A 114740-nucleotide genomic window follows, 5' to 3' on the forward strand; every position below is an offset into this window, starting at 1 on the left:
TCAGCCTCCGGTCACCGGCGGCGTAGGCGTCCGCCCACAGGCCCTCCCGGGAGAGGTCCGCGAGCCCCGGCGGCTGCTGTCCGGGACCGAGCCCGCCGAGGTCGTCCCCCTTCGGCCGCGCCGGACCGCCCTCCGGGGCCGGGCCGGGCCGCGCGGGCTCGGCGCTCCCGGGCTGCGACAGCGCCGGTTCCGCCGCACCCGGCTCCGGCGGCGCGGCCGGAACGTCCCCCGGTCCCGGCCGCTCCCCGGCCGCCGTCGTCGTCAGGTAGCGGGGTTCCACGGCGGGGAAGGCCACCGTGTGCGCGCCCGTGCCGCCGTCCACCTCGAACAGCCAGGCCGGCACCAGCAACGGCGTCCCGCCGGAGCGGTAGGCCGCCAGGCCGAACGAGGCGCCCGTCACCGTGCCGCCCGGCGCGGCCCGCCGGGAGGTCCCGCACGGCGCCCGGACGCAGTGCACCGTGGCCGCCGCGCCGTCCTCCTCCAGCGCGCGCAGCGCTTCCGGGGCGTCCACCACCGGGTACTCCGGGCCCGGGGCCGGGCGTGCCAGCATCCCCGCCGCCCGGACGAGCACACCGTCGGCGCCGACGGTCACCGTGGTCTCCCAGCCGTGCGTCGGCAATCCGCCCACCTGCGGGGCGGCCTCCACCGTGCGCAGCGCCCCCGTCGTCCGGCCGGCGTCCACCCCCGCGCCCGCCAGGCCCACGGCCTCCAGCACCGGCGCGGCGACCTCCTCGGCCTGGGCCCGCGGCACCGGCGGGGTGATCGGCTGGGCGGGCCGGGAGCCGCCTCCGGCGGGGGCGCCTGGGGCGTCCGCCGGGGGCGGCGCCTGCGTGGAGACGGGTGCGTCCGGCCCGGCCGCGGTGCCGCCGTGGCCGCCGTAGCGGGTGAAGGTCCAGGCACCGCCGCCCTGGGCGGCGACGTGCAGCACCGGGCCCGTGCCGTCCGTGCCGTCGGCCGCGCGCCAGGAACCGTTCACCCGCTCCGGCCGCGCGGCGATGCCCAGGGCGCGGGCCAGCGCCGTCACCGTCTCCTGGTCCGCCCGGGGGGCCGGCCGGAACACCGGGGCGCTCTCCGGGCCCTCGGGCAGCGTGCCCGCCACCCGGTAGCCGTCTCCCGTCCCGCTGCCCGTCCCGCTGTCCGGGGCGGGTTGCTCGGCGGCCGACGCGGCCCGCGCGGGGCCGTCCAGCGCCAGCGGCCGGAGGTCCCGCGGCACGGCGGGACCGCCGTCCGGCCGCCCCGGGCCGTGGCCCGTCGCCGCCCAGTACGCGCCACCGCCGGTCAGCAGCACGGCCGCGGCGACCGCCACAGCGGCCAGCCGCCGGCGGCCCGCCCGCGCGCGGCCGGGCCGCTCGCCGGGTCCGGTGGATTCGTCACGCTCATCCGCGGGGACGGTATCGCTGCTCACCGCATCGCTCCTCACACTCCGTGGGCCCTGCCCTTTGAGGGACGCCGGTGGGACGGGCGAGCGGCGCACACGGTTCCACCGGGGCGCCGCGCGGGTGCCCCGGTGGCGCGGGAGCCGGGTCAGTCGCCGTACTCGGACATGCCGTCCAGCAGGCGTGCGGAGCCGTCCGGGACCCGCACGCCGTGCAGCGGCTCGGGCGGCGCGGCGGCGTGGCGGGGCCGGTCCGCCCAGCGTCCGGACATCCGGGAGCAGTCGCCGCGCAGCTCTGCCAGCGACTCGGGCTCGGGGGCCGGGGACGCCTTCGGGTCGCTGAAGGCCGGGGTGGCGTCGGGGGCGGGGGCGGTACCGGGGTCAGTCGTGCGTTCGGTCATGTCCGTGACGTTACGCATCTTCCGCCCGCCGGGTAAGCCCTACTTTCGGGTAGTAACCGTCGGTAGGTACCGGTGCCGGGCCACCGGGGTGAACCGGTAGCGTGAGGCGTCACCCGCCACCGCCCGTCCGACAGGAGCAGTCCGCCGTGCGCATCGCCGTCTCCGGCTCCATCGCCACCGATCACCTCATGACGTTCCCCGGCCGCTTCGCGGACCAGCTCGTCGCCGATCAGCTGCACACCGTCTCCCTGTCCTTCCTGGTGGACACCCTCGACGTGCGGCGCGGCGGTGTGGCCGCCAACATCTGCTTCGGCATGGGCCAGCTCGGCGCCCGGCCCGTCCTCGTCGGCGCGGCCGGCGGCGACTTCGCCGAGTACCGCTCCTGGCTGGACCGGCACGGCGTGGACACCGGCTCCGTGCGCATCTCCGAGGTGCTGCACACCGCGCGCTTCGTGTGCACCACCGACACCGACCACAACCAGATCGGCTCCTTCTACACCGGCGCCATGAGCGAGGCGCGGCTGATCGAGCTCCAGACCGTCGCCGACCGGGTCGGCCCGCTGGACCTGGTGCACATCGGCGCCGACGACCCCGAGGCGATGCTGCGCCACACCGAGGAGTGCCGCTCCCGCGGCATCCCGTTCGCCGCCGACTACTCCCAGCAGCTCGCCCGCATGGAGGGCAGCGAGATCCGCGCGCTCACCGAGGGAGCGGCCTACCTGTTCGCCAACGAGTACGAGACGGCCCTCATCGAGGGCAAGACGGGCTGGTCCGCCGAGGAGGTGCTGGAGAAGGTCGGCACCCGGGTGACGACGCTCGGGGCGCGCGGCGTGCGCATCGAGCGGGCGGGCGAGCCCGCCGTCGAGGTCGGCTGCCCGCAGGAGGAGAAGAAGGCCGACCCCACCGGCGTCGGCGACGCCTTCCGCGCCGGTTTCCTCTCCGGCCTGACCTGGGACGTCGGTCTGGAGCGCGCCGCGCAGGTCGGCTGCATGCTGGCGACGCTCGTCATCGAGACGGTCGGCACCCAGGAGTACGCGTTGCAGCGCGGCCACTTCATGGAGCGCTTCACCAAGGCGTACGGCGCCGACGCCGCGGCCGAGGTCCACTCCCGGCTCGCCTGACGGCGCCGCCCGCTGGCGCCGGCGGCCCGGCCGGCCCCGGCGCTCACGCCGCGCGGCGGACGCGGTGGGCGGTGCCGTCGGCCCCCAGGTAGGTGTGGCCGCGCATCTCGCACCAGGCGGGGATGTCCAGCCGCGCGGCCTCGTCGTCCGCGAGCACGGTGACGACGCCGCCCACCGGCACGCGGCCGATCGCCTTCGCCAGCTCGATCACCGGCAGCGGGCACAGGGTGCCCAGGGCGTCGAGCGTGATCCCGTCGGCGCCGGGGGACGGCTCCACCGCGGCGGCCGTCTCCCGCGCCGCGCCCGCGAGCGCGTCGCGCACCGCGCGCACCGCGCCGGGCAGCGCGGCCAGGAAGCCGTCCACCTCCTGCGCCGTCGTCCCCCGGGGCAGCGACACCCGCACGTTGCCCTCCGAGAGCACCCCCATCGCCCGCAGCACGTGGCTGGGCGTCAGGGTGCTGGAAGTGCACGAGGAGCCGGACGAGACGGAGTACCCCGCGCGGTCCAGCGCGTGCAGCAGTGCCTCGCCGTCCGCGTACAGGCAGGAGAACGTCACCACGTGCGGCAGCCGGCGCAGCGGATCGCCCACCACCTCGGCGTCGGGCACCGAGGCGGGCACGGCCCGCCGGATGCGGTCCACCAGCGGACGCAGCCGTTCCGCCTCGGCGGCGGCCTCGGCCTGGACGGCCCGCAGCGACGCGGCGGCGGCCACGATCGCGGGCAGGTTCTCGAAGCCGGGCATCCGGCCGGACTCCCGCTCGTCCGCCGGGGCGTGCGGGGCGAACCGCACGCCCTTGCGCACGACCAGCAGGCCGACGCCGCTGGGGCCGCCCCACTTGTGCGCGCTGGCGGCCAGCAGGGACCACGCGCCGCCGACCTGCCCCCAGCCGAGCGACTGGGCGGCGTCCACCAGCAGCGGCACCCCCGCCTCCCGGCAGGCGTCGGCCACCGCCTCCACCGGCTGCACGGTGCCGACCTCGTGGTTGGCCGACTGGAGGCACGCCAGCGCCGTGCCGCCGCCGTCCGGGGCACCCGCATCCCCCGCGCGGAGCAATTCCGCGAACCGTTCCGGGCCGACGCGGCCGCCCCGGTCCACCGGGGCGCGGCTGACCGAGCCGCCCGCCGCCTCGTGGGCCCCGGCGGCGTGCAGGACGGCTGAGTGCTCCACGGCGGAGACCAGCAGGTGACGCCCCGCCCGGCGCCGTCCGGCCAGCGCCCCGGCGATCCCGGTGTGCAGCGCGCGGGTGCCGGACGGCGCGAAGACCAGCTCGTCCGGACGGCAGCCGACGGCCTCGGCGGCCGCCTCCCGCGCGGCGTCCAGGAGCAGCCTGGCCCGCCGCCCCTCGCGGTGCAGCCGCGCGGGATCGGCCCAGCCCTCGTCCAGCGCGGCGAGCAGGGCCTGGCGGGCGACGGGATGGAGGGGGACCGCGGACGCGGCGTCGAAGTAGGGCACCTCAGCACGCTAACCCCTGCCGGTGCCGGTGCCGGTGCCGGTGCCGTGCGTCGCCGCCGGGCCCGTGCCCCCGGCCGGACGGCCCCCGCGGCGGCCCGCCGCCGGCGGCCCGCCGGCCGGCGGCGCGCGAAGCGGCGGAGGGACCGGCGGAGGGAGCGGTTCCGGGGGGTTCCACCCCTTCGGAGGGACACGCGGTGCGTTACGTACCCTCCCCGCACGGCCCCAGAGGGCGTCCAGTAGGGTTTGGTCCGCATAAACATCCAAACCCCTGCCCGCGCCAGGGCCGGCGCCCGGTCACCAGGTCCGCGCCCGGCGGTGCGGGCGAGACTCTCGGGAAGGCGCTACGTGAGTCCCAACGGCTCCGACCGCTCGTCGCGGCGCCCGATGCGGCGGATGCTGCCGCAGGCGTTGGCCGCGGCCCTGGTCCTGGCGACCGCCACCGGTTGCACTTCGGAGGACCTGCCCCGCCTCGGCATGCCCACGCCCATCACAGAGGAGGCGCCGCGCATCCTCTCCCTGTGGCAGGGCTCCTGGTTCGCCGCGCTCGCCGTCGGCGTGCTGGTGTGGGGGCTGATCCTGTGGAGCGTCATCTTCCACCGGCGGTCGCGCACCAAGGTGGAGATCCCCACCCAGACCCGGTACAACGTGCCCATCGAGGCCCTGTACACCGTGGTCCCGCTCGTCATCGTCTCGGTGCTCTTCTACTTCACCGCCCGTGACGAGTCCAAGCTCCTGGAGACCTCCGACAAGCCCGACCACGTCATCAACGTGGTCGGCTACCAGTGGAGCTGGGGCTTCAACTACCTGGCGGACGTGGACGGCGACGCCTCCACGGACAACAGGACGGCCCCCGAGCTGGACGCGATCCCGGACCGCTTCATGTCGGCCGTCCCCGAGGGCGCCGAGGGCGTGCACGTCGCCGGCATCCCCGGTGACCGCGACCCGGAGACGGGCAACCCCGGGCCGACGCTGTGGCTGCCCAAGGGCGAGACCGTCCAGTTCATCCTCACCTCGCGGGACGTCATCCACTCCTTCTGGGTGGTGCCGTTCCTGATGAAGCAGGACGTGATCCCCGGTCACACGAACCGCTTCGAGGTCACCCCCACCCAGGAGGGCACCTTCCTGGGCAAGTGCGCCGAGCTCTGCGGCACCGACCACGCGCGGATGCTGTTCAACGTCAAGGTGGTCTCGCCCGAGCGGTACCAGCAGCACCTTGAGGAACTGGCCGAGCAGGGCAGCACCGGCTACCTCCCCGCGGGCATCGAGCAGTCGGACGCGGCCAACAATGCGGAGACGAACAACCCGTGAGCATCCTCAACGAACCCCAGGGTGCCGCCACGGCAGACGACTCGTACGAGGACGAGCTGCCGGTGCGGCGCAAGGAGCCCGGCAACGTCGTGGTGAAGTGGCTGACGACCACCGACCACAAGACCATCGGCTCGCTCTACCTCATCACCTCCTTCATGTTCTTCGTGATCGGCGGCGTCATGGCGCTGATCATGCGTGCGGAGCTGGCCCGTCCCGGCACCCAGATGGTGTCGAACGAGCAGTTCAACCAGCTCTTCACCATGCACGGCACCGTGATGCTGCTGATGTTCGCCACCCCGCTCTTCGCGGGCTTCGCGAACTGGATCATGCCGCTCCAGATCGGTGCGCCCGACGTGGCGTTCCCGCGGCTGAACATGCTGGCCTACTGGTTCTACCTGTTCGGCTCGACGATCGCGGTGGCCGGGTTCCTCACGCCGAACGGCGCCGCGAGCTTCGGCTGGTTCGCCTACACGCCGCTGTCCAGCGTCGAGCACTCGCCGGGCATCGGCGCCGACCTGTGGATCATGGGCCTGGCCCTGTCCGGCTTCGGCACGATCCTCGGTGCGGTCAACTTCATCACCACGATCATCTGCATGCGCGCCCCCGGCATGACGATGTTCCGCATGCCGATCTTCACCTGGAACGTGCTGCTCACCGGTGTGCTGGTGCTGCTGGCCTTCCCGGTGCTGGCCGCCGCGCTGTTCGCCCTTGAGGTGGACCGCCAGTTCGGTGCCCACATCTTCGACCCCGCCAACGGCGGCGCCCTGCTGTGGCAGCACCTCTTCTGGTTCTTCGGGCACCCCGAGGTGTACATCATCGCGCTGCCGTTCTTCGGCATCGTCTCCGAGGTCATCCCGGTCTTCTCGCGCAAGCCGATGTTCGGCTACACGGGTCTGATCGCCGCGACGATCGCCATCGCGGGCCTGTCGGTGACGGTGTGGGCACACCACATGTACGTCACCGGCGGTGTGCTGCTGCCGTTCTTCTCCTTCATGACGTTCCTCATCGCCGTCCCGACCGGTGTGAAGTTCTTCAACTGGATTGGCACGATGTGGCAGGGCTCCCTCAGCTTCGAGACACCGATGCTGTGGACGGTCGGCTTCCTGATCACCTTCGTCTTCGGTGGTCTGACGGGCGTCATCCTGGCCTCGCCGCCGCTGGACTTCCACGTCTCCGACTCCTACTTCGTGGTGGCCCACTTCCACTACGTCGTCTTCGGCACCGTGGTGTTCGCCATGTTCGCGGGCTTCCACTTCTGGTGGCCCAAGTTCACCGGCAAGATGCTGGACGAGCGGCTCGGCAAGATCACCTTCTGGACGCTGTTCATCGGCTTCCACGGCACCTTCCTGGTGCAGCACTGGCTGGGCGCCGAGGGCATGCCGCGCCGGTACGCGGACTACCTGGACGCGGACGGGTTCACGGCGCTGAACACCATCTCCACGATCAGCTCGTTCCTGCTCGGCCTGTCGCTCCTGCCGTTCTTCTACAACGTCTGGAAGACGGCGAAGTACGGCAAGAAGATCGAGGTGGACGACCCGTGGGGCTACGGCCGTTCACTGGAGTGGGCGACCTCGTGCCCGCCGCCGCGGCACAACTTCCTCACGCTGCCCCGCATCCGTTCCGAGTCCCCGGCCTTCGACCTCCACCACCCGGAGATCGCGGCCATGGACCAGCTTGAGAACCGCGCGTCCGAGGAGAAGGCGGTCGCCGCCGAGGCGCACGGCCTCTCGGGCGAGAAGGAGGCCGGCAAGTGAAGGTCCAGGGCAAGCTCTTCATCTGGCTGGCCGTCTTCATCCTGGTCGTGGCCATCATCTACGGCCTGTGGTCGAAGGAGCCGGTGGGCACCACCGCGCTCTTCCTCGCCTTCGGCCTGTCGATCATGATCGGCTACTACCTCGCGTTCACCGCGCGGCGCGTGGACACCGGGGCGCAGGACCGGGAGGACGCGGACGTCGCGGACGACGCCGGAGAGCTGGGCTTCTTCAGCCCGCACAGCTGGCAGCCGCTGGCCCTCGGGGTGGGCAGCGCGTTCGCCTTCATGGGCGTCGTCTTCGGCTGGTGGCTGCTGTTCCTCTCGCTGCCGCTCATCCTCGTCGGCGTCTTCGGCTGGGTCTTCGAGTACTACCACGGCGAAGCCCAGAACCAGTAACACCCGGCGAAGTCAAGGGTCACCCCCGGAGGACACTCCGGGGGTGACCCGTTTGTACGTACAGATCGCGCCCGTTCGCCGCAGTATTCATATTTTTGCTCCATGAGGCACGGGACGTATGGAACGCAACGAATCGCACGCGGCTGCGCCCTCCTGCTGGCGCCGGCCCTGGCGCTGACGGCCTGCGGAGACTCCTCGGACCCCCTGGCCGCGAAACCGTACGACGCCGCCGGACACGTCGCCGTCAGCGCGGGCGGCAAGGACACCCGCACGGTGGACGCCGACGAGCCGCTGGAGGTCACCGCCACGGGGGACGACGGACGGATCACCGACGTCATCGTGACCGACACGGCGGGGCGGCACGTCCGCGGCGAACTCACCGACGACGGCACGCGCTGGCGCAGCACCGCCCCGCTGGTCGCCGGCATCCGCTACTCGGTGCGGGTCAGCACCGAGAACGACAACGGCCGGCCGGGCCGCAGCACGGTCACCTTCGAGACCCGTACCCCGCCCCGGAACCGGCAGCTCAGCGTGGAACTCGGTCCGGAACCCGGCACGTACGGCGTCGGGCAGCCGATCACCGCGGAGCTGGGCCGCGCCGTCAGGGAACCCGTACAGCGCCGGATAGTGGAGCGGGCGCTGCGGGTACGCTCCACGCCCGAGGTGACCGGTTCCTGGCACTGGGTGGACGACAAGAAGCTGCACTACCGCCCCAAGGAGTACTGGCCCGCCCACACCTCCATCACCGTGGAGAGCCGGCTCACGGGGGTGCGGGTGCGCGAGAACCTCTACGGCGGCGAGGCCGCGCCGCTGAAGCTGCGGACCGGGGACCGCGTGGAGGCGCTCGCCGACGCCGCCGCGCTCCGGATGACGGTGAAGCGCAACGGGGAGGTCGTCAACACGTTCCCCATCACCACCGGAAAGGAGGGTTTCCGCACCCGCAACGGCACGAAGGTCATCCTCGGACGGCAGCCGTTCGTCCGGATGCGCAGCACGAGCATCGGGATCGGTCCGGGCAGCGCGGACTTCTACGACCTGCCCGTGCACTGGGCCGCCCGGCTCACGTGGAGCGGCGAGTACGTGCACGCCGCGCCGTGGTCGGTGGGCTCGCAGGGGTACGCGAACGTCAGCCACGGCTGCACGGGGATGTCCACGGGCGACGCGCGCTGGTTCTACGAGAACGTGCGCCCCGGCGACCTCGTCACCCACGTCAACACCGAGGGGACGGCGATGCCCGCCTTCGGGAACGGCTTCGGCGACTGGAACCTGTCCTGGGACGAGTGGCGCGCGGGCAGCGCCCTGCACGCCGCGGCGGCCGGACCGGCGAAGCCGGAGAAGACGGCGGGGGCGGAACAGCCGGCGAGGTCGCAGAAGCCGGGGGAGCCGGTGGAGCCCCGGCTGCGCCCGGCGGTCTGAGGGGTGGCCCCCCGCGCGCGGCCCGCGCGCGGGCCCGTCCGGACGGCTGCCGCACCGCCCGGACGGACCCCGCGGTCAGGCCGTGGCCGGAGCGGGCGCGCGCAGCAGGGCGGCGAGCGCGTCCGCCAGGGCGACCGGGTCGACCGGGTGAGCCACGACCGCCTCCGCCCGGCTCCAGGTCGCCAGCCAGGCGTCCTGCGGGCGTCCGATGAGCAGCAGCACCGGCGGGCACTCGAAGATCTCGTCCTTGATCTGGCGGCACACGCCCATGCCGCCCGCGGGAACGGCCTCGCCGTCCAGCACGCAGGCGTCGATCCCGCCCGCCTCCAGCGTGCTCAGCACGGCGGGCAGCGTCGCGCACTCCACGTACGTCACGGCGGGGGCGTCAGCCGCGGGCCGCCGGCCGGCGGCCAGCCGCACCTGCTCCCGGGTGCTCGCGTCGTCGCTGTAGACCAGCACCGTGGCCGTCGGCTGCATCGTTCCTCCGCGTGTGTACGGGTGGGGGCGCGTGTGTGGGATGGTGCCTGTGGTCCTCGGATGCTACTCCCTCGTCCTCGCCGGGGCAGCACCCCGGACGGCTTCCGTGCACCCGTTTGAGCAGGACAGGCCGGGTGGACACACCGAACGGGACCCCCCGAAGTGAGGACGGAATAAGCGACCGACATAATGTCGGTCGTGGCGACAGCAACAGCAGTAGAAACCGGGCACGCGCACCCGTCGGTCAACCGGCCGAACCTCACCAGTGTCGGAACCATCATCTGGCTGAGCTCAGAGCTGATGTTCTTCGCGGCCCTGTTCGCGATGTACTTCACCGCTCGCTCGGTCATGGGAGCCGAGTTCTGGACCGAGAAGGCCTCGGCGTTGAACCTGCCCTTCGCGGCAGCCAACACGACGATCCTGGTGCTTTCCTCCCTGACCTGTCAGATGGGCGTCTTCGCCGCCGAGCGCGGCGACGTGAAGAAGCTCCGATCGTGGTTCATCATCACCTTCGTGATGGGCGCGGTCTTCATCGGCGGTCAGATCGTGGAGTACGTCGAGCTGGTCAAGCACGAGGGCCTCTCGCTCGCCTCCGACCCGTACGGTTCGGTCTTCTACCTGACGACCGGCTTCCACGGGCTCCACGTCACCGGCGGTCTGATCGCGTTCCTGTTCGTCCTCGGCAGGACGTACATGGCGCGGCGGTTCACCCACCACCAGGCGACCGCGGCCATCGTCGTGTCGTACTACTGGCACTTCGTCGATGTCGTCTGGATCGGACTCTTCGCCACGATCTACCTGATCAAGTAGTCCCGCCGCACCGGCCGGACACAGCAGAGCCATAAGCATCGACGCAGAAGATCCTGACACCGGGGTAATCCGTGAAAAAGCTCTCCGCACGACGGCGCCATCCGCTGGCGGCGATCGTCGTTCTACTCTTCGCGCTGGCGGCCACCGGGGGGCTGTACGCCGCGTTCGCTCCCGCGGGGGAGGCGCAGGCCGAGACGGCCTCCGCCCAGTCCCTCGCCATCGAGGAGGGCGAGAAGCTCTACGCCGTCGGCTGTGCCACCTGCCACGGCACCGGCGGCCAGGGCACCAGTGACGGTCCGTCCCTGGTCGGCACCGGCGCGGCCGCCGTGGACTTCCAGGTCGGCACCGGGCGCATGCCGCTCCAGAACCCCGGCGTCCAGGCGCCCGACAAGCCGCGGACGTACACGCAGCCGCAGATCGACCAGCTCGCCGCGTACGTGGCCTCGCTGGGCCCCGGCCCGGCGATCCCCACGGAGGACCAGTACAACCCCGAGGGGCTCAGCGGCGAGGAGATCGCCGAGGGCGGTGTGCTCTTCCGCACCAACTGCGCGCAGTGCCACAACTTCACCGGTGAGGGCGGCGCGCTCACCGACGGGAAGTACGCTCCGCAGCTCGACGACGTCGACCCCAAGTACATCTACGAGGCCATGCAGACCGGCCCGCAGAACATGCCCGCCTTCCCCGACTCGGTGATGCCGGAGAAGGAGAAGCGGCAGATCGCCGCCTACCTGGGCCAGGTCAACTCCTCCGAGGCGAAGACCCCGGGCGGGTACAAGCTCGGCGGCTTCGGGCCGGTCGCCGAGGGCCTGTTCGCCTGGGTCATCGGTCTGCCCCTCCTGGTCGGTGTCACCGTCTGGGTCGCGGCCCGTAACGCCAAGGCCAGGAAGTCATGAGTAGCGAGACTGGACCGGACGAGAACGTGTCAGACGAGAACCTGCCCTCCGAGCGGGGCTCGCGCCCCGGCGCGGAAGCCGAGAAGGCGGACGGCAACCCGTTCGCCGACCCCGGGCTCCCCCCGCACGAGGACCGCATCCAGGACATCGACGAGCGGGCGGCCAAGCGCTCCGAGCGCACCGTGGCCCTGCTCTTCACGCTGTCCATGCTGGCCACGATCGGGTTCATCGCGTCGTACGTGATCTTCCCGGTTGACCAGATCGTGTACATCTTCCCGCTCGGCCACATCAGCGCGCTGAACTTCGCGCTGGGCATGACGCTGGGCATCGCCCTGTTCTGCATCGGCGCGGGCGCCGTCCACTGGTCGCGCACGCTGATGAGCGGCCACGAGATGGTGCAGGACCGCTACCCGATCGGGGCGAACGAGGACACCAAGGCCGCCGCCCGGACCGCCTTCGCGGAGGGCGCCGCCGACTCGCAGCTCGGCCGGCGCAAGCTGATCCGCAACACGATGTTCGGCGCGCTGGCCCTCGTCCCGCTCTCCGGCGTGATGCTCCTGCGCGACCTCGGGCCGCTGCCCGAGGACAAGCTGCGCCACACGCTGTGGGCCCGCGGCAAGCGGCTGGTCAACGAGAACACGATGGAGCCGCTGCGGCCCGAGGACATCACCGTGGGGTCGCTGTCCTTCGCCATGCCCGAGGGCCTGGCGCCGGACGACCACGACTTCCACAAGGAGATCGCCAAGGCGGCCCTCATGCTCGTCCGGCTCGAACCGGAGGACATCAAGGACCCGCAGGAGCTGGAGTGGTCCTACGACGGTGTCGTGGCCTACTCCAAGATCTGCACCCACGTCGGCTGCCCGGTGAGCCTCTACGAGCAGCAGACCCACCACGTCCTGTGCCCCTGCCACCAGTCCACCTTCGACATGGCCGACGGTGCCCGCGTCATCTTCGGCCCGGCCGGCCACCCGCTGCCGCAGCTGCGCATCGGCGTGGACGACGAGGGATACCTCATGGCCCTGGGCGACTTCGCCGAACCCGTCGGCCCGAGCTTCTGGGAGCGCGGATGAGCAACACCCCCGACAACCGGCGCCCGCGCCCGAAGGCGCCGGCGGGCGAACGCGTCGCCGACTGGGCCGACGGCCGCCTGGGCATCTACGGCGCGGCCAAGAAGAACCTGCGCAAGGTCTTCCCCGACCACTGGTCGTTCCTGCTGGGCGAGATCGCGCTCTACTCGTTCATCATCATCCTCCTGACCGGTGTCTACCTGACGCTGTTCTTCAAGCCGAGCATGGCGGAGATCCACTACGAGGGCTCCTACGTCCCCATGCAGGGCGTGCTGATGTCGGAGGCGTACGCCTCCACGCTGGACATCAGCTTCGACGTGCGCGGCGGTCTGCTGGTGCGGCAGATCCACCACTGGGCGGCGCTGATCTTCCTGGTGGCGATGTTCGTGCACATGATGCGCGTCTTCTTCACCGGCGCCTTCCGCAAGCCGCGCGAGCTGAACTGGCTGTTCGGCTTCCTGCTGCTCGTCCTCGGCATGTTCACCGGCTTCACCGGCTACTCGCTCCCCGACGACCTGCTCTCCGGCACCGGCGTGCGGTTCATGGAGGGCGCGATCCTGTCGATGCCGCTGGTCGGCACGTACCTGGCGATGTTCCTGTACGGCGGCGAGTTCCCCGGCACGGAGATCATCCCGCGGTTCTTCGCCGCCCACGTGCTGCTGCTGCCGGGCATCATGCTGGGCCTGGTCGTCGCCCACCTGATCCTGGTCTTCTACCACAAGCACACCCAGTTCCCCGGGCCCGGACGCACCAACAAGAACGTCGTCGGCTTCCCGCTGATGCCGGTGTACATGGGCAAGGCCGGCGGCTTCTTCTTCCTGGTCTTCGGCGTCATCGCGATGATCTCGGCGGCGTTCCAGATCAACCCGGTGTGGGTCATCGGCCCCTACCGGCCCGACCAGGTGTCCACGAACGCCCAGCCGGACTGGTACATGGGCTTCTCCGAGGGCCTGATCCGCATCATGCCGGGCTGGGAGTGGGTCATCCCGACCGGGCACACCATCAACTTCGGCGTGTTCGTGCCGCTGATGGTGTTCCCGCTGGTGCTGGCGGTCATCGCCCTGTACCCGTTCTTCGAGTCGTGGGTCACCAAGGACACCCGGGAACACCACCTGCTGGACCGGCCGCGCAACGCGCCCACCCGCACCGCGGTCGGTGCCGCGTGGATCAGCTGGTACTTCGTGATGCTGGTCGGTGGCGGCAACGACCTGTGGGCCATCCACTTCGACATGTCGATCAACGCCATCACCTGGTTCGCCCGCATCGGCTTCTTCGTCGTGCCGCTCGTGACGTTCGTGGTCACCCGGCGCATCTGCCTGGGCCTCCAGCGGCGGGACCGCGACAAGGTGCTGCACGGCCGGGAGACGGGCATCATCAAGCGCCTGCCGCACGGTGAGTTCGTCGAGGTGCACGAGCCGCTGCCGCAGGAGCAGATGCACCTGCTCACGCAGCACGACCAGCCCGCGCCCGCCGAGCTGCCCGCCGCGGAGGACTCCGGCGGTGTCCGGCGCAAGGTCGGCCCCGTCGAGCGGCTGCGGGTGCGCATCAACCGCGGCTACTACGGCCCCAAGGGCCAGATCCCCAAGCCGACGCCGCACGAGTACGCGGAGATCAGCAGCGGCCACGGCCACCACTGACCGTCCGCCGCGTCAGCGCTCCGGGCCCCGCCCGCCGTCCGAGTCCGGACGGTGGACGGGGCCCTTCGGCGTGCGGCGGGTGCCGATAGGGTGCGGTACGTCGCGGCGCGTCGGCGCGCGCGGCACCGGTTCCGTACCCAGGCCCACCCAGGAGCGTGCCCATGAGCGCTGTGACCCCCGCCGGAGGCGACACCATGGCGGACCGCTCCTGGCCGGACGTGCTGAGCGCCCTCCTGGCCGGGCGGGACCTCACCCGCGAGGACACCGCCTGGGCCATGGACCGCATCATGCGCGGCGAGGCCAGCGACGCCCAGATCGCGGGCTTCGCGGTGGCGCTGCGGGCCAAGGGCGAGACCGTGGGCGAGATGTCCGGTCTGGTGCGGGCGATGTACGAGCACGCCAACACCATCGAGGTGCCGGGCCCCACCGTGGACATCGTGGGCACCGGCGGCGACCGGGCCCGCACGGTGAACATCTCCACGATGTCGGCGATCGTCGTGGCGGGAACCGGGGCGCGGGTCGTCAAGCACGGCAACCGGGCGGCGTCCTCGGCGAGCGGCGCCTCCGACGTGCTGGAGAAGCTCGGTGTGAACCTGGAGCTGACCCCCCGCCGCGTCGCGGAGGTGGCGGAGGAGGCCGGGATCACCTTCTGCTTCGCGGTCAGGTTCCACCCCGCGCTGCGCCACGTCGCCGCCGCGCGGCGGGAGCTGGGCGTGCCGACGACGTTCAACTTCCTCGGTCCGCTCACCAACCCGGCGCGGGTGCGGGCGCAGGCCACCGGTGTCGCCGACGCCCGCATGGCCCCGATCGTCGCCGGTGTGCTCGCCGAGCGCGGCACCTCCGCCCTGGTGTTCCGGGGGGACGACGGTCTCGACGAGCTGACCGTCACCGCCACCTCCACGGTCTGGGTGGTCCGGGACGGCACCGTGCGCACGGAGACGTTCGACCCGCGCGACGTCGGCGTCGAGCTGGTGCCCGTCGAGGCCCTGCGCGGTGCGGACGCCGCGTACAACGCGGAGGTGGCCCGGCGGCTGCTGGACGGCGAGCGGGGGCCCGTGCGGGACGCGGTGCTGCTCAACTCGGCCGCCGCCCTCGTCGCGCTGGAGCCCTCCGGGGAGCCGCTGGCCCGGCAGCTCGCGGCCGGCATGGAGCGGGCCGCCCACGCGGTCGACTCCGGCGCGGCGAAGGCGGCGCTGGAGCGCTGGGCGCGGGCCACGCACGCCTGACGCGGCGGGCCGTCCGCCTGGTCCGGCCCCGTCCGGGGCCGGGCGGACGGCTGTGCCATACTCACGTCTCAGGTCACGAGTGACGGCGACCCAAGGCCCCGGCCCGCCGTCCGGCAACCCTCCAGCCGTGGCGGGGTGCCCCGGGTGATGACCGGGCCGCACGACAGCAAGGTCGGCGGCAAGCGCGGTCGAGGGAGTTCCCACATGAGCGGGCGAATGCGGTAGGGCCGTACGGCCCCGGGCGCCCCAGCGCCCCGCTGTCCTGCGCCCCGCCACCGCCGCGCCCCCCGTGGGCGCCCGCGGGCCGGGCACCCCCTCGGCACCCCGATCCGGAGATCCTCATGTCCGCTTTCCCCGCTGCCCTGACCGTCCGTGCCGGAACCGTCACCGGCGCGCCCACCGCGTCCGCCGTGCCCGGCTCCGCAGTACCCGCGCCCGCCCCCGCCGTACCCGCCCCCGCCGCCGACGGGGCGGTGCCGGACGCGCCGCTGCCCGTGCTGGGCGACGACGTGCTGGTGCCGGTCTCCGGCGGCGGCCGGGTCCCCTACGCGGCGCTCGACTACGCCGCCAGCGCCCCCGTCCTGCGCCGGGTGTGGGACGACGTCGCCGCCTACGCCCCGTACTACGGCAGCGTGCACCGCGGCGCCGGGCACCTCTCGCGGCTGTCCACCGACCTGTTCGAGGACAGCCGCCGGACCGTCGCCCGCTTCCTGGGCTGCCGCCCGGACGACCAGGTCGTCTTCACCCGCTCCACCACCGACTCCCTCAACCTGCTGGCCGCGGCGCTGCCGCCGGGCACGCGGGTCTTCGTCTTCGCCAGTGAGCACCACGCCGCCCTGCTGCCGTGGCGCGGGCACGGCACGACGTGGCTGGACGTGCCGCGCGGCCCGCGGCAGGCCGTCGCGGCGCTCGAAGAGGCGCTGCGCCGCGCGCCGGGAGGCCCGAAGCTCGTGTGCGTGACCGGGGCGTCCAACGTGACCGGGGAGCTGTGGCCCGTCGCCGAACTGGCCGCCGTCGCGCACCGGCACGGGGCCCGGATCGTGCTGGACGCCGCCCAGCTCGCCCCGCACCGCCCCGTGGACGCGGCGGCTTGGGACGTGGACTGGGTGGCCTTCTCCGGGCACAAGCTCTACGCCCCCTTCGGCGCGGGCGTCCTGGCCGGCCGCGCGGACTGGCTGCGCGATGCCCCGCCGTACCTGGCGGGAGGCGGGGCCAGCCGCAGCGTGGTGCGCGGCGCGGACGGCGGCGTCACCGCGCGGTGGCACACCACCGCCGCCCGGCACGAGGCGGGATCGCCCAACGTCATCGGCGCCTACGCCGTCGCCTCCGCCTGCCGCGCGCTGACGGAGGCCGGGTTCGGTTCCCTCGTGGCCAGGGAGCAGCGGCTGCTGGACCGGCTGCTCGCCGGGCTCGGCGCGCTGCCGGGCGTGGCGGTGCTGTCCCTGTTCGGCCCGGGCGCGCCCCGGGTGGGCGTGGTGTCGTTCACCGTCGCGGGCCTGCCCGCGGCCGAGGTGGCCGCCGCGCTCTCGGCCGACCACGGGATCGGGGTGCGCGACGGCCTGTTCTGCGCGCATCCGCTGCTGCGCGCCCTGGTGGGCGCCGGGGACGCGGAGCCGGGGGAGTGCGGCGCCGGGGACGCGCCGGGCGGGCGTCCGCTGGGCGCGGTGCGGGTCAGTTTCGGCGCGGGCACCCCGGCCGGGCACGTCGAGCGCTTCCTGGCGGCGCTGGGCGGCCTGGTGCGGCGGGCCGCGGGCTGAGGCCCGGCGGCCCGCCCCGGACGGTCAGGAGTCCAGGCCGATGGCGAAGGCCGCCTCCAGGTCGTGCTGGGAGTAGGTGCGGAAGGCGATGTGCGTCTCGGTGGCCTCGACGCCGGGCACCTTGCTGATCCGCCCGGGGATGACCTCCGCCAGGTCGTCGTGGCGCGCCACCCGCACCATGGCGATCAGGTCGTGGGCGCCGGTCACCGAGTACACCTCGCTGACGCCCTCCAGCGCGGCGATCTGCTCGGCGATCTCCGGAATCCGGTCGGTGCTGGTCTTGATGAGCACGATCGAGGTGATCACGGCTTGGTCTCTCTTTCGGTCGCCTGAGCGGGGCCGCGCCGGGCCCGGAGACGGCCGGGCGCGCGGCGGCGCGGCCCACTCTAATGCGCGGCCCTCCGCGCGGCCGGATGATGACGGCTCGGCCACGGCCGGGTCACCGCGCCCCACGTGACGGGCGGCAGGCCGTAGGGTTGCGGTAGGTCTCCGCCCCCCTTTCCGGAAAGCAGAGGACGACACATGCCGGTCCCCCAGCCCACGGCCGAGCAGCGCTGGCGCTGCACCCTGTGCGGGAACCTGACGCGTTTCGACGTGACGCGCAGCAGCCGGGTCGTGGAGTACGTCCACCTGGACCTGGCGGGGGAGCCGAAGGTGGAGGAGCGCGAGGTCCTGAGCGAGTCCGTGGAGTCCGTGCGCTGCCGCTGGTGCAACGCCGTGGACCAGGTCGAGCTGGTGGACCGGCCCGGCGCGCAGGTCTGAGACGGCTGGGACGGGTGTGGAGCCGTGCAGGAGACGACGGGCGGTGAACCGCGCGAGGAGCGGCCGCGCCCTGCCGAGGGGCTCGACCGCCCGCTGCCCGAGAAGGTGCGGCGCAAGGTGGTGGCCCTCACCGGCGAGGCGCTCGGCGGGCTGACCGTCGCGGAACTCCCCGCGCCCCTGCGGCAGTACGCCCGTTTCACCCCCGCGCGGCGGGCCAAGTTCGGCGGCAACGCCATGGCCGCCGCCCTGGAGGGTGACGCGGTCTTCCGGCAGCGCATCGCGGCCCGGCTGCGCGAGCTGGAGCCGGAGCTGTCCGGCGCGCTGGACGGCGGCTCGCCCCCGGCCGCGGCCGACCCGGTCGCCGTAGCCGCCGTCGCCTACGTGCTGCGTCCCGAGGGCTGGGCGAAGCTGGTGGCCGCCGCGGGGGAGGAGGCCCAGCGCGCCCAGGCCGAGCGGGCGGGCGAGGAGGCCGAGCGGGAACTCGCCCGGCTCCGCGCCGAGCTGGCCGAGGTGCGGGGCGCCCGGCGGGACGGGCACGACCGGATGCGCGCCGAACTGGACGCCGCCCGGCGGGAGATGGACGGGCTTCACCGCAGGCTGCGCAGCGCCCAGAGCGACGTCCGGCGCGGTGAGGCGGCCGTGCGCAAGCTCCAGGCCGAACTGGAGGAGGCCCGGGCGCAGGCGGCGACGCAGAAGACCGCGGCGGACAGTGAGGCGCGGCGGCTGCGGGCCCGGGTGGCGGAGGCCGAGACGGCGCTGGAGGCCAGCCGCCGGGCGTCCCGGGAGAGCCGGGGCGTGGCGGACATGCGGGTGCGGCTGCTGCTGGACACCGTCCTGGACGCGGCCCAGGGGCTGCGGCGGGAGCTGGCCCTGCCGCCGGCCGGCCAGCACCCGGCGGACACCGTGGAGGCGGTCGAGCCGGGACGCATGAGCCCGAAGGACGTGGCGCAGCGGGCCCTGTCCGACAGCGATCCGGCGCTCCTCGACCAGCTCCTGGCCCTGCCGCAGGTGCACCTGCTGGTGGACGGCTACAACGTCACCAAGACGGGTTACCCGACGCTGCCGCTGGAGAAGCAGCGGCTGCGGCTGCTGGGCGGTCTGGCCGGACTCGCCGCCCAGTCCGGCGCCGAGGTGACCTGCGTGTTCGACGGGGCCGAGCTGGCCACGCCGGTGCTGCTCGCGCCGCCGCGCGGGGTGCGGGTGCTGTTCAGCAAACCCGGGCAGACGGCCGACGAGCTGATCCGCCGCCTGGTGCGCGCCGAGCCGGCGGGGCGTCCGGTCGTCGTCGTCTCCACCGACCGCGAGGTCGCCGACGGGGTGGCCCGGGCCGGGGCGCGTCCGGTCGCGTCCGCCGTGCTCATCCGGCGGCTTGCCCGGTCCTGAGCCCTCCCGTCCCTTTTCCGGTCCGCCGTCGCACTCGTCCCCGATGACCGTCCGCGTGGTGAACGCAGCGTCAAGTGCCGGTCGCTGCCCGTGTGATGTTGGTAAAGGATGACGGTGTACCGTGAGATTTATGCCGCAAGGATTTGAAGCGCGCGTCGGCACGTGGCTAGTGTCTGGGCTCGAACCTTCGCGCGGTTGATCATCCATCCGGGATGTCAGCGGAGGTACCGCCGAGTCCGCTGCGCCCAAAGCGGAGCCGGGGCCAGGGTTTCTGTCGCCCCGGCAGGCGGCTGAGGAAGAAGGAGATCGCCCCAGTGGCGTCCCACCGTCGTCCCAAGCAGCCGGGCCGCACCCGCGCGACCGTCATCACCGCGACCGCCGCCGCGGCCGTCGCCATGACCGCCAACACCGCCCAGGCCGACCCAGGTGACGACCGGCGCGGAGTGAAGGCGGAGGTCGACCGGCTGCACGAGGACGCGGCGGTCGCGACGGAGAAGTACAACGGCGCCCAGGAGAAGGCCGACAAGCTCCAGGAGCAGGTCGACAAGCTCCAGGACTCCGTCGCCCGCGGCCAGGGCGAGCTGAACGAACTGCGCAACGGCCTCGGTTCGATGGCCACCGCCCAGTACCGCAGCGGCGGCCTCGACCCGTCCGTGCAGCTCTTCCTCTCCTCCGACCCGGACGAGTACCTGGAGCGGGCCTCCGCGCTCGACCAGCTCAGCGGCAAGCAGATAGCCGCGCTGAAGAAGATCCAGGACAAGCAGCGGCTGCTGGAGCAGCAGCGCGAGGACGCCGGCGAGAAGCTGGCCGACCTGTCCGAGACGCGCAAGGAACTGGCCGCCCAGAAGAAGAAGGTCCAGGGCAAGCTCGCCGACGCGCAGAAGCTCCTCAACAAGCTCACCGAGGAGGAGCGGCAGGCGATGCGGGAGCAGGAGCAGCGCGCCAGCCGCGCCGCCGGCGAACGCGCCGTGGCCGGGAACGCGGCGAGCGCGAGCGAGGCGCCGCCGGTCACCGGACGCGCCTCCTCCGCCTACCAGGCGGCCACGACGCGGGTGGGCATGCCGTACGCCTGGGGGGCGGAGGGCCCCAACGCCTTCGACTGCTCCGGGCTGATCAAGTGGTCCTACCGCCAGGCGGGCATCTCGGTGCCCCGCACGTCGCAGGCGCAGGCCAGCGCGGGCACGCGCATCAACAGCATGAGCGACCTGCGCGTCGGCGACCTGGTCATCCTGCGCAACGACCTGGGGCACGTGGCGTTCTACGCGGGCAACGGCCAGATGCTGCACGCGCCCTACCCGGGCGCGCCGGTGCGGTTCGAGGCGATCTCGACGAGCGGCATGCCCTTCATGTGGGGCGTCCGCATCTGACGCCCGGCTGCCGCGGGGCGCCCGGCCCCCGCCGGGGCCCGTCCGGCACGGCTGCCCCGTGAGCCCGTCCGCATGAGCCCGCTGACCTGAGCCGTCCGCAGAAGCCCGTCCGCCGCGTGCGGCGACAGCCCCGGCCGTCGTCCCGCACACCGGACGGGCTTCTGCCGTGCCCGGATCGCCCGTGCGGGTGATTCACCGGGGGCCCGGGTGCCGCCGGTGTCCCGGCGGTGACCTGCGCGAGTGCGCCGCGGCGCCGCTCCTTTCCCGGTTCCGCGGTCCTTGGACCCCGGGTGACCGTCCCGCTACTGTGCGGGCCGCACGTCCCCGGTCAGGGGAACGCGTCAGCGAAAAGGAGCGCGGGCACCTGTGGGTTCGCACCGGTCTCATCGACACAGCCTCCCGGGCGGCTTCGTCCGGGGGGCGCGGGTCACCGTCCTGACGGCCGCCGCTTCGGCGGCCGCGCTCACCGCCGTCCCGGCGGGCGCGGACCCGGGCGGGGCGTCGGCCGCGTCGGTCAGCGCCCGGGTGGACGAGCTGTACCTCCAGGCCGAGCGGGCCACCGGGGCGTACAACGACGCCGCCGAGAAGGTCACCGCGCTGCGCCGGCAGGTGCAGCGGGCCCAGGACGAGGTGGCCCGCGGCCAGGAGCGGGTCAACCGGCTGCGGGCCGGGCTCGGATCGGTGGCCGGGGCGCAGTACCGGGCGGCCGGTCTGGACCCGGCCGTCGCGCTGCTGCTGTCCACCGAGCCGGACGCCTACCTGGACAAGGCCGCCACCCTGGAGCGCATCAGCACCCGCAACGCGGGCGAACTGCGCGCCCTGCGCGGCGCCCAGCGGCTGCTGGACGCGCGGCGCGGGGAGGCCACGCGCAAGCTCGGCGCGCTGGAGGAGCAGCGGGGCGAGCTGCGGCGGCACAAGAAGTCGGTGCAGAGCAAGCTGGCCGCCGCGCGCAGGCTGCTGAACCGGCTCACGGCCGAGGAGCGCGAGGAGCGCGAGCGGCGGGAACGCGCCTCGCGGTACGGCAGCCGCGCCGCCGCCGCGCCGCCGCCCGCCGGGCCCGCCGCCTCCGGACGCTCCGGGGCCGCCCTGAGCGCCGCCCAGCGCGTCCTGGGCCGCCCCTACGCCTGGGGCCAGGCGGGCCCGCACGCCTTCGACTGCGCGGGTCTGACCCAGTGGGCCTACCGGCAGGCGGGCGTCTCCCTGCCGCGCACCTCGCAGGCGCAGGCGCGCGCGGGCAGCCGGGTGCCGCTGGCCCAGGCCCGCCCCGGCGATCTGGTGATCTACCGGGGCGACGCCAGCCACGTGGCGATGTACGCGGGGAACGGACAGGTGATCCACTCCCCGTACCCGGGCGCGCAGGTGCGGTACGACCCGGTGGGCATGATGCCCGTCACCGCGGTGACCCGGCCCTGAGCCCGGCGCCGGGCCCGGGGCCGGGCTCAGGGTGGCCGTCCGGCGCGCCCTCCGGGCGGGCGGCGCCGTGCGGTGCGGCGGCCGTCGTGCGCCACAGTCCCGCGCAGGACAGCAGCGCCGCCGCCACCAGCAGCCCGTTGCGGGCGAACAGCAGGAGGAGACCGAGCGGTTCGCTGCTCACCACGGCGTCGAAGAAGACGGGGAACTCCAGCAGCGTCACCCCGGTCGCCGCCAGGACGAGCCAGGCGGGCACCAGCTGGCCCCGCGAGCGCAGCGCCAGGCAGACGGCCGCCAGCCCCACCAGCCACACCAGGTACTGCGGGCTGATGACCCGGCTGGTGACGGTGAACAGCAGCACGGCGGCGAACGCCGCGTCGGCGAGGGCCGACGGGGTGCGGTGCTCCGCCCGCAGCCGCCACCACAGCAGCCAGCCGAACGCCGCCACCGTGCACAGCAGCGACGCGGTCGCCACCGTCTGCACGTGCGGGCCGAGGAACTCCATCGAGCCGTAGTTGAACCGCACCTCGCCCGGCCAGCCGAAGTGCCGCGAGACGTGGAAGACGAGGGCGCCCACCGACTCGACCTCGATGCCCCGCTCCCGCTGCGCCCCCAGGAACGCCCAGCCGCCGGGCAGGACGACGGCGGCCAGCCCCGCCAGGACGGCCGCCGTCCCGGCCGCCGCGCCCCACACCGCGCGGGTCTGCCGTCCCGGGGCGGTGCCCACGAGCAGCAGCGCGGGCCACACCTTGAGCAACGCGCCGAACGCCACCAGCGCCCCCGCCAGCCGGGGGTGCCGGGCGGCCGCCAGCAGGGCGGCCACGGCCACGGCCGTCACCATCACGTCGTAGCGGGCGTACACCGTCGGGCCCAGCAGCGGCATGCCGGCGATCCACAGCCACGCCCCGGCCCGGCCGCCCGCGGGGCGGCGGGCGGCGGCCAGCAGCAGGGCCAGCACGACGGCGTCCGCCAGGCAGGCGAACGCGAAGAACGCCACCGGGTAGGTGAGGAACGGCAGCAGCAGCGGGGACAGCACCGGCAGCGCCGCACCCGGCGGGTACTGCCAGGTGACGTCGTCCACCGGGAAGGTGCCGCCGCGCAGCACGTCCGCCCAGCCCTGGTAGATGACCGAGACGTCGGTGGTGACGTCGGGGCCGCGCAGGGTGAGCACGCCGAGGACGCACAGCAGCAGCGCGGAGCGGGACACGGCCCAGACCAGGAGGGGGAGGCGCATGGTGCACGACCGTACGCGGTGCCGCACGGGAGCCGGAAGCGGCGACCCGGTACTGTCGTCGCCGATGCACCAGATGCCCAAGACGCTGATCGTCACGAACGACTTCCCGCCCCGGCCCGGGGGCATCCAGGCGTTCCTGCACAGCATGGCGCTGCGGCTCGACCCGGACCGGGTCGTCGTCTACGCCTCGACCTGGAACCGCACCGCCGAGGGCCGCGAGGCCACCGCCCGCTTCGACGCCGAGCAGCCGTTCACCGTCGTACGGGACCGCGCCACGATGCTGCTGCCCACCCCCCGGGCCACCCGGCGGGCGGCGGCGCTGCTGCGCGAGCACGGCTGCACCTCGGTGTGGTTCGGGGCCGCCGCGCCGCTGGGGCTCATGGCCCCGGCGCTGCGCGCGGCCGGTGCGCGGCGGCTGGTGGCGACGACGCACGGGCACGAGGCGGGCTGGGCCCAGCTCCCCGCGGCCCGGCGGCTGCTGCGCCGCATCGGCGAGGGCACGGACACGCTGACCTACCTGGGCGAGTACACCCGCTCCCGGATCGCCGGGGTGCTCACCCCCCAGGCCGCCGCGCGGATGGTCCAGCTCCCGCCGGGGGTGGACGAGAAGACGTTCCACCCCGGCTCCGGCGGCGCCGCCGTGCGGGAACGGCTCGGGCTGGCCGGGCGGCCCGTCGTGGTGTGCGTCTCCCGGCTCGTGCCGCGCAAGGGGCAGGACACCCTCATCCGGGCGCTGCCGCGCGTCCTGGCCGAGGTGCCCGACGCGGTGCTGCTCGTCGTCGGCGGCGGCCCCTACGAGCGGGACCTGCGGGCGCTGGCCGAGGAGAGCGGCGTCGCCGACGCGGTGCGGTTCACCGGACCGGTGCCCTGGGCGGAGCTGCCGGCGCACTACGGGGCCGGTGACGTGTTCGCCATGCCGTGCCGCACCCGGCGCGGCGGGCTGGACGTGGAGGGCCTGGGCATCGTCTACCTGGAGGCGTCCGCCACCGGGCTGCCGGTCGTCGCCGGTGACTCGGGGGGCGCCCCGGACGCCGTGCTGGACGGCGAGACGGGGTGGGTGGTGCGCGGCACCAGCCCCGAGGAGGCGGCCGACCGGATCACCGTCCTGCTGCGCGACCCCGAGCTGCGGCACCGCATGGGCGAGCGGGGCCGGGCCTGGGTGGAGGAGCGCTGGCGCTGGGACCTCCTCGCCGGCCGGCTGCGGGAACTGCTCTGACCCCGGGCCCGGGGCGCCGGCCGCCGCGGCGCCGGTGCCGCGGTTGCGGTGCGGGGGCCGGGCGCCGAGGCTGGGCCGTGTGGAGCCCGTCGCCGCGCTGGAACGGATCGCGTACCTGCTGGAGCGGGCCCAGGCCCCCACGTACCGGGTCCGGGCCTTCCGGCGGGCGGCGGCCGTCCTCGCGGATCTCGGCCCCGCGGAGGTCCGGCAGCGGGCGGCCGACGGCTCCCTGACGGCGCTCAGGGGGCTCGGCGGCACCACGGCGCAGGTCGTCCGCGAGGCGCTGTCCGGCGCGCGGCCCGGCTACCTGGCCCGGCTGGAGGAGGAGGCGGCCGCACGCGAGCCGCTGTCCGGGGCGGCCCGGCGGCTGCGGGACGCCCTGCGCGGGGACTGCCACACGCACTCCGACTGGTCCGACGGCGGCAGCCCCATCGACGTCATGGCGCAGGCGGCGGCGGATCTGGGCCACGAGTGGACCGTGCTCACCGACCACTCGCCCCGGCTCACCGTCGCCCGGGGCCTGTCGCCGGAGCGGCTGCGCGCCCAGCTCGACGTCGTGGCGGAGGCCGGTGAGCGGCTGGCGCCCTTCCGGCTGCTCACCGGGATCGAGTGCGACATCCTCCCCGACGGTTCGCTGGACCAGGAGGACGGGCTGCTGGACCGGCTGGACGTCGTCGTCGCCTCCGTCCACTCCGAACTGCGGATGGCGGCGCCCGCGATGACGCGGCGCATGGTGGCGGCCGCGGGCAACCCGCTGGTGGACGTGCTGGGCCACTGCACCGGACGGCTGCTGGGCGGACGGCGCGCGCGTCCGGAGTCGGAGTTCGACGCGGACGCGGTGTTCGCCGCGTGCGCGCGGGCGGGCACGGCGGTGGAGATCAACTCACGGCCCGAGCGGCTCGACCCGCCGCTGCGGCTGCTGCGGCGCGCCGTGGACGCGGGCTGCCTGTTCGCCGTCGACACCGACGCGCACGCCCCCGGTCAGCTCGGCTGGCAGGACGCGGGCTGCGTGCGGGCCGCCGAGTGCGGCGTCCCGGCCGAGCGCGTCGTCACGACGTGGCCGGTGGCCGAGCTGCTCGCCTGGACGCGCGCCGGGTGACCGGCGCGCCCTACGAGTACAGGGCCTCGATCTCGTGGGCGAAGTCCTTCGCCACCACGTTCCGCTTCAGCTTCAGCGACGGCGTGATGTGGCCGGACTCCTCGGTGAACTGCGCGGGCAGCACCCGGAACCTGCGGACCGACTCGGCCCGGGACACCGCCGCGTTCCCGTCGTCCACCGCGTGCTGCACGGCCGCCTGGAGTTCCGGGTCCGCGAGCAGGTCGGTGCGGTTCAGCTCCGCCTTGCCGTGCTCGGCCGCCCAGCGGGGCAGGAACTCCTCGTCGAGGGTGATCAGCGCGCTCACGTAGGGGCGGCCGTCGCCGACGACCATGCACTCCGCGACCAGGGCGTGCGCCCGGATGCGGTCCTCGATGACGGCCGGGGCGACGTTCTTGCCGCCCGCCGTCACCAGGATCTCCTTCTTGCGGCCGGTGATGGCGAGGTAGCCGTCCTCGTCGAGCGTGCCGAGGTCCCCGGTGTGGAACCAGCCCTGGGTGAGGGCCTCGGCGGTGGCGGACTCGTTGTTCCAGTACCCGGCGAACAGGTGGTCGCCGTGCAGCAGGACCTCCCCGTCGTCGGCGATGCGCACGACGGAGCCGGGCAGCGGCTGGCCGACGGTGCCGATCTTCTGCCGGTCCCAGGGGTTGAACGCCGTCGCGGCGCAGGACTCGGTGAGCCCGTAGCCCTCCAGCACGGTGAAGCCGATGCCCCGGTAGAAGTGGCCGAGCCGGGCGCCGAGGGCGGCGCCGCCGGAGATGGCGTGGGTGGCCCGGCCGCCCAGCACCGCGCGGAGCTTGCCGTAGACGAGCCGGTCGAAGACCTTGTGCTTCAGCCGCAGCCCGAGCGAGGGGCCGCCCGGGGCGTCCAGTGCCTCGCTGTAGGCGGTGGCGACGGCGACGGCCTTGTCGAAGATCTTCCCCTTGCCCTCGGCCTCGGCCTTGGCCCGCGCCGAGTTGTAGACCTTCTCGAACACCCGCGGGACGCCGAGCACGATGCTCGGCCGGAAGGAGGCCAGCTCGTCGGTGAGCGTGCGGACGTCCGGCACGTGGCCGAGGCGGATCGGGGCCATGACGGCGGCCAGCGCGACCATGCGTCCGAAGACGTGCGCGGCGGGCAGGAACAGCAGCACCGAGTCCTCGCCGGGCCGGAACAGCGGCTTCAGGCGCTCGACCACGTTGCCGCACTCGGCGAAGAACGAGCGGTGGGTGAGCACGCAGCCCTTGGGGCGCCCGGTGGTGCCCGAGGTGTAGACGAGGGTGGCGGGGGAGTCGGCGTGGGCGGTCGCGCTGCGCTCGTCCACGTCGGCGTCGGTGATCCCGGCCGCCTCGCCCGCCTTCCCGAGGGCCGCGACGGCGCCGTCGTCGATCGTCCACACCTCGCGCAGCTCCGGCAGCCGGTCGCGGACGCCGCGCACCGAGGCGGCGTGCCCGCCGCTCTCCACCAGGACGCCCACCGCGCCGGAGTCGCCGAGGATCCAGGCGATCTGCTCGGGGGAGCTGGTCTCGTACACGGGGACGGTCACCGCGCCCGCGCTCCAGATGGCGAAGTCCAGCAGCGTCCACTCGTAGCGGGTGCGCGACATCAGCGCGACGCGGTCGCCCGGGGCCACTCCGGCGGCGATCAGGCCCTTGGCGGCGGCCCGCACCTCCGCCAGGAACTCCGTCGCGGTCAGGTCCAGCCAGCGCGAGTTGTCGGCGGGGTCCTTGCGGGCGATGACGGCCAGGTCCGGGTAGCGCGCCGCGTTCCGGCGGATGAGATCGGTCAGATTTCCGTCCGCGGGGACTTCGTACAGGGCCGGAAGGCTGAACTCGCGCAAGACTGCTGCTCCTCATCGGCGCCGGTGGGGGCCGTGCGGGTGGTCCCGCGGCCCCCATTGGCTCGCTGCGGGATCGTGGTGTGACCTCGCCGTGGACGGCCCGGACGTTACCCACCGGTATGGGTGTGGGGATAGGGCTGGCGCCCTAATGTTCGCTGCGTCACACGCATCCCGCCGATCCGCCGGACGTGCCCGGGTTTCGCACCGCGACAGTAGTCCAGCCACCCGGTAACCCGGAAGTAACCCCAGCTCCGCCGCCTTCGTGCCGCGCCGCCGCCACGACCTCCACCACGCTTTAGGGTGTCCGCATGCGAGGTACGCGGATACACGTGGTCAGCGACGTGCACGGCAACGCCGAGGCCCTCGCGCGGGCCGGTGACGGCGCCGACGCGACCGTCTGCCTCGGCGACCTCATCCTCTTCCTCGACTACGCCGACCACAGCCGCGGCATCTTCCCCGAGCTGTTCGGCGAGGCGGCCACCGACCGCTTCGTGGAGCTGCGCACCGCCCGCAAGTACGCCGAGGCCAAGTCCTACGCCGACCGCCTGTGGGACGGCGTGGACCGCGCCGCCGCCATCGAGGCCGCCGTCCGCCGCCAGTACGCCGAACTGTTCGCCGCCCTGCCCACCCCCTCCTACGCCACCTACGGCAACGTGGACATCCCGCGCCTGTGGCCGGAGTACGCGCGCCCGGGCACCACCGTCCTGGACGGGGAGACGGCCGAGATCGGCGGGCTGGTCTTCGGCTTCGTCGGCGGCGGGCTGCGCACCCCCATGAACACCCCCTACGAGGTGGACCCGGAGGTCTACGCCGCGAAGGTGGCGGCCCTCGGGCCCGTGGACGTGCTGTGCTCGCACATCCCGCCCGAGGTCCCCGAGCTGTGCTACGACACCGTCGCCCGCCGCTTCGAACGCGGCAGCACCGCGCTCCTGGAGGCCATCCACGCCGTCCGCCCCCGCTACGCCCTGTTCGGCCACGTGCACCAGCCGCTGGCCCGCCGGATGCGCGTCGGCGCCACCGAGTGCGTCAACGTCGGCCACTTCAACGCCACCGGGCGGCCGTTCGTCCTGGAGTGGTGACGAAGCCGTTCCCACCGCGCGGTAGCCTTCGAACGCAGGACGGCAAGCGGCGGCACGGGGCACTCGAAAGGCTCACAGCGATGGCGGAACACACCAGGTCGAGCACCACGATCGACGCGGAACCGGCCGAGGTCATGAGCGTGATCGCCGACTTCGCCCGCTACCCCGAATGGACCGGCGAGGTCAAGGAGGCCGAGGTCCTGACCACCGACGCGCAGGGCCGCGCCGAGCAGGTGCGCCTGCTGCTGGACGCCGGGGCCATCCGCGACGAGCACACCCTCGTCTACACCTGGCACGGGCCGCATGAGGTGAGCTGGACGCTCAGCACGTCGCAGATGCTGCGGGCGCTCGACGGCTCCTACCAGCTCGCCCCGGCCGGCTCCGGACGCACCGAGGTGACGTACCAGCTCACCGTGGACGTCAAGATCCCCATGCTCGGCATGATCAAGCGCAAGGCCGAGAAGGTCATCATCGACCGGGCGCTGGACGGGCTGAAGAAGCGCGTCGAGTCCGGCGCGCCCGGCACCGCCGGCGGCCAGGGCTGACCGGAGTGCGCCGTACGGTCCTCGTCACCGGCGCGGGCGGCGCGGGCGTCACCACGGTGGCCGCCGCCACCGCGCTCGCCGCCGTCCGCGACGGCCACCGAGCGGTCCTGCTCAGCCAGGGGCGGCTGCCCGCGGTCCTCGACGGCGTCGCGGGCCTCACCCTCGTCCGCGTCGACCCGGCTGCCGGGTTCCGCGCGGCGGTGCTGGCCGCGCAGCGGCACGGCGGCGGCGCGCTCGACCTGCTCGGCGCGCAGCCGCTGGACGAGGACGAGCTGACCGAGCTGCCCGGCACCGCGCACCTCGCGCTGCTCCACGCCCTGCGCACCGCCCGCGAGCGCGCCGGACCCGGTGACGTGCTCGTCGCCGACCTGCCGCCCGCCCCCGACGGCGTCGCCCTGCTCGGACTGCCCGCCCAGCTCGCCCGCTACCTGCGCCGCCTGCTGCCGCCCGACCGGCAGGCCGCCCGCGCCCTGCGTCCCGTGCTCGCGCAGCTCGCGGGCGTCCCCATGCCCGCGCAGTGGCTGTACGAGTCCGCCGGGCGCTGGCAGGAGGCGCTCGCCGCCGTGCGGGAGGTGCTGGACGACCCTGGCACGTCCGCGCGGCTGGTGGTCGCGCCGGTGCCGGGCGCCCCCGCCGCCGTCGCCGAGAGCCGGGCCGGGCTCGCGCTGCACGGGACGCCGCTGGACGCGGTGATCGTCAACCGGATGCTGCCCGCCGGTGTGGCGGACGCCTACCTGGACGCGCTGCGCGGGGAGCAGCGGGCCGTGGCGGACGAGCTGCGCGCCGCCCCGCACGGGCCGCCGCCGCTGGAGCTGCCGTGGCTGCCCGCCGCTCCGGCCACCCCCGACGACCTCGCGGCCCTCGGCGTCCCGGGCCCCGGCGCGCCCCCGCCCGGGCCCGCACCGCGGATCGCGGACCGCCGCACGGAGGACGGCGAGCTGGTGTGGCGGCTGCCGCTGCCCGGTGCCGTCCGGGAGCGGGTGGCGCTCGTGCGGCGCGGGGACGAGGTCATCGTCACCGCGGGCCCGCACCGCCGCGCGCTGCCGCTGGACGGCGCGCTGAGCCGCTGCGCCGTCGCGGGGGCGCGCCTGGCGGACGGCGGGCTCACCGTCCGGTTCCGGCCCGATCCCGCGCTGTGGCCCGAGGGGAGTTGACCGGTACTGTCGGTACGAGGCGGGGGCCGCGGCCGTCCGCCGCAGCAGGCAGGGGCACGCGGGAGCCGCCAGAACGTACAGGAGCAGTCATGAGCGATGCCGCCGGGCGCGACACCAGGAAGTCCGGCGCCGGGGACCCCGGCGCGACGGGACCCGGAGCCGCGGAAGCCGGAACCGCGGGAGCCGGTGACGCGAGCGCCGGGGCCGGGGCCGCGGGGCCGGGGGCCCCGGACGCCGACGCGTGGGCCGACGCCTGCGCCGAGGACCTGGCCGCCGAACGGGACCGCCGCCGCGAGCGGTACGGGAGCGGCGGCGCTCCCGGCGGGGCCGCCGAGGAGCTGCGCCGCCTCGCCGAGACGGTCGCCGGGCGCCTCGCGGACCTCGCCGGTCCGCTGACCGGCGGCGCCGCCCAGGGCGAGCAGTGGGCCCGGCAGCTCGTGGACGGCGCGCGGGCCGCCGCCCGGCCCGTCCTCCAGCGCAACCCGGACGTCGTCGCCCACCTGTCCGCCGCCGGCAGCGAACTGCTCGCCGCCTACCGGTCCGCCGTCGCGGACAGCGAGCAGCGCTGGACGCGCACCCCGGACGGCACCACCGCGCCCGCCCCCGGGCAGCGGGAGGACCCCGGCGCCCCGCCGTCGCGGGAGCGGTCCGCCGAGCCGCCGGGCACCGAGCGCATCGACCTGGAGTAGGGCACCGGCACCGGCCGGGAACCCGCGCGTCCAGCGGGCGTCCAGCCCGCTGCCCACGTGCTGGGCACCCGCCACCTGGGGTCCCGTGGCTCCGGTAACGTTGAGTTCAGCGGGGATCTACCGGATAACTGAGGGACTTATGGGACTCACCATTGGCGTCGACATCGGCGGTACCAAGGTCGCGGCCGGTGTGGTCGACGAGGACGGCAACATCCTTGAGACCAGCAGCGTGCCGACCCCGCAGACCGCCGAGGGCGTGATCGACGGCATCGCCGACGCGGTACGGGAGGCCAGCTCGGAGTACGAGGTCGAGGCCGTCGGTATCGGCGCGCCCGGCTACGTCGACGACAAGCGGGCCACGGTGCTGTTCACGCCGAACCTGACCTGGCGCCACGAGCCGCTCAAGGACAAGGTCGAGCAGCGCATCGGCCTCCCCGTCGTCATCGAGAACGACGCCAACGCGGCGGCCTGGGGCGAGTACCGGTTCGGCGCGGGCAAGGGCCACGGGGACGTCGTCTGCATCACCCTCGGCACCGGCCTGGGCGGCGGCATCGTCATCGGCGGCAAGCTGCACCGCGGCCGCTTCGGCGTGGCCGCCGAGTTCGGCCACATCCGCATGGTGCCCGACGGCCTGCTGTGCGGGTGCGGCAACCAGGGCTGCTGGGAGCAGTACGCCTCCGGCAGCGCGCTCGTGCGCTACGCCCGGCAGCGCGCCGCCGCCACCCCGGAGAACGCCGGCATCCTGCTCGGCCTGGGCGACGGCACCCCCGGCGGGGTGCAGGGCAAGCACGTCAGCCAGGCCGCCCGCGAGGGCTGCCCGGTGGCCGTGGACTCCTTCCGCGAACTGGCCCGCTGGGCCGGAGCCGGCCTCGCCGACCTCGCGTCCCTCTTCGACCCCTCGGCGTTCATCGTCGGCGGTGGCGTCTCGGACGAGGGCGAACTCGTGCTGGAGCCGATCCGCAAGTCCTACCGGCGCTGGCTGGTGGGCGGCCAGTGGCGCCCGCAGGCCCAGGTGCTCGCCGCCCAGCTCGGCGGCAAGGCGGGCCTGGTGGGCGCGGCGGACCTCGCCCGGCAGGGCTGATCCGCCGAAGGCCGTGTGGCCGGGCCGGGCCCGGACGTAACGTGGGGGCATGACGACGACGCTCGCCGACCTGCCCGCGTCCGGTACCGCCGCCGACGGCTCAGCCGTCGTCCGCCTGCTCAGCTACAACGTCCGCTCGCTGCGGGACGACGAGGGGGCGCTCACCCGGGTCATCCGGGCGTGCGCCCCCGATGTCGTCTGCGTGCAGGAGGCGCCGCGCTTCGTCCGCTGGCGCAAGCACGCGGGGCGGCTGGCCCGGCGCAGCGGGCTCGTCTACGTCACCGGTGGCGCCACCGCGTGCGGCCCGATGGTCCTCGCCTCGCTGCGGCCCACCGTCGAGCGCACCGAGGACGTGCTGCTGCCCCGCACCCCGGGCCTGCACCAGCGCGGGCTGGCCACCGCCGTGCTGCGGTTCGGCCGCCACGCGCGGCTCGCGGTCGTCAGCGCGCACCTGAGCCTGCGGCGCGACGAGCGCCACGCGCAGGCGGGTCTGCTGCTCGACCGGCTGTCCGCGGTGGAACCGCTGCCCGCCGTCGCCGCCGGGGACCTCAACGAGCGTCCCGGCGGACCCGCCTTCCGGCGGCTGACCGCACGGCTCAGGGACGGCTGGGCGACGGCGCCGTGGGGCGCCGAGCACACCTCGGACACCGTGCGGCCGCACCAGCGGATCGACGCCGTCCTCGCCGGGCCGGGCGTCGAGGTGCTGGGCTGCGGCGTTCCGCTGGGCCTGCCCGGCGTCACCGACGCGGCACTGCGTGCCGCCAGCGACCACCGCCCGGTCCTCGCCGCGCTGCGCGTCCCGGCCACCCGCTGAGGGCCGCCGGGCCGCGTCCCGCGGGCTCCGCGCGCCGCTCGCGGTCCGCCCGCTCCGCGTCCTGTTTCAGCAGGACGTTGACGACTCCTCCCGTCACCAGCGCCACGGCGCTGAAGACGACAAGCAACACCAGCATGCTCGTTCCCCCACCCTCGACCTGTTCCGGGCCCGCCCCCGCGGGCCGGCGGCGCGTCCCGCGTGCGGAGCGCCGCCCGGGACCAGGCTAGGGCAGGCCGGGCCCGCGCTTGCAGGCCGGAACCCGGCAGCGAAGGAGGCCGCACGGCTGCCGTTCCCGTGACGCCAGGGGCGGGTGTGAACGCCGCGCGCGGGGGAGTGGGCGGGCGGCGCGTGGCGCGGGGTCACACGACGGCGCCGCGCCCCGGGTCGTCGAAGTCGTCGTCCTCGCGGCCGTCGCGCATCCGGGCGACCAGGGTGCCGAAGCCGCCGAGGAAGCCGCCGATGCCCAGCGTCGTCATCCACCACGTCACGTCCCAGCCGAACAGCACGGCGGCCAGGAGCAGCGCGGGCCCGCCGAGCACGGCCAGCCACGCGAACTTCGTCGCCGTGTCGGCCTCCGGCAGCGGCGGGGGCTCGGGCGGCACGAAGTGGTCCTCCGCCTCGGGCGCCTCGGCCGGTTCCCAGTCGCGCGGCCCGGTGCCCGCCGCGTAGACGGTGAAGCTGCGCACCGGCGCGTCACCGGCGCCGCCGCCGTCCCCGCGCGGCTCCCGCGTCTCTCTGGCGAGGCCGTCCCCCTCCCCGTCCCCGCTCCCGTCCTTCTCCGGCTCCGCCGCCGCGCGCTCGGCGGGACCGGACTCCGCGCCGGGCTGCGCGCCGGACTCCGCACCCGGTTCCGGGCCCGGTTCCGCGCCGGTCTCCGCCTCCCGGGGCTCGTCGCGGGCCTCCGCCTTCGCCCAGACGCCGGGCGGGTCCGGCGGCTCGGCGCCGTACCCCGCGACGATCTGCGCCCAGGCGGCCTGCTCGTCCAGGGGCTCGCGGCCTTCGCCGCGGCCGTGCTCACGCTCCGTCACGTGCCGTCTTCCTCTGCCAGCCGGGTGATGAACGCGTACGAGTCCGCGAAGATCCGCTCCGCGTCGTGGTCCAGTGTGGCCACGTGGTAGCTCCGCTCCAAAACCGTCTCCGTCACGTCGGTGGACGACACCGAGCCGAGCACCAGCGCCGAGTCGCCCGGCGGCACCACGTGGTCGACCCGGCTGTGCAGGACGAGCAGCGGCTGCGTCACCTGCGGCAGCTCGCCGCTCACGAGCCGCAGCAGCGCCCGCAGCGAGTGCGCGGCGTGCAGCGGCACCCGGGTGTACCCGATCTCGCGCGGCCCCTCCTTGCGGATGTCGCTGGTGATGCCCCGCGTCGAGCGCACCAGGTACCGGCCGACCGGCAGCCCGTACCCCTGGAGACGCGGGAAGGTCATGGCCGGGTTGACCACGGCCACCCCGCTGATCGCGTCGCCGTGCTTGGCGGCCAGCCGCAGTGCCAGCGTCCCGCCCATGGAGAGGCCGGCGACGAAGACCTGCCGGCAGCGGCGGCGCAGCGCGTGCACCTCGTGGTCGACGGCCGCGTACCAGTCCTGCCAGCCGGTGATCTGGAGGTCCTCCCAGCGCGTCCCGTGACCGGGCAGCAGCGGGACGGAGACGGTCAGCCCCCGGTCGGCCAGGTACTGCGCCCAGGGCCGCACGGACTGCGGTGAGCCGGTGAAGCCGTGGCTGATGAGGACGCCGGTGTCCGCCGATCCGTCGTGGCGCACCGGCTCGCACCCGGGTAGCAGCGGCACCGTCATCTCCTCGACGCGTGTGGACAGCACGGATGGGGTCCTGCCACCCTACGCGTGCGCCCGGCTACCGGGTAGCCCGATACGCCCGGCGGCAGGCCGCCGGAACCGGGATAGGCTGCTGCCCGGCAGACACAGGAGGTTCCCCGGTTGTTGTACGGCGCGATGAAGGTCTCCATCGGCGGGTCGCTGAAGCTCGCCTTCCGGCCGTGGGTCGAAGGGCTGGAGCACGTCCCGGAGGCGGGGCCCGCGATCCTGGCGAGCAACCACCTGTCCTTCTCGGACTCGTTCTTCCTGCCCGCCGTCCTCGACCGCAAGATCACGTTCGTGGCGAAGGCCGAGTACTTCACCACCCCCGGGGTCAAGGGGCGGCTGACCGCCGCGTTCTTCAAGGGCGTCGGGCAGCTCCCGGTGGACCGCTCGGGGGCGCGCGGCGCCGCAGAGGCGGCCATCCGCAGCGGCATCCAGGTGCTGGAGCGCGGTGAGCTGTTCGGCATCTACCCCGAGGGCACCCGCTCGCCCGACGGGCGGCTCTACCGGGGCAAACCCGGCGGGCTCGCCCGCATCGCGCTGGCCACGGGCGCGCCGGTGCTCCCGGTGGCGATGATCGACACGGAGAAGATCCAGCCGCCGGGCAAGGTCGTCCCCAAGCTCATGCGCCCGGGCATCCGCATCGGCGCACCCCTGGACTTCAGCCGCTACCAGGGCATGGACGGGGACCGCTTCATCCAGCGTTCACTGACCGACGAGGTCATGTACGAGATCATGAAGCTGTCCGGCCAGGAGTACGTGGACATCTACGCGACGGCGGCGAAGCGCCGCATCGCGGACGCCGCGAAGGCCGCGAAGGCGGCGTCGAAGGAGCAGGAGCAGGACGGCAAGCAGGACGGCGCGGCGGCCTGACGCCGCCGCGTCCTGCGGGGGAGACGATGTGACCGGCACCGCAGAGCCATCCGCACGCCCGGAAACCGGCCGCCCGCCGCCAGGCCCGCCAGGCGGCCTCCCGCCCGCGCCCGCCGGGCGTGCGGTGGCCTGGTGGGCGCGGCGCGGCGGTCCCGGCGCCGGCACGTCCGTCGAGCAGCCGCTGTGGCGGGCGCTCGCGGGCTACCGGGTGCTGACGGCCGGGTACGCCGCCGCCGTCTTCGCCTACCACGCCGACACCTACGGCCGCCCCGCCGTCGGCATCCCCTACCTCGCGCTGCTGGCGCTGTGGACGCTCGGCACGCTCCGGAACGTCTCCTGTGCCGCGCGCTGCACGCCGCGCTTCCTTGCCGCCGACCTGGCCCTCGCGCTCGCGGGCATCCTCCTCACGCCGCTGGCCGACACCGCCGGTGCCGTCGGGCCGACGCTGCCGTCGATCTGGGTGGCCGGTCCGGTGCTGGCGTTCGCCATCAAGGGCGGCTGGCGCTGGGCCGCCGGGGCGTCGCTGGTCATCGGCGCCGCCAACGTCGTCGAACGCGGGGGGCTGTCCAGCGACACCGTCCACAACATCCTGCTCGTGACGGTCGCCAGCATCGGCATCGGGTACGTCGTCGAGGTGGCCCGCGTCTCCGAGCGCACCCTCGCCGAGGCCCTGCGCGTCGAGGCGGCGACGAGGGAAAGGGAGCGGCTGGCGCGGGACATCCACGACAGCGTCCTCCAGGTGCTCGCCATGGTGCAGCGCCGGGGTGCCGCGCTGGGCGGTGAGGCGGCGGAGCTGGGCCGGCTGGCCGGTGAGCAGGAGGTGGCCCTGCGGACCCTCGTCTCCAGCGGGGTCGGCGCGGAACCCGGCGCGGGTGCGACGGACTCGGCCGGTGCGGACAGGACGCGCGCGGGTGCGGCCGGTGTGGCGGGCGGTGCGGGGGACGGCGGCGCGGTCGGCGGCGGGGTGGACCTGCGTCCGCTGCTGGCCCCGCACGCCGGGAGCCGTGTCACCGTCGCCGAGCCCGGGGCGCCGGTGCTGCTCCCGGCGGACGCCGCCCGCAGCGTGGCCGACGCGGTGGCCGCCGCGCTCGACAACGTCAGGCGGCACGCGGGCGAGGGCGCCCACGCGTGGATCCTGCTGGAGGACGAGCCCGGCGCGGTGCTGGTGACCGTGCGGGACGACGGCCCGGGCATCCCGGCCGGGCGCCTGGCGGCGGCGGAGGCCGAGGGCCGGATGGGGGTGTCCCTGTCGATCCGCGGCCGGCTGCGCGAGCTGGGCGGCAGCGCGGACGTCGTCTCGGTCCCGGGGCAGGGTACGGAAGTCGAACTGAGGGTGCCGAAATGACCGAACCGAACGCAGCGCCGCCGCTGAGGGTGATGGTGGTCGACGACCACCCCATGTGGCGGGACGCGGTCGCCCGCGACCTGGCGGCGGCCGGGTTCGACGTCGTCGCCACGGCCGGGGACGGCCCGCAGGCCGTGCGCCGCGCCGAGGCCGTCCGCCCCGACGTGCTCGTCCTGGACCTCAACCTCCCCGGGCTGCCCGGCGTGGAGGTGTGCCGGCGCCTGGTGGCCGAGGGCTCGGCGCTGCGCGTCCTGGTGCTGTCCGCCAGCGGGGAGCACGCCGACGTGCTGGAGGCCGTCAAGTCCGGCGCCACCGGCTACCTGGTGAAGTCCGCGGGGCCGCAGGAGCTGATCGACGCGGTGCGCCGCACGGCGGCGGGCGACCCGGTGTTCACCCCGGGGCTCGCCGGTCTCGTCCTCGGGGAGTACCGGCGGCTGGCCGGGGAAGCGGGAGCGGGGGAGGCCCGGGGGCGGGGGGACGGCCGCGCGGACGCCCCGCACCTCACCGAACGGGAGACGGAGGTCCTGCGCCTGGTCGCCAAGGGGCTGTCGTACAAGCAGATCGCCGAGCGTCTGGTCATCAGCCACCGCACGGTGCAGAACCACGTGCAGAACACCCTCGGCAAGCTCCAGCTCCACAACCGGGTGGAACTCGTCCGCTACGCCATCGAGCGCGGTCTGGACGACGGCTGAGCACGCGGTAGCGTGATCGTGCCGGGGCGCCGGAGCGCGACGCGCCGAGGGCGCCGGGAGAGGGGCGGCAGCTCACCGAAGCAGCGAGAAGGGAAGAGGCCATGCGGATCGGAGTGCTCACCGGCGGCAGCGACTGCCCGGGGCTCAACGCGGTCATCCGCGCCGTCGTCCGCAAGGGCGTGCAGGACCACGGCGATACCTTCACCGGGTTCCGCGACGGCTGGCGCGGCGTGCTCACCGACGACGCGATGGAACTCGGCATCCCGGAGGTGCGCGGCACCCTGCCGCGCGGCGGTACCGTGCTCGGCTCCTCCCGCACGGACCCGCTCGCCCGCCCCGACGGCCCGGCGCGCGTGCGCGCCACCCTGGAGGCCCGGCGCCTGGACGGCCTCGTCGTCATCGGCGGCATCCACACCCTCACCGCCGCCGCGACCCTGGCCGACGAGCACGGCATCCCCTGCGTGGGCGTGCCGAAGACCATCGACAACGACATCTCCGGCACCGACTACACCGTCGGCTTCGACACGGCCGTCGGCGTCGCCACCGAGACGATCGACCGGCTGCACACCACCGCCGAGTCCCACAAGCGGGTCCTGGTCGTCGAGGTGATGGGCCGCACCAGCGGCTGGATCGCCATCCACGCGGGCCTGGCCGGGGGCGCCAACGGCGTGCTGATCCCCGAGCGGCCCTTCGACCTGGACCGGGTGTGCGGCTGGGTCGCGTCCCGCTTCGGGGCCAGCTACGCCCCGATCGTCGTGGTCGCCGACAACGCGCGGCCCGCCGGGGAGCCCGTACGGCTCGGCGGCCTCTCCGGGATCGGGGAGTGGCTGGGCCGGGAGATCGAGCACCGCACCGGCCACGAGTCCCGCGCCACCGTCCTCGGCCACATCCAGCGCGGCGGCACCCCCTCGCCGTTCGACCGCTGGCTCGCCACGCGCTTCGGACTGCACGCCGTCGACGCCGTGCACGACGGGGCCTGGGGCCAGATGGTCGCCCTGCACGGCCAGGACGTGGTGCGGGTGCGGCTGGCCGACGCCGTCGCCACGGTGAAGACGGTCGACCCGGCCCGCTACGCCGAGAACGAGGTGTTCTTCGGCTGAGCCGGGCCGGGCCCGCACCGGGCGGTGGTGCACGCGTGCCGCGGCGGTGTGGCGGCGCGTCAGACGTGCACGGCCGCCAGCAGTCCGGCGGTGAGCGTCACCCCGTCGAGCGTCAGCACGGACTCCGGGTGGAACTGGACGCCCGCGAAGCCGGGGCCGCGCAGCGCGTGCACGTCACCGGACGCCGCGTCGCGGGCCACCTCGACGCCGTCGGCGGCCAGGCGGGCGGCCGCCGCGGCGTCGCAGCGCGCGGTGAAGGAGTTGTAGAACCCGACCGTCTCGGGCCGTCCGAAGAAGTCGATCCGCTCCTGCGCGCCCTGGTGCGGCACGGCCTTGCGGACCAGCGGCAGCCCCAGCTCCGCCGCGAGCAGCTCGTGCCCCAGGCACACGCCGAGCAGCCCGTGCCGGTGCCCGCGCAGCAGATCCGCCGACAGGGCGCGCAGGAACCGCATCTTCGGGTCGGCGGCGTCCCGGGGATCGCCGGGGCCCGGCCCGAGCACGACCGGCCCCGGGTGGGCCAGCGCCGCCGCGCGCAGCCCCGGCTCGTCGTAGCGGCGGACGGTGACCGCCATCCCGGTGGAGCGCAGCAGGTGGGCCAGCATCGCGGTGAACGTGTCCTCGCCGTCCACCACCAGCGCCTCGTGCCCTGAGCCGCCCGGCACCGCGCCGGAGCCGTCCCCGCCGGTCCCGCCGCCCGGGAGCTCCCCGGCCTGGAGTTCCCCCGCCCGGGGGTCCCCGGCCTGGAGCCGGAGCCAGAAGGGGGCCAGGTCTGCGCGGCGCGCCTCCAGGGCGGCCCGCACCCGGGCGTCGTCGGCCAGCCGTCCGCGCGGCTTCGCCCCGGCCGGGCGTCCCGGCCGCACGCCGAGGGCCGTCAGCACCCCGGCCGCCTTCGCGTGCGTCTCCGCGACCTCGCTCGCCGGGTCGGAGTCCCGCACCAGCGTCGCCCCGACCGGCACCCGCAGCCGTCCCGTCGCCGCGTCCACGTCGGCGGTCCGGATGAGGATGGGGGAGTCCAGCGTCTGCGCGCCGCCCGCGTCCCGGCCGAGCAGCGCGAGCGCGCCCGCGTAGTAGCCCCGGCCGCCCGCCTCGTGGCGCCGGATCACCCGGCACGCGTTCTCCACCGGGCTGCCGGTGACCGTCGCCGCGAACATCGTCTCGCGCAGCACCTCCCGGGCGTCCAGCGTCGTGCGGCCGCGCAGCTCGTACTCGGTGTGCGCGAGGTGGGCCATCTCCCTGAGCCGGGGCCCGACGACGACGCCGCCCCGGTCGCCGACGGTGCACATCATCTTCAGCTCCTCGTCCACGACCATCGACAGCTCCGCCGTCTCCTTCGCGTCCGCCAGGAAGTCCAGCAGCCCCTGCGTGCTCGGGCCGGCGGGAGGGTAGCGGTAGGTGCCGCTGATCGGGTTCATCACGACCGTCCCGCCGGTCATCCGCACGTGCACCTCGGGGCTGGCCCCGATGAGCGTCCGCCCGCCGGTGTGCACGACGAACGTCCAGTACGCGCCCCGCTCGCCCTCCAGCAGCCGCCGGAACAGTGCGAGCGCGTCCCTCGGCCCGTAGCCCTCGACGACGCCCTCGAAGGTGCGCCGGACGACGAAGTTCGCGCCCTCGCCCTCCGCGATCTCCCGGGTGACGACGTGCCGCACCGTCTCCTCGTAGGCGGCGTCGGACACGTCGAACCGGCCGTCGGCGACCGTCACGCGGTGCGCGGGCAGGGCGGCGAGCACGTCCGCCGCCGCCAGCTCGTACCGCTGCGTGGGCACGAGGACGGCCAGCGGCGTCCCGTCGTCCGTGACGTCGAACCCGCGCTCCCGGATCTGCCGGAAGGGCACCAGCGCGAGGGCGCCCAGCTCCGCCTCGGGGATGTCGGCCAGCCGCTCGGCCTCCCGCACGGGCCCGGTCAGCACCTCGACGGTGTCGCGCTCGCGTCCCGGTGTGCGGCGGCGGAGCAGGGCGAACGGCGGGGCGTCCGGGGCGAGGAGTCGTCCGACGAGGGTTTCCGGGGTGGTGGCCATGGGGCTTCCTTCCGTGGCGGTGGGGGAGGGAAGCGGCCCGGACACGCCGAAGGCCGCCCCTCGGGCGGCCTTCGCGTGCGGTCTTGGGTGCGCGCAGTCAGTGGGCCGCCGGATGAGCGGTCCACCACCAGGAGGCGGCGTGCGTCTGCGCGAACATGCCCGCACCCTACCCGCGCGCCACCGGCCCCGCGAGCACCCGTCCGCATGCCGGTCACGCGGCGGGCGCGCGGCGGGCCGGGGAGTGGTCCGGGCGGCGGCCCGGGCGGCCGGGACGCGGCCGGGCACGCGGCGGGCGCGGCCCGCCGGGCGGGGGCCGGGCGGGTCAGTCGTCGTCCAGGTTCAGCACCGGGCTCTCGCCGGTGTAGGAGTCGAGGTCGTTGAGGTTGACGTTCGGGTCGATCTGCGCCAGGTCGGGCGTCCGCGCCGTGGCGGTGTTGAAGTCCGTCGCGTAGCCGAAGCCCTCCTCCGCACCGGCGAGGGCCGCCAGTTCGTCGCGGATGGCGGTGGCGTCCGCCCGCGTGTAGTCCAGCTCCGGCAGCTCGCCGGGGAGCTGCGCGCCGTCGGGCAGCGTGTACCGCACGGCGTCCCCCGACGCGTTCGCGTCGATGGCCGCCGCGGCGACGGCGTGCTGCATCGACCAGTCGCCGTACAGCTCGTTGGTGTACTGGAAGTCCGCCATCACCTGCGGCTGCTCGGGCTTGGGGCCGCTGTAGAAGCCGTTGGCGAAGCCGTACCCGGTCGAGGCCAGGGCGACCCCGGCGGACGCACCCCCGGTGGCGGGGATGGCGGCGACGCCGAGCCCCGCGCTCACCGACGAGGTCACCAGCTTGTGCGCGAACTGCGCCTGGGCGTCCGCGTCGCCGCTCAGCTCCGCCAGCGCCAGCGCCTCGCCCATCCCGACGACCGCGTTCACGTCGGAGATGTGGGTGAACCGCTCCGAGGCGTTGGCGTTCTCGTCGGTGAACGCCTGGCCGGCCACCTGGTACTGGTGGTTGTACACGCCCTCCTTGAAGTGCGCGTTGACCGACTCCTCCGTCTTGGCCAGGAACGAGAACAGGTCGCCCCGGTCGTCGTGGCCGAAGGTGAAGGTGCCGTCGCCGCGGTCGAACTGGGTCTCCGTGTCCTGCGGCCGGGCCAGCAGGTCCAGGTAGGCGACGGTGGTGTCGGCGACGGCACCCTGGAGGGCGGTGTGGTCGGTCGGGTACACCTTGTCGTAGCTGTGGTCGGTGGGGTCGTCCGTGCCCAGCATGCCGTGGTGGCCGGCGGCGTACTCCAGCACGTGGAAGGCGGCCTCGGTGTAGTGGTCGCCGCCCTGCCCCTCGACGGGGATGGTGCCGCCGCGGATCAGGTCCGCGACGCCGTCGCTGTCGGCCCAGTTCGCCCCGAGGACGCGCTCGCGGTACTCCTCGTCGATGAGCAGCTCGGCCGAGGTGTCGCCGTTGCGGGACACGGCGATCAGCAGGCCGCTGCTGCCGGTGTTCTCGTACAGGTCGAGGCCGTCGGGGATGGGCCGCTCGGCCCCCAGGTACTCGTTGGCGATGTTCCGGTTCCACCGGTCCACGGTCTCCTGCACCGTCATGGCGGTCTCGGCCATGTCCCGGCTGAAGGAGTCGCCCGCGGGGACGGTCGCGTGCCCCATGAGGGCGCCGAAGTCGTTGTAGGCGTCCAGCACCGCGTCCGGCTCGCTGGAGGTGTCGGACATCGTCTCGCCGTAGTCGTACACGAACTCGCTGATCGAGTCCGGGACGGATTCCCGGCCGAACCGGGAGCCCGGGTCGATACCCCCGACGGTCGGGTCCATCAGGACCTGGATGCCGTTCGCGACGGCCGCCTGGGCCGCCTCGACGCGCTCCACCTGGGCGCGTTCGTTCCCCGGCGAGGTCGTGCCGACGCCTTCGCCGAGCGCCGCGAGCGTCTCGGCGTCGAGGGCGCCGTAGAACGCGCTGAGGTAGGCGACCTCCTCCGGCGTCAGGTCGCGGGCGGGCTCGCCCGGTGTGCCCCCCGGGGGGTGGACGCGGTCCAGGATGCTGCCGACGCCCGCCGTGTAGCGTTCGAGCTGCTCGGGGGTGGGCTCCCCGTCCGCGAACAGCTCCTGGAGCCGTTCGCCCTCGTACGCGGCGCGGCCCTCGGTGGCCCAGATGTTGACGGGGGAACCTCCCGCGTCGTAGCCGAGGTCGCTGAGGTAGCCCTCGCGGCCGCGCAGGAAGTTGTAGTAGCCGTCGAGTTCGGTCTCCATGTCGCCGTGGCAGGCGGAGGCGTAGTTCCCGGCGTGCTCGGTGCGGGTGGACTTGATGTGGGCGATGATGTCGTCCAGCGGGAAGACGCTCGGCGAGATGGTGAACGTCCGCTCCAGGACGACGTACGACACCTGGCCGCCGCCGTCCTTCATCGGCACGTAGGGCAGCTCGTCCATCGCGGCCTTCTTCTCGCGGGCGGCCCCGATCTCGTTGTTGCCCTTGGTCTCCAGCCGGTCGATGTCCGCCTGGAGGTCGTCGGCGAGGTCGTCCACGTCGCCGACGACCTCCTCGGCGCGCTCGATCACCTCGGCCAGCACGCCCGCGACCTCACCGAAGTCGGCGCCGTTGCCCTGGAGGTCGGCGTGGTTGTCCCGCAGGTGCTCGGCGGCGTCGTCGTAGAGGGCGGTGGGGCCGCTGGTGCCCGCGTCCTCCTCCAGCTGCGAGGCGTAGGCGGCGATGTCGCCGGACTCCTCGGCCTCCTTGCCCGCCTGCCGGAAGATGACGCGCAGCTCGTCGATCGCCTCGACGTCCGTCTCGTCCTTGAAGGTCTCCCGCAGCTCCCACGGGTCGCAGCCCGCGGCCTCGGCCACGGCGCTGCGCGTCAGCGTGAACTCGTCACTCATCCCTGTGTCCTGGTTCGGCGGCCGTCACGCGTGCCCACGTGCCTTCTGCGTTTCTCGCGCGCACTCACATGCCGTCGGCCACCGAGCGGCGCACCGCCGGGTCCGCCGGTACCGCGCCGCGCTGGGCGGTGCCCGCCAGCTCGTCCGTCTCCACGCCCAGACCGGCCGCCGCGCTGCCGCCCTCCCCGAGCGCGTCACGCTGCTCCCGGGCGCGCTCGGCGCCCCGCGCCTGCCCTCCGGCGGTGCCGTTCAGCACCCCGGAGAACGACGACGCGCCCCCGCCGCCGAACTGGGTGGCCGACGTGCTCACCGCGCGCACCCGCCGCGCGACGCCGTCCGCGGCGTCGGCCGCGTCGTGGTTGTGCCGCGCGCTCTCCCTGAACCCCTCGGGCAAATACTCCAGTTCGCCGTCCCCCATGGCCGCCTCCCGTCGTCGAGCACGTCGTGCTCCACCGTAGGCCCGGGGCGTATCAGCGGCGTATCAGTGCGTGCGGCTGACGTTCACGGGCTCTTCGCCCCGCGATCCCTGTACGGCGCGGCGTTCCTCCGGCACGTTGGCACCGCCGACCTCTGACACCAGGGAGTAACTTATGGAGCGCCGTACCTTCCTCCGCGCCGCCTCCGCCGGGACGGGCGCCCTCGCCGTCTCCGGCGCGCTGTGGCAGGGCGCCGCCGCGCAGGCCGTCGCCGCGACGCCCGGCGCCGGTCCGTACGGTCCGCTGCTCGCCCCCGACCGCAACGGCGTCGCGCTGCCGGAGGGCTTCACCAGCCGCGTCGTCGCCCGCTCCGCCAGACCGGTCGGCGGCATCCTGTGGCACGCGGCCCCCGACGGCGGCGCCTGCTTCGCGGACGGCGACGGCTGGGTGTACGTCTCCAACAGCGAACTGCCGCTCATCGGCGGCGTCTCGGCGATACGCTTCCGCGCCGACGGCTCGGTGGACCGCGCCTACCGCACGCTCACCGGCACCACGCTGAACTGCGCGGGCGGCGCGACCCCGTGGAACACGTGGCTGTCCTGCGAGGAGACGTTCCGGGGCCGCGTCTTCGAGACCGACCCGTACGGCAGGCGCGCCGCCGTCGCCCGCCCGGCGATGGGCCGCTTCAAGCACGAGGCGGCGGCCTGCGACCCCGAGCGCGGCGCGGTGTACCTCACCGAGGACGAGTCGGACGGCTGCTTCTACCGCTTCACCCCCGACACCTGGGGCGACCTGTCCGCGGGCCGCCTCGACGTGCTGTGCGCCGCGTCCGGCGGCGGCGTGGAGTGGGCGCCCGTCCCCAACCCGGCCGCGCCGCTGTTCGGCACCCAGACCCGCCACCAGGTCTCCGCCGCCCGGCACTTCGACGGCGGCGAGGGCTGCCACTACCACGACGGCGTGTGCTACTTCACCACCAAGGGCGACGGCCGCGTGTGGGCCTACGACGCCCGCCGGGGCACCCTCGGACTCGCCTACGACGGCAACGGCACGCTGGACGGCGTGGACAACGTCACCGGAACGGCCGGCGGCGACCTGTACGTCGCCGAGGACGGCGGCAACATGGAGATCAACATCATCACCCCCGACGGCGTCGTGGCCCCCGTCGTGCGGGTCGACGGGCACGACGAGTCCGAGATCACCGGCCCCGCGTTCTCGCCCGACGGCTCCCGGCTCTACTTCTCCTCCCAGCGCGGCGCCTCCGGCTTCGCCGCCGGAACCGACGGCGTCACCTTCGAGGTCACCGGCCCCTTCCGCCACTGAGACGCACCCGGCCGGGCGGCTTCCCCCGGAGGCCGCCCGGCCGCCCCCGCACCGGCCGGGCGCCTGCTGCCGTCCCGGCCGCCCCGGGAGGCTCGGGGCGTCACCGGGGCGGGCGGTCCGGGCCGGGGCGCCGCACGCGGAAGTGGTAGCGGCCGTACTCGACCGCCCGCACGTGGACCACGGCCACGCGCGGGTCCGCGAACGCCTCCTCCAGCGCGGCGTCCACGGCCGCCGACGGGTCCGCGCCGGGCAGCCGCAGCAGCCGCCCGCCCGCGATGCGCCCGCCCGCGATGCGCCAGGCCGCGATGCGCCAGGCCGCGATGCGCCCGGCCGCGTCGTAGCGGCGCAGGACGCGCGACGCGCCCGGACGGGCGAACGGGCGGCCGTCGGCGGGCGCCGGACCGGCGCGGGTCGTCCAGCGTCGCGGCGCCGATGGGTTCGGCCCGGTACGTCCTCATGGCGACCAGTGCGGGAACGGCACGCACCGGGGCGCCGGTGGCGGCCGGACACCGCGTTCGAGCCCCCGGTGCCTTGCCGTGCGGAGCCGTGCGCGATCATGATGCGCCATGCACACCGAGCCCTACACCCTGCGCCGGGCGGTCCCCGCGGACGCCGGCTTCCTCGCCGACATGCTCGTGGCGGCGGTCAACTGGGACCCCGCACGGGAACCGCTCGACCGGGACGCCGTGTTCGCCGATCCCGCCCTCGCCCACTACGTGACCGGTTGGCTCCGCGAGGGTGACGCGGGAGTGGTCGCCGTCGACGAGGACGGCACCCCCGTGGGTGCCGCCTGGGTGCGGCTCTTCGCCGCGGACGACCCCGGGTACGGACACGTCGCGCCGGACGTTCCGGAAGTGTCCCTGGGCGTGGTGTCCGACTGGCGCGGCCAGGGCGTCGGCCGCGCCCTGCTCCGCGAGCTGCACGCCCTCGCCCGCGCGGCGGGGCACCGCCGCCTCTCCCTCAGCGTGGAACGCGCCAACCAGGCCGCTGCCCGCCTCTACGCCGCCGAGGGCTACGCCACCGTGTCCGGCGACGCCGAGGCCGACACGATGGTGAAGCACCTGACCCCGTGACGGCCGGGGCGGCGTAGGCGGCGCGGCGCCGTGCGGCTGACGTGCGGCGCCGGGTGTTGCACAGGACGGGGGCCGTGTCGATCACCCGGGGGCGGTACCGGTTTCCGGCCAGGTGGCGGCCGGGTCCGGAGGTCCGGCGACCGGAGCCCACACGGGCCCCTGGTCCGCAAACGCCGATTTTCGGATCATGGGCTCGTCAACCAGGTGTGATGGGCTGTTTGCGCACCGTGTCTCCCCGCCAAGTTCCTGCTTGCAACGTCCACGTGCAACAGGCAGGAGAACGGTATGGCTGAGTGGAAGCAGATCTCCGGTGGCCTCACGGCGATCTCGGCCGGCTCCCGGACGAACGTGTGGGGCGTCAACGCGAACGGCGGCATCTACCGGTTCAGCGGTGACGACGCCAGTCCGTGGGTGAACATCCCCGGCGGTCTGTCGGACATCGGCGCGGCGGCCGACGGGACGGTGTGGGGCGTGAACTCCGGCGGCAACATCTACCGGTACGGCGGCGACCTCGGCTCAGCCCGCTGGGCCGGAATCCCCGGTGCCCTGACGCGCATCTCGGCCGGGTCCCGCACCAACGTGTGGGGCGTGAACACGGCGGGGAAGATCTACCGGTTCACCGGTGACGACGCGAACCCGTGGGTCAACATCCCCGGCACGCTGGTGGACATCGGCGCGGCGGCCGACGGGACGGTGTGGGGCGTGAACGCCGCCGGGAACATCTACCGGTACGACGGCGACCGCAGCTCGACGCACTGGGTGCGCGTCTCCGGCAGCCTCGCGCGGATCTCGGCCGGGTCCCGGACGAACGTCTGGGGGGTGAACGCGCAGGGGAGGATCTACCGGTACTCCGGTGACGACGCGAACCCGTGGGTCAACGTCTCCGGCGGTCTGTCGGACATCGGCGCGGCGGCCGACGGGACGGTGTGGGGCGTGAACTCCGGCGGCAACATCTACCGGTACGCCGGGGACCTGCCGGGCTGAGCCGCCCCGGCTCCGCCGGGTTTCCGTCCCTGTGGCGGAGGTCCGTTGTACGGGGTGGAGCGGGACGCGGCCGCGTGGGGCTCGCCGGGCGGCGGGGGCAGGGCAGGGGCGAAGCCCTGTCGGAACCCGTCGCCCGCGCGGGCGGCGCCCGGCCGGGAGGGCTTCTCGTCCGAGTCCCGTCGCACCCTGGACCGGGCCGGGGGCGCCTACGCCAACGGCGCCGGGAGCGGCCTCGCCTGGCACGTGCGGGGACTGCGTGAGGGTGGTGAGGAACGGGACGCTCACGCTCACGCCCGGTCCGGGCGTGGAGTACATGCCCTGGCGGGAGGTCTGCCTCCACGACGGCAGCGGTGTGCGGAAGGCGGAGTGCAAGGTCAACGCCGACAACACCGCCACCTGCCCCAACGTCCACCCGCACGTCCCCCCCCGGGGCGAGAGCCAGCGCCTGTGGACCGAGGTGAGGACCAGCGGGCGCAAGGCCGGTGACATCCCGCACGTCATCTTCAGGGTCGGTGACCTCGGCAGCGCCCAGGCCGACTTCCGCCTGACCGACTGACCCAGTGACCGGCTGACCGGCCTGACCGACCACCGGCCAGACCCCCGTGCCGCCGCGTACGCGACCTCCGCGCACGGGGCGGCACGCGGGACGTCCCGCCCCGCCGGCCGGTTACAGGTAGGGGCGGGTGATCAGCTCGATCGCGTGCCCGGCGGGGTCCTTGAAGTACACGCCCCGGCCGCCGTGCTCGTCGTTCGTCTCACCGGGGCGCCGCATCTGCGGATCGGCCCAGTGCTCGATGCCGCGATCGCACAGCCGCCGGTACGCCCGGTCGAACAGCTCGTCGTCGACGAGGAACGCGTAGTGCTGCATCTGGATCTCCACCGGCGGCTCGGCGAACTGGAGCAGTACGCCGTCAGCGAGCTGGATGTTGGTGAACGGGCCCCACGAGGGTGCTTCCGGCAACTCCAGCAGCTCGCGGAAGAAGCGAGCTGACTCGCCGCGGTCTTTGGCGGCGATGATGGTGTGGTTGAACGTGACTGCCATGCAGGTGACCTCAGTTGTGTTCGACACGACAACGGACGCGCAGTGCTCGGGCACTGGGAGGTCCGCGTGCCGGACTGAGGGGGTGCCTTCTCCGCACCCGCCCTGGGATCAGCCCTCCACCGGGTAGCCGATCCGTGAGTGGCGCAGCGCCGGCCCGGTGTTCACGGCAGGTGACCCTACCGGCCCCGACCAGCCACGACAACGGCCTCGTCGGCCACCCCGAACCCGCCGGAGGCACCCGGCGACGAAGCGGGGCAGCCCGGCCATCTCGCCCCACGCGCCGCCGCCATTCTTCGCGATCCGGCGTCGTTCGCGGCCCGCACGTTCCATGCTGACTGCTGACGCTGCGGTCGCAACGTCGTACGGGGAGAAGGGGCTCCGTCTGCCATGGACGTCTTGTGGAAGCTGGTCGCGCTCGTGGGCGTGGTGCTGTCGGTGCCGTTCCTGGCCATCGGGGTGGTGATCGCCGCGGATGCCGTCAGTACGTGGCGGACCCGCCTGGCCCGCAGACTCGGCCCCGGCGCCTGCCGCTTCATCGGCGGGCACGTCTGGGCGCACAGCGACGAACGTACGCGGAGGCTCTCCATCACGGCCTACCGCTGCTCCTCCTGCGGCAAGCGCTGGTACAGCGACGACACCTGACCGGGACGCCCGGACGTGTGCCCGTTCAGCGTCCCGGGGTGGCGGCGGTGGCGTGGATGAAGGCGGTGAAGGCGGCGGGGGAGAGGGTGAGGGCGGGGCCGTCGGGCCGCTTGGAGTCGCGGATGGCGACGAGGTGCGGCAGCCCCGCGACCTCGACGCAGGAGCCGCCGTCGTCACCGCTGTGGCTGGACTTGCGCCACGCCGCCCCGTGGAGCGTCGCGCACTCGACGCATTCGCCGCCGGTGTCAGCGCTGTAGCTGGACTTACGCCACAGTGCTCCGGCCGGGCGCGGGCTCGTCTCCATAGTGTTCCTCCATCAGGCGGGCGATCAGCTCGGCCGACTTCCTCGTGGAGAGGGCGTCCGTCCGCAGCAGATCGTACCGAAGCGAACGGTTCGCCACCTCCTTCGTGTTGGCCGTCGCCCAGCCCTCCTCGTACCCCTCCGAGTAGGCCACGTCCGCCTCATCGGGGAACGAGAAGAGAGTGAACGAGCCTGGTAGCGCCGTGTGCGCGCCCGCTTCGAAGGGCAGCACCTGAATCTGCACGTGGTCGTGTGCGGCGAAGCTCAACAAGTGCGCCAGTTGCCCACGCATCACCGCCCGCCCGCCGATCGCCCGGTGGAGCACGGCCTCGTCCAGCACGACCCACAGCAGGGGAGGGTCGTCGCGGGTGAGGATGCGCTGCCGGTCGAGTCGGCCCTCCAGCTTCGTGTCCAGCTCGCTCTGGCTCATGACGCCGAGCACCGCGCGGGCGTAGCTCTCCGTCTGGAGCAGCCCGTGCACCAGTTGGGCCTGGAAGACGCGGATCTCCGTCGCCTTCGCCTCCAGTATGGCGATGCCCTGGAACCAGCTCGGCAGCCGGTGCCGCTGCACGAACTCCCAGAGCCGGACGAGGTCGCCCTGGGCGCCCAGCGCCGTGTCCAGCCGTGGCACGTGCTCCGACTTGGGCGTCTTCGTCGCCGTCTCCACCTGGCCGATCATCGAGCCGGTGAGGAAGACGATGCCGCCGAGCTGGTCCAGGGTGAGCCCTGCGGCCTCGCGCAGGCGGCGCAGTTCCGCGCCGAAGTAGTGGAGCGGTGACGCTCCCGGGTCGAGCCGCTTGATGTTCGGCATGGTCGCCCCCACAGCGAACGAAGTTGTATTCACGCCATAGCTCAGCGTAGTTGGCGCAGAGCAGGCTTGTGGTGTGAACGTGATTGTTGAGCACTTCGACTTCCCGCCCGAGCAGTACCGCATGGAACTGACCGTCGGCGATCACTCGCCGGGTCATGTGCGGCGCATCGTGCGGACGTACCTGCGGATGTGGGGCATGAGCGCCGTCGCGGACGCCGTGGAACTGGGCGTCACCGAGCTGCTGACGAACGTCCACCGGCACGTGCCGGACCGCCGGTGCCGCCTGACCGTGCTGCGGCGGCCCGGCGGGGTGCGGGTGGAGGTGTACGACCGGCACTCCGTGCTGCCGCTGCCGCGCCAGGCCCGCGTCACGGACGAGGACGGCCGCGGGCTCGTCCTGCTGGCGCTCGTCTCGGACGAGCACGGGGTCAGGGCGGAGGCGTCCGGCAAGACGGTGTGGTTCGTGTGCCGGTGCGTCTCATCTGTCGGGCACGGCGAAAACCGGCCGCGGGGACGCCGTAACCTGGATTCCGTGACCGTGAACGCTGAGAGCAGCTCCCCTACCGCCACCTGGCGGGATCTTCCCGCGGCGCAGCAGCCCGACTACCCGGACGCCAAGGCTCTGCGCGACGTGATCGCCGAGCTGGAGTCCTATCCGCCGCTGGTGTTCGCCGGGGAGTGCGACCAGCTCAAGGAGCAGCTCGCCGCCGTGGCGAAGGGCGAGGCGTTCCTGCTCCAGGGCGGGGACTGCGCCGAGGCGTTCGACGGCGTCTCCGCCGAGCACATCCGCAACAAGCTCAAGACGCTCCTCCAGATGGGCGCCGTCCTCACCTACGCGGGGTCCGTGCCCGTGGTGAAGGTCGGACGGATCGCGGGCCAGTACAGCAAGCCCCGCTCGAAGCCGACGGAGACGCGCGACGGGGTGACCCTGCCCACCTACCGGGGCGACTCGGTGAACGGCTTCGAGTTCACGCCCGAGGCCCGCACCCCGGACCCGCAGCGGCTCAAGCGCATGTACCAGGCGTCGGCGTCCACGCTGAACCTCGTCCGCGCCTTCACCACCGGCGGCTACGCCGACCTGCGGCAGGTGCACGCCTGGAACCAGGACTTCGTGCGGAACTCGCCCTCCGGGCAGCGCTACGAGGCACTGGCCCGCGAGATCGACCGGGCGCTGAACTTCATGAACGCCTGCGGGGTGGACCCGGAGGAGTTCAAGACCGTCGAGTTCTTCGCCTCCCACGAGGCGCTGCTGCTGGACTACGAGGCCGCCCTGACCCGGGTGGACTCCCGCAGCGGCGAGCTGTACGACGTCTCCGGGCACATGGTGTGGATCGGTGAGCGCACCCGGCAGCTCGACCACGCGCACATCGAGTTCGCCTCCCGCATCCGGAACCCGATCGGCGTCAAGCTCGGTCCGACGACGACGCCCGAAGAGGCGCTGACGCTGATCGACCGGCTGGACCCCGCGCGCGAGCCGGGCCGGCTGACGTTCATCACGCGCATGGGCGCGGACAAGGTCCGCGACCGGCTGCCGACGCTGGTGGAGAAGGTCACGGCGTCCGGCGCGCGGGTGGCCTGGGTGTGCGACCCGATGCACGGCAACACCTTCGAGGCGGCCTCCGGCCACAAGACGCGGCGCTTCGACGACGTGCTGGACGAGGTCAAGGGCTTCTTCGAGGTGCACAAGGGCCTGGGCACGCACCCCGGCGGCATCCACGTGGAGCTGACCGGCGACGACGTCACCGAGTGCGTGGGCGGCGGCGACGAGATCTTCGTGGACGACCTGCACCAGCGCTACGAGACGGCCTGCGACCCGCGGCTCAACCGCAGCCAGTCGCTGGACCTGGCGTTCCTCGTCGCGGAGATGTACCGCCACCAGTAGGCGGCCCAGGCGACCGGAAGCAGCAGCGAGCCCGTGGGGCGCGGATCACAGCGATCCGCGCCCCACGGGCTTTCGTCCACCGCGCGGGATGGGTAAGGTAAGGGTAACCTTATTGATCAACGGCCCCCCAGGGGTACGGTTCCGCGCTCCGGAGGTGCCCGCGTGTACGTCTGCTCGTGCTTCGGCGTCACCGAACAGCAAGTGCGTCAGCATGCGGACGCCGGTGCCTGCACGCCCCGGCAGATCGCCTCGGCCTGCAAGGCCGGGACGGACTGCGGCTCGTGCGTGCGGCGCATCCAGGGCATCCTGGGCCGGGGCGCCTGCCCCCGCCGGGAACTGGCGGACCAGGGCGCGCCCGCGCTGACCGCCGAGCCCGTGCCCGCCCCCGCCGTCGGCCCGCAGCGCGTCCACGAGGCCGCCTAGACCGGGCAGCCCCGGCGCACGCTCCGGTCTCCGTCCCGGCGGTTTCAGCCCCGGCGGTCTCAGCCCCGGCCCCCGGGCGTCACGCCTCGCTCGGCTGCTCGATGAGCTGCGCGATGTACAGCGCCTCACCCAGCTTCTCGATCAGTTCGAGCTGCGTGTCCAGGTAGTCGATGTGGTGCTCCTCGTCCGCGAGGATGTCCTCGAAGATGTTGGCCGAGGTGACGTCGCCCTTGGCGCGCATGACCTCGATGCCCCGCCGCAGCCGGTCGATGGCCTCGACCTCGATCTGCCGGTCCGCCTGGAACATCTCCGTCACCGTCTGCCCCACCCGCACGTGGAACAGCCGCTGGTAGTTCGGCAGGCCGTCCAGGAACAGGATGCGGTCGGTCAGCCGCTCCGCGTGCTTCATCTCGTCGAAGGACTCGGCGCGCGTGTACTTGGCGAGCTTGGTCCAGCCGAAGTTCTCCTGCATCTTGGCGTGCAGGAAGTACTGGTTGATCGCGGTCAGCTCGGCGGTGAGCTGCTCGTTGAGGAATTCGAGGACCTCGGAATCGCCCTGCATGACAGCGGCTCCTTCCAGCACGATGATCGTTGACGTGATCGATCCTCGCACCGGCGCGTGATCGCGTCCAGTAAGCGAAGGCTTACCGAAATGCCCTGATTACCGGGGTCTTCGGGGAAGGCCGGTCGGGACCACGGGGCCGGGTCTGTCACCATGGGAGGCATGGGTCAGCCTCAGAGCCGCGCACCGGGGGACGAACAGCTCCCGCCGGGCCAGCGGCTCCAGCGCGGCTGGCCGGTGACCCACTACGGGCCCGTACCGAAGTTCCGGGCCGAGCGCTGGGAATTCCGCGTCTTCGGCGCCACGGCCGACGGCGACAAGCGCTGCTGGACGCACGAGGAGTTCACCACTCTCCCCTACGACACCGTCACCGCCGACCTGCACTGCGTGACGAAGTTCAGCATGCTCGGTGTCGAGTGGGGCGGCGTCCGCGCCCGCACCGTGCTGGACCTGGCACCGCCCGCCCCCGACGTCACGCACGTCATGGTGTGGGCCGAGTACGGGTACAGCGCGAACCTCCGGCTCGCCGACTTCACCGCCGACCACACCCTCTTCGCCACGCACCGGGCCGGGGAGCTGCTGACCGCCGAGCACGGCTTCCCGCTGCGGCTCGTGGTGCCGCACCTGTACGCCTGGAAGGGCCCGAAGTGGGTGCGCGGTGTGGAGTACATGACCGCCGACCGCCGGGGCTTCTGGGAGGAGCGCGGCTACCACAACCTCGGCGATCCGTGGAGCGAGCAGCGCTACTCCTACCAGGAGACCCCGGGCGACGGCCCGGAGCTGTAGCCGCCACCCTTCTGCCGTCTCGCCCCCCCCCCCGGAGCGCGACGGCGCCCCAGCGGCTCGGGGCATCGCTGGGGCGCCGAGGGGCCGGGTTCCCCACGCGGCCGCCCCCGAACCCGGCCGACCGGGTGACACCCCACGGCCAGCCGCCCCGGAACCCATGGCCCGCCCCCCCCGGGCCGAAAGGCTCCTTGGAGGCGTTCATCGGGCGATCGCGGGCTCCGGAGCGGCGGACGTGTCGTCTCGGCTCAGGTCACTCTGGCCATCCGCTTGAACGCCGCGATGGTCCCCGAACCGGCGATGCCGTCAATCGCACCGTTGTAGTTGTGCCACTGCTTGAGGAAGCGCTGCAACGCCTTCACCGTTCCGGTGCCGACGATTCCGTCGATCGCGCCGTTGTAACCCCAGTGCCTCAGCTGGCGCTGCATCGCCTTCCAGCTGTTGGTGCCGAGCTGTCCGTCGAGCGCGCCGGTGTAGCCCCAGTGCCGCAGGTGCTTGTACTGAAGCATGCTGGCCTCCTGCGTGGTCAGACCGAGGTTGACCACGGCGAGCGGGGCGAACGCCTTCGTGCTCGCCACCGGCGTCGTTTCCGGGGCCGCCGCGAAGCTGGTGCCTGCGGCGGCCAGGCTTCCGGCGGCGATTCCGACGGCGGTGGTGACACTAACGAGAGCCCTCGTCATGGCTCGCATACGTATCCCTTCCGATGACCGGAGCCGACCGCTGCGGGCGGCTCGGTGAACAGCCTGCGGGCGAAGGGACACGGACCTCAACAGCCACCGCCCAAGTGACGTCCGCGCGGGACGTCCCAGACGCTGACGTGCGGGGACGTCAATCTCAGCGGGACACGGCGGGAAGGTTGCGGCAACCGTCCCGCGAGCGCCAGCACGGCGATCCCGCGCCGCTTTGGTAAGCGCCGTTTTCCCGCACGTGGACGGGCAGGAACTAACCGGATGGCGACAGGTCGTCCACGAAGCGCCCCACGTCCAAGGTGCGCATGGGTGAAACCAGCAACTCCCGCCCGCCTCTGAAGGAGTCACCTTGCCTGTCCACTTTCAGACGGTCGTGCTGTAAAGAGGCGGAGCACTCACGCCTCGAAGCCTCCCACACCACCTTTCCGGGAGCGCCGGTGAGCGAATGGTGATCGATGACCAGCACTCGGCTACTGGTAAGTGCAATGATGTACCCCTCCAGTAGTAGCCAGAACGGTATTCTTCCCCTCGGTATGCGCGCACTGAAGACGCTGACCAAATGTTCCTCAGAGGTGAGGAATCTTTCGATTCTGCGATTACTCCAGAACACCATTTCTCCGCTTGTCGGTCCGGCGTTCTTCCGTCAGTTATTCCGTCGCGTTGATGCGGCGAAAAAGATAAATCAAGTGTCGCCACGGAGCCTGGATCAGCAAACCACGCCTGGAGTAATGTCACTTGCGTGTCATAGATCGACTCTGCCCGCCAGGATGAGAATCCCGAGAATTGCCAAGCCGCTGCCGACTCCGCTAAAAATGATCCTGCCGTAAATCTCTGAAATTCTGCCGCTCGCGCCGAAGATTTCTCGTTGGCCGGCAACGGACGCGCGCACCAGTCGCCCGAGAAAGACGAGGATGGTCATTCCCATGGTGATCATGGCGGCGCCGAGCAGCAGCCTCATGTAATCATTCCCTCCGCCTCCTCCGATCCTTTCGTTACACCACCCGAAAGATTCCGAGAATGCCTAGCAGCGCCATGCCGCTGCCCATGACGATCACCATCAGGTGCCCGACCTTTTCGGACCATTTTCCGCCCGTGCCGAAAATTTCTCGCTGACTCTCCATCGCTCCACGCACGAACCGCGCTCTGAAGATCAGTAGAGATACGCCAAATACGGTGAGGAAGATACTGAACGGTATGCCCACGAAAAATCCATCTAGTGAAAACAAAAGGATTAGGTCCCCCGTCGTGACGGGAGGCATCTAAGATCATCACTGCTTCTGCCACCCGCCGAACACGTGGGAGAGATCAGGGCCGCTGAGGTCGAGGAAGGCGTCGGCGTACTGGGACGGCCGTCAGCGCTCGTTCAGTCAGGCTGTATGACGCCGAGGGGGATGAGCAGGCCGACGATGACGAGGAAGCCTCCGATCAAGAGCGGGCCCATCCGCACGCTCTTTTCTCCTGCGGTGGCGTTGGCTCTTCCGAATATATTGTTCTGCGTCACCGCCTTGCGGGCAAACCATCGGCTATAAAGGATGAGTACCAAGCCGCCCAAGATAGCAAGCAACGGGACGATGATGTCCTTCATACGGTACCCCTCTTTCTGTGAGAGAGCGGGTGGCCCGGGGTGCCTTCCCGGGCCACCACGTGTCGTCTAGCGAAGGCGCGGAAATTACGCGGCGCGAGCCGTTCCGGAACGCACGGAACGGCTGCCAACTCCGCCGACGACCTACCACGGCCGATCTGAATTATGCCCATATTCCCAGTGCGGAAAGAAGCCCCCCAACGGCTAGAATACTACCAATGATGCGAAACGCCCAAATGCTGAACATCGTTCCCTTTGGGCCGCGTGCTTCTGCAAAAAAAAATCTGGAGCTAGCCGCGTTCATTCGCTCTAGCGGCTTGGCGAAAATAACAAATCCCGCACCGACTACAGCGACGATAATTTTCATAGCAATGTCCACGTGGCCCCTCCTGGGCGGGCGGCGCGGCAAAGTTACTTGCCGTTGCTCCTGTGCTTGCGCTTCTTCCAATTCGAAGAGATCTTATAGGTGATGAAAATTCCAACGGCTGCCCATATGCAGAAAAAGACAACTAGTAGCCCAGGTGTCATTTCCCAGCCCTCTGTGGCGGCCAATATCCATTGCGGTGACTCCCAGCCTTCTATGGCTCTCCTCCTAATGTATTCCGGTGAAAGGGGCCGGATTGCCTGTCCCTGGCACCATGCTAGCCGAGGGTATACACTGGGTGCGTGAGCCGGGCGAAACCTTATTGCTTCGCCCGGCTCACAGGGTGTCGGGGGGGTAGGGAATTGCTTTGTTCTTTTATCTACCACCTCTCACTCTTGTTTGTATTCAATCCATTAGAATTGAATATGGGAGCCGCCGGAACAGCCGGGAGTGCTTATCCCCGGCCCTGCACCGAAATCCGGCATGCCTCCGCCCCAGTTGGCCTCAGCTGAGCCAGCGATGAAGTCGCAACTGCCGTAGAAGTAACCGTCGGTACCGCTCGAAATGTTTCCGGTGTTTTCCTGATAGCTCGTGGAGGCGCCTGGCAATCCTAGCCCGACTCGGAAGTATCCTCCGCCTTCACTTCCGTCCTTGTTTTGCGCGTACCCGCCCCCTAGGCACAGGTAGAAGCAGACCTCTCCACCGATCGACCATGAGGGCCAGGATTCAAGGCCGCTGGGGTCGCTGCGGTTGACGGGGTCGCCACCGGCGTAGAGGTAGGCGTTGGTCTCCTGGCCGCTGGGGTCGGGCTGGGTGAAGCGGCCCAGGGCCGGGTCGTAGTAGCGGGCGCCCATCTTGTACAGCCCCGACGGGTCGAGGTAGGTGCCGGTGTAGCGGTAGGGCTGGCCGGCGGGGCCGTCGGCGGTGCGTGCCTCGCCGTAGGGGCTGTAGGTGTAGGTGGCGGTGCGGTTGCCGGAGGCGTCGACCAGGCCGATGACGCTGCCCTGGGCGTCGGTGAGGTAGTACTGACTGCTTCCGCCGCTCCTCATGGCCACCAGCGTGCCCGAGGGCTCACGGACGAAACCGGTGGCGGTGCCGGAGACGTTCTGGCCGGTGAGGCCGACGGCGGCGTTGGTGAACGTCGCCGAACCCCGGGTCAGGCGGTGGGTGTTGTCCACTCCGGCGTAGGTCTGGTCCGTGGTGGTGCCGGACTGGGTGTAGGCGGCGAGCTGGGTGAACGGCGTCCACGTTCCGTCGCTGCGCGTGCCGGTGGGGCTGGCGGCGGCGGTTTCGTTCCCGGCGCCGTCGTAGCCGAAGCCGTCCTGGCCGTCGTAGGCGGTCAGCTGGCCCGCGTCGTTGTAGTCGTAGGTGTGCTGGGCGTCGTCGCAGTCGGCCGGGAGGCTGGTGCCGGTGGAGCTGCCGGTGCGGTTGCCCGCCTTGTCGTAGCAGTACGCCCAGCCCGCGGTGGTGGAACCGTCCTCGGTCTCCACCGCCTTGGTCAGCCGCCCGGCGGTGTCGTAGGTGTAGGTGATGGCGGCGCCGTCGGCGGTGCGCTTGCGGACCTTGTCCGTGTCCTGGCCGCCGTCGGCGTAGTCGTAGGTGATCGACGACAGCGTGGTCGAGCCGGACTTCACCTCGACCTTCGTGGGGCGGCTGGAGTCGTCGGGCGTGACGGTCTGCGTCGTGCCGCCGGGGAAGGTGGTCTTCGTACGCTGGCCGTTGTTGTTGTAGGTGTGGGTAGTCTTCGCCCCGCCGGGCTCGGTGACGGAGGTGAGCTGGTTGGCGTCGTCGTAGCCGTAGGTCACCGTGCCCGCGGCGTCGGTGGCGGTGGCGACGTTGCCGTTGGCGTCGTAGGTGATCGACGTGACCGGCGTGCCGGGCAGGGCGCGGGTGCGTTCGCGGCTCTGCTCGTCGTAGGTGAAGGTCGACGTCCCGGCGGGTGTGGTGCGGGTGGTGAGGTTGCCGTCCGCGTCGTACGTGAAGGTGGCGGTGGCGCTGCCTGCGCTCCGGGTCCTGACCCGGTCGCGGTCGTCGTAGGTGTAGGTGGTGGTGACGCCGCGGCCGTCGGTCGTCGACTTCTGGCGGCCCAGTTCGTCGTAGGTGTAGGTGACCGGCTCAAGGGGGCTGGGCGGCGTGACCTTGGTCAGGTCGCCGTCCGCGTTGTAGGTGTAGCTGGTCTTCTTGCCCCGGGGGTCGGTGGCGGTGCAGCGCTGGCCGGGCAGCCCGCCGCAGTCCATCTCACCCGACTTGGGGTTGTAGGTGTAGGTCCACGTGGCGGCGGTGCCGCCGGAGGTGGAGTCCTGCGAGGTGAGCAGGTTGCCGGAGGCGTCGTAGGCGTTGGTGGTCTTCTCGTCGGAGGCGCTGGTCAGCGTCTCCGGGAAGTAGCCGCTGCCCTTCTTCACCCACGTCGCCGTCGCCGAGGCGCCCGTCGGGATGGTGACGGTCGTGGGGTTGAACGCCGAGTCGTACGAGTAGCTGGTCACGTTGCCGTCCGCCGGGGAGACGCCCATGGCGTCGGTGGCGGTGGCGACGTTGTTGTCCGGGCCCCAGGACGTGGAGTGGGTGTGGCCGAGGGGGTTCTCGGTCTCCTTGGTGCGCCAGCTGCCGTCGACCGTCTTGAGGGTCTTGTTCCCGCGCGGGTCCGTGATCTGGACGAAGCCCTCGCTGTTGCTGTTGTTCGGCGGCAGCAGCCAGCGGAAGGCGGTGGTGTTGCCGGCGCCGGTGGTGTTGTTCACCACCCGCGTGAGGGACGCGGCCTTCGTGCTGTCCCAGGTGAAGGTGGTCTGCCGCCCCTCCGCCGTCGTGACCTTGGTCAGCCGGTCGGAGGAGTCGTAGTCGAAGGTGGTGGTCTTCCCGGCGGTGTCGGTGAAGGTCCTGATCAGGTCACCGGTGTAGGTGTACTCGACCGAGCGGCCGGTGTCGTCGGTGACCTTCGTGATGTGCGTGCCGTCGTCGGACAGCGTGAGCGTGCGCCCCGACGCCGAGGTGATCTCCGAGGCGAAGGACCCCGCGTAGGCGATCGTGGTGGCGTTGCCGTTCTTGTCCTCCACCTTGGACACCCGCGCGTCGCCGGTCGTGCCCGAGCGGGTGAAGGTGGTCTTCTGGCCGGTGCTGCGGCTGGTGAGGGTGAAGGACTTCTTGTCCGAAGCCTCGGTCAGGTCCTGCTTGTAGCCCTTGGCCGGGGTGAAGCCGTCACCGTCGCGGGCGAAGACGGCCATGGTGCCGGACGGTCCTTCGACGACCACGGCGTTCGGGGTGGCCTCGATGACGCGGTAGTCGGCGCCGGTGGTGGCGTTCCAGCCCGACTGGTTGAGGCTGTTGAACGTGTTGCCCCAGGACAGGCCCGGCCCGGCGTCGGCGATGTCGAAGCCGACGACGGTGACGAGGAGGTTGCCGGTACCGTAGTTGATCTGGGCGCTGACGCTGTCGGACAGCTGCGCGCTGAAGAACCCCGACCACGGCACCTGGCCGACGCCGACCGCGACGACACCGGGGTCGGCCGCGGCGGACTTCAGCAGGGGGCTGTCGGTCTCGGCGGAGGTGACCGGCGTGCTGGCCGGTGCCTTGGTGACGCCCAGTGGTGTCGGTTTCGCGCTGGCGGCGGCCGCGGGGGACGCCGCGGCGCGCGGTGAGGCGTTGGCGGCGGTGACGGTGGCGGTCATCGTGGCGACCGCCGTGGCTGCCGCCACGATCGAGAGCGGCAGCCGGTATCTGTGGTGCCGCCAGGCCGGCGTGCGAGAATTCACGAAGGTCTCTCCAGGCGTGAGATGTCAGGGAGCAGGACCTGTGGGGCGGCACCCCTGCACGGGTGCCGCCCCGTCCTGCTCCTCGGTGCGAGAGGTGTGCGGCGCGGGTGAGGTTCAGCAGCGCTGTTCGGAGCGCACGTCGTAGCTGGCCTCGTTGAGGATGGTGACCTGGCCGTAGCCGGAGGTGCACTCGTTGACCGTGTCGGCGGCGTTGCTCCAGAACTCCTGGGCGTGGGTGTCGATCACCAGCCGCTTGCCGACGAGGTAGTCGCGGTCGTAGGACCAGACCCCGGTGACGAGGTCGAAGTTGATGTCCTGGTCCAGGAAGGACTGCCACACCCAGGTGTAGCCGTAGTTCTCGTCGCAGCTGGGCGAGTAGAACTGCTTGACCGACGCGATCGTCTCGGTGTTGCGGTAGACGTAGGCGGTCGAACCGATCTGGTAGGCGTCCGAGCAGACCCCCGACGCGGTGGCGACGGCGCTGCGCGGGTTACCGGCCTCCGTGCCCGCCGCCCCGGCCGCCTCCGTGGCGGCCCGCTCCTGCGGCGACGGCGCAGGACCCGAACCCGCTGACGCCACCCCGGTGCCCAGCAGCGACAGGGCCGCCCCTGCCGCCGTCGCCGCCACGGCCATACGTGCACGTCTCACGTGCAAAGCCCCCTCTGGGTAGTGCGCGGCTCCCGGTGACCTCCCATGAGTGCCCCGACAGCTCACACGAATGAAGGCGCACCGCCCGGTGCGCCTTTGCATCATCGCCACAACCTCCACCGGAAGGGCAGATTCCATGAACACCAATACGGAGGGTGAGTCTCCTGACGCCTGGTCATGTCACGGATTCCGTCGGCTTCCGTCTTCGCTTCGACGGTCGCTAGGCTGGATTGGCTTGTGATTCCAGGTGAACCCCGTGACTGGGTGTCACATGTGTGAAGCAGTGTGTCAGGTGTGAGTTGGGCAACATGCATAGCAGGTGAAAACCGGGGCACCCGGCTGGGTTTGGCCGGTGGCGGAGCGCCGGACGACGTCACGGCCCCCCCGCGGCGGCGGTCAGCGTCTGACGCGGTTGCGGACCGCCAGGACGGCCAGGCCGAGGAGGACGGGTTCGACCAGCCGGGCGGCCATCTCGGTGTAGGTGCCGGTGGTGGTGAGGTTCTGGCCGGACGAGCGGAAGACCACCGAGTTGATCACCACCCGCAGGGCCTTCTCGCCCCGCTCGGAGGTGACGCGCCCGGCCAGCGGGCCGGTGGGGTTGACCGGGGCGGGGGTGTCGGCGGCCAGGCTGATGTCCGGACCGCTCTGGCGGCCGGTGAGGGTCGGCTTCGGGTCGTCGGCGGGCAGCCCCCACAGCATCAGCACCGCGACCGTGGCGGCCATGGACGCCCCCAGCCAGACCAGCGCGCGGGCGGCGCGCAGCCCGTACCCGGACAGGGCCCAGTAGACGGCCAGCAGCGCCCGCTCCCCGCGCGGCCTGGTGGTGTCGTGGCGGCGCATCTCGCACTCGCCGTAGTAGAAGTCCGCGGCGTCCGGCGCGTTCTTGCCGTCCTCCAGCGACTTGCGCAACTGCCGGTACAGCGCCGCCACGGCCGCCGTCTTCAGCTCGGGGGCGTCCTGCGGCGGGACGGCCCAGCCGCGGGCGGTGGCCCGGCCCGAGCGGCGGGCGGTGCGCACCCGCCAGTGGTGCTCCTCGGTCAGCGTGTTGCGGCGGCTCCACCGCCAGGGGAAGCGCCTGCCCCAGCCCGCGGGGGTGGCGGCGAAGGTGCACCAGCCGTCCACCTTGAGCTGGTCGAGGTGGACGGCCCCGGCGAACCGGCACCCGCTCAGGTCGATGTCGTGCAGCGCCAGGTGCGCCGCGTCCACCCCGCCCACCGACGCCAGGCGCACGCCGGGGTCCTCCCCGGACAGCTCCTCCTCCGGCAGCGGGCCGCCGGTCCCGGTGGCGTGGAAGGGGTCTGGGCGGGCGGCGACCAGCACCGGGTACTCGCAGACGGCGTCCCGCAGGTCCAGGTCGGCGTAGCGCAGGTGCAGCGTGGCGGTCGACGCCCACCGGGTGCGGGCACAGCTCACCCGCCGGGCGGCGATCTCCACCGTCACCGGCTGCTGGAACACCGCACCGTCCAGCACCACCCGCTGTGCGCACACCAGCGGTCCCAGACTCGACGCCCTCTCGAATCGCACCCCGTCGAACATGGTGTTTCCGGAGAAGGACATCCCGTTGAACCAGGCGACACCGGAGAAAGACACCCCGCTGAACCAGGCGTCGCCGCAGAAGGACGCCCTGGCGAACTCGGCGCCGCTGGAGAAGGACGCCCTGGCGAACACGGCGTCACGGGAGAAGCGCGCGCCGTTGAACCACGCATCACCGCAGAAGGACGCGCCGCCGAACCAGGCGACACCGGAGAAGGGCACCCCGCCGAACCGGGCGTCGCCGGAGAAGGACGCCCTGCCGAACTCGGCGTCACGGGAGAAGGACGCCCCGCCGAACACGGCACCGCGGGAGAAGGACGCCCCGCTGAACCGGGCGTCGCCGCAGAAGGACGCCCCGCTGAACCAGGCGTCGCCGGAGAAGGATGTCCCGGTGAACACGGCGTCGCCGGAGAAGGACGCCTCGTCGAACCGGGCGTCGCCGGTACGGGGCCCGCCGGTAGCGGGGTCGTGCAGGGCGGTGAGGAGCCGGGGCAGCAGTTCCGCGGTGAAGGGGGTGCCGCGGTGGTCGAGGTCGGCGCCGGGTGACAGGGCCGCGAGGCAGGCGGCGCGGTCGGCCTCCGCCAGGTGGGCCAGGCAGGCGGTGCGGCCACCGGCGTGGACGCCGCGGCAGCCGACCGGGTCGGCCGGGGTGGCGCCGTGGCCGCAGTGCGGCCACGGCGGCGGGATGCTGGACGGCTGGCGCGGCGCGGACGTCATGGGGGCAAGGACGATCCGGGTGCGCCGGCCGGTTGCCGCCGGGCTCCCCGCCACCGGCCTCCCCGCCACCGGGCTCCGGCGGCCCGGGTCAGGCGTCGCGCAGGGTCTTGAGGCGGGCGACGTCGGTGGCGTGGCCCTCCTTGCCGCCCGGGGTCTCGATCACCAGGGGGACGCCCGCCGTCGCCGGATGGCGCAGGAGTTCGCCGAAGGGCGCGGCGCCGATGTGGCCGTCACCGATGTTCTCGTGCCGGTCCTTGTGCGCGCCGACGACGTCCTTGGAGTCGTTGGCGTGGACCAGCCGCAGCCGTCCCTCGCCCGCGACGTCGGTGATCTCGTCCAGCAGCGCCTTGACGCCGCCGGGGGCCGCGAGGTCGTGGCCCGCCGCGAAGGCGTGGCAGGTGTCCAGGCAGACGCCGACGCGCGGGTGCCGGTCGAGTGCGTCGAGGTAGGGGCCCAGGTCCTCGGCGAGGGAGCACAGCGAGGCGCCCTGGCCCGCCGTGGGTTCCAGGAGGAGCCAGGGGGCGTCGTCGGGCTCCAGTTCGGCCAGGAGCGGGCGCACCAGCTCCCCGACCTGCGCGAGCGCCGTGGCCCGCTCCCGGCCGCCGGTGGCCGAGCCGGTGTGGACGACGACGCCGAGCGCGCCGATGGCCCGGCCCCGCCGCAGCGAGTGCCGCAGGGAGACGACGGACTTCTCGGCGGTCGCCTCGGTGTGCGAACCGAAGTTGATCAGGTACGGCGCGTGGACGTAGGCGGGGATGCCCTCGTCCGCGCAGGCGGTGCGGAACGCCTCGTCCTGGCGCGGGTCGCCGGGCGGGGTGGCCCAGCCGCGCGGATTGGCGACGAAGACCTGTACGGCCTCGGCGCCCAGCTCGCGGGCGTAGGCCAGGCCGGCCGACGCCAGGCCGCCGGCCACGGGGACGTGGCCGCCGATGGGATTGCGGGCGCGGCGCCCGGACGTGCCGGGCGCCGCGCGGTGCTCAGGGGTGCTCACCCGGTCAAGGGTGCCAGGTGGGCGCGGGCGCCGCCGGGGCGGAGGCGCCGGGAGGGCCCGGGGCGGTTCAGTACGCGCTCCACACGTGGTCGATGGAGCCGTAGCGGTCGGCCGCGTAGTTGCAGGAGGCGACGATGTTGGCCACCGGGTCCCACTGGCTGTGGGGGGTGCCCTCGACGTGGTAGGCGTCGAAGGTCGGCTTGATGATCTGGAGCAGGCCGATGGACGGGACGCCGTTGCGGGCGTTGATGTCCCAGTCGTTGATGGCGTTCGGGTTGCCGCTCGACTCGCGCATGATGTTCCACTTGATGCGGTCGTAGCTGCCCGGTATGCCGTGCTGGTCCATGATGGCCATGGCCTCGCGTATCCAGCCGTCCAGGTTGTCCGGGTACGTCTGCTGGGTGGCGGGGGCGGCCTCGCGCTTGCTGCTGCGGTCGGCGGCGGCCTGGGTCTCGCGCTCCCGCTCGGCCTTCGCCTCGGCGGCCTCCCGGGCCTCGGCGGCGCGGTCGGCGGCGGCCTCCTGCTGGCCCTCGATCGGCTCGACCTGGCCGTGGACGCCCTGGGCGAGGAGGACGCCGGCGGGGCCGTCCGCGATGGTGCGGCTCTCGTCGGCGGAGCCGGAGGCGGGGATCAGGGCCAGGCCCACGGCGACGGTGCCGGCGGCGGCCGTCACGGCGATCGCCGAGCGGCGCGGGTCGCGGGCGACGGCACGGGCGTGGCCGGGGACCTCCCGCAGGTGGTCCGGAAGCTCGCGGAGGTGGTTCGGGACCTCCCGCAGGTGGTCGGGGACCTCGCGGAGCTGGGCGGGAAGCTCGCGGAGCTGGCCGGGGACGGCGCGGACGTTGTCCTGGAGCTCCCGGAGGTAGCCGGGAAGCTCGTTCCGCAGGCTCGCCGGGATCTGGCGCAGGTGCATCGAAATCTTGGATTCCGGCTTGGTTTCGGGCGTGCGGTTGGGCATGCCGAGATCAACCTCTTCCAATCGCTGATGTCGCAGGCCTGAAGCGGCGAGGTACGCCGTTCACGTCCACGGCGCCATGCGACATGAAGCATTGTTAGCGGCCGGAAATTCGCGTGGCAATCATGTGACGTACTACCCCGGGTCGGAGAACGCGGGGGTGATGACGGGCGTTATGCCCGTTTCGCCAGGGCTTATATGCCACTAATCCCGGTCGTAGGTGAGGTGCGTCCTATGCCTCGGATCACAGGTGGTTGCCCGCTCAACGACCGCTCGGAGTTGCAGTCGCACGCAGGGTCAGCGAACCCAGAGGGTGATTTCCGAGCCCTTCGGGGCCTGCTCGCCGCCGTCCACGGACTGGTTGAAGACCTCGCCCGTGATGAACACGCGCCGCACGTCCACCTCGAAACCGGCGGCCTCGAGAGCCCGCACCGCCGCGTCCTCCTTGTCCCCGGTCACGTCGGGGACGGTGACCATCTCCGGCCCCTTGGAGAGGGTGAGCGTCACCGTGTCGCCGCGCGCCGCTGTGGCACCCGCCTCGGGCGACTGGCGGGCGACCGTGCCCGGCTCCCGTTCGGAGTGCACCCGCTCCTCGGCGATCCGCACGTCGAAACCGGCCTCCTGGAGGGCCGTGCGCGCGTCACCGCCGTCCACCCCCGCCACGTCCGGGACCTCGATCCGCTCGCCCTTGGAGACCGTCAGCGACACCGCCGTGCCCGGACGGCGCTCGGTGCCGGCGGGCGGCTCGGTGCGGATCACGGCGCCGCGCTTGACGGAGTCGCTGAACTCACGGGTGACGGACGCGGGCTCGAAACCGGCCCCCTCCAGCCGCTCGCGCGCCCGCGCCAGCGGCACGTCCGCCACGTCCGGCACGGCCACCACCTCGGGGCCGCGCGAGACGGTGATCGTCACCGTGGCGTTGCCCCGCACGCGCGCGCCCGGCCCCGGGTCGCTGCCGATGACCAGGCCGCGTTCGACCGTCGCGCTGTGCGCCCGCTCGACGCGCACGCCGAGGCCCGCCTCGGCGAGCGTCTGCTCGGCCTCGGCCTGCGGCATCCGCAGCACGCCGGGGGTGTGGGTGAACTGGCCGGAGTTGATGTACCAGACGCCCGCGCCCACCCCCAGCACCAGGAGCAGCACCAGGGCCAGGAGCGCGGCGGGCGACCTGCGTCCGCGCCGGCCCCGCCGTCCGCCGCCGTGCGGCGGGACGGGGACGGCGTCGTACGCGCCGCCGTCGTCGCGGCCGGTGGTGCGGGGCAGCCGCGCCGTGCGCCCGGTCTCCTCCCGCGGCGCCCCCGCGCGGTGCGGCGGGGCTCCGGCGGTGACCGGCGGCAGCACGCTCGTGCGCTCCACGTCCGGCTCCGGGTCCGCCCGGCGGTCCGCCACGCGCGGCAGCACCGTGGTGGGGTCGTCCGCCTCGTCCGGGGGCCCGGCCAGCGGCGGCACGGCGTCCAGCTCGGCGTCACTCAGCAGCGCGCGGGCGGCCCGCAGCTCGGCGAGCAGCGCGGCCGCGTCCGCCGGACGCCCGGAGGGCTCCCGCGCCGCCGCCCGCAGGACCAGCGCGTCCAGCGCCTCCGCGAGCCCCGGCACCGCGTCCGACGGCGTGGGCACGTCCCGGTGCAGGTGCTGGTAGAGCACCTGCGCGGGGGTCTCCCCGGTGTGCGGCTTGGCGCCGGTCAGCATCTCGTACAGCATCACGCCGCACGCGTACACGTCGGCCGTCGTCTCGGTGACGCCGTGCTCGATGTGCTCGGGCGAGAGGTAGGAGACGGTGCCCATCACCGACGTGGTCGAGACGGCGGTCTGCGCGCCGACCGCCCGCACCAGCCCGAAATCGGCGACCTTGACCCGTCCGTCGTCCCCGATCAGCACGTTCTCCGGCTTCATGTCCCGGTGGACGAGCCCGGCCCGGTGCGCCGCGCCGAGCGCCGCGAGCACCGGCTCCAGGACGTCGAGCGCGGCACGCGGCTGGAGCGCGCCCCGGCGCACCAGCACGTCCCGCAGCGTGCACCCCACGACGCACTCCATCGCCAGGTAGACGGACGTGCCGTCCGATCCCTGGTCGTACACGGCGACGACGTTGGGGTGGTCCAGCCGGGCCGCCGACCTGGCCTCCCGGATGAACCGCTCCACGAACTGCCGGTCGTGGACGAGGGAGGGGTGCATCACCTTCAGCGCGACCACGCGGTCCAGCCGGGTGTCCAGCGCCCGGTAGACCGTGGCCATGCCCCCGGCGGCGATCCGCGCCTGCACGCGGTACCGGCCGTCCAGCACGTGCCCGATCATCGGGTCCTGAAGGGTCGCGTCCACAGCAGGGAGTCTACGAGCCGCTACCGGCACCTCCGTTCGCGTCCCCGGCCCCCCGCCGTACTGCGACGCGTCCGTGACGAGACCGCAGCCGCGCCGCGACCGGCGGGCGGCTCAGACCTCGGTGGTGTCCTCGTCCCCGGCCTCGGCGCCCCAGCCGCCGGGCGGTTCGGTTGCCAGGCCCAGCGCGTCCCGCGCGGCGACGGCCTGCTCGTGCCCCAAGTGCCCGTACCCGGCCTCGTACGCCTCCCAGAACGCGGGCTCGCCGGCGGCGTCGGCGGCGCGTGCGAAGTGCCCGGCGCCCGCCTCCAGCTCCTCGCGCAGCGAGGTGACGGCCTCCCGCGCCTCATGCGGCCACCCGGCGTCGTCCAGCTCCGCGGCGGCCTGGCTCATCTCGCGGGCCGTCCGCTCGGCCCACCGGCGGGTCTCCGGCAGCGTGCCGCTCGTCGGCTCCGCCTCGAAGGCCGCGTCCACGGGGTTGAGCGCGTGCAGGTAGCGCACCTGGTGGACGTCCATGGTCGAGAGGTCGCTGCGGACGGAGGCGTCCAGCAGGCCGTCCCACCTGGCGTAGGTGCACAGCACCTCCCGGTCGCCCTGCCGCCAGGACACCTCGTCCGGGCTCAGATAGGAGAGGTACACGTCGTACGGCAGCGACCAGGCGTCCATGGCGTACTCCGCGCCCAGCTCACCGCACCGCTGTTCGGCCAGTTCCCCGACCCGGTCGTCACCGGGGAACGGACCGCCGGGCAGGTCGAAGGTCCCGAACGCCTCGGCCTCGTGCGGGTCGGAGCAGGGCGTGATGCGCACCGTGAACACCTCGTCGGTGGTGTCCGACCAGAAGTCGAAGCAGTCCCCCGCCTGGAGGGAGTAGACACCCACCTCCGAGGGGTAGGTCACCCGGCCCGTCTCGTCGCGTTCCGGCCCAGCCGGTCCGCCGGCCCCGGCGATGCGGGCGATGACGCCCAGCGTGAGGACGATCTGGGCGGCGGCCACCCACACGCCCGCGAGGGCCATGCCCCGGCCGCGCTCGCCCGTCCTGCGGATCTGCCTCAGCGCGACGAGGCCCAGGACGAAGCCGACGGGGAACGCGCACATGAGCGACGTCACCAGCGCCGCGACCGCCAGCCCGTTGAGCGGCGCCGGGGGCGCCGGGTACGGGTACGGGTACGGGGGCCAGCCCTGGGGGTGGGGCGGGCCGGGGGCCGGGGGAGGTGTGGTCACGAACCGTGCGCCTTCCGATGATCGTCCGGAGAGATGCGCGGATCGTACGTCAGTGCGAGAAGGCCGGACGCTCCGGGTCCAGATCGGGAAGACCGGCCTCTGGGGAGGAGGCCAGCGCGAAGTGGCGGCGGGGGATGCGGCCCGCCCGGTACGCCAGGCGGCCCGCCTCCGCGGCGTGCCGCATCGCGGCGGCCATCAGCTCCGGCTCCTGCGCCCGCGTCACCGCCGAGGCCAGCATCACCGCCGCACAGCCCAGCTCCATCGCCAGGGCCACGTCCGAGGCGGTGCCCGCACCCGCGTCCAGGATCACCGGCACCCCCGCCCGCTCGGTGATGAGCTGGAAGTTGTGCGGGTTGCGGATGCCCAGGCCCGAGCCGATGGGCGAGCCCAGCGGCATGACCGCCGCGCACCCGGCGTCCTCCAGCTTCCGGGCCAGCACCGGGTCGTCGTTGGTGTAGGGGAGCACGGTGAAGCCCTCGTCCACCAGCGTCTCGGCCGCGTCCAGCGTCTCCACCGGATCGGGCAGCAGCGTGCGCTCGTCCGCGATGACTTCCAGCTTCACCAGGTCCGTGCCCAGCGCCTCCCGGGCCAGTCGCGCCGTCAGCACCGCCTCACCCGCCGTGAAGCAGCCCGCGGTGTTCGGCAGGACGGCGATCCCCCGGCGCTCCAGGACGGACAGCACCGAGCCCCGCACCCCGGGATCGACGCGGCGCATGGCCACCGTCGTCAGCTCCGTGCCGGAGGCGGCCAGGGCGCGCTCCATGACGTCCAGGCTGGGCGCCCCGCCGGTGCCCATGATGAGCCGGGAGGAGAGGGTGAGGCCGCCGAGCACCAGCGGATCGGCGGGCGCGGCCGTGGGGGAGTCGGTCATGCGGTCAGCCTCCTTGGACGGCAGTCAGGACCTCGACCCGGTCGCCCTCGCCCAGCGGCGTGGCCGCCCACCGGCCGCGCGGCACCACCGTCTCGTTGACGGCGGCGGCGACACCGCTGCGGGCGGAGGTCAGATCCGCGACGAGGGCATCGAGGGTCGCCCCGTCGGGAACGACGCGGTCCTCGCCGTTGACGCGGACGTTCATACCGGAAGCTCCTGTCGTACGGGCGCGCCCGCGGCGGTGTGCGCGAACCGGCGCGGGGTGAAGGGGCGCGCGACCTCCGGCAGCTCGCCGGTGGCCAGCGAGGCGGCCAGCGCGTCCCCGGTGACGGGCGTGAGGAGCACACCGTTGCGGTGGTGCCCGGTCGCGAGCTGGAGACCCGGCAGCGCGGTCGGGCCCAGCAGCGGCGCGTTGTCCGGCGAGCAGGGCCGCAGACCGGCCCGGGTCTCCGCCAGCGGCAGCTCGGTCAGTCCCGGCACCAGCTCGTGCGCGTCGCGCAGCAGCTCGTAGACGCCGCCCGCCGTGACGGTGGTGTCCCAGCCCAGCTCCTCGCTCGTCGCCCCGACGACCAGCTCCCCGTCGGTGCGCGGCACCAGGTACACCTGCCCGCCCCGCACGACGGCCCGCACCGTGCGGGACAGGAACGGCGCCGGACCCGGCGGCATCCGCAGCCGCAGCACCTGGCCCTTCACCGGCCGCACCGGCGGGAGGACGTCGTCCGGCACGCCCGCCAGCCGTCCGCTCTCGCTGCCGCCCGCCAGCACCACCTGGTCGCAGGCCAGCTCCGCGCCGTCCGCGAGCAGCACGCCCCGCGCCCGGTCGCCGCCCACGAGCAGCCGCTGCGCGCGGGCGCGCCGGAACACCACCCCGGCCGCCGCGCAGGCGGTCAGCAGCGCCGCCGCCAGCCGCCTCGGGTCCACCTGGTGGTCGCCGTCCACCCGCAGCCCGCCGCGCACCCCGGGCGCCAGCATCGGCTCCAGACGGCGGCACTCCCGGCCCGTCAGCCACTGCGAGGTGAGCCCGCAGCGCTGCTGGAGGGCGTGCAGCTCCCGCAGGTGCGCGCGGTCGTCGGCGTCCAGCGCGACGGCGAGCGTGCCGCACGCGCGGTAGCCGACGTCCTGGCCCGACACCTCGGACAGCTCCGCGGCGAACGCGGCGTACCGCTCGGCCGAGGCCAGGTTGAGGGTGAGCAGCGTCTCCTCGCCGAAGTGCAGCTCCGTCACGGCCGCCAGCATCCCCGCGGCCACCCGCGCGGCCCCGCCACCCGGCTCCGGGTCCACGACCGTGACCCGCATCCCGCGCTGCGCGGCCCGCCAGGCCGTCACCAGCCCGATCACGCCTCCGCCGACCATCACCACGTGCATGGGGGTCCAGCTCCTCCCTTCGCCGGCATGATCCGGATCAGGTCCTTGACGGTCGGAGGCCGGCCAGCCTCCCTCTCAGCCCGGTGCGCCGGGCTCCCGCGAGTGCGTTATGACGACCACCCTACTGCCGGGCCCTGCACGTCCCGAAGCCGGAGTCCTAAAGTGACCGGGTGACCTCACGCAGCGAGCAGAGCGGGCAGCGCGTCGTGATCGCCGGCGCCGGAATGGCCGGGGTGCAGACGGCCGTGCAGCTACGCGAACAGGGCTGGCCGGGCGCGGTGACGCTGCTCGGCGCCGAACCGCACCGCCCCTACGACCGTCCGCCGCTGTCCAAGGCGGTGCTGTCCGGCAAGGCCGAGGGCGCCGCGTTCGACGTGGACTTCGACGCGCTCGCCGTCGACCTGCGGCTGGGCCGCACGGTGACGGGGCTGCGGCCGGCGGACCGGCTGCTCGACACCGCCGACGGCCCGGTCCCCTACGACCGGCTCGTCATCGCCACCGGCGCCGAACCCGTCGCCCTGCCGGGCAGCGCCGGTGTGCCCGGCGTGCACCTGCTGCGCACGCTGGACGACGCCGAGGCGCTGCGGCCCGTCCTGCGCGAGCGGCGGCGCGTCGTCATCGTCGGCGCCGGGTGGATCGGCGCCGAGTTCGCCACGGCCGCCCGCGAGGCCGGATGCCCGGTCACCGTCGTCGAGGCCGCGGCGCAGCCGCTCGCCGGGGCGCTGCCCGCCGCGGTCGCCGCCCGCATGCGCGGCTGGTACGCCGAGAGCGGCGCCGACCTGCGCACCGGTGCGGCCGTCACCCGCGTGCACGCCGACCCCGGGCACAAGGTGGAGCTGGCCGACGGCACGGTGCTGGCCGCCGACACCGTCGTCGTCGGCATCGGCGCGCGCCCGGCCACCGGCTGGCTCGCGGGCTCCGGCGTGGAACGGGCGCCGGACGGCTCGGTGCTGGCCGACGAGCGGCTGCGCACGACGGTGCCGCAGGTGTACGCCGTCGGGGACTGCGCCTCCTTCCCGTCCGCCCGCTACGGGCGGCGGCTGCTCGTCCACCACTGGGACAACGCCCTCCAGGGGCCGCGCGTGGTGGCCGCCGCGCTGGCCGGGGACGCGGGCCGGGCCGCCGGGGCGGACGACGCGCCGTACGACCCGGTGCCGTACTTCTGGTCCGAGCAGTTCGGCCGCTTCGTGCAGTACGCGGGGTACCACGGCGAGGACGACGAGGTGCTGTGGCGCGGCGGCCCGGACGGCGTCTCCTGGTCCGTGTGCTGGCTGCGCGAGGGCGTGCTGCGGGCCCTCCTCGCGGTCGGGCGGCCCCGGGACCTGGCGCAGGGCCGCAAGCTGATCGAGCAGCGCGCGCACCTGGACCGGACGCTCGCCTCGGACCCGACGGTGCCGCTGAAGAAGGCCGCGGCCCCGGCGAGGCGGTGAGGCCGGGGCGGGTGCTGCCGGGCGCCGGCGCCGGGGCGCCGCGGCCGGGCCGCCCGGCGGCCCGTGGTGCCGGATGTCCGCGCGGGATGGCAGGCTTGTACGCGTGACCGAGATTGACGCGAAGACCGATGCTCTCGTCCCCGCCTGGCTCACCCTGCCCGACATCGCGGAAAGGTTCGACGTCGAGGTGACGCGGGTTCGGCAGTTCATCAGGGAGGGCCTGCTGATCGCCGTGCGCCGCGGCGAGAACCGGGTGCTGATGGTGCCCGCCGACTTCATCGGCGAGGACCGCATCGTGAAGGGGCTCAGCGGCACGCTCACGCTGCTGCGGGACGACGGGTTCAGCGACGAGGAGATGCTGGAGTGGCTGTTCACGCCCGATGACACCCTGCCGGGCACCCCGGCCCAAGCCCTGCGGGAGAACCGCGGGACCGAGGTGAAGCGCCGCGCCCAGGCGCTCGCCGTCTGACACGTCCCGTCCGTGCGGGGGCGGGAGGGGGCGGCCCCGCACGCCGCCCCTCCCGCCCCCGCACGCCGCCCCAGGGGGAGAAGCGCATGACCACCGCCGACGCCCGGCTCGCCGACGCCCGGCTCTACCTGTGCACCGACGCCCGCACCGAGCGCGGCGACCTGCCCGCGTTCCTGGACGCCGTCCTGGCCGGCGGCGTGGACATCGTCCAGCTGCGGGACAAGGGCATGGAGGCCGGTGAGGAGCTGCGGCACCTCGCCGTGTTCGCCGAGGCGTGCCGCCGCCACGGCAAGCTGCTCGCCGTCAACGACCGGGCGGACGTCGCGCACGCCGCCGGCGCCGACGTGCTGCACCTGGGCCAGGGCGACCTGCCCGTCCCGGCCGCCCGCGCGATCCTCGGCGCCACGCCGGACGACGTCCTCGTCGGGCGCTCCACGCACGCGGAGGCCGAGGTGGACGCCGCGCTCACCGACGCGGGCGTGGACTACTTCTGCACCGGCCCCTGCTGGCCCACCCCCACCAAACCGGGGCGCCACGCCCCCGGGCTGCCCCTGGTGCGGTACGCCGCCGAACGCGCGGCGGCGCTGGGCAGCGAGCGGCCCTGGTTCGCCATCGGCGGTATCGACGCGGACAACCTGGACCAGGTGCTGGACGCGGGCGCCCGCCGGGTCGTCGTCGTCCGCGCGCTCACCGAGGCCGCCAACCCGCGGGCCGCCGCGGCCGCGCTGAGCGAACGGCTGCGCGCCCGCTGAACCGGCGCCGCGGGGTGTCCGCCGGGCCGTCCACCAGGTGGACGGCCCGCGAGGAGCCCCTGAGCAGCCGGTTAGCCTGCCCGTATGGCCCTCGGCATCTCCTCCACCAGGAAAGACCGCGCACTCACGATCCGTGAGCTGCTCGCCTCCGGCGAGCGCTCCTACTCGTTCGAGTTCATGGCACCCAGGACGCCCAAGGGCGAGCGGACCCTGTGGAACGCGATCCGCCGCATCGAGGCCGTCGGACCCACCTTCGTCTCCGTGACCTACGGAGCGGGCGGTTCCTCACGCGACGGCACCATCCGCGCCACCGAGCGGATCGCCACCGACACGACGCTCACGCCCGTCGCCCACCTGACGGCGGTCGACCACTCGGTGGCCGAGCTGCGCAACGTCATCGGCCAGTACGCGGGCGCGGGCATCCGCAACATGCTCGCGCTGCGCGGCGACCCGCCCGGCGACCCGATGGGCGAGTGGATCGCCCACCCCCAGGGCGTCCGCCACGCCTACGAACTGGTCGAACTGATCAAGGAGTCGGGGGACTTCTGCGTCGGCGTCGCCGCCTACCCGGAGATGCACCCGCGCTCGACCGACTGGGATACCGACATCCGCCACTTCGTCAACAAGTGCCGGGCCGGGGCGGACTACGCCATCACCCAGATGTTCTTCTACGCCGACGACTACCTGCGGCTGCGCGACCGGGTGGCGGCGGCGGGCTGCGAGACGCCGATCATCCCCGAGATCATGCCCGTCACGAACGTCCGGCAGATCGAGCGGTTCGCCGAACTGAGCAACGCAGCCTTCCCGCCGGAGCTTTCGGAACGCATCCTGGCGGTGAAAGACGATCCGGCGGCTGTACGCTCGGTCGGAATCGAGTACGCCACGGAGCTGGCTGCGCGGCTGATGGCCGAGGACGTCCCCGGACTGCACTTCATCACGCTCAACCACTCCACGGCGAGCCTGGAAATCTACGAGAACCTGGGGCTGCACCGGCGGTCCTAGGCTCGGTGTGAGGGGGCGTACATGGGCTGGACGGTCCTCTACATCGCGTTCGGCGTCGTGGCACTGTGGCTGCTGGGCGAGGTCCTGCTCCAGTACAAGGCCCGGCTGCGGTGGCGGCTGACCGCCTTCTTCGGCTTCCTCACGGTCGTCATCGGCGTCGTGCTGCCCTCGCTCGCGCTCATCGCGGCGGGCACGGTGGCCTTCGGCATCGGCCAGACCTTCGTGACGCTCTCCTTCCGCCGCGGTTTCGACCACGGCTGGGCGCTGGAGACCTCGCGGGGCCGCCGGGGCAGGAAGGCGCCGAGGGAGGCGGACGACGGCCCTCCCGCGCGGCCGGCCGACGCGCCGCCCGGGCTGGAGGTGTCCGGGCTGGAGGTGTCCGGGCCGGAGCACGCCACGGCCTACCGGACCGAGCCCGTCCCCGACGACACCGGCGGCTACGGCGTCTACCAGCGCTCCGGGGACGGGGACGGGGGCGGGTACGCGGACCCGTACGCCTACGCGTACCAGGGCCAGGAGCAGGGCCAGGACGGCGGCGGGTACGCGGACCGGGGCGGTTACCAGGACCAGGGCGGCTACGAGGGCCGGGACGGCGGTCACGCGGACCAGGGCCGGGACGGCGGTGGGCACCAGGACCCGTACCAGGGCCACCAGGGCCAGTACGCCGACCCCTACCAGGGCCACCACCAAGGCGGCGGCCAGGACGCGTACCCGGACCCGTACGGCCAGCCGTACGCCGCGGGCTACGGCGGCTACCAGGGCACGTACCCCGACCCGTACGGCACCTCCGGCGCGACCGGCGAGGAGGAGCAGCACCACTACGCGGCGAGCCCCGACCACGGCACCCCCTACGCGGCCTACACCGACCCGTACACCGGCGGCGGCCAGCCCTCCGGCCCCGGGCACGGCCAGGACCCCTACGCCGCCCCCGCCGCCTACGCCCCGCACCCCGGCGGCCAGGACACGTCCGACCCGTACGGCTTCCCCGGCGCCGGAGGGCACGGGGAGCGGCAGGGCGGCTACGGCGTCTACGCGGCCGGCGGCTACGACGCCTACGGCTACCCCGCGGACGCGTACGCGGAGCCGTCCGGCCCCGGCCAGACGCCGCCCGGGGGCGTGTGGGTGCCCCAGCCCCGCGACCCCGACCCGCAGCACCAGCCCTACCCCTACGGCGACTCCGCCCCCGACCCCCAGCGCTACTGACCCGGCCCCTCCCGCCGGACGGGCACCGTTCGCCGGACGGGCACCGCCCGCGCCGGGCCGCCGTCAGCGCGAACCGCGCCAGCCGGGGCCCTCGGTGACCAGACCGGCCACCAGGGCGCCCGACATCCCCGCGTGCGCCAGCCCGCCGCCCGGGTGCGCCCAGCCCCCGGCCGCGTACAGCCCCGGCGTGCCGCCCGCGTTCGGTACGGGACGCGGCCCGGCGCCCGGCCCCGCCAGCGCCGGAACGGGCACCGCCCCGCCGGGGACGCCCGTCTGGGCCGCGGCGTCCGCCGGGGTGTGGACGGCGTGCCACAGCAGCCGCTCCCGCAGCTCCGGCACCGCCCGTCCGGCGGCCGCGAGCAGCCGCCCGGCGTACGCCTGCGCCACCTCCGGCTCCGCCCAGGCCACCTCGCCGTCCGGCGGCACGGTGGCGGTGAGCGTCACCGCCTCGTGCCCGCCGTCCGGCACGCAGTCCGGATCGTCGGGCCTGCGCACGGTCACGGTGAGCCCCGCCGCCGGGTCCGGGCGGCCGAACAGCGCGGCCAGCTCGGCGTCCCTGGCGGGCGCGTGCACCACCGTGGTGTGCACCGCGTCCGCGGGCCGCGCCCCCCGCAGGGCCAGCGCCACCGTGAGCCGCCCCCGGCCCGGCGCCGGGCCGGGGTGCGGGCACGTCCCGTCCACGACGGCGTCCGCCGCCACCCGTGTGCCGTCCGCCAGCACCACGCCCGCCGCGCGTCCGTCCCGCACGTCGGTCCGGACCACCTCGGCGCCGAACACGAACTCCACGCCGCGCTCGGCGCAGCGCCGGTGGACGGCGTCCGCCAGCGCGCGCACCCCGCCGCCCACGTACCAGCCGCCGAACGTCTGCTCCAGGTAGGCCAGCACGCTCGCGCTCGCCGGAGCCGTGCGCGGATCGAGCCCGTGGCCCAGGGCGTAGTGCTCCAGCAGGGCGACCAGCCGGGGGTCGCCCAGCTCGTCGGCGGCCACCTCGGCGAGCACCGGCGGGCGGCGGCGCAGCAGGCCCCGGCGGCGCAGCGCCGGGTACGGGTCGGCCAGGGCGGCCGGCTCCGCCCGCTCCCCGGCCGTCAGCGGCTCCTCCAGGAGCGGGCGGCGGGTGGCGTCCCACGCCGTCCGCGCCCGGACCAGCAGGTCCGCCCAGCGCCGCCCCGACCCCTCGCCCAGCGCGGCGTCCAGCGCGCGCAGCACGCCCGCGCGGGAGGCGGCGGGCAGCGTGACGCCGGTGCCGTCCGCGAACAGGTGCCGGGCGCCCGGATCGACCTGGCGCAGGGCGACGCGGCTCTCCAGCGGCTCCCGCCCCGTCTTCAGGAACAGGTCCCGCCACACCGCGGGCAGCCACAGCACCCCGGGGCCCGTGTCGAAGGCGAAGCCGTCCCGCTCGTAGCGGCGCACGCCGCCGCCGTACGTCTGTCCGCGCTCGAACACCGTCACCCGGTGTCCCGCCGTCGCCAGCCGTGCCGCACCGGCCAGCGCGCCGAGCCCGGCCCCGATCACCGCAATCCGTGCCATGACCGGCGACCCTATCCCCGCCGCGCCGCCGCCCCCGCGCGGGCACCCCGCGCCCGCCTGGGGCCGGACGCCCAGGGCTGAGTAGCCGTACCCAGTCCCGGGCTTGAGTACCCGCGCGGATAGGCCGCGACCTGCCGGAACGGCACAGTGATGCGTACCGGGACAGCGCGGGGCCGCACCGCCGGCACGGGGCGGCGGAACGCCAGGCGCCTCCCGGAAGGGGGAGACCGGTACGGGGGAACGGGGGAACGAGGGGGAACGGGGAAACGGGGGACGGACGGGCGGCTCCGGTCATCACGCGACCGGAGCCGCCCGCGGCCGTCCACCGCCCCGGCCCGCGCCCCTTTCCTCCACCGTCCGGCCGTCAGCCCCCGGGGCCGCCGCCCGGCCGCTGTCGCCGTGCGCCGGACGGCGGCCCCTCCCGCCGGGCCCGCCCTTCGCCGGGCCTCCTTCCGGCCCGCCCCCTCCCACCGCGCCCGCGTCCGCACGGCGGTCCGTCCTGTGGTGGAAACAGCAGGTCAGGGCCGATTGTCAGTGGCGTGGTCCACGATGTGCGCATACGAGCCCTTGAGTGAAGGAAAGCGAAGGAGGCACCAGTCATGAAGCTGAGCGGGCCCCCGAGCGACATCCACCCCGTGCTGCGCCGGGCGGCCGCCCCGCCCGCCGCGCTGGACCTGCTGGCCCAGGCGCAGCACGGCCTCGACGAGGCCGCCGCCCACGAACTGCCCGGCGACCGCTACGCCACCGCCCACCTCGCCGCCCTGCGCACCGCCGCGGCCGTCCTCGCGGTGCGGGGGCGGCCCGAGGCGAGCGAGCGCGCCCGGCGCCGCATCCGCAGCGCCTGGGAGGTCCTGCCCGAGATCGCCCCGGAACTGACGGAGTGGAGCGTCCTGTTCGCCTCCGGCGCCCCCCGGCGCGCCCGCGCCGAGGCCGGGATACCCGGGGCGGTCACCTGGCGGGACGCGGACGACCTGCTGCGGGACGCCGGGATGTTCCTGCGCATCGTGGAGCGCATGCTGATCGCCCAGCCCGCGTTCCCCAGCGCGCGGGTGGACGCGGAAACGCCCCGGGCGGCGAGGCAATAGGGTGGGGCCTGCCAGCGGGTGACCGCAGTCGTCACCCACGCGAACCGCCGCCGAGGAGCACCGCATGTCCCGCCCGCGCGCAGCCCTTCGTACCGCCGTGGTCCGGGAGGTGCTGCGGGACGCGCTCGACCGCCGGGCCAAGGCGGCGGGCCGCCCCGTCCTCGACGTCCTGGACACCGGGGGCGGCTCCGGGCACTTCGCCGTGCCGCTCGCCCGCCTGGGCCACCGCGTCACCGTGGTCGATCCGAGCCCCGACGCCCTGTTCGCCCTGGAGCGCCGCGCCGCCGAGGAGGGCGTGGCCGACCGGGTGCACGGGGTCCAGGGCGACGCGCACGGGCTGTTCGACGTCGCCGAGCGCGGCGGGTACGACGCGGTGCTCTGCCACGGCGTCCTGGAGTACGTGGACGACGCCGCCGAGGGGCTGCGCAACGCCGTCGCCGCCCTGCGCCCGGACGGCGGCACGCTCAGCGTCCTCGCCGCGGGCCTGGGCGGCGCCGTGCTCGCCCGCGCGCTCGCCGGGCACTTCGCCGAGGCGCACCACGCCCTCGCCGATCCGGCCGGCCGCTACGGGGACGCCGACCCGGTGCCGCGCCGCTTCACCGCCGGACAGCTCACCGCCCTGGTGGCCGGCACCGGGCTGCACGTCGAGGCCGTCCACGGCGTGCGGATCTTCGCGGACCACGTGCCCGGGGCGCTGGTCGACACCGAGCCGAGCGCCGTGGAGGCGCTGGCCCACCTGGAGGCGGCGGCGGCCGAGTCGCCCGCCTTCCACGCCATCGCCACACAGCTGCACGTACTGGCCGAGGTGCGGTAGCGCTCCGAGCTGCGCGGGAGCCCGGCCGAGTGGGTCCGCCCACACCGGCGCCGACGCCCCCCGATCGGCTCAGCGTCGCCGTATGATCTAAGGACATCGTCAGGCATGACGGGCTTGAGTCAGGGAATGAACAGGCCACTGCCCTTGTCCGTCGTACCTGTCCTGATGGGAGGAACTGGCGCAGAGGGGCGGGTTTCACGGGGGCGATTCCCTGCCTATCCTTGAAGGGTCGCATCCGGTCGCCCCCGCGACCGACGAGTAGGAGGACTCCGTGCCGCTCTCTGAGCACGAGCAGCGCATGCTCGAGCAGATGGAGCGAGCGCTGTACGCCGAAGATCCCAAGTTCGCGACAGCGCTTGAGGGTAGTGAGCTGCGCGCGCCGACCCGCAAACGGGTCTACCAAGCGGTCGCGGGCTTTCTGGTGGGCATCGCGCTCCTCATGGCGGGCATGGTCGCGCAGGCGATCTGGGTCAGTGTGGTCGGCTTCCTGGTGATGCTCGGATGCGCCGTCCTGGCCGTGACCGGCTGGCGCAAGGCGCCGCAGGGCGGGGCCAAAGGACAGGGTGAGGGCAGCGGGCAGGGCCGTGGCGGCCCCGCCACCGGCCGCGGCCGGCAGCAGCGCCCGCGGCGCTCGATGATGAACCGCATCGAGGACCGCTGGCAGCGCCGCCGCGACGAACAGCAGTAGCCGGGTTCCTTCTCCCCGGCCGCGACCCACGCGAGAGGCAGCCCGTTCCCCGGAACGGGCGGCCTCTCGCGCTGCTGTGCGTCAGCCGCGTGCTGCCGTGCGTCAGTCGCGGGCGGCCCGGGCGCGGGGGCGCAGGGAACCCAGCGCGGTCCCGGCCCGGCGGAGCGGTGCGCGGACGGCGTCCGCCACCGCCGCACACCGCTCCGTGGCCGCCCACACCACCCGGACGGACGAACGCGGCAGCAGCCGTGCCCGCACCCGCGTCCCCCGGTCGGCCGACGCCCGCAGCCCGGCCCGGACCCGCCGGACGTCCGCCGCGAGGCCGCCGTCGGCCGGGTGCCCCGGCCCCGCCGCGGCCGCCGGCGCGTAGAGCGCCGCCTCCACCGCGCCGGTCAGCCGGTGCGCCGCGGCCGCCGCGTCATCCGGCAGCCGCCCTTCCGCGATGATCCGCTCCGCCGCCTGCCGGGGTGTGCGGGACGCGTCCGGTGGAACACCGTGGTCCCAAGCGGAGTCCAGCACCTCGCGCCACGCCGCGAGCACCCCCGCCCGCGGGTCGGGTGCCCGCCCCGGGGCCGGACGCTGCCCGGGAGCGGCGAGCCGTCCGGAACGGGCCCGTTCCCGCCACAGCAGGGGCAGCAGCGCCAGCGCCAGGACCAGCAGGACCGCCGCACCGGCGAGCAGCCACCACCACGGCCGGGAGCCGTCGTCCCCGGACGGGGCCGCGCCCAGCTCCGCGTCGCCGCACTCGCCCGCCCGGCGCGACTCCTCCGGGCAGCCGTCACGCGGCAGCGGCTGCGGCCGGGGAGCGGTGGTCGCCTCCGGGCTCGGCAGCTCCGGGCCTTCGGTGGCGTCCGGCGCGGGCAGCGCGGGGCTGGCGTACTCCGGGGTGCTGCCGCGCGACGGCGTGGGCTCGAACCGGGTCCAGCCGACGCCCTCGAAGTACAGCTCGGGCCACGCGTGCGCGTCCCTGAGTCCCACCTCGCGGGTGCCGTCCGAGAGGGCCGTGCCCGAGGTGAAGCCGACCGCCACCCGGGCGGGGATGTCCAGCGTGCGCGCCATCGCGGCCATGGAGAACGCGAAGTGGACGCAGAAGCCCTCCCTCTGCTCCAGGAACCGCACGATGGCCTCCGTGCCGCTGCCCGCCTCCACCTGCGTGTCGTAGGTGAAGCTGCCCGAGCGGGCGAACCACTCCTGGAGGGCGACGGCGCGCCCGTAGTCGCTGGTGGCCGCGCCGGTCACCGCGTACGCCGTGTCCCGCACGACGGCGGGCAGCGCGCCTGGCACCTCGGTGTACTCCCGCAGCAGGCCGGCGGGCGGCCGCGGGGCACCCGCGAGCTGCTCGGCCGTCGGCCGCAGCCGCAGGCTCTCCACCTCGTACTGCGCCCCTTCCGTCGTCTGGCCGCGGTCGCCGACCAGCGTGCGGCCCTCGGGCTCGAAGCGCCAGCGACCGTCGATGCTGACCCGCTGGGCGGGGTACGGCATCGGCAGCCAGTTCTGCCGGTACCAGTCGGCCGCCCTGATCCGCGTCGTGACGACCTCACCGGCCACGTCGGAGGCGAGCCCGGGGGGCGGCGGGAGCGTGCCCGGCACCTCCTCGATGCGCCGTTCCGACGGCTTCCAGGCGGCGCCGTCGAACTGGTCCAGCGCCACGATCCGCAGGTACTCGTCCCCGGCGTCCGCGGGGTCCGTCCCGTAGGTGAGCACGGTGCGGTCCTCGGGCTGGTTCAGGCTGTCCTGCAACGCGACCACCGGGTTCACGGCGGACACCGTGGAGCCGGTGCCGGGGAGGTTCCCGGCGCCCCCGGAGGGGCCGATCAGCCCGGTGCCGAGCGAGGGCAGCAGCACCGGGACGACCAGCGCCAGGCCGAGCGCGGCCACACCGATGCGGCGCCCGGTGTGCGCCGGGGAGCCCGGGTCCGCCGGGGCGCCGGGCCGCCCGGTGAACACCTCGCCCCACTGGGCGAGCCGGTCGCGGGCCTCGGCGAGGAGCAGCAGCAGGTACCCGGCCGCCGCGCACAGGAACCACAGCCAGCTCCCGGAGTCCTGGCCGCCGAGCCCGGCGGCCACGGAGAACAGTGCGAGCAGCGGCAGCCCCGCCGGGGCGGAGCTGCGGTAGGTCACGGCCAGCACGTCCACGAACAGGCCGATCAGGAGCACGCCGGCGACCAGCATGAGCCGTATGCCGTCGCTGACCGGCGCCGGTATGGCGAACTGGCCCACGTCCTCGGCGCCCCGGGCGAGCAGTGCCGCGAAGTGCTCCCACGCGCGCGGTCCGGGGACGACGAGGGCCACCGCCGACTCGCGGACGAAGACGAGCGTCAGCAGCAGCAGCGACGTGACGGCCTGCGCGGCGACCGTCAGCGGACGGGGGAGCGGCACACGCCGGGCGGCGGCGCCCACCGCGCCCTGCCCGGCCAGGAGCACCGCCGCCTGCGCCAGCCAGCCGTAGCCCTCCACCAGCGGCAGCAGCGCCGTCGCCGCCGCCAGGGTGGCCAGCCAGGCGCACACCGTGAGCCTGCCCTGCCCGCTCACCGGCTTCCACCTCCCGGGCCGCCGGCGCCCGCGGCGGCCTGCGCCTGCGCCGGATCGGCCGACTGCCACAGGGCCGGGAGGGCGTCGCCCGGGGAACAGGGCAGCACCGTCCACCCCGCTTCCCGCAACGCCCGCATCCGTACCTCCTCCGTCTGCGCGGACTGCTGGCCCCGCGCCGCCAGGGCCACCGCCGCCCCGGCCCGCTGCCGGATGCGGGCGGCCACGTCCGTCTGCTCGGTGTCCAGCGCGCCGAGGAACGCCACGAGCAGCCCCTCGGTGCTGTCCCGCAGGACGTCGTGCGCCCGCGCGAAATCCCGTTCCGCCGAGTGCTCCACCACCGCGAGGGTGTCCAGGATCAGCCCGGCGGTGTCCGTCGAGTCCGCGTGGAAGCCGCCGCCGTCAGGTCCCGGCACCAGCGCGCCGGTGTCCGTCAGCAGCCGCACCTGGTAGCCGCGCGCCAGCAGGTGCACGACCGTGGACGCGGCGCCGCCGACGGCCCACTCGAAGGCCGAGCCCGGCCCCGAGCCCCTCCAGGCCCCGCGCCGGGTGTCCAGAAGCACCGTGCAGCGGGCCTGTGCGGGCTGCTCCTCGCGGCGCACCATCAGCTCGCCGCGCCGCGCGGTGGTGCGCCAGTGCACCCGCCGCACGTCGTCGCCGTACCGGTAGGCGCGCGGGATGACGTCGTCGTCGCCGGTCACCGCGAGGGCCCGGCGCTGCCCCTCCCCGTACCCGGCGGCCTCGCCCGGCAGCCGGACCGGCGGCAGCGGCTCGACGGCCGGGATCACCGTGAGCGTGTCCTGGGCGCTGAACGAGCGGATCAGCTCCACCATGCCGAACGGGTCGGTGACGCGGAGCTGGAGCGGGCCCAGCGGGTAGCGCCCGCGCAGGTCCGAGCGCACCCGGTAGGAGACCTCCCGGCGCCCGCCCGGCTCCACCCGGTCCAGCACGAAGCGCGGCCGGGGCCCGAGCACGTAGGGCACCCGGTCCTGGAGCATCAGCAGCCCGGTCGGCAGCCGGGAGACGCTGTCGATGCGCAGGTGCACCCGGGCCTCGTCCCGCACGGCCACCCGGGCCGGGTCGAGCCGCCGCGAGGCGGTGACCCGGTGCCGGGTGCGGTGCAGCACCACGACGCACACCGCCGGCAGGGCGGCGAGCAGCACGCCCACCCGCAGCAGACCCGGCTGCCCCAGCACGTAGGCGCACACCGCCGCCGCGATCCCGGCGGCCAGGAAGGACCGGCCCCGCGTGGTGAGCCCGCCGAAGGAGGCGCGCAGCGAACCGCGCGCCTCCCGGTCCGTCCCGCGCGGGCCGCCCATCAGTACCTCCGGGGCTGCGGCCGGGCCTGCGGGCCGCCCCAGGCGGACGCCGGGTCGGGCAGCGGGGTGCGCTGGACGATCTCGCCCACGATCTGCTCGGCGCCGCGCCGGTTCAGCTGGGCCTGCGCGGTCGGCAGCAGCCGGTGCGCCAGCACGGGGACGGCCAGGGCCTGCACGTCGTCCGGCAGGGTGAACTCCCGGCCGGCGAGCGCGGCGGCGGCCCGCGCCGCCCGCAGGAGCTGGAGCGTGGCGCGCGGTGACGCGCCGAGCCGCAGCTCGGGGTGACCGCGCGTGGCCGACACCAGTTCGACCGCGTACCGGCGCACCGCCTCCGAGATGTGCACCTCGCGCACCGCCTCGATGAGCTTGACGACGTCGTGGGCGTGCGCGACCGGCTGGAGGTCGTCCAGCGGCGAGACGCCCCCGTGCACGTCGAGCATCCGCAGTTCGGCCTCGGGGCTCGGGTAGCCGATGGACAGCCGGGCCGTGAACCGGTCGCGCTGCGCCTCGGGCAGCGGGTAGGTGCCCTCCATCTCGACCGGGTTCTGGGTGGCCACCACCATGAACGGGTCGGGCAGCGGGTAGGTGCGCCCGTCCGTGGTGACCTGGCGCTCCTCCATCGACTCCAGCAGCGCCGACTGCGTCTTCGGGGAGGCGCGGTTGATCTCGTCACCGATGACGATCTGCGCGAACACCGCGCCCGGTTTGAACTCGAACTCGCGGCTGTCCTGGTCGTAGACGCTGACGCCGGTGATGTCCGACGGCAGCAGGTCGGGGGTGAACTGGATGCGCCGCACCGAGCAGTCGATGGAGCGGGCCAGCGCCTTGGCGAGCATCGTCTTGCCCACCCCGGGCACGTCCTCGATGAGGAGGTGCCCCTCCGCGAGCAGCACCGTGAGCGCCAGCCGCACGGCCTCCGGCTTCCCCTCGATCACGCTCTCCACCGAGCGGCGCACCTGGTCCGCTGTGGTGGTCAGATCGCTGAGGTTCCCTCGTGCGTCATAGGTCGTCACCCGGCCCTCCTCGGCCCGTCGTGGCCGGGCCTCACGGGTAACGAGACCGGCCCACCCCGACATCACACGGCGCCCGGGGGCCGCCGCGCCCGGCGGACGCGGCGGCCCGAGGCCGTTGATGATTCATTCTTCCTGTACGCCGGGCCTTACGTCACTGCCCCGGGGGCACCCCGGCGTCGATCTCTCGCAGGGAACCCGTCGCCACGTCGAAGACGAAGCCGCGCACATCATCAGTGTGCGGCAGGAACGGGGAGGTCTGGACCCGCCGGATCGACTGGCGCACGTCCTGGTCGAGGTCGCGGAAGCACTCCACGGCCCAGGACGGCCGCTGGCCCACCTCCATCTCCAGCTCGTGGCGGAAGTCCTCGGTGAGCGTCAGCAGGCCGCAGCCCGTGTGGTGGATGAGGACGACGGCCCGGGTGCCCAGGGCGCGCTGGCTGATCGTCAGGGAGCGGATGACGTCGTCGGTGACGACACCGCCCGCGTTGCGGATGGTGTGGCAGTCGCCGAGTTGCAGGCCCAGTGCGGCGTGCAGGTCGAGCCGGGCGTCCATGCAGGCCACGATGGCCACCTTGCGCACCGGCCGGGCGTCCATGCCCGGGTCCGTGAACCGGGCGGCGTACTCGGCGTTGGCTTCGACGAGACGGTCGGTGACCGTCTCCGGATTCGAGGAGGTCGGCATGGTCAGACGGTAGCCGGACGCCGCCGCCAGGGCACGGCAGCGGGCCGGACGTACGGGAGGAATGGGACGAGCGGCCCCCGGTGTGAGGCAGCCCACACACCGCCGTGGAGGCGTCGGTGGTGCGCGGTGGACCGTCCGGTGACGTGTGGCGGTACCGGCGGGACGCGCCAGACCGGTTGATTGACCGGGCGGACGTCTGGACTAGAGTGGCGCGAGCGGGAGGCGAGCGGCACATTCCGGCCATTCCCGGCATCCGACCGGCATCCGACCGGCATCCGACGACGGCGCCCCGAAGGGCCTCCCCGGGCCGCCCGCCGGAGCGGACCGGATCTGAGAGGGCTCATGACCAGCAGCGACGAGCGGCACGTTCCCGTCATGCTCCAGCGGTGCCTGGACCTGCTGGCGCCCGCGCTCGCCGAGCCCGGCGCCGTGGTCGTGGACTGCACGCTGGGCCTGGGCGGGCACAGCGAGGCGCTGCTCACCGCCTTCCCCGAGGCCCGGCTCGTCGCGCTCGACCGGGACCCGGCCGCGCTGCGGCTCGCCGCCGAGCGCCTGGCCCCCCACGGCGACCGGGCCACGCTCGTGCACGCCGTCTACGACGAACTGCCCGCCGTGCTCGCCCGCCTCGGCACCCCGCGCGTCCAGGGCGTCCTGTTCGACCTCGGCGTCTCCTCCATGCAGCTCGACGAGGCCGACCGGGGCTTCGCCTACGCCCAGGACGCCCCGCTGGACATGCGCATGGACCAGAGCCGCGGGATCTCCGCCGCCGAAGTGCTCAACACCTACCCGCCGGGCGACCTGGTGCGGCTCCTGCGCGCGTACGGCGAGGAGAAGCAGGCCAGGCGCATCGTCGAGGCCGTCGTGCGGGAACGCGCGGAGGAGCCGTTCAGCCACAGTGCCCGCCTGGTGGACGTCATCCGGGCCGCGCTGCCGCAGGCGGCCAAGCGCACCGGCGGCAACCCCGCCAAGCGCACCTTCCAGGCCCTGCGCATCGAGGTGAACGGCGAACTCGCCGTCCTGGAGCGGGCGCTGCCCGCCGCCGTGGACGCCCTCGCCGTGGGCGGGCGTATCGCCGTGCTGTCCTACCACTCGCTGGAGGACCGGCTCGTCAAGCAGGTCCTGGCGGCCGGTGCCGCCGGTACGGCGCCCCCGGGCCTGCCCGTCGTGCCCGAGCGCTACCAGCCCCGGCTGGAACTGCTGACCAGGGGCGCGGAGCTGCCCCGCGAGGAGGAGGTCGCCCGCAACCGCCGCGCCGCCCCGGCCCGGCTGCGCGGCGCCCGCCGCATCCGGGAGGTCGCACCCGTATGAGGGCGGCGACGCGGTGGCAGGAGCGGGTCGGCCGGTTCGTGCCCTCCGGCGGGTCCCGTGCGGCCCGCACCCCGTTCGTGCTGCTGGTCGTGCTGCTGCTCGGCTCCGGACTGCTGGCCCTGCTGCTGCTCAACGCGGCCGTCAACGAGGGCTCGTTCGAACTCGGCAAGCTCCGCGAGCAGACCCGGGAGTACGCCGAGGAGGAGCAGGGACTGCGGCAGGACGTGGACGCCTACTCCGCGCCCGGCGCGCTCGACAAGCGGGCCAGGGAGCTGGGCATGGTCCCCGGCGGCCCCCCGGTCTTCCTCCGCCCGGACGGCACCGTCCAGGGCGACCCCGAACCTGCGGCACCCGACTCCGGGAGGTGAGCGCCGTGCGCGACGCGCGGTACGTACCCGCTCCAAGGGACGCCGGCGGGCCCGCCGGCGCGTCCGGCCCCGCCGGGGCCGGGCGGTGAGCGCGGAGGAGCCCCCGCGCCGCCGGGTGCCCCGCCCGGCGCGGCCGGCGCGCGGCGGCGGCCCGGCGCGGTCCGGCCGCGAGGGCAAGCCCGGCGCCCGCGAACCCGCCGCCCGCAAGCCCGAAGGGCGCAAGCGAGCCGAGCGCAAGCCCGCCGCCCGCAAGCCCGCCGCCCGGCGTCCCGCGCGGCCCGCCGCGGCCAGGGAACTGCGGCTCGCGCGGCCCCGAGCCCGGCTGCGGCTGCTGAGCGTGGCCGTCACCCTGGTGCTGACGGCCTTCACCCTGCGCCTGCTCCAGGTGCAGGCCGTCGACGCGGACAGCTACGCCGAGGCGGCCAACGTCAACCGCTACGTCACCGTGCCCATCGCGGCCGAACGCGGCGCGGTCACCGACCGCAGGGGCCGGGACCTGGCCACCACGGTCGACGCCTACGACATCACCGCCGACCCGTTCCTCTTCAAGGCGGAGCAGGCGCTCGTCCCGGACGCCCCGGCCCGCGCCGCCGCGCTCCTCGCCCCGATACTGGGCCAGGACCCGGCCGAACTGGAGGCCAAGCTCACCGACCCGCCCTCCGAGCGGTACGTCCTGCTGGCCCGGCAGCAGCCGCCGCAGGCGTGGCGGCAGATCCAGGACCTCAGGGCGGCCCTGGCCGACAAGGCGGACAAGGCGCAGGGGAAGGCGCCCAACGTGCTGGCCGGCGTCTACGCCGAGCCGCGCTCCAAGCGCCTCTACCCGAACAAGGAGCTGGCCGCCCGCGTGCTCGGCTTCGTCAACGCCGAGGGCGAGGGCGGCGGCGGCCTGGAAGCCCAGTACGAGCAGGAGCTGGCGGGCGAGGACGGCAAGATCACCTACGCCCAGTCGGCGGGACGCCGGGTGCCCACCGCGGGCGGCCAGGAGCAGCCCGCCACCCCGGGCACCGGGATCGAACTGACCCTGGACCGGGACATCCAGTGGGCCGCCCAGCAGGCCATCACCGACCAGGTGGAGGAGTCCGCGGCCGACGGCGGCTACGTCATCGTGCAGGACACCCGTACCGGGGAGGTCCTGGCCATGGCCAACGCCCCCGGCTACGACCCCAACGACCTGTCCACCGTCACCACCGGGACGCTCGGCAACCCCGCGCTCCAGGACGTCTACGAACCCGGCTCCACCGCGAAGCTCATGACCATGGCCGCCGTCCTGGAGGAAGGCGTCGCCACACCCACCACCCGGGTCACCGTGCCCAACCGGCTCCCGCGGGCCGGCCGCAACTTCGCGGACGACCACAACCACGAGACCTACCACCTGACCCTGGCCGGCGTGCTCGCCAAGTCCAGCAACATCGGCACCATCCTGGCCGCCGAGCGCCTGGGGAAGACGCAGAAGCAGGCCAACAAGGTGCTGCACGGCTACCTCACCGACTTCGGGCTCGGCCGCCCCACCGGCCTCGGTTTCCCCGGCGAGAGCCCCGGCATCCTCGCCCAGCCCGAGGACTGGAGCCCGACCCAGCAGCACACCATCACCTTCGGCCAGGGCGTGTCCGTCAACGCGCTCCAGGCCGCCTCCGTCTACTCCACCATCGCCAACGGCGGCGTGCGGATCACCCCGAGCCTCGTGCGCGGCACCACCGGGCCCGACGGGCGCTACGAACCGGCGCCCGAACCCGGGCGGAACCGGGTCGTCAGCGCGAAGACGGCGGCCGACCTCACCCGGATGCTGGAGGAGGTCGTCACCGATGAGGAGGGCACGGGCCGCACGGCCGCGATCCCCGGCTACCGGGTGACCGGCAAGACCGGCACCTCCAACCGGGTCGACCCGGAGACCGGCCGCTACAGCGGCTACACCGCCTCCTTCGCGGGCTTCGCGCCCGCCGACGACCCGCGCGTCACCGTCTACTGCGCGGTGCAGAACCCCACCAAGGGCGGCTACCACGGCAGCACGGTGTGCGGTCCGGTGTTCCAGCACGTCATGCAGTTCGCCCTCAAGACCCTCCAGGCCGCGCCCACCGGCGGCAAGGCCCCCGACCTGCCCACCACGTTCGAGCCGGGCGACTGACGCGCGACACGCGCGACTCCAGCCCACCCGGACGGCCCAAGCGAACCGGACGACCCACGCGCCGCGCGCGGCCCCCGCGCGCACCCGCGCCCGACGAAAGAACCCTCACGTGACCACCATCACCGGCGACCCCGGGAACCGGGCGGCGAAGCCCGCCCCGCCCGGCCCCTCACTTCGCGGCGCGCCCGCAGCGCCCGGTAATCTCACCGCCGTGCCACACGCTGATCAGAACCCATCCTCCCCGCCGCGCCCCGCCGGCGTCCGCCCCGTCCGGCTGGCGGAGCTGGCCCGGACGCTGGGGATCGCCGAGGCCGTCCCCGCACCCGCCGGCGGCGGCGCGCCCGACGCCGACGTCGCCGTCACGGGCATCACGAACGACTCGCGGGCCGTGCGGCCCGGTGACGTCTACGCCGCCCTGCCCGGCGCGCGCTTCCACGGCGCGGACTTCGCCGCCCAGGCCGCCTCCCGGGGGGCCGTCGCGGCGCTGTGCGACCCGGCGGGCGCCGAGCGCTGCGCCGCCGCCGGGCTCGCGGTGCTCACCGTGCCCGAGCCGCGCCGCCACCTGGGCGCGCTGGCCGTCGCCATCTACGGCGACCCCGGCCAGGACCTGCTCCAGCTCGGCATCACCGGGACGTCCGGCAAGACGACCACCGCCTACCTCATCGAGGGGGGCCTGCGCGCCGCCGCCAAGGACGCCGAGCTGACCGGCCTGATCGGCACCGTCGAGACACGCATCGGCGACGAGCGGCTGAAGGCCCAGCGCACCACCCCGGAGGCCACCGAACTCCAGGCGCTGTTCGGCGTGATGCGCGAGCGCGGCGTCACCGCCGTCGCCATGGAGGTCTCCAGCCACGCGCTGGTCATGGGCCGGGTCGACGGCTGCGTCTTCGACGTGGCCGTCTTCACCAACCTCAGCCCCGAGCACCTGGACTTCCACACCGACATGGAGGACTACTTCCAGGCCAAGGCCCAGCTCTTCACCCCCGAGCGGTCCCGCGCCGCCGTCGTCAACCTCGACGACGACTACGGGCAGCGCCTCGCCCGCGAGGCCGGTGTGCCCGTCACCACCTACTCCGCCGAGGGCCACCCGGACGCGCACTGGCGCGCCGAGGACGTCGAGGTGGGGCCGCTCGGCTCGGTGTTCACCGCCGTCGGGCCCGCGGGCGAGGCGGTGCGGGCCGCCGCCCCGCTGCCGGGCCCCTTCAACGTCTCCAACACCCTCGCCGCCATCACCGCCCTGGTCGCCGCGGGCGTCGACCCGCAGACCGCGGCGGACGGCGTGGCGGGCATCCCCGGCGTCCCCGGCCGCCTGGAGCGGGTGGACGCGGGCCAGCCCTACCTGGCCGTCGTGGACTACGCGCACAAGCCCGACGCCGTCGAGTCCGTGCTGCGCGCGCTGCGCCGGGTGACCGAGGGCAGCGTCCACGCCGTCCTCGGCTGCGGCGGCGACCGCGACCCGTACAAACGCGGCCCCATGGGCGCGGCGCTGGCGCGGCTCGCCGACACCGCCGTGCTCACCTCCGACAACCCCCGCTCGGAGGACCCGCTGGCCATCCTGGCCGCCATGCTCGCGGGCGCCGCCGAGGTGCCCACCTTCGAGCGCGGCACCGTCCTGCTGGAGGAGGACCGGGCCGCGGCCATCACCGCCGCCGTCGCCCGCGCCCAGCCCGGGGACGCCGTTATCATCGCCGGGAAGGGCCACGAGGTGGGCCAGGACGTCGCCGGGGTGGTCCGCGCCTTCGACGACCGCGAGGTGCTGCGCGCGGCCATCGAGGCCCGCCTGCGCGGCGAAGCCGCCGCCGGGGCCCGGGAGACGGCCGCCGGGACGGACACGGCCGGGACGGGCACGGCGGCCGGCACCGGCGCCGGGGAGCGGGACGCCCGGTGATCCCGCTCACGCTCGCCGAGATCACCGACGTCGTCGCGGGCCGCGCCCACGACATACCGGACCCGCGGGTCCAGGTCACCGGGCCCGTCGTCAAGGACTCCCGGGAGGTCGTGCCCGGAGCCCTCTTCGCCGCGTTCGCCGGAGCGCGGGCCGACGGCCACGACTACGCGGAGCAGGTCACGGCCGCGGGGGCCGTCGCGGTGCTCGCCACCCGGCCCGTCGGCGTGCCCGCGATCGTCGTGGACGACGTCACCGCCGCCCTCGGCGCCCTCGCGCGGCACACCGTGCGCACCCTCGGCACCGCCGTCGTCGCGCTCACCGGCTCCTCGGGGAAGACCAGCACCAAGGACCTCATGGCCCAGCTGCTGGAGCACCTCGGGCCGACGGTGTACCCGCAGGGCTCGCTCAACAACGAGATCGGGCTGCCGCTCACCGCCCTGCGCGCCGACGCCGCCACCCGCCACCTGGTGCTGGAGATGGGAGCCCGCGGCATCGGCCACATCCGCTACCTCGCCGGGCTGACCCCGCCCCGCATCGGCGTCGTCCTCAACGTCGGCACCGCGCACATCGGGGAGTTCGGCGGCCGGGAGCAGATCGCCGAGGCCAAGGGGGAACTCGTCGAGTCCCTGCCGCCCGCCGAGGAGGGCGGCGTCGCCGTGCTCAACGCCGACGACCCCCTCGTCCGCGCCATGGCCGCGCGGACCGTGGCCCGTCCCGTGCTGTTCGGGGAGGCCCCGGATGCTGCCGTACGCGCCGAAAACGTGACACTCGGCCCCGACGGCAGACCCTCGTTCACGCTCCACACACCCTCCGGGTGCGGCGACGTGAGACTGCGCCTGTACGGTGAGCACCACGTGTCGAACGCGCTCGCCGCGGCAGCCGTCGCCCATGAGTTGGGCCTGCCCGCCGACGCCATCGCACAGGCGCTGACCAGTGCGCGCACGCTCTCCCAGTGGCGGATGGACGTCACCGAGCGCGCGGACGGCGTCACGGTCGTCAATGACGCGTACAACGCGAACCCGGATTCCATGCGGGCCGCTCTGCGCGCACTGGCCGCGATGGCGGGAGGAGGGGCCGACGGCGTGCCGCGACGCACGTGGGCGGTGCTCGGTGAGATGGCCGAACTCGGTGAGTCGGCGCTCGCGGAGCACGACGCGGTCGGACGGCTCGCCGTCCGGCTCAACGTCAGCAGGCTCGTGGCGGTCGGCGGCCGGGAGGCCGCGTGGCTGGACATGGGTGCCAAGAACGAGGGTTCGTGGGGTGAGGAGTCGGTGCACGTGTCCGACGCTCGGGCGGCGGTCGACCTCTTGCGCAGTGAGCTGCGCCCGGGGGACGTCGTACTGGTGAAGGCTTCCCGTTCGGTGGGTCTGGAGCAGGTCGCGCAGGCGCTGCTGACCGATGTCGAGGGCGGGGTCGCCGGGCGATGAGGCAGATCCTCTTCTCCGGGGTCATCGGTCTCTTCCTGACCCTGATCGGTACCCCGCTGCTCATCAAGCTGCTCGCCCGCAAGGGCTACGGCCAGTACATCAGGGACGACGGGCCGCGCGACCACCACAGCAAGCGCGGCACCCCCACGATGGGCGGCATCGCCTTCATCCTGGCGACGATCGTCGCCTACGTGCTGACGAAGCTGATCACCGGCAGCGAGCCCAGCATCTCCGGGCTCCTGGTGCTCTTCCTCATGGCGGGCATGGGCCTGGTCGGCTTCCTCGACGACTACATCAAGATCGTCAAGCAGCGTTCGCTGGGACTGCGGGCCAAGGCCAAGATGCTCGGCCAGCTCATCGTCGGCATCACCTTCGCCGTCCTCGCGCTCAACTTCGAGGACCTGCGCGGCAACGCCCCGGCCTCCGACCGGCTGTCCTTCACCCAGGACTTCGGCTGGCAGATCGGCCCGGTGCTCTTCGTCGTCTGGGCGCTGTTCATGATCCTGGCCATGTCCAACGGCGTGAACCTGACGGACGGCCTGGACGGCCTGGCCACCGGCGCCTCGGTCATGGTGTTCGGCGCCTACACGTTCATCGGCGTCTGGCAGTACCAGGACTCCTGCGCCGTCACCGGCAGCCCCTCCTGCTTCGAGGTGCGCGACCCGCTCGACCTCGCGGTGGTCGCCGCCGCCCTGATGGGCGCCTGCTTCGGCTTCCTGTGGTGGAACACCTCACCGGCGAAGATCTTCATGGGCGACACCGGTTCGCTCGCCCTCGGCGGCGCGCTCGCCGGACTGGCCATCACCTCCCGCACCGAGCTGCTGCTCGCCATCCTGGGCGGCCTCTTCGTCCTCATCACCATGTCCGTGGTGATCCAGGTCGGCTCCTTCCGGCTGACCGGCAAGCGGGTGTTCAAGATGGCGCCGCTCCAGCACCACTTCGAGCTGAAGGGGTGGAGCGAGGTCCTGGTCGTCGTCCGCTTCTGGATCGTCCAGGGCATGTGCGCGATCGTCGGCGTCGGCATCTTCTACGCGGGCTGGGCGGCGCAGAAGTGAGCGCCGGACCCACCGGGACCGGGGCGGCCGGGACGGACGCGTTCACCCCGGCCGGGCGCGCCGTCACCGTCGCCGGGCTCGGCGTGAGCGGCGCCGGCGCCGCCCGCGCCCTGGCCCGGCTCGGCGCCCGCGTCACCGTCGTGGACGGCGGGAACGGCGACGCCCAGCAGGCCGGCGCCGCCGCGCTGGAGGCCGACGGCGTCGCCGTCCGCCTCGGCGACGGCGCCGCCCTGCCGCCGGGCACGGAACTCGTCGTCACCTCGCCGGGCTGGCGCCCGGACAGCCCGCTGTTCGCCGCGGCCGCCGCCGCGGGCGTGCCGGTGTGGGGGGACGTGGAACTGGCCTGGCGGCTGCGCGGCCACGGCGGGCGCCGCCCCGCGGACTGGCTCGCCGTCACCGGCACCAACGGCAAGACCACCACCACGCGGATGCTCGCCGCCATCCTGGCGGCGGCGGGCCTGCGGACGGCGGCCGTCGGCAACATCGGCACCCCGCTCACCGACGTCGTCCTGGCGGAGGAGCCCCACGACGTGCTCGCCGTCGAGCTGTCCAGCTACCAGCTGCACTGGGCGCCCTCGCTGCGCGCCCACTCGGCGGCCGTCCTCAACCTCGCACCCGACCACCTCGACTGGCACGGCTCCATGGCCGCCTACGCCGCCGACAAGGGCCGCGTCTACCACGGGAACCGGGTCGCCTGCGTCTACAACGCCGCCGACGCGGCCACCGAGGAACTGGTGCGCGAGGCGGACGTCGTCGAGGGTTGCCGGGCCGTCGGCTTCACCCTCGGCGCGCCGGGGCCCTCCCAGCTCGGCGTGGTGGACGGCCTCCTGGTGGACCGGGCCTTCGTCCCCCAGCGCCACCGGCAGGCCCAGGAACTGGCCGGTGTCGCGGACATCGCCCCGTCGGCCGGACCCGCCGCCCCGCACAACGTCGCCAACGCCCTCGCCGCCGCCGCGCTCGCCCGCGCCCACGGCGTCCCCCCGGCCGCCGTGCGGGACGGGCTGCGGGCCTTCACCCCGGACGCGCACCGCATCGCCCGGGTGGCCGAGACCGGCGGCGTCACCTACGTCAACGACTCCAAGGCCACCAACCCGCACGCCGCCCAGGCGTCGCTGGCCGCCTACGAGCCGGTGGTGTGGATCGCCGGGGGCCTGGCCAAGGGCGCCGCGTTCGACGATCTGGTCTCCCGCGCCGCCGGACGCCTGCGCGGCGTCGTCCTCATCGGCGCCGAACGCCACCTGATCGGTGCGGCCCTGGCCCGACACGCCCCGGATGTCCCGGTGGTGGACCTCGACCGGACGGACACTGGGGCGATGGCGGCGGCGGTCCGCGCGGCGGCCGGGCTCGCCCGCCCGGGTGACACGGTCCTGCTGGCCCCGGCCTGCGCCTCGATGGACATGTTCACGAACTACGGGCGCCGCGGCGACGCCTTCGCCGAAGCGGTCCGCGCGCTGGCCGCCGGGGAGCGGACGCCGTGAGGCGGGGGAGGCCGCGGCTCCCGGCGGGGTGAGGCGCACCGGCGCCGCCCGGGGGCCGTCGGCTTTGGCCACGGCGCGTTGCGAAGGAGTGGGACTTGACGGCGCACAACCGGCTCACCCAGCAGGCCCGCGCGGCGGACCGGCCGCCGTCGCGGCGGCCCCGGCCGCCGGGCGGCCGGGAGCCCGCCGCCCCCCGCCGCCCGCGCGAGGACGGCCGCCGGGCGGCGGGCTCCGGCCGCCCGGCGGCGCGCCGCACGGGGACGCTCCTGGCCCCCGTGGCGCGCCTGCACGACCGGGCCCGCCGCGCCTGGGACCGGCCGCTGACCGCCTACTACCTGATCCTGGGCGGCAGCCTGCTCATCACCTCGCTCGGCCTGGTCATGGTGTTCTCCTCCTCCCAGATCCAGGCCCTGCGCTACGACCTCCCGGCGACCTACTACTTCCAGAAGCAGCTCGTCGCCGCCGCGCTGGGCACCGTCGCCCTGCTCGTCGCCTCCCGGCTGCCCGTCAAGCTGCTGCGCGCCCTGACGTACCCCATGCTGGTGGTCACCGTCATCCTGCTCGTCCTGGTCCAGGTGCCGGGGATCGGCGTGGAGGTGAACGGCAGCACCAACTGGCTCCGCGTCGGCGGGCCGTTCCTGCTGCAGCCGAGCGAGTTCGCCAAGCTGACGCTCGTCCTGTGGGGCGCCGACCTGCTCGCCCGCAAGGGGGAGCGGCAGCTCCTCACCCAGTGGAAGCACCTGCTGGTGCCGCTGGTCCCCGGCGGCCTGTTCCTGTGCGCCCTGATCATGCTCGGCCGCGACATGGGCACCGTGATGATCATCGCGGCCGTCCTCTTCGGGCTGCTGTGGCTGGCCGGAGCCCCCGCACGGCTGTTCGGCTCCGCCCTCGTCTGCGCGGCGGCGGCCACCGTCATCCTCATCGCCACCAGTCCGCACCGCATGGACCGGCTCGCCTGCCTCGGCGCCTCCGGGCCCGGCCCGGACGACCGCTGCTGGCAGGCCCTGCACGGCATCTACGCGCTGGCCTCCGGCGGCTGGTTCGGTTCCGGGCTCGGCGCCAGCGTGGAGAAATGGGGCGAACTGCCCGAGCCCCACACGGACTTCATCTTCGCCATCACCGGTGAGGAACTGGGCCTGGCGGGCACGCTGTCCGTCCTCATGCTCTTCGCGGCCCTAGGCTATGCGGGTATCCGCGTGGCCGGACGCTCGGAGGACCCCTTCGTGAGATACGCCGCGGGAGGCGTGACGATCTGGATCATGGCCCAGGTCGCCATCAACATCGGAGCGGTCCTCGGACTGCTGCCGATCGCCGGTGTGCCCCTGCCGCTGTTCTCCTACGGGGGGTCGGCCCTGCTGCCCACCATGTGCGCCATCGGGCTGCTGATCGCCTTCGCCCGCAGCGACCCCGCCGCACGTGCGGCCCTGGCCATGCGGCAGCCTGGTGTCCCCCGGACGCTGGCCGGGCTGAGACGGAAGACGATGAGACGGCCCGTCAGGAAGCGGCCGTCCGGAGAGCGGTGAAATTCGGTGCATGTCGTACTCGCCGGCGGAGGGACCGCCGGCCACATCGAGCCCGCGCTCGCCCTCGCGGACGCCCTGCGCAGGCAGGACCCGGCCGTGGGGATCACAGCACTCGGCACGGAACGCGGGCTGGAGACGCGGCTGGTGCCCGAGCGCGGCTACGAGCTGGCCCTCATCCCCGCCGTACCGCTGCCGCGCAAACCCACCCCCGAACTGATCACCGTCCCCGGGCGGCTGCGCGGGACGGTCAAGGCGGCCGAGCAGGTGCTGGAGCGCACCAAGGCGGACTGCCTCGTCGGCTTCGGCGGATACGTGGCGATGCCCGGGTACCTGGCGGCCAAGCGGCTGGGTGTGCCCATCGTCGTCCACGAGGCCAACGCCCGCCCGGGGCTGGCCAACAAGATCGGCTCCCGGTACACCCGGTACGTCGCCGTCTCCACCCCGGACAGTAAGCTGCGCCACGCCCGGTACGTGGGCATCCCGCTGCGCCGCTCCATCGCCACCCTCGACCGCGCCGCCCTGCGGGCGGAGGCCCGCGCCGCGTTCGGCCTCGACGCGAACCTGCCGACGCTGCTGGTCACCGGCGGCTCGCAGGGCGCCCGGCGGCTGAACGAGGTCGTCCAGGCGATCGCGCCGGTCCTCCAGCGCTCCGGCGTCCAGGTGCTGCACGCGGTCGGCCCGAAGAACGAACTGCCGCAGCCGGACCACATGCCCGGAATGCCGCCCTATGTGCCGGTACCGTATCTGGACCGGATGGACCTCGCCTACGCCGCGGCCGACATGATGCTCTGCCGCGCGGGGGCGATGACCGTCGCCGAACTGTCCGCCGTGGGGCTGCCCGCCGCGTACGTGCCGCTGCCCATCGGCAACGGCGAACAGCGGCTCAACGCCCAGCCGGTGGTCAAGGCCGGCGGCGGACTCCTCGTCGACGACGCGGAGCTGACGCCGGAGTGGGTCCAGGGCAACGTCCTGCCGGTCCTCACCGACGCGCACCGCCTGTACGACATGGCGCGCGCCGCCGCGGAGTTCGGTCGCCGGGACGCCGACGAGCTGCTGGTCGGCATGGTGCACGAAGCGATCGCGGCCCGCTCGGCGGCCTAGCCGGGCAGGGCGCAGGAAGCAGGGAAGAGTGGGCGGCGCAGCCGGACCGACGACCACCGCGGCGACCCGCGGCGGCACCCCCGACCCGTCGGACCCCGGTGCGCCGCCCCCGCCCTCCCGGCGCTTCCGGCTGCCCCGCCTGCGGCCGGCCTCCGCCCGGCCCCGGGGGCCGCGCCGACGGCTGCTCGTGTACGTCCCGCTGGCCCTCGCGGTGCTCGCCGGGCTGGCCGGCTGGGTGCTGTACGGCTCCTCCTGGCTGCGGGCGGAACGCGTCACCGTCACCGGGACGCGCGAGCTGACCGAGGACCAGGTGCGCAGCGCCGCCGACGTGCCCGTGGGGGACCCGCTGGCCTCCGTGGACACCGGGGCCGTCGCCGGCCGGATCACCGGGGCGCTGACCCGGGTCGCGCGGGTGGACGTGGTGCGGGACTGGCCCCGGGGCGTCCGGCTGGAGGTGACCGAGCGCACGCCCGAACTCGTCATGGCCAAACCGGGCGAGGAGGGCACCTACCTGGAGGTGGACGCCCGCGGCGTGCGCTACGCCGCCGTGCGGGAGCGTCCGGCCGGGGTGCCGCTGCTCGTGCTCGACCTCGACGCCTCGCCCAGCAACCGGCGCTTCGGCGCGGACCGGTTGCGTGCGGAGGCGGTGCGCGCGGTGGGCGATCTCCCCGCCGCCGTCCGCAAGGAGACCCGCGTCCTGCGGATGCGTTCCTACGACTCGCTCACCCTCGAACTGTCCGGCGACCGTACGGTGCTGTGGGGGAGCAGCGAGGCGGGGGAGGCGAAGGCCGCCGTGCTCGTGGCGCTGATGAAGGCGGAGGAGAACGCGTCGCACTTCGACGTCAGCGTGCCCGCGGCCCCCGCCGCGTCCGGTGACTAGGCCGCCGAAACGCCTCCGGTGTTAACCGGTTGACGCACGTTCACCCAGGCCAGCACCCTGGTTGGTTACCACGCACCGTGATCACATAGGGTGAAAAGAAATACGGGAGGTTCGGCGTGTTCGTTGAACGCGCAGCACGTGTCGACTTAGTGTCCGTTCCAGAAGACTCCAAGGAATGACGGACACTGGTAACCCTAAACTTCACCGTTAGGGTTAGGGGTCGGCGTTCGAGCCGCCCCATCGGCATAGGTCGGCGCACCGCAGCAACCGTGGCGCGGCGACACGTAAATCGAGGCGAGAGGCCTTCGACGTGGCAGCACCGCAGAACTACCTCGCAGTCATCAAGGTCGTCGGCATCGGCGGCGGTGGCGTCAACGCCATCAACCGGATGATCGAGGTCGGTCTCAAGGGCGTCGAGTTCATCGCGATCAACACCGATGCTCAGGCGCTGCTCATGAGCGACGCCGACGTCAAGCTCGACGTCGGCCGGGAACTGACCCGCGGGCTCGGCGCGGGCGCGAACCCCGACGTCGGCCGCAAGGCCGCCGAGGACCACCGCGAGGAGATCGAGGAGGTCCTCAAGGGGGCCGACATGGTCTTCGTCACCGCGGGCGAGGGCGGCGGCACCGGTACCGGAGGCGCGCCCGTCGTGGCGAACATCGCCCGCTCGCTCGGTGCCCTGACGATCGGTGTGGTCACCCGCCCGTTCACCTTCGAGGGACGGCGCCGCGCCAACCAGGCCGAGGACGGCATCGCCGGCCTGCGCGACGAGGTCGACACCCTCATCGTCATCCCCAACGACCGGCTGCTGTCCATCTCCGACCGCCAGGTCAGCGTGCTGGACGCCTTCAAGTCGGCCGACCAGGTGCTGCTGTCCGGTGTCCAGGGCATCACCGACCTCATCACCACGCCCGGCCTCATCAACCTCGACTTCGCCGACGTCAAGTCCGTGATGTCCGAGGCGGGCTCGGCGCTCATGGGCATCGGGTCCGCGCGCGGCGACGACCGCGCGGTCGCCGCCGCCGAGATGGCGATCTCCTCACCGCTGCTCGAAGCCTCCATCGACGGGGCCAGGGGCGTGCTGCTGTCCATCTCCGGCGGCTCGGACCTCGGCCTCTTCGAGATCAACGAGGCGGCCCAGCTCGTCAGCGAGGCCGCGCACCCCGAGGCCAACATCATCTTCGGCGCCGTCATCGACGACGCCCTCGGCGACGAGGTCCGGGTCACCGTCATCGCCGCCGGGTTCGACGGGGGCCAGCCGCCGCCCAAGAACCGTGAGAAGGCGCTCGGTTCCTACGGCGGCAAGGAAGAGGCGGCCAGCCCCGCACCCCGGCCCGCCCCGCCCGTCCCGGAGGAGCGGCCCTCCTTCGGCGGGCTGGGCAGCGTCCCCTCCCGCGAGGAGGAGCCCGAGCCGGTGAAGGCCGACCCGGCGCCGTCCGCCGAGGCCGTGCCGCCGCCCGCGCCGCCGCACGTCCCCTCGGCCCGCCCCTACCAGGACAGCCAGGCCGAGGAACTGGACGTGCCGGACTTCCTGAAGTAGCAGCGGACCCGGCGCGACGTGATAGGGCAGCACGACACCGCAGGCGGCGCCCACTTCGCCTTCACCGACCGGTGGGGCGGGGTGAGCGCCGCTCCTCGTGGCACGCTCAACCTCGGCGGCGCGGTCGGTGACGACCCGTCCGCCGTGCGCGCCAACCGCGGCCTGGCCGCGCGGGCGCTCGGCCTCAGCCCCGGCGGGGTCGTCTGGATGAACCAGGTCCACGGCGACGCGGTCGCGGTGGTGGAGGGGCCGTGGGAGGGGGAGGAGGTGCCCGCCGCGGACGGCGTGGTCACCGCCCGCCGGGGCCTGGCCCTGGCCGTGCTCACCGCCGACTGCACCCCGGTCCTGCTCGCGGACCCCGTGGCCGGGGTCGCCGGCGCGGCGCACGCCGGACGGCCGGGACTGGTCGCCGGGGTGGTGCCCGCGACCGTGCGGGCCATGGTGGCGCTCGGCGCGGACCCGTCCCGGATCACGGCACGGACCGGGCCCGCCGTCTGCGGCGCCTGCTACGAGGTTCCCGGGGCCATGCGGGCGGACGTCGCCGCCGCCGAGCCCGCGGCGCACGCCGTCACGCGCCGGGGCACCCCCGCCGTCGACGTGCGCGCCGGAGTGCACGCCCAGCTGCGGAAGCTGGGGGTCGCCGACGTCGCCGGGAGCGCGGTGTGCACCCTGGAGTCGGATGACCATTTCTCCTACCGCCGGGAGAGCACGACCGGACGGCTGGGGAGTTACGTCTGGCTGGAGGGCTGAACGGATGGCGCACGGCGAACGGGACGCGGGCTTGGTGCGGGAGCGCGCGGCGGAGCTGGCGGCGAACCTCGCACGCGTGGAGGAGCGGCTGAAACGTGCCTGCGCCGCGGCGGGCCGGGACCGCGCGGAGGTGACCCTCGTCGTGGTCACCAAGACCCACCCGGCCGAGGACGTGCGCCTGCTCGCCGAGCTGGGCGTGCGGCACGTCGCGGAGAACCGCGAGCAGGAGGCCGCCCCGAAGGCCGCTGCCTGCGCCGGACTGCCGCTCACGTGGCACTTCGTGGGCCAGCTCCAGACCAACAAGGTCCGCTCGGTCGCGGAGTTCTGCGACTACGTCCACTCCGTCGACCGTCCCCGGCTCGTCTCCGCCCTCTCCGCGGCGGCCGTCCGGCGGGGGCGGGAGCTGGGCTGTTTGCTCCAGGTGGCCCTGGACAGGGAGGTAGGGGAGGGTGCGGCGGCCGCGGGCCGGGGCGGCGTCGCGCCGGACGGCGTCCCGGCCCTCGCCGACGCGGTGGCGGCGGCACCGGGACTCGCGCTGTCCGGTGTCATGACCGTCGCGCCCCTGTCCGGGCCGTACGCGGGGAACCCGCGGGCGGCATTCGATCGCCTGATGGAAGTTTCCAGCGGGCTGCGCGGGGTCGGTGGTGCTGCAACGATGGTGTCGGCGGGAATGAGTTCGGACCTTGAGGAAGCGGTGGCGGCCGGTGCGACACATGTACGCGTCGGCACTGCGGTACTCGGAGTCCGTCCCCGGCTCGGGTAACGTCGCCAAGAAAGTCGGACTACAGCCGAAAATATGGTCATTTCCGGCGATACGGGCAGATTGCGTGGATTCGGGGCCACCGTTGACGGAGCCGATCCACCACAGAGCGGAGGATGCGGAGCATGGCCGGCGCAATGCGCAAAATGGCGGTCTACCTCGGCCTCGTGGAGGACGATGGTTACGACGGCCGGGGGTACGACCCCGATGACGAGTTCGAGCCCGAGCCGGAACCCGAGCGGGAGCACCGGCGCCAGCATCCGCCCGCCCGTGAGCCGCAGCCCGAGGAGTCCGTCCGTGTCGTCCAGCCGCCCGCGCAGCGCGAGCGCGAGCAGACCCCGGCCCTGGTGGGCGACAGCGGCCGGGTGAGCAGGATCGCCCCCGTGTCGTCCATCACACCCGAACGTCCCAGTCTGGAGAAGAGCGCCCCGGTGATCATGCCCAAAGTCGTGTCCGAGCGCGAGCCCTACCGGATCACCACGCTGCACCCGCGGACCTACAACGAGGCCCGTACCATCGGGGAACACTTCCGCGAGGGCACGCCGGTGATCATGAACCTGACCGAGATGGACGACACGGACGCGAAGCGACTTGTCGACTTCGCCGCCGGTCTGGTCTTCGGTCTGCACGGCAGCATCGAACGAGTGACGCAGAAGGTGTTCCTGCTGTCTCCTGCTAACGTCGATGTAACGGCGGAGGACAAGGCCCGCATCGCAGAGGGCGGGTTCTTCAACCAGAGCTGAGACGCAGTACCGAACAGCCGCCGGCCGGGAGGCCGGGGGTACGCCCAGGGGAGAGGGAAGCGCGGGAGATGGCCATCGCACAGCAGGTGATCGTCGTTGCGCTACAGATCTTCCTGTACGTGCTGATCTTCCGGCTGGTCATGGACTACGTCTTCATGTTCGCCCGCTCGTGGCAACCCGGCAAGGCGATGGTGGTGGTCCTGGAGGCCACCTACACTGTCACTGATCCGCCGCTGAAGCTCCTGCGACGGTTCATTCCGCCGCTGCGCTTCGGGGGCGTGGCGCTCGACCTGTCCTTCTTCGTACTGATGATCATCGTTTACATCCTGATCACCGTCGTGGCCAGGCTGTGAACGAGTACGGTCTTGCCGATATGCCGATGACCTACGTTGAGGTGAAGAGATGCCGCTGACCCCCGAGGATGTGCGGAACAAGCAGTTCACGACCGTCCGCCTCCGCGAAGGCTATGACGAGGACGAGGTCGATGCCTTCCTTGACGAGGTCGAATCCGAACTGACCCGTCTGCTGCGGGAGAACGAGGACCTCCGCGCCAAGCTGGCCGCGGCCACCAGGGCCGCCGCGCAGAGCCAGCAGCAACAGGGCATGCGCAAACCCCCGGAGCAGGAACGCAGCGGTGGCGCACCCGTGCCCGCTGCCATATCGGGCCCGCAGCCGGTGCCTCCTGGCCAGCACGGCCAGCAGATGGGTGGCCCTCCCCAGCTGCCCGGAGCACCCCAGCTGCCCGCGGGACCCGGCGGCCCTCAGCAGGGCCAGCACGGTCAGCAGGGCCAGCACGGCGGTCCGCAGATGCAGCAGCAGGGCGGTCCCGGCCAGCACGGCGGACCGGGCCAGCACGGCGGACCCGGTCAGCACGGGCACGGCCCGATGGGCCACGGCGGTCCGATGGGCGGCCACGGCGGCCCGCAGATGCAGCAGCAGGGCGGGCCGGGCAACGACAGCGCCGCGCGCGTGCTCTCGCTGGCCCAGCAGACCGCCGACCAGGCCATCGCCGAGGCCCGTTCCGAGGCGAACAAGATCGTCGGTGAGGCCCGCAGCCGCGCCGAGGGCCTGGAGCGGGACGCCCGCGCCAAGGCCGACGCGCTGGAGCGGGACGCCCAGGAGAAGCACCGCGTGGCGATGGGCTCGCTGGAGTCCGCACGTGCCACGCTGGAGCGCAAGGTCGAGGATCTGCGCGGCTTCGAGCGGGAGTACCGCACGCGGCTGAAGTCCTACCTGGAGAGCCAGCTCCGCCAGCTGGAGAACCAGGCCGACGACTCGCTCGCCCCGCCGCGCGGTTCCGCGGCCCCGTCCCTGCCCGCGTCCCCGTCGATGGCCTCGGCCGGAGCGCCCTCCGGCGGCAGCACGATGGGCGGCCACCAGTCGATGGGCAACGGCCCGTCCATGGGCGGCCACGGCGGCGGACACAACCAGGGCGGCGGCCAGACGTACGGCGGGCAGCAGCAGATGTCCCCGGCGATGACGCAGCCGATGGCGCCCGTGCGGCCGCAGAACCCGCAGCCGATGCAGCAGGCTCCCTCGCCGATGCGGGGCTTCCTCATCGACGAGGACGACAGCTGACCGCAGCCGTCCGTCAGGGCGGCACCGCGACGACCGGCATATCGGTGAAGGGCCGGACCCGCCAGGGTCCGGCCCTTCACGTGTGCGGCCCCGGAACCCGGCCCGCCCCGTCCTGCCCCGCCCCGTCCGTGCCCCGCCGCCGGCCGGCGCCGGGACGGAGCGCGGACGGCGGGGCGGCGGGGGTGGCGGGGACGGTGAGGACTACGCCTTGCGGAGGCGGAAGGCGAGACCGAGGGCGTCGTCGGTGAACGGGGCGCCGAAGGTGCCGTCGGCCGGCCCGGCCGACACCTCGTCCGCCAGCACCTCGGCCGCGATGAGCGACGCGTGCCCGGTCAGCGCCGCCGCCGTCTCCGCGTCGCCGGACTCCCAGCGCAGCACGATGCGGTCGGCCACGTCCAGGCCCGAGTTCTTGCGGGCCTCCTGGATGAGCCGGATCGCGTCGCGGGCCAGCCCGGCGCGGCGCAGCTCCGGGGTGATCTCCAGGTCCAGGGCGACCGTCGCGCCCGTGTCGGACGCCACCGACCAGCCCTCACGCGGGGTCTCGGTGATGATGACCTCCTCCGGGGCGAGACCGACCCGCTCGCCGTCCACGGTCACCTCCGCCGTCCCGGCCCGCAGCGCGGCGGACAGCTCCGCCGCGTCGGCCTCCGCGATGGCACGGGCCACCGGCTGCGTGCGCTTGCCGAAGCGGCGGCCCAGCGCCCGGAAGTTGGCCTTCGCCGTGGTGTCCACCAGGGAACCGCCGACCTCGGCGAGGGAGGCGAGCTGTGTGACGTTCAGCTCCTCGGCGATCTGCGCGCGCAGGTCGTCGTCCAGCAGCTCGAAGCCCTGCGCCGCGATGAGCGCCCGGGACAGCGGCTGGCGGGTCTTGACGCCCGACTCCGCCCGCGTCGCGCGGCCCAGCTCCACCAGGCGGCGCACCAGCAGCATGTCCAGCGACAGCCGCTCGTCGATCGCCTCCAAGGTCGCCGTCGGCCAGCTCGCCAGGTGGACCGACTCCGGCGCGTCCGGGGTCACGGGGACGACCAGGTCCTGCCAGACCCGCTCGGTGACGAACGGCACCAGCGGCGCCATGAGCCGGGTGACCGTCTCCAGCACCTCGTGCAGCGTGCGCAGCGCCGCCGCGTCGCCCTGCCAGAAGCGGCGGCGGGAGCGGCGCACGTACCAGTTGGACAGGTCGTCGACGAACGTGGACAGCAGCTTGCCCGCGCGCTGGGTGTCGAAGTTGTCCATCGCCCGGGTGACCTGGTCCACCAGCGCGTGCAGCTCGCTGAGCAGCCAGCGGTCCAGCAGCGGACGCTCGTGCGGCGCCGGATCGGTGTCCCCGGGCGCCCAGCCGGTGGTGCGGGCGTACAGGGCCTGGAAGGCGACGGTGTTCCAGTAGGTCAGCAGCGTCTTGCGCACCACCTCCTGGATCGTGCCGTGCCCCACCCGCCGGGCCGCCCACGGCGAGCCGCCCGCCGCCATGAACCAGCGCACCGCGTCCGCGCCGTGCTGCTCCATCAGCGCGATGGGCTCCAGGATGTTGCCCAGGTGCTTGGACATCTTGCGCCCGTCCTCGGCCAGGATGTGGCCGAGGCACACGACGTTCTCGTACGCGGAGCGGTCGAAGACCAGGGTGCCGACGGCCATGAGCGTGTAGAACCAGCCGCGGGTCTGGTCGATGGCCTCGGAGATGAACTGCGCCGGGTAGCGCTGCTCGAACAGTTCCTTGTTGCGGTAGGGGTAGCCCCACTGCGCGAACGGCATCGAGCCCGAGTCGTACCAGGCGTCGATCACCTCGGGCACCCGCGTCGCCGTGAGCGCGCAGCCCTCCGCCGTGCAGGGGAACGTCACCGCGTCGATGTAGGGGCGGTGCGGGTCCAGCGAGGACTGGTCGGTGCCGGTCAGCTCGCTCAGCTCCGCCAGCGAGCCGACGCAGGTCAGGTGCCCCTCGTCGCAGCGCCAGACGGGCAGCGGGGTGCCCCAGTAGCGGTTGCGGGAGAGCGCCCAGTCGATGTTGTTGCTCAGCCAGTCCCCGAAGCGGCCGTGCTTGACGGAGTCCGGGTACCAGTTCGTCTTCTCGTTCTCCCGCAGGAGGGCGTCCTTGACCTGCGTGGTGCGGATGTACCAGGACGGCTGCGCGTAGTACAGCAGCGCGGTGTGGCAGCGCCAGCAGTGCGGGTAGCTGTGCTCGTAGGCGACGTGGCGGAACAGCAGGCCGCGCGCTTCGAGGTCGGCGACGAGCGTCTCGTCGGCCTTCTTGAAGAACTGGCCGCCCACCAGGGCCAGGCCCGGCTCGAAGGTGCCGTCCGGCTGCACCGGGTTCACCACGGGCAGCCCGTAGGCGCGGCAGGTGCGCAGGTCGTCCTCGCCGAAGGCGGGGGCCTGGTGGACCAGCCCGGTGCCGTCGTCCGTGGTGACGTAGTCGGCGTTGACGACGAAGTGGGCGCCCGTCAGCTCGGCGGCGTCCACCAGGCCGAACGGCCGCTGGTAGGCCCAGCGCTCCATCTCGGCGCCGGTGAACCGCTCGTCCGTCGCCGTCCAGCCCTCGCCGAGGGCCTTCTCCAGCAGCGGCTCCGCCACCACGAGCTGCTCGGTGCCGTCGGTGGCCACCACGTAGGTGACCCCGGGGTGCGCTGCGACGGCGGTGTTGGACACCAGCGTCCACGGCGTCGTCGTCCACACCAGCAGCGAGGCGCGTCCGGCGAGCGGCCCCGACGTCAGCGGCAGGCGGACGTAGACGGACGGGTCCGCCACCGTCTCGTAGCCCTGCGCCAGCTCGTGGTCCGACAGGCCGGTGCCGCAGCGCGGGCACCAGGGGGCGACGCGGTGGTCCTGCACGAGCAGGCCCTTGCCGAAGATCTCCTTCAGCGACCACCACACCGACTCGATGTACTGCGGGTCCATCGTGCGGTAGGCGTCGTCCAGGTCCACCCAGTAGCCCATGCGCCGGGTCAGCTCGGCGAAGGCGTCGGTGTAGCGCGTCACGGACTCGCGGCACTTCGCGTTGAACTCGGCGATGCCGTACGCCTCGATGTCCTTCTTGCCGTTGAAGCCGAGTTCCTTCTCGACCGCCAGTTCCACCGGCAGGCCGTGGCAGTCCCAGCCCGCCTTGCGGGTCACGTGGTAGCCCTGCATGGTGCGGAAGCGCGGGAAGACGTCCTTGAAGACGCGGGCCTCGATGTGGTGCGCGCCGGGCATGCCGTTGCCGGTCGGCGGGCCCTCGTAGAACACCCACTCGGGGCGGCCCTCGGACGCCTCCAGCGACCGGGCGAAGACCTTCTGCTCCCGCCAGAAGTCGAGCACGGCGTGCTCCAGCGCGGGCAGGTCGACCTGGGCGGGCACCTGGCGGTATTGCGGACTCATCGGCGGTTCCTCCGGCGGACGCGGCTTCCGTCGGAGGGACGAGACGCGCCGCTGCGGCGCCTTCCCGCGGTACCACCCTCCTTGGCGGTGGGCGCGTGGCCCATCACCCGCTCGTTCGGGCCGGGACGCTCTCCGGGGAGGCCGTCCCTGCGTGCCGGTTCTACTCGCCCGCGGACCCGCCCCGGGCTTTCCTCCGGCGGCTCCGGGGTGATCTTCACGTCGCGCTCGCCCCCGGGCTCCCACCGTCCCCGGGTCGCTGGTGGCTGCGTACGGCGCTACTCGTCCCCTTCGACGCCTTTCGCTGCGCACCAGTGTACGGGCCGCGGCGGCCGGGTGCTCAGCGGTTTCCCCGTGGCCGGGCGGGGCACAACGCCTTCGCGGACGCCCCGGGCGTCCTTCCGGAGATCCCGCCTCCGACGGCGCGTCCCGTTGCCGAGTGCTTCGAGTCGATTTATCGTTCCGGGCACGATTCGCGGGCAAGATCACACTATGTGAAGGGGGCGCGGTCATGGTGCCGAGCGGCGGGCCGCCGGCGGAGGACGGGCCGGTGGAGGACGGGCCGGTGGAGGCGCCCGGAGCCGCGAAGAGGGCTCCGGCGAAGGTGGCCGGAACGGTCGCGGAACCGACCGCGCCGACGACGGCTGAGGAACCCGGTGAGCGGGGTAAGGACACGGTGGGCCGGGAGCCGGCCCAACGGGAGACGGGAGCCACGGTGGCTGCGAAGAAGACGACGACCGGCACGGAAGCGGCGGTGCCCCAGGCACGCGGCAACGCGGCCCCCGGAGAGCTGGCGGTCCGCGCGGGCGAGGACCCGTGGACGCAGGAGGAGGTCGCGGAGGCGCGCACGGAGCTGACGGCCGAGGCCGACCGGCTGCGCAAGGAGATCGACGCCGCCGAACGGGCGCTCGCCGGGCTCATGCGGGACTCCGGCGACGGCGCGGGCGACGACGAGGCCGACACCGGCACGAAGAACGTCACCCGCGAGCACGAGATGGCCATCGCCGAGAACGCCCGCGAGATGATGTACCAGACGGAACGGGCGCTGGAACGCATCGAGGCGGGCACCTACGGGCTCTGCGAGAACTGCGGCAACCCCATCGGCAAGGCCCGTATGCAGGCGTTCCCGCGTGCCACCCTCTGTGTGGAGTGCAAACAGAAGCAGGAGCGGCACTGACGGCGCGCGGGCGCGCGTGTCGTACTCTCGTGACGTGACAGCAGAGGCGGAACAGGCCATCGACGGTGTGCCGGAGGAGACCCCGGACGAGACCCCGGACGCGGCGGCACGGACCGGCGAGCGTCCCCGGGGCAGGCGCCGCGTCGGCGTCCTGCTCGGGGTGGCCGCGATCGCCTACGCGCTCGACCTGATCTCCAAGATCATCGTGGTGGAGCACCTGGAGGGCCGCCCTTCGATCGAAGTGGCCGGGGAGCTGCTGCGGCTGCACGCGGTGCGCAACCCCGGCGCCGCGTTCGGCATGGGAGAGGCGCTGACCGTCGTCTTCACGGTCATCGCCGCGGGCGTGGTCGTGGTGATCTTCCGGATCGCCCGGAAGCTCTACAGCACCCCGTGGGCGCTCGCGCTCGGCCTGCTGCTGGGCGGGGCCCTCGGCAACCTCACCGACCGGGTCTTCCGGTCGCCCGGCGTGTTCCGGGGGGCGGTGGTGGACTTCATCGCCCCCGCCCACTTCGCCGTCTTCAACCTCGCCGACTCCGCCATCGTCTGCGGCGGCGTCCTCATCGTCATCCTGTCCTTCCGCGGCCTCGACCCGGACGGCACGGTCCACCGGGACTGACGACGGCCGGTGCCCGCCCCCGGACGGGGGCGGCGCCCGTCCTCGCCGAGCAGGCACGCGTCCGTCCGTACCCGGGGGTGTCCATGTCCGTCCAGGCGGTGTTCCTGGCGCTGGCGCTGGTCGCCGTGACCGTGGTGGTCGCCTCCGCGCTCTCCAGGTGGCGCCCGGCACCCCGGTGGGCCGCCCGCCGTGGCCGCAACTGCCCCGGCTGCGGCGGTTTCCGGGTACGGACGGTCACGGGCGGGGGCCGGCTGAACGGCATGCTGGAGTGCCGCGCCTGCCACCGGACCTGGCAGCCGGCGGCCCGCCGCCGCTGAGGACGGCGGGCCGCCGGACGTGGCGGTCCGGCGGCCCGACCGCGCTCAGCCGGTGTACGCGGCGTCCCAGTGGCTGCCCTCGCGGGCGTAGACGTCGCCCGTGCCGGCTTCGTACAGGGCCGCGCCGTCGGACCGCCGGCCGAGGTAGGTGAACGTGCCGGTGATGTGGCCGCTGACGCAGGAGTACGGAGCGAAGTCGATCTTGTAGCCGTTCCAGTGGCTGTAGGTGCCGCCGGCGTGGCCGGTCTCGGTGCCGCCGGTGATGTGCACCGCGCAGCCGCTCGCCCGCTTGAGCGCGATGATCCCCTCGGCGGTGGCCCTGCGGAGCTGGTCGAACGAGGTGCAGGTCCTGTTGTCCCGGTTCGAGCAGTCGCCGGAGGACGACCAGGAGATCCCCGCGCTGGTGAACATCGCGGCCGCCTGGGAGTGCGTCAGCTTCCCACCCGTCCCACCGGAGCCCCCGCCGGAACCGGAGACCAGGGCGCGCCAGGTGTCCGGGCCGATGATCCCGTCCACGGCCAGTCCCTTGTCGTCCTGGAAGTCCCTGGCGGCGGCGTGCGTCCCGGGGCCGAAGTCGCCGTCCACGGCCAGGCCGTAGCCGTACTTGTTGAGCTGGACCTGCGCCGCCTTCACGGCGCTGCCGCGCTGGCCGCTGGACACCGTGACGACCAGCTCGGGCCAGGTGGCCGGACCGACGTACCCGTCGGCGGTGAGCCCCTGGCCGCTCTGGAAGTCCCTGACCCGGGCGCTGGTGCCGGTGCCGAAGACCCCGTCCGCCTGGGTGCTGTGGCCGTGCGCGGTGAGCAGGTGCTGAACGGCGGCCACGTCCGGGCCGGTGCTGCCGCTGCCGACCACGGGCCAGTCGGCCGCGTGCGCCGCGGGGGAGGAGAGCAGCGTCGCGAGCAGGGCGGCCAGGACACCCGTGACCACGGCTGGGAGGCGTCTCATAGGAACTTCTTTCTCTGCGATTCCCGGGAACGCGGCTCAGTGTCACCGACGTGACCGCAGGCACCGCCGTTTCTATGTCAGCACGGGAAAACGCGGGACAAGAATTCTCGTGCGCCGCTGCTGAGCTGGGAGGATGGCGGTTCCCGCGGGACGGCGGCGGGACGTGGGACACCGGCTGCGGGACAACCGCGCCCCGCAGCGTCCGTCCGGGACGGGCGACGGCCGCGCTCCCGGCGGACCCGCGCCGACGTGAGGGTCGATTGACCGTCACAGGCTCGTACGGAACGCCTGTACGTTCCTCTCGCCGTATCCGCTCCCCGCCTTCCCACACGGGTGAGCGGACTCATGGTCCCCCCCTCCCGGCCCGCGCGGGCAGCGTCGCCCAGCCGACGGGTGCTCGCCTCCCGCCCGCGGGCGCGGCTCGTCACGGCGGGCGGACGGGCAGGGGCGGACCGGCCGCGTACCCCCGAGACCTCCCCCCGCCGCCCGCGGCCCGCCGTGCGCGGGGTTCCGACCCGTCCGCCGACGGACATGTCCCCAACGACTGAGGGAGTTGCTGACCTCTCATGGCACACACACCAGGTCCGAGCCGCAGGCTCAGACGGGCAGCCGGAGCGCTGATGTCCGTGGTGGTCCTCGCGGTGGCCGTTCCGGCGGGCACCGCGATGACCGCGGAAACGGCCTACGCGGACACCTGCTACACCTGGGACCGTACCCTCAGCGAGGGCACGTCCGGAGCGGACGTCACCGAACTCCAGATCCGGGTGGCGGGTTATCCGGGATACGGCAGGACCCTCGACGTCGACGGCGAGTACGGCCCCGCGACCGCGCAGGCCGTCCGGCGCTTCCAGGCCGCCTACGGACTCGACGCCGACGGCATCGCCGGCCCGCAGACCTTCGGCAAGATCTACGAGCTGCAGAGCGCCGACTGCTCGCCGGCGCACTTCACCTTCAGCGAGCTGAACCGCTGCAACGACGACTACAGCGGTGGCAGCGTCAGCGCGGACGCGGCGCGCGAGAACACCAAGCGGATCATGTGGAAGCTGGAGGCCCTGCGGCACGCGCTCGGCGACCAGCCCATCACCGTGACCGACGGATTCCGCTCGGCGGAGTGCGACACGGCCGCGGGAGGCGGGGCGGACAGCCGCCACCGCCACGGCGACGCGGCCGCCCTGGCGGCGGGACCGCACTCGCTGTGCGCCCTGGCCGGGCAGGCCCGCAACCACGGCTTCACCGGCATCGTCGCCCCCGGGCAGGAGGGGCACGGCGCGCGCCTGCACCTCGACGGCCGTGCCGACCGCGCGTGGACGGCGCCGGTCTGCGCCACGACCGACTTCGACGGCGACGGGGTGAACGACGTCGCGATCGCCGACCCGGAGGCGACGGTGTCCGGCCACGGCGGGGCCGGGCTGGTCCGGATCGTCTACGGCGGCGGCACGGGCACGGCCGAGATCTCCCGCGCCGCCGCGGGCGTCCCCGGGGACGCGCAGCCGGATGAGGGCTACGGCAGCGCGCTCGCGGTGTACGACGGGAACCAGGACGGCTACGACGACCTGGTGATCGGCGCCCCGCACGCGGACGTCGCGGGCCAGGCCGACGCCGGTACCGTGCACGTGGTGTACGGCAGCCCCGACGGCCTGGGCGCAGGTGAGGCCACGCGCGCACTCGTCCAGGGCCAGGGCGGCGGCAGCATCGGCGGCTCGGCGGCCGAGGCGGGCGACTGGTTCGGGTACGCGCTGGCCGCGGGGGAGACCGCACAGGGCGAGCCCTACCTGCTGATCGGAGTGCCGGGCGAGGACCTCGGCTCCGTACGGGACGCGGGCTCCGCCCACTACCTGCGCGGCACGGTGGACGTGGCGGTGCACCAGGACAAGCCGGGCGTCCCCGGCACCGTGGAGGCGCACGACCGGTTCGGGTACGCGGTGGCGGCCACCGGCCGGCACCTGGCGATCGGCGCGCCCGGCGAGGCCATCGGAACGGAGGCGTTCGCCGGGGCCACGCAGCTCCTCAGCCACACGCTGAACGACGACGGCGTCCCCACGCCGCTGGCCGGTGTCGACCAGAACACCGACGGCGTCAGCGGCGTCTCGGACCCGGGCGACCGGTTCGGCGCGGCGCTGGCCATGACCGGGTACCGGCCGGCGGGCGGCACCGCCGGCCACTCCGTCCTCGCCGTGGGGGTGCCGGGGGAGAACATCGCCGGCGCCGCGGCCGCGGGACGGGTCGTGCTGCTGGAGGTGACGGCGTCCGGCGCCGTCCGGCAGCGCGCGGAGTTCAGCCAGGACGTCGCGGACGTCATCGGGGACAGCGAGGCGGGCGACCAGTTCGGCCAGCACCTCGCCATGGTGAACCTCGCGCCGGACACGCCCGCGAACGACGAGACCGTGACGGTGGCGGTCGGCGTACCCGGTGAGGACCTGGCGGGCATCCGGGACACCGGCGCCGTCCAGGTCTTCTCGATGACGGGCGCACCGGGCGCGAGCGACCAGTGGATCCAGGCCGGCCGGAAGGGGCTGCCCGGACCGTACGGCCTGCGGGAGTACGTCGGCTCCAGCCTGTCCGCCACGACCGGCCACCTCTACGTGGCCACGCCGTACGGCACGCCCGAGCGGCACGGCGTCCACGCGCTGCCCTGGAGCAACGTGCTCGTGGACGGTGCCGACGAGGCCGTCTCGTGGAAGCCCGGCGAGGGCGGCCTGCCCGCCCAGCGGCAGGCGTTCGGCGCGGTGGTGCGCTGATGTACACCGACAACCCGCGTGACGCGACGCCGACGACCCCGGGAAGCACCGCGATGACCGGACACCGGCCGGCAGGGCCAGGGCGCGGACGCCTCGGCGGCACGGTCCGCACGGCGCTGACCGCCGCCACCCTCCTCGCCGTCCTCGGCACCGGCATGACCACGCCGTCCGCCCAGCAGCCGGCCGCCCGGGCCGCCGCCGACACGACCCTGACGGCGTCCGAACGGGAGGCCCGCACCGAGGCGGAGGAGAGCGGGAAGCGGGTGGAGGTCACCGCGATGCGGCAGGAGCGCCGCAAGGTCTTCGCCAACCCGGACGGCACCTTCACGGCCATCGAGTACACCGAGCCCGTCCAGACCGTCAAGGACGGCGCCTGGGTGGCCGTCGACCCGACCCTCGCCCAGCGGACGGACGGCGGCTGGGCGCCGAAGGCGTCCACCGTGGAGCTGGAGTTCTCCGGCGGCGGTGACGGCCCGTTCGCGCGCATGCGCACGGCCGGCCGGGAGTTCTCGCTGACGTGGCCGGGCGGTGCGCTGCCCGAGCCGCGCATCGACGGCGACAGCGCGACGTACGAGGAGGTGCTGCCCGGCGTCGACCTGGTCGCCCGCGCGGAGACCGACGGCATGGGCCACCTGCTGGTCGTCAAGTCCGCCGAGGCCGCGCGGAACCCGGAGCTGGAGAGGATCGAGATCGGCATGGGCACCCGGGGGCTGGAGGTCGAGGAGGACACCTCCGGCGCCCTGCGCGTGGTGGACTCCGCGGTCGGCGGCACGGTCTTCGAGGCCGGACAGCCGGTGATGTGGGACTCCGCCGCGCCCCACGGTCCGGACACCACGACCGGGACCGGCACCGTGACGCAGTCCGGCACCGGCACCGGCACCGGCATCGGCGCCGGTACCGGTACCGGTACCGGCGCGGCCCCCGGCGCGGCCCGTCCCGCGGCCCTGACGGAGACGCCGGCGGCCACCCAGGCGGACGACGCCGACGACGCCGCGCTGCGCGGCCCGGGAGACGGCGGCCGGACGGCACCGGTCGGCATCGAGGTCGGCGACGGCGCACTGACGCTCGTGCCCGACCAGGAGCTGCTCGGCGGCGCGGACACCGTCTACCCCGTCGTCATCGACCCGATCCAGAAGACCGTGCACCGCTCGGCCTGGACGAACGTGATGTCGGGCAAGCCCTCCGCGCGGAACTGGAAGTACTCCGGCGACCAGGGCGTCGGCAGGTGCCCCACCAACTACAACCCGGTGGGCTGCAACGGGATCGGCGTGCGCCGCGCGCTGTTCACCATGCCGGTGTCCGCGTACCGGGGCAAGCAGATCCTCAAGGCCACGTTCTCGGCCCGGGTGGCCCACGTGTACTGGGCGGACGCGAGCGCCGAGCCGATCCGCCTCTACCGGATCGGCGGGAAGAACTACAAGGTCACCTCGTCCAGCGTCTGGTCCAACACCAAGGACGACTGGGACGACTACCTGATGACGGCGAACCGGAGGATCTCGCCGACGTCCTGCTCCAGCCAGGCGAACCTGCACTTCGAGGGCGGGGAGCTGACCAGCGAGGTGCAGACCGCGGCCGACGACGCCTGGTCCTCCATCTCGCTCGGGCTGCGGACCACGAACGAGTCCCGGTACGAGGAGTGGAAGCGCGTCTGCGGCAACGCGTACCTGTCGGTGCAGTACAACACCGTGCCCGAGCAGGTCGACCACCGGCTGATGTCCTCCGACCCCGGCGGCGCGTGCGTGTGGGGCGCGGACCGTCCCTACGTCGAGCGGCCCCCCGTCCTGCGCGCGGAGGCACGCGACCCGGACCACACCTCCTCTCGCACGGACAAGGTCAAGCTCCAGTTCAAGGTCGCGTGGCAGGACGCGTCCGGCACCGAGAAGTCGTACACCTACGA

General features: G+C 73.9%; 102 protein-coding genes, 4 pseudogenes and 2 riboswitches (2 of these 108 running past the window's edge). Of the genes and pseudogenes, 66 read left to right on the forward strand and 40 right to left on the reverse strand.

Features of this window, described 5'->3' with window-relative positions; genetic code table 11:
* Together V1J52_RS10785 and V1J52_RS10790 are read right to left on the reverse strand one after the other, a co-directional pair.
* Positions 1–1405 carry the 5' portion of a hypothetical protein gene (locus tag V1J52_RS10785; RefSeq protein WP_330139435.1) on the reverse strand. The gene continues 218 nt to the left of window position 1, outside the view, so only the first 1405 of its 1623 coding nucleotides appear in the window; the start codon lies at positions 1403–1405; its stop codon lies off the left edge, out of view.
* A gap of 119 nt (positions 1406–1524) precedes the next feature.
* Positions 1525–1776: a hypothetical protein gene (locus V1J52_RS10790; protein WP_330139436.1), complete on the reverse strand. Its 252-nt coding sequence runs from the start codon at positions 1774–1776 to the stop codon at positions 1525–1527.
* Between the two features lie 146 nt (positions 1777–1922).
* On the opposite strand from V1J52_RS10790, the gene V1J52_RS10795 reads away from it, so the two are divergent.
* Positions 1923–2897: a carbohydrate kinase family protein gene (locus tag V1J52_RS10795; protein ID WP_330139437.1), complete on the forward strand. Its 975-nt coding sequence runs from the start codon at positions 1923–1925 to the stop codon at positions 2895–2897.
* Between the two features lie 43 nt (positions 2898–2940).
* On the opposite strand, the gene V1J52_RS10800 is transcribed toward V1J52_RS10795, so the two are convergent.
* Positions 2941–4350, reverse strand: a complete 1410-nt coding sequence (locus tag V1J52_RS10800) for a cysteine desulfurase/sulfurtransferase TusA family protein (RefSeq protein WP_330139438.1) — start codon at positions 4348–4350, stop codon at positions 2941–2943.
* A 345-nt stretch (positions 4351–4695) separates the two neighbouring features.
* Between V1J52_RS10800 and ctaC the strand changes: the two genes are divergently transcribed.
* From ctaC to V1J52_RS10820, 4 genes are all read left to right on the forward strand, one after another.
* Positions 4696–5658, forward strand: coding sequence for an aa3-type cytochrome oxidase subunit II (gene ctaC / locus V1J52_RS10805; protein ID WP_330139439.1), 963 nt, complete (start codon positions 4696–4698; stop codon positions 5656–5658).
* A complete protein-coding gene (ctaD, locus tag V1J52_RS10810; protein WP_330139440.1) occupies positions 5655–7412 on the forward strand; it encodes an aa3-type cytochrome oxidase subunit I in 1758 nt (585 codons plus the stop codon). Before ctaC ends, ctaD begins: the two co-directional genes overlap by 4 nt.
* On the forward strand, positions 7409–7807 hold the full coding sequence (locus V1J52_RS10815; protein ID WP_330139441.1) for a cytochrome c oxidase subunit 4: 399 nt from the start codon (positions 7409–7411) through the stop codon (positions 7805–7807). Before ctaD ends, V1J52_RS10815 begins: the two co-directional genes overlap by 4 nt.
* Positions 7808–7909: 102 nt before the next feature.
* The gene (locus V1J52_RS10820) at positions 7910–9223 is read left to right on the forward strand and encodes a L,D-transpeptidase (protein ID WP_330139442.1); all 1314 of its coding nucleotides are present in this window, start codon (positions 7910–7912) and stop codon (positions 9221–9223) included.
* A 75-nt stretch (positions 9224–9298) separates the two neighbouring features.
* Here the strand turns inward: V1J52_RS10820 and V1J52_RS10825 are convergent, their stop codons facing one another.
* Positions 9299–9700: a hypothetical protein gene (locus tag V1J52_RS10825; protein ID WP_330139443.1), complete on the reverse strand. Its 402-nt coding sequence runs from the start codon at positions 9698–9700 to the stop codon at positions 9299–9301.
* A 189-nt stretch (positions 9701–9889) separates the two neighbouring features.
* On the opposite strand from V1J52_RS10825, the gene ctaE reads away from it, so the two are divergent.
* From ctaE to V1J52_RS10855, 6 genes are all read left to right on the forward strand, one after another.
* The gene (gene ctaE / locus V1J52_RS10830) at positions 9890–10510 is read left to right on the forward strand and encodes an aa3-type cytochrome oxidase subunit III (protein WP_330139444.1); all 621 of its coding nucleotides are present in this window, start codon (positions 9890–9892) and stop codon (positions 10508–10510) included.
* Positions 10511–10581: 71 nt separating this feature from the next.
* The gene (gene qcrC / locus V1J52_RS10835; protein ID WP_330139445.1) at positions 10582–11403 is read left to right on the forward strand and encodes a cytochrome bc1 complex diheme cytochrome c subunit; all 822 of its coding nucleotides are present in this window, start codon (positions 10582–10584) and stop codon (positions 11401–11403) included.
* The gene (qcrA, locus tag V1J52_RS10840; RefSeq protein ID WP_330139446.1) at positions 11400–12473 is read left to right on the forward strand and encodes a cytochrome bc1 complex Rieske iron-sulfur subunit; all 1074 of its coding nucleotides are present in this window, start codon (positions 11400–11402) and stop codon (positions 12471–12473) included. Before qcrC ends, qcrA begins: the two co-directional genes overlap by 4 nt.
* Positions 12470–14107 carry a cytochrome bc1 complex cytochrome b subunit gene (qcrB, locus tag V1J52_RS10845; RefSeq protein ID WP_330139447.1) on the forward strand — a complete coding sequence of 546 codons (1638 nt, stop codon included), beginning with the start codon at positions 12470–12472 and terminating at the stop codon, positions 14105–14107. The genes qcrA and qcrB overlap by 4 nt, the downstream gene beginning before the upstream one ends.
* Before the next feature lie 161 nt (positions 14108–14268).
* Positions 14269–15333, forward strand: a complete 1065-nt coding sequence (trpD, locus tag V1J52_RS10850) for an anthranilate phosphoribosyltransferase (protein ID WP_330139448.1) — start codon at positions 14269–14271, stop codon at positions 15331–15333.
* A gap of 71 nt (positions 15334–15404) precedes the next feature.
* Positions 15405–15524: riboswitch (SAM riboswitch) on the forward strand.
* Positions 15525–15674: 150 nt separating this feature from the next.
* Positions 15675–17090: an aminotransferase class V-fold PLP-dependent enzyme gene (locus V1J52_RS10855; protein WP_330139449.1), complete on the forward strand. Its 1416-nt coding sequence runs from the start codon at positions 15675–15677 to the stop codon at positions 17088–17090.
* 24 nt (positions 17091–17114) lie between these two features.
* Here V1J52_RS10855 and V1J52_RS10860 read toward each other — a convergent pair whose 3' ends face one another.
* The gene (locus V1J52_RS10860) at positions 17115–17396 is read right to left on the reverse strand and encodes an Lrp/AsnC family transcriptional regulator (RefSeq protein WP_330139450.1); all 282 of its coding nucleotides are present in this window, start codon (positions 17394–17396) and stop codon (positions 17115–17117) included.
* A 216-nt stretch (positions 17397–17612) separates the two neighbouring features.
* Between V1J52_RS10860 and V1J52_RS10865 the strand changes: the two genes are divergently transcribed.
* From V1J52_RS10865 to V1J52_RS10880, 4 genes are all read left to right on the forward strand, one after another.
* Positions 17613–17852, forward strand: coding sequence for a hypothetical protein (locus V1J52_RS10865; RefSeq protein WP_330139451.1), 240 nt, complete (start codon positions 17613–17615; stop codon positions 17850–17852).
* Positions 17853–17876: 24 nt separating this feature from the next.
* Entirely contained in the window at positions 17877–19235 is a 1359-nt protein-coding gene (locus V1J52_RS10870) for an NYN domain-containing protein (RefSeq protein WP_330139452.1), read from the forward strand.
* 314 nt (positions 19236–19549) lie between these two features.
* Positions 19550–20602: a C40 family peptidase gene (locus tag V1J52_RS10875; protein ID WP_330139453.1), complete on the forward strand. Its 1053-nt coding sequence runs from the start codon at positions 19550–19552 to the stop codon at positions 20600–20602.
* 366 nt (positions 20603–20968) lie between these two features.
* Positions 20969–22015, forward strand: coding sequence for a C40 family peptidase (locus V1J52_RS10880; RefSeq protein ID WP_330139454.1), 1047 nt, complete (start codon positions 20969–20971; stop codon positions 22013–22015).
* On the opposite strand, the gene V1J52_RS10885 is transcribed toward V1J52_RS10880, so the two are convergent.
* Positions 21993–23246: a glycosyltransferase 87 family protein gene (locus V1J52_RS10885; RefSeq protein WP_330139455.1), complete on the reverse strand. Its 1254-nt coding sequence runs from the start codon at positions 23244–23246 to the stop codon at positions 21993–21995. The genes V1J52_RS10880 and V1J52_RS10885 overlap by 23 nt on opposite strands.
* Positions 23247–23319: 73 nt before the next feature.
* Between V1J52_RS10885 and V1J52_RS10890 the strand changes: the two genes are divergently transcribed.
* Positions 23320–24462 (forward strand): glycosyltransferase family 4 protein, encoded by a 1143-nt coding sequence (locus tag V1J52_RS10890; RefSeq protein WP_330139586.1) that lies wholly within the window; start codon positions 23320–23322, stop codon positions 24460–24462.
* Positions 24463–24541: 79 nt separating this feature from the next.
* On the forward strand, positions 24542–25561 hold the full coding sequence (locus tag V1J52_RS10895) for a PHP domain-containing protein (protein WP_330139456.1): 1020 nt from the start codon (positions 24542–24544) through the stop codon (positions 25559–25561).
* Between the two features lie 10 nt (positions 25562–25571).
* On the opposite strand, the gene V1J52_RS10900 is transcribed toward V1J52_RS10895, so the two are convergent.
* Positions 25572–27377 carry an AMP-dependent synthetase/ligase gene (locus V1J52_RS10900; RefSeq protein ID WP_330139457.1) on the reverse strand — a complete coding sequence of 602 codons (1806 nt, stop codon included), beginning with the start codon at positions 27375–27377 and terminating at the stop codon, positions 25572–25574.
* Between the two features lie 308 nt (positions 27378–27685).
* On the opposite strand from V1J52_RS10900, the gene V1J52_RS10905 reads away from it, so the two are divergent.
* From V1J52_RS10905 to V1J52_RS10930, 6 genes are all read left to right on the forward strand, one after another.
* The gene (locus V1J52_RS10905; protein ID WP_330139458.1) at positions 27686–28456 is read left to right on the forward strand and encodes a metallophosphoesterase family protein; all 771 of its coding nucleotides are present in this window, start codon (positions 27686–27688) and stop codon (positions 28454–28456) included.
* Positions 28457–28536: 80 nt separating this feature from the next.
* On the forward strand, positions 28537–29001 hold the full coding sequence (locus V1J52_RS10910) for an SRPBCC family protein (RefSeq protein ID WP_330139459.1): 465 nt from the start codon (positions 28537–28539) through the stop codon (positions 28999–29001).
* A gap of 5 nt (positions 29002–29006) precedes the next feature.
* Positions 29007–30155: an ArsA family ATPase gene (locus tag V1J52_RS10915; RefSeq protein ID WP_330139460.1), complete on the forward strand. Its 1149-nt coding sequence runs from the start codon at positions 29007–29009 to the stop codon at positions 30153–30155.
* 89 nt (positions 30156–30244) lie between these two features.
* Positions 30245–30844 (forward strand): DUF5304 family protein, encoded by a 600-nt coding sequence (locus V1J52_RS10920; RefSeq protein WP_330139461.1) that lies wholly within the window; start codon positions 30245–30247, stop codon positions 30842–30844.
* A gap of 139 nt (positions 30845–30983) precedes the next feature.
* Positions 30984–31925: an ROK family glucokinase gene (locus V1J52_RS10925; protein ID WP_330139462.1), complete on the forward strand. Its 942-nt coding sequence runs from the start codon at positions 30984–30986 to the stop codon at positions 31923–31925.
* 49 nt (positions 31926–31974) lie between these two features.
* Complete coding sequence (locus V1J52_RS10930) at positions 31975–32739, forward strand: endonuclease/exonuclease/phosphatase family protein (RefSeq protein ID WP_330139463.1); 765 nt, start codon at positions 31975–31977, stop codon at positions 32737–32739.
* 359 nt (positions 32740–33098) lie between these two features.
* On the opposite strand, the gene V1J52_RS10935 is transcribed toward V1J52_RS10930, so the two are convergent.
* Complete coding sequence (locus tag V1J52_RS10935) at positions 33099–33767, reverse strand: hypothetical protein (protein ID WP_330139464.1); 669 nt, start codon at positions 33765–33767, stop codon at positions 33099–33101.
* The gene (locus V1J52_RS10940; RefSeq protein ID WP_330139587.1) at positions 33764–34525 is read right to left on the reverse strand and encodes an alpha/beta hydrolase; all 762 of its coding nucleotides are present in this window, start codon (positions 34523–34525) and stop codon (positions 33764–33766) included. Before V1J52_RS10940 ends, V1J52_RS10935 begins: the two co-directional genes overlap by 4 nt.
* 147 nt (positions 34526–34672) lie before the next feature.
* On the opposite strand from V1J52_RS10940, the gene V1J52_RS10945 reads away from it, so the two are divergent.
* The 4 genes from V1J52_RS10945 to V1J52_RS10960 all read left to right on the forward strand — a co-directional run bounded on the left by V1J52_RS10945 (position 34673) and on the right by V1J52_RS10960 (position 38562).
* Positions 34673–35425, forward strand: coding sequence for a lysophospholipid acyltransferase family protein (locus V1J52_RS10945; RefSeq protein ID WP_330139465.1), 753 nt, complete (start codon positions 34673–34675; stop codon positions 35423–35425).
* Between the two features lie 124 nt (positions 35426–35549).
* On the forward strand, positions 35550–36770 hold the full coding sequence (gene macS / locus V1J52_RS10950) for a MacS family sensor histidine kinase (RefSeq protein ID WP_330139466.1): 1221 nt from the start codon (positions 35550–35552) through the stop codon (positions 36768–36770).
* Positions 36767–37462: a response regulator gene (locus V1J52_RS10955; protein ID WP_330139467.1), complete on the forward strand. Its 696-nt coding sequence runs from the start codon at positions 36767–36769 to the stop codon at positions 37460–37462. Before macS ends, V1J52_RS10955 begins: the two co-directional genes overlap by 4 nt.
* Positions 37463–37563: 101 nt before the next feature.
* Positions 37564–38562: an ATP-dependent 6-phosphofructokinase gene (locus V1J52_RS10960; protein ID WP_330139468.1), complete on the forward strand. Its 999-nt coding sequence runs from the start codon at positions 37564–37566 to the stop codon at positions 38560–38562.
* 59 nt (positions 38563–38621) lie between these two features.
* Here the strand turns inward: V1J52_RS10960 and V1J52_RS10965 are convergent, their stop codons facing one another.
* From V1J52_RS10965 to V1J52_RS10975, 4 genes are all read right to left on the reverse strand, one after another.
* A complete protein-coding gene (locus tag V1J52_RS10965) occupies positions 38622–40580 on the reverse strand; it encodes an anthranilate synthase family protein (protein ID WP_330139469.1) in 1959 nt (652 codons plus the stop codon).
* Positions 40581–40677: 97 nt separating this feature from the next.
* A complete protein-coding gene (locus V1J52_RS26235; protein ID WP_503676888.1) occupies positions 40678–40737 on the reverse strand; it encodes a trp operon leader peptide in 60 nt (19 codons plus the stop codon).
* Positions 40738–40902: 165 nt separating this feature from the next.
* A complete protein-coding gene (locus tag V1J52_RS10970; protein ID WP_330139470.1) occupies positions 40903–43440 on the reverse strand; it encodes a TPR repeat domain-containing protein in 2538 nt (845 codons plus the stop codon).
* Positions 43441–43504: 64 nt separating this feature from the next.
* Entirely contained in the window at positions 43505–43858 is a 354-nt protein-coding gene (locus V1J52_RS10975) for a hypothetical protein (protein WP_330139471.1), read from the reverse strand.
* 172 nt (positions 43859–44030) lie between these two features.
* On the opposite strand from V1J52_RS10975, the gene V1J52_RS10980 reads away from it, so the two are divergent.
* Positions 44031–45176, forward strand: coding sequence for an alkaline phosphatase PhoX (locus V1J52_RS10980; RefSeq protein ID WP_330139472.1), 1146 nt, complete (start codon positions 44031–44033; stop codon positions 45174–45176).
* Positions 45177–45276: 100 nt separating this feature from the next.
* Here V1J52_RS10980 and V1J52_RS10985 read toward each other — a convergent pair.
* Positions 45277–45582 (reverse strand): annotated as a pseudogene (locus V1J52_RS10985) (DUF1203 domain-containing protein); the annotation flags it as partial.
* Positions 45583–45742: 160 nt separating this feature from the next.
* Here V1J52_RS10985 and V1J52_RS10990 point away from each other — a divergent pair.
* The 3 genes from V1J52_RS10990 to V1J52_RS11000 all read left to right on the forward strand — a co-directional run bounded on the left by V1J52_RS10990 (position 45743) and on the right by V1J52_RS11000 (position 47789).
* Entirely contained in the window at positions 45743–46249 is a 507-nt protein-coding gene (locus tag V1J52_RS10990) for a GNAT family N-acetyltransferase (protein ID WP_330139473.1), read from the forward strand.
* 285 nt (positions 46250–46534) lie between these two features.
* The gene (locus V1J52_RS10995; RefSeq protein WP_330139474.1) at positions 46535–47233 is read left to right on the forward strand and encodes a tectonin domain-containing protein; all 699 of its coding nucleotides are present in this window, start codon (positions 46535–46537) and stop codon (positions 47231–47233) included.
* 256 nt (positions 47234–47489) lie between these two features.
* Entirely contained in the window at positions 47490–47789 is a 300-nt protein-coding gene (locus V1J52_RS11000) for a hypothetical protein (RefSeq protein ID WP_330139475.1), read from the forward strand.
* A gap of 111 nt (positions 47790–47900) precedes the next feature.
* Here the strand turns inward: V1J52_RS11000 and V1J52_RS11005 are convergent, their stop codons facing one another.
* A complete protein-coding gene (locus V1J52_RS11005) occupies positions 47901–48275 on the reverse strand; it encodes a VOC family protein (protein ID WP_330139476.1) in 375 nt (124 codons plus the stop codon).
* Positions 48276–48662: 387 nt separating this feature from the next.
* On the opposite strand from V1J52_RS11005, the gene V1J52_RS11010 reads away from it, so the two are divergent.
* Positions 48663–48917, forward strand: a complete 255-nt coding sequence (locus V1J52_RS11010) for a hypothetical protein (protein WP_330139477.1) — start codon at positions 48663–48665, stop codon at positions 48915–48917.
* Positions 48918–48942: 25 nt separating this feature from the next.
* Here V1J52_RS11010 and V1J52_RS11015 read toward each other — a convergent pair whose 3' ends face one another.
* Both V1J52_RS11015 and V1J52_RS11020 read right to left on the reverse strand, forming a co-directional pair.
* Complete coding sequence (locus V1J52_RS11015; RefSeq protein ID WP_330139478.1) at positions 48943–49221, reverse strand: DUF397 domain-containing protein; 279 nt, start codon at positions 49219–49221, stop codon at positions 48943–48945.
* A complete protein-coding gene (locus tag V1J52_RS11020) occupies positions 49181–50029 on the reverse strand; it encodes a helix-turn-helix domain-containing protein (RefSeq protein ID WP_330139479.1) in 849 nt (282 codons plus the stop codon). Before V1J52_RS11020 ends, V1J52_RS11015 begins: the two co-directional genes overlap by 41 nt.
* A gap of 121 nt (positions 50030–50150) precedes the next feature.
* Between V1J52_RS11020 and V1J52_RS11025 the strand changes: the two are divergent.
* The 3 genes and pseudogenes from V1J52_RS11025 to V1J52_RS11035 form a co-directional block, all read left to right on the forward strand.
* Positions 50151–50483, forward strand: a pseudogene (locus V1J52_RS11025) (ATP-binding protein); the annotation flags it as partial.
* Between the two features lie 78 nt (positions 50484–50561).
* Positions 50562–51911 (forward strand): class II 3-deoxy-7-phosphoheptulonate synthase, encoded by a 1350-nt coding sequence (locus V1J52_RS11030; RefSeq protein WP_330139588.1) that lies wholly within the window; start codon positions 50562–50564, stop codon positions 51909–51911.
* A gap of 162 nt (positions 51912–52073) precedes the next feature.
* Complete coding sequence (locus V1J52_RS11035; protein WP_330139480.1) at positions 52074–52334, forward strand: (2Fe-2S)-binding protein; 261 nt, start codon at positions 52074–52076, stop codon at positions 52332–52334.
* Between the two features lie 79 nt (positions 52335–52413).
* Here the strand turns inward: V1J52_RS11035 and bfr are convergent, their stop codons facing one another.
* The gene (gene bfr / locus V1J52_RS11040) at positions 52414–52896 is read right to left on the reverse strand and encodes a bacterioferritin (RefSeq protein WP_330139481.1); all 483 of its coding nucleotides are present in this window, start codon (positions 52894–52896) and stop codon (positions 52414–52416) included.
* A 162-nt stretch (positions 52897–53058) separates the two neighbouring features.
* Here bfr and V1J52_RS11045 point away from each other — a divergent pair, with 162 nt between their 5' ends.
* Complete coding sequence (locus V1J52_RS11045; RefSeq protein WP_330139482.1) at positions 53059–53682, forward strand: sulfite oxidase-like oxidoreductase; 624 nt, start codon at positions 53059–53061, stop codon at positions 53680–53682.
* Positions 53683–53927: 245 nt separating this feature from the next.
* Here the strand turns inward: V1J52_RS11045 and V1J52_RS11050 are convergent, their stop codons facing one another.
* The 14 genes from V1J52_RS11050 to thiO form a co-directional block, all read right to left on the reverse strand.
* A complete protein-coding gene (locus V1J52_RS11050; protein WP_330139483.1) occupies positions 53928–54368 on the reverse strand; it encodes a peptidoglycan-binding domain-containing protein in 441 nt (146 codons plus the stop codon).
* Positions 54369–55110: 742 nt separating this feature from the next.
* Positions 55111–55326 (reverse strand): hypothetical protein, encoded by a 216-nt coding sequence (locus V1J52_RS11055; RefSeq protein WP_330139484.1) that lies wholly within the window; start codon positions 55324–55326, stop codon positions 55111–55113.
* 34 nt (positions 55327–55360) lie between these two features.
* Positions 55361–55570: a hypothetical protein gene (locus tag V1J52_RS11060; RefSeq protein ID WP_330139485.1), complete on the reverse strand. Its 210-nt coding sequence runs from the start codon at positions 55568–55570 to the stop codon at positions 55361–55363.
* 161 nt (positions 55571–55731) lie between these two features.
* The gene (locus V1J52_RS11065; protein ID WP_330139486.1) at positions 55732–55953 is read right to left on the reverse strand and encodes a hypothetical protein; all 222 of its coding nucleotides are present in this window, start codon (positions 55951–55953) and stop codon (positions 55732–55734) included.
* 774 nt (positions 55954–56727) lie between these two features.
* Complete coding sequence (locus tag V1J52_RS11070; protein ID WP_330139487.1) at positions 56728–60060, reverse strand: RHS repeat-associated core domain-containing protein; 3333 nt, start codon at positions 60058–60060, stop codon at positions 56728–56730.
* 114 nt (positions 60061–60174) lie between these two features.
* Positions 60175–60708 (reverse strand): hypothetical protein, encoded by a 534-nt coding sequence (locus V1J52_RS11075; RefSeq protein ID WP_330139488.1) that lies wholly within the window; start codon positions 60706–60708, stop codon positions 60175–60177.
* A 396-nt stretch (positions 60709–61104) separates the two neighbouring features.
* The gene (locus V1J52_RS11080) at positions 61105–62958 is read right to left on the reverse strand and encodes a pentapeptide repeat-containing protein (RefSeq protein ID WP_330139489.1); all 1854 of its coding nucleotides are present in this window, start codon (positions 62956–62958) and stop codon (positions 61105–61107) included.
* Between the two features lie 88 nt (positions 62959–63046).
* Positions 63047–63949: a deoxyribonuclease IV gene (locus V1J52_RS11085; RefSeq protein ID WP_330139490.1), complete on the reverse strand. Its 903-nt coding sequence runs from the start codon at positions 63947–63949 to the stop codon at positions 63047–63049.
* Positions 63950–64016: 67 nt separating this feature from the next.
* The gene (locus V1J52_RS11090; protein ID WP_330139491.1) at positions 64017–64907 is read right to left on the reverse strand and encodes a transglycosylase SLT domain-containing protein; all 891 of its coding nucleotides are present in this window, start codon (positions 64905–64907) and stop codon (positions 64017–64019) included.
* A gap of 294 nt (positions 64908–65201) precedes the next feature.
* The gene (gene pknB / locus V1J52_RS11095; RefSeq protein WP_330139492.1) at positions 65202–67214 is read right to left on the reverse strand and encodes a Stk1 family PASTA domain-containing Ser/Thr kinase; all 2013 of its coding nucleotides are present in this window, start codon (positions 67212–67214) and stop codon (positions 65202–65204) included.
* Between the two features lie 111 nt (positions 67215–67325).
* Positions 67326–68432, reverse strand: coding sequence for a DUF4190 domain-containing protein (locus V1J52_RS11100; RefSeq protein WP_330139493.1), 1107 nt, complete (start codon positions 68430–68432; stop codon positions 67326–67328).
* Between the two features lie 49 nt (positions 68433–68481).
* Positions 68482–69303: a thiazole synthase gene (locus V1J52_RS11105; RefSeq protein ID WP_330139494.1), complete on the reverse strand. Its 822-nt coding sequence runs from the start codon at positions 69301–69303 to the stop codon at positions 68482–68484.
* Between the two features lie 4 nt (positions 69304–69307).
* Positions 69308–69508 (reverse strand): sulfur carrier protein ThiS, encoded by a 201-nt coding sequence (gene thiS, locus V1J52_RS11110; RefSeq protein WP_330139495.1) that lies wholly within the window; start codon positions 69506–69508, stop codon positions 69308–69310.
* Positions 69505–70668: a glycine oxidase ThiO gene (thiO, locus tag V1J52_RS11115; RefSeq protein ID WP_330139496.1), complete on the reverse strand. Its 1164-nt coding sequence runs from the start codon at positions 70666–70668 to the stop codon at positions 69505–69507. The genes thiS and thiO overlap by 4 nt, the downstream gene beginning before the upstream one ends.
* Positions 70666–70779, reverse strand: a riboswitch (TPP riboswitch). (Overlaps the previous gene by 3 nt.)
* 113 nt (positions 70780–70892) lie before the next feature.
* On the opposite strand from thiO, the gene V1J52_RS11120 reads away from it, so the two are divergent.
* The 5 genes from V1J52_RS11120 to V1J52_RS11140 all read left to right on the forward strand — a co-directional run bounded on the left by V1J52_RS11120 (position 70893) and on the right by V1J52_RS11140 (position 75524).
* A complete protein-coding gene (locus tag V1J52_RS11120; RefSeq protein WP_330139589.1) occupies positions 70893–72098 on the forward strand; it encodes an NAD(P)/FAD-dependent oxidoreductase in 1206 nt (401 codons plus the stop codon).
* Positions 72099–72201: 103 nt separating this feature from the next.
* Positions 72202–72567: an Rv2175c family DNA-binding protein gene (locus V1J52_RS11125; RefSeq protein ID WP_330139498.1), complete on the forward strand. Its 366-nt coding sequence runs from the start codon at positions 72202–72204 to the stop codon at positions 72565–72567.
* 86 nt (positions 72568–72653) lie between these two features.
* A complete protein-coding gene (thiE, locus tag V1J52_RS11130) occupies positions 72654–73319 on the forward strand; it encodes a thiamine phosphate synthase (protein ID WP_330139499.1) in 666 nt (221 codons plus the stop codon).
* Positions 73320–73403: 84 nt separating this feature from the next.
* Positions 73404–74321, forward strand: a complete 918-nt coding sequence (metF, locus tag V1J52_RS11135) for a methylenetetrahydrofolate reductase [NAD(P)H] (RefSeq protein WP_330139500.1) — start codon at positions 73404–73406, stop codon at positions 74319–74321.
* A 21-nt stretch (positions 74322–74342) separates the two neighbouring features.
* Positions 74343–75524, forward strand: coding sequence for a hypothetical protein (locus V1J52_RS11140; protein WP_330139501.1), 1182 nt, complete (start codon positions 74343–74345; stop codon positions 75522–75524).
* Positions 75525–75587: 63 nt separating this feature from the next.
* On the opposite strand, the gene V1J52_RS11145 is transcribed toward V1J52_RS11140, so the two are convergent.
* Positions 75588–77051, reverse strand: coding sequence for a phytoene desaturase family protein (locus tag V1J52_RS11145; protein ID WP_330139502.1), 1464 nt, complete (start codon positions 77049–77051; stop codon positions 75588–75590).
* 599 nt (positions 77052–77650) lie between these two features.
* On the opposite strand from V1J52_RS11145, the gene V1J52_RS11150 reads away from it, so the two are divergent.
* From V1J52_RS11150 to V1J52_RS11160, 3 genes are all read left to right on the forward strand, one after another.
* Positions 77651–78136, forward strand: a complete 486-nt coding sequence (locus tag V1J52_RS11150; protein ID WP_330139503.1) for an SAV_6107 family HEPN domain-containing protein — start codon at positions 77651–77653, stop codon at positions 78134–78136.
* Between the two features lie 64 nt (positions 78137–78200).
* Positions 78201–78950, forward strand: coding sequence for a class I SAM-dependent methyltransferase (locus V1J52_RS11155; RefSeq protein ID WP_330139504.1), 750 nt, complete (start codon positions 78201–78203; stop codon positions 78948–78950).
* A gap of 271 nt (positions 78951–79221) precedes the next feature.
* The gene (locus tag V1J52_RS11160; RefSeq protein WP_330139505.1) at positions 79222–79638 is read left to right on the forward strand and encodes an SCO2097 family morphological protein; all 417 of its coding nucleotides are present in this window, start codon (positions 79222–79224) and stop codon (positions 79636–79638) included.
* A 102-nt stretch (positions 79639–79740) separates the two neighbouring features.
* Here the strand turns inward: V1J52_RS11160 and V1J52_RS11165 are convergent, their stop codons facing one another.
* The 4 genes from V1J52_RS11165 to V1J52_RS11180 all read right to left on the reverse strand — a co-directional run bounded on the left by V1J52_RS11165 (position 79741) and on the right by V1J52_RS11180 (position 85181).
* Entirely contained in the window at positions 79741–82170 is a 2430-nt protein-coding gene (locus V1J52_RS11165; RefSeq protein ID WP_330139506.1) for a transglutaminase TgpA family protein, read from the reverse strand.
* Positions 82167–83486 carry a DUF58 domain-containing protein gene (locus V1J52_RS11170; protein WP_330139507.1) on the reverse strand — a complete coding sequence of 440 codons (1320 nt, stop codon included), beginning with the start codon at positions 83484–83486 and terminating at the stop codon, positions 82167–82169. The genes V1J52_RS11165 and V1J52_RS11170 overlap by 4 nt, the downstream gene beginning before the upstream one ends.
* Entirely contained in the window at positions 83486–84499 is a 1014-nt protein-coding gene (locus V1J52_RS11175; RefSeq protein WP_330139508.1) for an AAA family ATPase, read from the reverse strand. The genes V1J52_RS11170 and V1J52_RS11175 overlap by 1 nt, the downstream gene beginning before the upstream one ends.
* 151 nt (positions 84500–84650) lie before the next feature.
* Positions 84651–85181 carry a beta-class carbonic anhydrase gene (locus V1J52_RS11180; protein WP_330139509.1) on the reverse strand — a complete coding sequence of 177 codons (531 nt, stop codon included), beginning with the start codon at positions 85179–85181 and terminating at the stop codon, positions 84651–84653.
* Positions 85182–85523: 342 nt separating this feature from the next.
* On the opposite strand from V1J52_RS11180, the gene rsmH reads away from it, so the two are divergent.
* From rsmH to V1J52_RS11260, 16 genes are all read left to right on the forward strand, one after another.
* On the forward strand, positions 85524–86489 hold the full coding sequence (gene rsmH / locus V1J52_RS11185) for a 16S rRNA (cytosine(1402)-N(4))-methyltransferase RsmH (RefSeq protein WP_330139510.1): 966 nt from the start codon (positions 85524–85526) through the stop codon (positions 86487–86489).
* Positions 86486–86857: a cell division protein FtsL gene (gene ftsL, locus V1J52_RS11190; RefSeq protein WP_330139511.1), complete on the forward strand. Its 372-nt coding sequence runs from the start codon at positions 86486–86488 to the stop codon at positions 86855–86857. The genes rsmH and ftsL overlap by 4 nt, the downstream gene beginning before the upstream one ends.
* An 85-nt stretch (positions 86858–86942) precedes the next feature.
* Complete coding sequence (locus V1J52_RS11195; RefSeq protein WP_330139512.1) at positions 86943–88979, forward strand: peptidoglycan D,D-transpeptidase FtsI family protein; 2037 nt, start codon at positions 86943–86945, stop codon at positions 88977–88979.
* A gap of 109 nt (positions 88980–89088) precedes the next feature.
* The gene (locus tag V1J52_RS11200) at positions 89089–90867 is read left to right on the forward strand and encodes a UDP-N-acetylmuramoyl-L-alanyl-D-glutamate--2,6-diaminopimelate ligase (protein WP_330139513.1); all 1779 of its coding nucleotides are present in this window, start codon (positions 89089–89091) and stop codon (positions 90865–90867) included.
* The gene (locus V1J52_RS11205; protein WP_330139514.1) at positions 90864–92294 is read left to right on the forward strand and encodes a UDP-N-acetylmuramoyl-tripeptide--D-alanyl-D-alanine ligase; all 1431 of its coding nucleotides are present in this window, start codon (positions 90864–90866) and stop codon (positions 92292–92294) included. The genes V1J52_RS11200 and V1J52_RS11205 overlap by 4 nt, the downstream gene beginning before the upstream one ends.
* Positions 92291–93349: a phospho-N-acetylmuramoyl-pentapeptide-transferase gene (mraY, locus tag V1J52_RS11210; RefSeq protein WP_330139515.1), complete on the forward strand. Its 1059-nt coding sequence runs from the start codon at positions 92291–92293 to the stop codon at positions 93347–93349. The genes V1J52_RS11205 and mraY overlap by 4 nt, the downstream gene beginning before the upstream one ends.
* Complete coding sequence (murD, locus tag V1J52_RS11215; RefSeq protein WP_330139516.1) at positions 93346–94827, forward strand: UDP-N-acetylmuramoyl-L-alanine--D-glutamate ligase; 1482 nt, start codon at positions 93346–93348, stop codon at positions 94825–94827. The genes mraY and murD overlap by 4 nt, the downstream gene beginning before the upstream one ends.
* Before the next feature lie 95 nt (positions 94828–94922).
* Positions 94923–96350 carry a putative lipid II flippase FtsW gene (gene ftsW / locus V1J52_RS11220; RefSeq protein WP_330139517.1) on the forward strand — a complete coding sequence of 476 codons (1428 nt, stop codon included), beginning with the start codon at positions 94923–94925 and terminating at the stop codon, positions 96348–96350.
* Between the two features lie 6 nt (positions 96351–96356).
* A complete protein-coding gene (murG, locus tag V1J52_RS11225; RefSeq protein ID WP_330139518.1) occupies positions 96357–97451 on the forward strand; it encodes an undecaprenyldiphospho-muramoylpentapeptide beta-N-acetylglucosaminyltransferase in 1095 nt (364 codons plus the stop codon).
* 28 nt (positions 97452–97479) lie between these two features.
* Positions 97480–98331 carry a cell division protein FtsQ/DivIB gene (locus V1J52_RS11230; RefSeq protein ID WP_330139519.1) on the forward strand — a complete coding sequence of 284 codons (852 nt, stop codon included), beginning with the start codon at positions 97480–97482 and terminating at the stop codon, positions 98329–98331.
* Positions 98332–98641: 310 nt separating this feature from the next.
* Complete coding sequence (gene ftsZ, locus V1J52_RS11235; RefSeq protein WP_330139520.1) at positions 98642–99871, forward strand: cell division protein FtsZ; 1230 nt, start codon at positions 98642–98644, stop codon at positions 99869–99871.
* Positions 99872–99889: 18 nt separating this feature from the next.
* Positions 99890–100621 (forward strand): peptidoglycan editing factor PgeF, encoded by a 732-nt coding sequence (gene pgeF / locus V1J52_RS11240; protein ID WP_330139521.1) that lies wholly within the window; start codon positions 99890–99892, stop codon positions 100619–100621.
* Between the two features lie 34 nt (positions 100622–100655).
* Entirely contained in the window at positions 100656–101384 is a 729-nt protein-coding gene (locus V1J52_RS11245; RefSeq protein WP_330139590.1) for a YggS family pyridoxal phosphate-dependent enzyme, read from the forward strand.
* 122 nt (positions 101385–101506) lie between these two features.
* Positions 101507–102124 carry a cell division protein SepF gene (locus V1J52_RS11250; protein ID WP_330139522.1) on the forward strand — a complete coding sequence of 206 codons (618 nt, stop codon included), beginning with the start codon at positions 101507–101509 and terminating at the stop codon, positions 102122–102124.
* A 68-nt stretch (positions 102125–102192) separates the two neighbouring features.
* Positions 102193–102477: a YggT family protein gene (locus V1J52_RS11255; RefSeq protein ID WP_330139523.1), complete on the forward strand. Its 285-nt coding sequence runs from the start codon at positions 102193–102195 to the stop codon at positions 102475–102477.
* A 49-nt stretch (positions 102478–102526) separates the two neighbouring features.
* Positions 102527–103702 (forward strand): DivIVA domain-containing protein, encoded by a 1176-nt coding sequence (locus tag V1J52_RS11260; protein WP_330139524.1) that lies wholly within the window; start codon positions 102527–102529, stop codon positions 103700–103702.
* 201 nt (positions 103703–103903) lie between these two features.
* Here V1J52_RS11260 and ileS read toward each other — a convergent pair whose 3' ends face one another.
* A complete protein-coding gene (ileS, locus tag V1J52_RS11265) occupies positions 103904–107050 on the reverse strand; it encodes an isoleucine--tRNA ligase (protein ID WP_330139525.1) in 3147 nt (1048 codons plus the stop codon).
* Positions 107051–107558: 508 nt separating this feature from the next.
* Between ileS and V1J52_RS11270 the strand changes: the two genes are divergently transcribed.
* From V1J52_RS11270 to V1J52_RS11280, 3 genes are all read left to right on the forward strand, one after another.
* A complete protein-coding gene (locus tag V1J52_RS11270) occupies positions 107559–108224 on the forward strand; it encodes a TraR/DksA C4-type zinc finger protein (protein WP_330139526.1) in 666 nt (221 codons plus the stop codon).
* Positions 108225–108258: 34 nt separating this feature from the next.
* Positions 108259–108840 (forward strand): signal peptidase II, encoded by a 582-nt coding sequence (gene lspA / locus V1J52_RS11275; protein WP_443075793.1) that lies wholly within the window; start codon positions 108259–108261, stop codon positions 108838–108840.
* 83 nt (positions 108841–108923) lie between these two features.
* The gene (locus V1J52_RS11280) at positions 108924–109157 is read left to right on the forward strand and encodes a hypothetical protein (RefSeq protein ID WP_330139527.1); all 234 of its coding nucleotides are present in this window, start codon (positions 108924–108926) and stop codon (positions 109155–109157) included.
* Between the two features lie 45 nt (positions 109158–109202).
* On the opposite strand, the gene V1J52_RS26115 is transcribed toward V1J52_RS11280, so the two are convergent.
* Both V1J52_RS26115 and V1J52_RS26120 read right to left on the reverse strand, forming a co-directional pair.
* The gene (locus V1J52_RS26115) at positions 109203–109817 is read right to left on the reverse strand and encodes a peptidoglycan-binding domain-containing protein (protein WP_443075799.1); all 615 of its coding nucleotides are present in this window, start codon (positions 109815–109817) and stop codon (positions 109203–109205) included.
* A 30-nt stretch (positions 109818–109847) separates the two neighbouring features.
* Positions 109848–110105 (reverse strand): annotated as a pseudogene (locus V1J52_RS26120) (peptidoglycan-binding domain-containing protein); the annotation flags it as partial.
* A gap of 566 nt (positions 110106–110671) precedes the next feature.
* On the opposite strand from V1J52_RS26120, the pseudogene V1J52_RS11295 reads away from it, so the two are divergent.
* From V1J52_RS11295 to V1J52_RS11305, 3 genes and pseudogenes are all read left to right on the forward strand, one after another.
* A pseudogene (locus tag V1J52_RS11295) lies at positions 110672–111427 on the forward strand (D-Ala-D-Ala carboxypeptidase family metallohydrolase); the annotation flags it as partial.
* A gap of 63 nt (positions 111428–111490) precedes the next feature.
* Entirely contained in the window at positions 111491–112843 is a 1353-nt protein-coding gene (locus tag V1J52_RS11300) for an integrin alpha (protein WP_330139592.1), read from the forward strand.
* Positions 112843–114740, forward strand: partial view of a LamG domain-containing protein gene (locus tag V1J52_RS11305; RefSeq protein ID WP_330139528.1) — the 5' portion only. Its footprint extends 1846 nt past the window's final position; 1898 of the gene's 3744 nt are visible here — the first part of the coding sequence; its start codon is at positions 112843–112845; the stop codon falls past the right edge of the window. Before V1J52_RS11300 ends, V1J52_RS11305 begins: the two co-directional genes overlap by 1 nt.

Origin of the sequence: Streptomyces solitudinis (genome assembly GCF_036323765.1) — a bacterium.
Taxonomy (GTDB): Bacteria; Actinomycetota; Actinomycetes; order Streptomycetales; family Streptomycetaceae; genus Streptomyces.

Excerpts from the sequence above, each read along its gene's own strand:
- V1J52_RS11180 (WP_330139509.1), bottom strand. The coding sequence starts at position 85,181 with ATGCCGACCTCCTCGAATCCGGAGACGGTCACCGACCGTCTCGTCGAA.
- thiS (WP_330139495.1), bottom strand. The coding sequence starts at position 69,508 with ATGAACGTCCGCGTCAACGGCGAGGACCGCGTCGTTCCCGACGGGGCG.
- V1J52_RS10975 (WP_330139471.1), bottom strand. The coding sequence starts at position 43,858 with ATGGGGGACGGCGAACTGGAGTATTTGCCCGAGGGGTTCAGGGAGAGC.
- V1J52_RS10910 (WP_330139459.1), top strand. The coding sequence starts at position 28,537 with ATGGCGGAACACACCAGGTCGAGCACCACGATCGACGCGGAACCGGCC.
- V1J52_RS11120 (WP_330139589.1), top strand. The coding sequence starts at position 70,893 with ATGGCCGGGGTGCAGACGGCCGTGCAGCTACGCGAACAGGGCTGGCCG.
- trpD (WP_330139448.1), top strand. The coding sequence starts at position 14,269 with ATGAGCGCTGTGACCCCCGCCGGAGGCGACACCATGGCGGACCGCTCC.
- metF (WP_330139500.1), top strand. The coding sequence starts at position 73,404 with ATGGCCCTCGGCATCTCCTCCACCAGGAAAGACCGCGCACTCACGATC.
- thiE (WP_330139499.1), top strand. The coding sequence starts at position 72,654 with ATGACCACCGCCGACGCCCGGCTCGCCGACGCCCGGCTCTACCTGTGC.
- V1J52_RS10820 (WP_330139442.1), top strand. The coding sequence starts at position 7,910 with ATGAGGCACGGGACGTATGGAACGCAACGAATCGCACGCGGCTGCGCC.
- V1J52_RS11170 (WP_330139507.1), bottom strand. The coding sequence starts at position 83,486 with ATGGGCGGCCCGCGCGGGACGGACCGGGAGGCGCGCGGTTCGCTGCGC.
- V1J52_RS10885 (WP_330139455.1), bottom strand. The coding sequence starts at position 23,246 with ATGCGCCTCCCCCTCCTGGTCTGGGCCGTGTCCCGCTCCGCGCTGCTG.
- V1J52_RS10905 (WP_330139458.1), top strand. The coding sequence starts at position 27,686 with ATGCGAGGTACGCGGATACACGTGGTCAGCGACGTGCACGGCAACGCC.
- V1J52_RS11005 (WP_330139476.1), bottom strand. The coding sequence starts at position 48,275 with ATGGCAGTCACGTTCAACCACACCATCATCGCCGCCAAAGACCGCGGC.
- V1J52_RS11010 (WP_330139477.1), top strand. The coding sequence starts at position 48,663 with ATGGACGTCTTGTGGAAGCTGGTCGCGCTCGTGGGCGTGGTGCTGTCG.
- qcrA (WP_330139446.1), top strand. The coding sequence starts at position 11,400 with ATGAGTAGCGAGACTGGACCGGACGAGAACGTGTCAGACGAGAACCTG.
- V1J52_RS10970 (WP_330139470.1), bottom strand. The coding sequence starts at position 43,440 with ATGAGTGACGAGTTCACGCTGACGCGCAGCGCCGTGGCCGAGGCCGCG.
- V1J52_RS11045 (WP_330139482.1), top strand. The coding sequence starts at position 53,059 with ATGGGTCAGCCTCAGAGCCGCGCACCGGGGGACGAACAGCTCCCGCCG.
- V1J52_RS11270 (WP_330139526.1), top strand. The coding sequence starts at position 107,559 with ATGGTGCCGAGCGGCGGGCCGCCGGCGGAGGACGGGCCGGTGGAGGAC.
- V1J52_RS10990 (WP_330139473.1), top strand. The coding sequence starts at position 45,743 with ATGCACACCGAGCCCTACACCCTGCGCCGGGCGGTCCCCGCGGACGCC.
- thiO (WP_330139496.1), bottom strand. The coding sequence starts at position 70,668 with ATGCACGTGGTGATGGTCGGCGGAGGCGTGATCGGGCTGGTGACGGCC.
- V1J52_RS10965 (WP_330139469.1), bottom strand. The coding sequence starts at position 40,580 with ATGGCCACCACCCCGGAAACCCTCGTCGGACGACTCCTCGCCCCGGAC.
- V1J52_RS10855 (WP_330139449.1), top strand. The coding sequence starts at position 15,675 with ATGTCCGCTTTCCCCGCTGCCCTGACCGTCCGTGCCGGAACCGTCACC.
- V1J52_RS11090 (WP_330139491.1), bottom strand. The coding sequence starts at position 64,907 with ATGCCCAACCGCACGCCCGAAACCAAGCCGGAATCCAAGATTTCGATG.
- V1J52_RS11255 (WP_330139523.1), top strand. The coding sequence starts at position 102,193 with ATGGCCATCGCACAGCAGGTGATCGTCGTTGCGCTACAGATCTTCCTG.
- V1J52_RS10955 (WP_330139467.1), top strand. The coding sequence starts at position 36,767 with ATGACCGAACCGAACGCAGCGCCGCCGCTGAGGGTGATGGTGGTCGAC.
- mraY (WP_330139515.1), top strand. The coding sequence starts at position 92,291 with ATGAGGCAGATCCTCTTCTCCGGGGTCATCGGTCTCTTCCTGACCCTG.
- qcrB (WP_330139447.1), top strand. The coding sequence starts at position 12,470 with ATGAGCAACACCCCCGACAACCGGCGCCCGCGCCCGAAGGCGCCGGCG.
- ctaE (WP_330139444.1), top strand. The coding sequence starts at position 9,890 with ATGTCGGTCGTGGCGACAGCAACAGCAGTAGAAACCGGGCACGCGCAC.
- V1J52_RS10980 (WP_330139472.1), top strand. The coding sequence starts at position 44,031 with ATGGAGCGCCGTACCTTCCTCCGCGCCGCCTCCGCCGGGACGGGCGCC.
- V1J52_RS10925 (WP_330139462.1), top strand. The coding sequence starts at position 30,984 with ATGGGACTCACCATTGGCGTCGACATCGGCGGTACCAAGGTCGCGGCC.
- V1J52_RS11105 (WP_330139494.1), bottom strand. The coding sequence starts at position 69,303 with ATGACCGACTCCCCCACGGCCGCGCCCGCCGATCCGCTGGTGCTCGGC.
- bfr (WP_330139481.1), bottom strand. The coding sequence starts at position 52,896 with ATGCAGGGCGATTCCGAGGTCCTCGAATTCCTCAACGAGCAGCTCACC.
- V1J52_RS10890 (WP_330139586.1), top strand. The coding sequence starts at position 23,320 with ATGCCCAAGACGCTGATCGTCACGAACGACTTCCCGCCCCGGCCCGGG.
- V1J52_RS10930 (WP_330139463.1), top strand. The coding sequence starts at position 31,975 with ATGACGACGACGCTCGCCGACCTGCCCGCGTCCGGTACCGCCGCCGAC.
- V1J52_RS11080 (WP_330139489.1), bottom strand. The coding sequence starts at position 62,958 with ATGACGTCCGCGCCGCGCCAGCCGTCCAGCATCCCGCCGCCGTGGCCG.
- V1J52_RS10995 (WP_330139474.1), top strand. The coding sequence starts at position 46,535 with ATGGCTGAGTGGAAGCAGATCTCCGGTGGCCTCACGGCGATCTCGGCC.
- V1J52_RS10865 (WP_330139451.1), top strand. The coding sequence starts at position 17,613 with ATGCCGGTCCCCCAGCCCACGGCCGAGCAGCGCTGGCGCTGCACCCTG.
- V1J52_RS11140 (WP_330139501.1), top strand. The coding sequence starts at position 74,343 with ATGGGCTGGACGGTCCTCTACATCGCGTTCGGCGTCGTGGCACTGTGG.
- V1J52_RS11050 (WP_330139483.1), bottom strand. The coding sequence starts at position 54,368 with ATGCGAGCCATGACGAGGGCTCTCGTTAGTGTCACCACCGCCGTCGGA.
- V1J52_RS10790 (WP_330139436.1), bottom strand. The coding sequence starts at position 1,776 with ATGACCGAACGCACGACTGACCCCGGTACCGCCCCCGCCCCCGACGCC.
- V1J52_RS11260 (WP_330139524.1), top strand. The coding sequence starts at position 102,527 with ATGCCGCTGACCCCCGAGGATGTGCGGAACAAGCAGTTCACGACCGTC.
- V1J52_RS11155 (WP_330139504.1), top strand. The coding sequence starts at position 78,201 with ATGTCCCGCCCGCGCGCAGCCCTTCGTACCGCCGTGGTCCGGGAGGTG.
- V1J52_RS11145 (WP_330139502.1), bottom strand. The coding sequence starts at position 77,051 with ATGGCACGGATTGCGGTGATCGGGGCCGGGCTCGGCGCGCTGGCCGGT.
- V1J52_RS11015 (WP_330139478.1), bottom strand. The coding sequence starts at position 49,221 with ATGGAGACGAGCCCGCGCCCGGCCGGAGCACTGTGGCGTAAGTCCAGC.
- ftsL (WP_330139511.1), top strand. The coding sequence starts at position 86,486 with ATGAGGGCGGCGACGCGGTGGCAGGAGCGGGTCGGCCGGTTCGTGCCC.
- V1J52_RS10825 (WP_330139443.1), bottom strand. The coding sequence starts at position 9,700 with ATGCAGCCGACGGCCACGGTGCTGGTCTACAGCGACGACGCGAGCACC.
- V1J52_RS10960 (WP_330139468.1), top strand. The coding sequence starts at position 37,564 with ATGCGGATCGGAGTGCTCACCGGCGGCAGCGACTGCCCGGGGCTCAAC.
- ileS (WP_330139525.1), bottom strand. The coding sequence starts at position 107,050 with ATGAGTCCGCAATACCGCCAGGTGCCCGCCCAGGTCGACCTGCCCGCG.
- V1J52_RS11065 (WP_330139486.1), bottom strand. The coding sequence starts at position 55,953 with ATGAAGGACATCATCGTCCCGTTGCTTGCTATCTTGGGCGGCTTGGTA.
- V1J52_RS11055 (WP_330139484.1), bottom strand. The coding sequence starts at position 55,326 with ATGAGGCTGCTGCTCGGCGCCGCCATGATCACCATGGGAATGACCATC.
- V1J52_RS11150 (WP_330139503.1), top strand. The coding sequence starts at position 77,651 with ATGAAGCTGAGCGGGCCCCCGAGCGACATCCACCCCGTGCTGCGCCGG.
- V1J52_RS10920 (WP_330139461.1), top strand. The coding sequence starts at position 30,245 with ATGAGCGATGCCGCCGGGCGCGACACCAGGAAGTCCGGCGCCGGGGAC.
- V1J52_RS11020 (WP_330139479.1), bottom strand. The coding sequence starts at position 50,029 with ATGCCGAACATCAAGCGGCTCGACCCGGGAGCGTCACCGCTCCACTAC.
- rsmH (WP_330139510.1), top strand. The coding sequence starts at position 85,524 with ATGACCAGCAGCGACGAGCGGCACGTTCCCGTCATGCTCCAGCGGTGC.
- V1J52_RS11250 (WP_330139522.1), top strand. The coding sequence starts at position 101,507 with ATGGCCGGCGCAATGCGCAAAATGGCGGTCTACCTCGGCCTCGTGGAG.
- V1J52_RS11280 (WP_330139527.1), top strand. The coding sequence starts at position 108,924 with ATGTCCGTCCAGGCGGTGTTCCTGGCGCTGGCGCTGGTCGCCGTGACC.